Source organism: Bradyrhizobium sp. SPXBL-02 (assembly GCF_051853065.1).
Classification (GTDB): Bacteria; Pseudomonadota; Alphaproteobacteria; order Rhizobiales; family Xanthobacteraceae; genus Bradyrhizobium.
In genome coordinates this window covers 7,932,173-8,044,503 of record NZ_CP182474.1, presented here as the reverse complement: position 1 = coordinate 8,044,503, position 112,331 = coordinate 7,932,173, and the positions used below count along the sequence as shown (strand labels likewise).

The following is a 112,331-nucleotide window of genomic DNA, read 5'->3' as shown; positions in this document are numbered from 1 at the left end:
TGCGCAATTGCGCACCTGAGAATCCATCCCTCAACCGCCACTGCGGCCAAATGGATCCTCAGATGCGCAATTGCGCATCATAGCTCGCGACTTCGTCGCGCCCGGGATGACGATCTATTGTTGGGCCACCGCTCAGTTCGCCGCGCGGCGCAGGAAGGCCGGGATATCGAGAGCGGCCTCGTCGGGCAGATTGCGCGCAGGCGTACGGCCGTAAGGATCGAGCGGCTGAAGCGCCGCCTGCCGCTCATAGTCCAGGCCCGGCCTTGCCGGCGGTCCCACCGGGTGGTGTGGCTGCGGGCGCAGTGGCGGGCTGCCCGCTTGCGCAAGGGGGGCACTGCGCTCGATGCGATCGGCGATGCGGCGGCCGTCGTTGCGCAGCCTGCCGGCGAGCTGGGTGAGGGCGGTTTCCACCGGCTGCGCCTGCGCCGGGTCGAGATTATCGATTCCGGTCGCCACCACCGAGACGCGGACGATGCCTTCTAAGCTTTCGTCGAACGACGCGCCGACGATGATGTTGGCGTCCGGGTCGGCCTCGTCGCGAATCCGGGTCGCGGCTTCGTCGACCTCGTACAGCATCAGATCCTTGCCGCCGGTGATGGAGATGATGAGGCCGCTGGCGCGCTTGATCGAGGGATTCTCGATCAGCGGATTGGAGATCGCGGCGACGGCGGCGGCGAGCACGCGCTTCTCGCCGGAGGCCTCGCCCCGTCCCATCATGGCCTTGCCCTTCTCCTTCATGACGGAGAGGACGTCGGCAAAATCGAGATTGATCAGGCCTTCCTTGACGATGAGGTCGCTGATGCAGGCCACGCCCGAATAGAGCACCTGGTCGGCAAGGGCGAAGGCATCGGCGAACGTCGTCTTTTCGCTGGCCACCCGGAACAGGTTCTGGTTCGGGATGATCAGGAGGGTGTCGACCGTCTTCAGCAGCTCCTCGATGCCGGCTTCGGCAAAGCGCATGCGGCGCTGGCCCTCGAAGTAGAACGGCTTGGTGACCACGCCGATGGTGAGAATGCCGAGCTCGCGCGCGATTCTGGCGACGACGGGTGCAGCCCCGGTGCCGGTGCCGCCGCCCATGCCCGCCGTCACGAACACCATGTGCGCGCCGGTCAATTGCTCGCGGATCGTGTCGATTGCTTCTTCGGCCGCGGCGCGTCCCAGTTCCGGCTGCGAGCCGGCGCCGAGGCCCGCGGTCACCCTTGTGCCGAGCTGGATGAGGCGCGTCGCCTTCGACATCGCCAGCGCCTGGGCGTCGGTGTTGGCGACCACGAACTCGACCCCTTGCAGCCCGGCCGTGATCATGTTGTTGACGGCATTGCCGCCGGCGCCGCCGACCCCGAACACGACGATGCGGGCCTTCATTTCATGGATATCGGTATTGCCAGTCATTCTTCCCTCGCGATTGCTCCGGCAAGCCGGGGATTAAAGAAAGTCTCGCGTGCTAGCTGCGGGCTGCGCGGTCTGCTTGCACGATGAAGGCGGCCAGATGTCCCAACCGGCGCGCCGCGTGTCCCGCGATCGAGCCGCCAGGGCGGCGATCGCTCCGCAGCGCCGCCACTTCGTCTTCCAGTCGTGCCGCCCATGCATTGGCGGCCGTCGTCTCGGCGGCCGCCTGCGTCAGCTCGACGGCGAGGCGATCGGCACGCTCGCGCTCGCGCTCGAACACGACCCTGTAGGCGGTTGCGACGGATTCGAGCCGCGCGATCTCCGCCTTGAAGACTTCGGTCTTGACGGCCTCGATCCTGGCCAGGGAGGCGCCGATGGGATCTGCCCGGCGGGCTCGTCGCGGGCGGGGCGTGTAGCGGAGCGCGGCGAGATCGACGCTCACCACCGCCTTGCCGTCGTCCGACCGCGAACGCGGCAACCGGCGACGCCGCGCCAGTGCCCGCGCGGCCTCGCGCGAGACATTGAGGCGGGCACCGAGATCGGCATACGTCAACAACTCAACGCACATCGGCGCTTCTCCTGGAGCGAACCGGGAAGGCATTTCGAACTAATGATGGCTGGACGATTACCGCAGGCTAGGATGCGTTGGTTAATGGACGGTTAACGCGGGAGGGGGGTGTTTACGGGTGCCCGCCGGAGACGTGGGCACCATCTGCCGCGGGTGTGTCTTGTCCGTCTTGCGCAGGCAGCGATAGAGCTTCAGGACGTTGGAGATGTTCTCCGAGATCTCGTTGCCGGTGCCGTCACAGCAGATGACGAGGTTCTTGTGGTCGATATTGGCTGCGTGATCCATGGGCTGCGCCTCCGGGGGATGCTACCGGGGCGAGTATAGCATCGGTTCGGCAAGCTAGCTCGCCGAATATTTCAATCGATCATCATGTCGACCTAGGCGTCTAGCGCCTCCAACAATATCTTGTCGAGTTTTGACCGCAGAGCCTTCGCCTCCGCAAGATCAGTATCGAATTTTTCGACAATAGAATCTAGCTCTCTTACAATCTTGTCTTGTTCCTCTACCGGGACATCTATCATCGGAAATTCATGAATCTGGTTTGGGAAGATGTTGGTGTTGTTGCCCAACCCCTTCTTCTCGCCATAACTTTACGGCTGCATTCTCTGCATCGTTGACTCGTGCAGCGGCAAGTTTCCAATCCACGTTTCCCCCCAGAAGCACCTTGGCGACTCATCGACAAATGTCTGCCACCCGAGGCGAATTCTGACAATCAAACAATCGGAGCACGAATGAGCCAATATCGCTTGGGATGCCTGAGTTGCAAAAAAACAAAAACGGCCGGATCTTCCGATCCGGCCGCTACTCGAACTCGACTCGGCTAAGCCTACGCCACGCGACGCAACTTAGCCCCCGCCCTTATCTAAAAATCTCAGCTCGCCTGCTTCGCCGGCGCCGTGTCGCCGACCTTCTTCTGGATGGCGCGCTTGAGCTCGACCGCGCGCGGGGAGAGCGCGTCGGCGTTGGCCTTGAGCAGGTAGGCATCGAGGCCGCCATTGTGGTCGACGCTCTTGATCGCGTTGGTGGAGACGCGCAGGCGCACGTTGCGGCCCAGGGCTTCCGAGATGAACGTCACGTTGACGAGGTTCGGCAGGAAGCGGCGCTTGGTCTTGATATTGGAGTGGCTGACCTTGTGGCCGACGAGGGGGCCCTTGGCCGTCAGTTCGCAGCGGCGAGACATGGCATAAATCCTTTAGTTCGAACCCCCAACGAGTGCGGCCGCCATTCAGGCGCCACGGGGGCAAATTCTTTCGTCCTTGCAGGGAGCGGGCGGACGTATAGGGGGGAAGGGGCCCTGCGTCAAGGTTTTGGGTGGCGATCTCGTGCCCCACAACAGGTGTCATCGCCCGGCTTGACCGGGCGATCCAGTACCCCGCGGCGGCGCGGCTGACCAGAGGCGCTGCGGCGTACTGGATGCCCCGCCTTCGCGGGGCATGACAGCGGCCCCCGTTACCGCCCGATCACCAAAACGGCAATGATTGTCGCGCCTTACCATCACATAAAGGGCGTATTCGCCGTCGAAGAGTCCGGTGGAGTTCCCGGGGCTGCAGGCCCCGACACATTGTTTGCCGCCGGTTTTGGCTTAAGTAACAGCGCATCGCGCCCCGATTGGATTGTTTCGTGCCGATAACGCTTCATTTTGCGCAGAATCTGCGCTCAGCCCGACCGCGTCTGGCCGGCCGGCTGATGGCGCTTTGCGGCCTGGTGCTGGTCGTGGCGGCGGGCGCGGCGCCGGCGGCGGCGCAGGGCAAGCTCGAGGCGCAATATGAGGCGACGCTGGCGGGCATTCCCGTCGGCAAGGGCGCCTGGAACATCGATATCCAGGACGACGTGTTTTCGGCGGCGGCCGCCGGCGGCACGTCCGGGCTTTTGAAGTCGTTCACGGGCGGGTCCGGCACCGGCGCCAGCCAGGGGCGCGTCGTCAATGGCGCGCTGGTTGCGACCGGCTACCAGGCCTCCACCACCACCCAGAAGAAGACCGAAGAGATCCGCATCACCCTCGACAAGGGCAATGTGAAGGATTTTGCCATTTTGCCGGAGCCGCCGGTCGATCCCGACCGCATCGTCGTCACCGAGGCGCATCGCCGCGGCGTGTGGGACCCGATGACCGCCTCGCTGCTGCGCGTGCCCGGCACCGGCGACCCCGTTGCGCCCGAGGCCTGCCACAACGCCGCGCCCGTGTTCGACGGCCGCATGCGCTACGAGCTCAAGCTCGATTTCAAGCGCATGGAGACCGTGAAGGCGGAGAAGGGCTATCGTGGCCCGGTCGTGGTCTGCGCGATCTATTTCGTGCCGATCGCCGGCTACATCCCCGACCGCCCCGTGATCAAATACCTCGCCGCCCAGCGCAACATGGAGATCGCGTTCGCCCCCATCGCCGGCACGCGCATCCTGGTCCCGTTCTGGCTGAAAGTGCCGACACCGCTGGGGCCGGCCATGCTGGAAGCGACGAGCTTCATCACCGCCCCCCAGCCGCCGAGGGTCGCGAAGACGCAGTGATGCTCTTAACCCTCCCCTGGAGGGGGAGGGTCGATCGCGCGTAAGCGCGAGCGGGGTGGGGTGATCTCTCAACACGGGGACTGCCCGAGTGGAGAGATCACCCCACCCCGTCTCACATTCCGCTGCGCTCCATGTGAGCCGACCCTCCCCCTCCAGGGGAGGGTTAAGAGTGCCCTAGCAATATCAATCACTTACCTACTGTGCATGGGGTTGTTTTCGCACTTTGTGTTTTGATGGCCCTAATCCGGGAATCCATTTGACTCCTCTCCGATTCTGATTCGACTCCGCGCCATCCCCAGCTTTAACCACCCCGCTCGCTTGTGCGCCTTCGCAAAACTCCATCTAGTGCGCAACCAACACGAGTCCCGCGACATGTTGCGTGAACGGAACGGGACTCAATAGGGAGTCAGCGATTCGGCCGCGATTCGTTCTAGAGTCGTTCCGAAGCTTAAAGCGAACGGGAAAAGCGTCGCAAAGTGAAACAGTTGCACGGGATTTGGGGAGGGCGTGCCGCACTCTCCGCCGTCATGCCCCGGCTTGACCGGGGCATCCAGTACGCCGCGGCCTTTCGGCCCTGGCACAACTGCCGCGGCGTACTGGATCGCCCGGTCAAGCCGGGCGATGACAGCAGTGGAGGAGGCCCCAACCCAGCGTTCGGAGACATAGCCGACACCTCGGCGTCGCCTCACCGCCGCGGATAGCACTGACATTCGCCCAAATCGCCATTACCTAATCCCTCAGACATGGCTTTTTCCTCCTCCCCCTTCGCCTCCGAGCGCGCACCCGGTGCGGGCGTCACCGCGGTGCTCGGTCCCACCAACACCGGCAAGACCCATCTCGCCATCGAGCGGATGCTGGCGCATCCCTCAGGGCTGATCGGCCTGCCGCTGCGCCTCTTGGCGCGCGAGGTCTACAACAAGATCGCCGATCGCGCCGGCGAGGCCAGCGTCGCGCTCGTCACCGGCGAGGAGAAGATCAAGCCGAAGAATCCGCGCTATTGGGTCTCGACCGTCGAGGCGATGCCGCGGGATCTCGACGTCTCCTTCCTCGCCGTCGACGAGGTCCAGATCGCCGCCGATCTCGAACGCGGCCACGTCTTCACCGATCGCATCCTCAACCGCCGCGGGCGCGACGAGACGCTGCTGTTAGGCGCCGCCACCATGCGCCCGATCATCGAGCGCCTGTTGCCCGGCGTCTCCATGATCACGCGGCCCAGATTGTCGCAGCTCGAGTTCGCCGGCGACCGCAAGATCACGCGCCAGCCGCGCCGCACCGCCATCGTCGCCTTCTCCGCGGATGAAGTCTATGCGATTGCCGAGCTGATCCGCCGCCAGCACGGCGGCGCTGCCGTCGTGCTGGGCTCGCTGTCGCCGCGCACACGAAACGCGCAAGTCGCGATGTTCCAGAACGGCGACGTCGATTATCTCGTCGCCACCGACGCCGTCGGCATGGGCCTCAATCTCGACGTCGACCACGTCGCCTTTGCCTCCGACCGCAAGTTCGACGGCTACCAGTTCCGCCGCCTGACGCCGTCCGAGTTCGCGCAGATTGCGGGCCGCGCCGGCCGCGCCACCCGCAACGGCACCTTCGGCACCACGGGCCGCTGCGCGCCGTTCGAGCCCGAGCTCGTCAATGCGCTGCAGAACCACACCTTCGATGCCGTGAAGGTGCTGCAATGGCGCAATTCGAAGCTGGATTTCTCCTCACTCGGCGCACTCCAGGTCTCGCTGAACCTCGCCCCCGGCCACGAGACGCTGACGCGCGCGCCGATCGCCGAGGACATGCGCGTGCTCGATCACGCCGCCCGCGACGGCGAGGTGCGCGATATCGCGCATGGCAAGGCCGCCGTGGAGCGTCTCTGGGAAGCCTGCCAGGTCCCGGACTACAGAAAGCTGTCGCCGGCCGCCCATGCCGAGCTGGTGACGACGCTGTACGGCTTCCTGATGCGCAAGGGCTGCATTCCCGATGCCTGGTTCGAGTCCCAGGTCACCCAGGCCGACCGCATCGACGGCGACATCGACACGCTGTCGGCCCGAATCGCCCAGATCCGCACCTGGACCTTCGTTGCCAACCGCCCGGACTGGCTGAAAGACCCCGAACGCTGGCAGGGGATCACGCGGGAGGTCGAAAATAAATTATCGGATGCGCTCCATGAACGCTTGACTGAGCGTTTCGTTGATCGCCGGACCAGTGTATTGATGCGCCGCCTGCGGGAGAACACGAGCTTGAATACTGAAATCGGCAAGACCGGCGAAGTCATCGTCGAAGGCCATGTCATCGGCCGTCTCGATGGCTTCACCTTTGCACCGGATGCGGCGGAAGCCGGCTCCGATGCGAAAGCCTTGCAGGCTGCAGCGCAAGCGGTGCTCGCCGGCGAGATCAACGCGCGCGCCGAAAAGCTGGGCAATGCGCCGGACGAGCAGTTCGTGCTGACGTCCGAAGGCATCATCCGCTGGACCGGCGATGCGGTGGCGCGGCTCGCCGCCGCAGACGACGCGCTGCATCCGCGCATCCGCATCATCTCGGACGAGCGCCTGACCGGCGCCCCCCGCGACAAGGTGCAGGCGCGGCTCGAGCTCTGGCTCAAGACCCACATCGAAAAGCTGCTCGGGCCGATGTTCGAGCTGTCGAAGGCCGAGGACGTCACCGGCATTGCCCGCGGCATCGCCTATCAGCTGGTCGAGGCGCTCGGCGTGCTCGAGCGGCCAAAGATCGCCAGCGAGCTGAAGGATCTCGACCAGCCCTCGCGCGCGACCTTGCGCAAATACGGCGTCCGCTTCGGCGCCTATCACCTCTATTTCCCCGGCCTGCTCAAGCCCGCCGCGCGTGCGCTCGCCGCGCTGCTCTGGGCGCTGAAGCAGGACAATGTCGATCTGTCCGCGCTCTCGGGCGCGCAGCATCTGGCCTCCTCGGGGCGCACCTCGTTCCCGGTCGACAAGGCGCTGCCGCGCGATGCCTATCGCGTGCTCGGCTACAAGCAGGCCGGCGAGCGCGCCGTGCGCGTCGACATCCTGGAACGCCTCGCCGACCTGATCCGCCCGGCGCTGGCCTGGCGCGAGAATTCGCCGGGCGAAAAGCCCGCCGGCGCGTTCGACGGCCGCAGCTTCGTGGTGACGCAGGCGATGACCTCGCTCACGGGATCTGCCGGCGAGGATTTTGCCTCCGTGCTGCGCGCGCTCGGCTATCGCATGGAGAAGCGCCCGCCGCTGCCGCAAAAGCCTGTCGTGACCGAGCAGGTCGTCACCGAGACCGTCGCGGCCGAGACGCCGCCCGTTGAAGGCAGTGCTGAGACCTCGACCGAGGCTGCGGTTGAAGCCGTTGCCAGCCTGCCGACCGAGGCGCCGGCCGCTGAGGTCGCCGCCGAAGCCATCACGGTCGAAGACGCCCCTAGCATGGAGCCGCACGACGAGCCCCCTCCTGAGGAGGCCCACGAGGAGCCGGCGCTGGAAGCTTCAGAAGCGCCCGTCACGCCCGAAGACGCCCCCGGCATCGCGCCGCCTGCAGAAGAGGCTGCAACGTCCGTCGAGGCTGCCGGGCTCGAAGCCGCTGCCGCCGAGACCGCCGCCACCGAAGCTGCCGCTTCGCCCGATGCTGCCGCGCCGGTCGAAGCCGCAGCGACACCCGCCGAGCCCGAGCTCGTCGAGGTCTGGCGTCCCGGCGGCCGTCACGAGGATCGCAAGCCGCGCCACGAGCGCCATCGTCACCAGCGCCACCACAACCAGCGTCCGCAGGCCGGCGCTGAGGCCGCCGGTGCGCCTGCTGAAGGCGAGGCTGCGCAGTCGGCCGACGGCGAGAAGCGCGGCGAACGCCAGCGTCATGGCGGCCATCGCCGCGATTTCCGCAAGCCGCGTGAAGGCGGCGAGGGCGGTGAGCGCCGCGACGACCGCAATCGCAGCTTCCAGGGCAAGGGCGACCGCGACAAGGATCGCGATCGCAACCGCGACAACAAGAAGTTCGGCGGAGATCGCGACAAGGGCCGCGACAATCGTGGCCGCGACCGTGACAAGGGCCGTGACCGCCGAGATCGCGAGTCCGGTCCGTCGCTGCGTCCCTACGCCTCCAGCGCGAACCCGCGCGAGCGCGATCGTCCGATCGATCCGAACTCGCCCTTCGCCAAGCTCGCCGCGCTCAAGGAGCAGCTGGGGCGGAAGGAGTAATCCCACGACGACGACCGAGCGGCAGCGCATCGACAAATGGCTGTGGCACGCGCGGGTGGTGAAGGCGCGCACCTCCGCGGCCGAGCTCGTCGTCACCGGCCATGTCCGCGTCAACGGCGTGCGCGAGACATCGCCGGGCCACGCGATCAAGGCCGGTGATGTCCTCACCATCGCGCTGGATCGCAGCGTGCGCGTGCTGAAGGTCACCGCCTTCAACGAGCGCCGTGGCGATGCCGCCTCGGCTCGCGTGCTCTACGAGGAGCTCGGGACGCGCAATTAATTGCGCCTGGTATTCATTTCTTGATCGGTCAAACACACAAAGCCGTCATGATCGGGCCTTCCCGACCTTGCGGCGCCGGGCCATCCGCGCTAGGCAAGCCGCGACTTTTAAAAGAGCTTTTCGGAGCGTTGGATGACTTACGTCGTCACTGAAAACTGCATCAAGTGCAAGTACACCGACTGCGTCGAGGTCTGCCCGGTCGACTGCTTCTACGAAGGCGACAACATGCTCGTCATCCATCCGGACGAGTGCATCGATTGCGGCGTGTGCGAGCCGGAATGCCCCGCCGACGCGATCAAGCCGGACACGGAACCGGGGCTGGAAAAGTGGCTCCAGGTCAACGCCGATTACGCCAAGAGCTGGCCGAACATCACCCAGAAGAAAGAATCACCCGCCGACGCCAAGGAATTCGACGGCATGGAGGGCAAGTTCGAGAAATATTTTTCTCCGAACCCGGGCTCCGGCGACTAATTCGCGCCCAAACTTAACCCTAATAGCGGCGCTGCCGCCGAAAACCAGCCCTCAAGACCCCTAAATCATTGATTTTTGCGGGAAATGTGCTATATTGGGCACATTAAGCCGAACCCCGTCAGCCCCGTTGGCCCCTCTGGGTTCCCGTGAAACCAAATGTCGAACAGGGGCGTGGCAGTTTCCGCGCGCAGGCTGTGTCACAGAAAACGCGTAAAAAGAGTACTTCAGCGAGGGCTTCCCATAAGGAGGCCAAAAAAGTCGCCGCGGCCAGCCGTAGCGCATCCAAGGGTCGGACCGCGACGAAGGCGCCGGCTGCAAAGTCCTCGAAGAACAAAAGAAGCGCAATGCCTAACAAGACTGCCAAACCGGCCGCGAAAGCGACCGCTGCCAAGCCTGCTGCCGCCAAGCCTGTGACTGCCAAGGCCCCCGCTGCCAAGCCCGCCGCGCCGAAGGCTCCCGTTGCTGCTGCGCCCGCCAAGGCTCCCGTCGCCGCCAAGCCGGCCGCCAAGCCCGCGGCTGCGCCGAAGGTCGAGGAAAAGAAGGTCGTGACCCAGCGTCAGGGCTTCAAGGCCAATGAATTCGTGGTCTATCCCGCTCACGGCGTCGGCCAGATCCTGGCCATCGAGGAGCAGGAGATCGCCGGTGCGAAGCTCGAGCTGTTCGTCATCAACTTCATCAAGGACAAGATGACGCTGCGCGTGCCGACCGCCAAGGTCGCCAATGTCGGCATGCGCAAGCTGTCCGATCCGGCGCTGGTCAAGAAGGCGCTGGAGACGCTCAAGGGCCGTGCCCGCGTCAAGCGCACCATGTGGTCGCGCCGCGCCCAGGAATACGAAGCGAAGATCAACTCGGGCGACATCGTCGCGATCGCGGAAGTGGTGCGCGACCTCTATCGCTCGGAATCGCAGCCCGAGCAGTCCTACTCGGAACGCCAGCTCTATGAAGCGGCGCTCGACCGCCTCTCCCGCGAGATCGCGGTGGTGCAGCACTCGACCGAGACCGAAGCGGTCAAGGAGATCGAGGCCCAGCTCGCCAAGAGCCCGCGGCGCACCAACGCCAAGGCGGAAGCCGCCGACGGCGAAGCCGACACGGATGCCGAGGGCGATACCGACGATACCGATGGCGACGACAGCACCGTCGCCGACGAGGCCGCGTAAGCAGCTTCGTTCTGCGCAAGCCATCAAAAGCCCGGCCGAATGGCCGGGCTTTTTGTTTGGCTTCCTTCCGCAGCGGGGAGTTCGCTCTACGCGCCGCGCGGCTGGGTCCAGATCGAGATCGGCTGCTGAATACCGCGCACCGCCTGCGGCTCTCGCGCCTCCAATGACTGAAACGTTGCGGCCGCGCCGGCAAGCTCGGCCTTCGCCTGGCTGACGAGATCGTCGCTTGCCACCAGCGCGCAGTCGAAGGCGCGGGTCAGGGCCTCGAGGCGGCTGGCCACGTTGACGGTCGCGCCGATCACGGCGAATTCCAGACAGGTCTGCCCGAGGTCGCCGAGCACCACCGGCCCATAGTGTAAGCCGAAGCTCACGCGCAGCTTTGGCTCGCCTGACGCTGCGCGCCGATCGTTCCATCGGTCCGCCGCGGCGATCATCGCCTGGGCACATCGCAGCGCGTTGCTGGCGTCGCGCTCGCCCGCGAAGGGCGTGCCGAACGTCGCCATCAATCCGTCCCCGAGATATTTGTCGAGCGTGCCGCTGTGGCGGAATACCTCCTGCTCCATCAATCCGTGGAATTCGCGCAACGTTCGCACCACCTCCTGCGGCGAGCGCGCGTCAGCAAAGGCGGTGAAGCCGACGATGTCGACGAACAGCACCGCGACGTGTTGCGTGCGCACCTGCTTCAGCGGCTCGTCCTGCTGCGACAATTCCGCCACGACATTGGGCGAGAAGTAGCGTGCGAGGTTGCCGCGCTCGCGCTCCACCGCGGCATGCCGGATCAAGAGGTCGTTGCTGCGGCGGACCGCGAGCGCTAAAGTCATGGCCACGATCATGAATACGACCATCTCCTGGATGCGAATGTGGAATCCGATCTCGCTGGGCGAGATCATCGCCAACAAGCGCTGATCGCTGCCTGCCGCGGCCGCGATGCGGGCCGTCAGCGCAGGATCGCGATCGGGTTGCCACCACACCCAGGCCATGCCGATGATCCAGAGCGTAGCCGTCCAGCCGCCGACCGCAATGACGGTCCGCCAGGTATAGGCCAGCGTGGCGCCTGCGAGCAGCACGAAGAAATAGATGAAGTTGCCGAAATGGTACTGCATCGCGACCGGCCAATGCGGAGCTCCGAACGGATTGGGAATCACGATGACGCACGTCAGCAGCGCCAAGTCGCAAAACAGGAGCGCCAATTCCGGCCGCGACACGCCCACCCGCCCGACCCTGACCTGGGCCCAACCGATCAGTGCGAACAAGCCGAGCAGCGCCACGTAATAGAGCTGCTCCCAGGCCGGGTTGATCATCAGCAGCAGGCAGGCAATGACGACGAGGGCGACATAGCGCGCCCGAACCGCGAGTTGCAGGCCTTCCCGCTTGGCGGACGTCAGCGCGGCCTGCGCGAACTGAACTGTTTCGGCATCGCGCTTGCTCGGCGCCGGCGAAAGCGCAGCCGGCAGGTTGAATCGCTCGACGAGCATTGTCACGGCAGTCTCCTCACTTGGGCCTTCGCTTCAAGGCCGCTGCGTCCTTGCCGAGACGCCGATTTCATCACGACGGGCCTCTCCGTCAGCTGCGGCCGCAACCGACGTCCACCAGTTCCCCAAGGCATCGATCAATGGCACGAGTGCGTGACCGGCAGACGTCAGATCGTACTCGACGCGCAGCGGATATCCGCCGAATTCAGTGCGGCTTACGATGCCGGCGTCCTCCAGCTTGCGAAGCTCGAGTGCGAGCATTCGGTGTGAAATGGTCGGATTGTCGCGGCGCAAGTCGCTGAAGCGCTTGGTGCCCTGCTTCAAATAATAGATCAGCAGCGTCGGCCAGCGGCCGCTCAGAACCTGCATCACTTCCTCGATGGGACATCTCGACACGAGATCCTTCATCGGCGCCTCCAGGTTACAAAAAAGTTCGTAATTTACTCGACGCGGCGAGCGACTAGGGTCGCATCACCGCTGCGCAGCGTGATCATCAGAAATCACGGAGAATGGATCATGGACCCAATTCTACTCTACGGCTTCCCGAAGGGAAGCTCCATGGGGCTCGTCGCGGCGCTCGAATGGCTGGGCAAGCCATATCGGCTGTGCCGGGTCGACATGATGGGCGAGATGCGAAGCCCGTCATACGCCCGTATCAATCCGCGACATGAGACGCCGGTGTTCGTCACCGAGCAGGGCGAGGTGCTGACGGAAACCATGGCTATTGCGGCCTGGCTCGAAGCCAGGGATCTCGAACGTCGCATCAGCTTCGATCCGCTGTCGCGGGAAGCCGATCGCATGCGTCAGCTCATGGCATTCGTGAATACCGGTTTCACCGCCGCCTTCGCGCCGCTGTGGGCCGCAATGGAAGCCGAAGCCATGCAGCCCGCGACGAAGTCCGCCCTGCGCGCCTTTGGCACAGCAAGGGTCATCGAGCGTCATGACAAGCTCGAAGGGATGATCGAAACGCGGCAATTCCTGCTCGGAGAGCGGCCGACGCTGGCCGACGCCGTGCTTGTCGGCGTCGCGCGCTGGCTCGACTTCCACGCGGTTGCGGAGAGGAGCCGCTGGCCGAAGCTGGCGGCACTGCGGGCTCGCCTCGAGGCCGATCCCGCGGTCGTCTACGCCACCGCTCTGGAGGACGGCGGCTCTGATCCGGGAACGGGGTTGTGCACAGGCCACGTCGCGCTGACCGAATTGATTGCGCGGTTCGGCAAATAGCGGCCGGTGTGCACGCCTCGTCCTTCGAGACGGCGCTTACGCGCCTCCTCAGGATGAGGCTAGTCAGCTTCAGTGCTCGTTGAAACTGCAGCCACGCACTCCGTCCTCATCCTGAGGAGCCCGCCTAAAGCGGGCGTCTCGAAGGATAGCCGCAGGGAATGCTCTCAAATCCGATAGCCCGCCTACTTCACCGGGCGCTTCTCGAGCTTCCTCGCCAGCGTCCGCCGGTGCATGCCCAGCCGGCGGGCCGCCTCCGAGATGTTGAACTCGGTCTCGATCAAGGTCTGGTGGATGCGTTCCCATTCCAGCGTCTTGATCGAAGTCGGCCGCGTATCGAGCGCGACCTCGGCGTTGCCTTCGGCCTTGTGGAAGGCGGCCTCGATGTCGTCGGTGTTCGACGGCTTTGCCAGATAGTGGCAGGCGCCCAGCTTGATCGCCTCGACGGCGGTGGAGATGCTGGCAAAGCCGGTCAGCACCACGATCAGCATGTCGGGATCGTGCGTGTGCAGGAGCTCGACGCAGGCGAGGCCCGAGGCGCCGCCGAGCTTGAGGTCGACCACGGCATGACCGAAGGAGCGCTCCTCCAGCACCTGGCGCACCTCCTCGATCGAGGCGGCGAGCACGACCTCGTAGCCGCGGCGCTCGAACGAGCGCTTCAGCGTGCGCGCAAAGCCCGCATCGTCCTCGACGACGATGAGCGAACGGTCAGGCGTCAAAATTCCCTCCGATCGCCAATGTTGCAAGCGGCAGCGTGAGGCGCACGGTGGCACCGCGCTTCCTGTGGTTCTCGGCGGTCACGGTGCCCCCCAATTTTCGCACGACGTTCACCACCAGGAACAGGCCGAGCCCGCCGCCGGCGCGGCCCTTGCTCGACTGGTAGGGCTTGCCCAGCTGCGCCAGCATCTCCGGCGCAAAGCCCGGGCCGCGGTCGGAGATCGACAGCACGAGATTGTCGCCCTCGCGCTCGGCGACGAGCTCGACCCATTCGCGCGAGACCTCATAGGCGTTGTCGAGCACGTTGAAGATGACCTGCTTCAGCGCGACGTCCGAGACGATCGCGACGTCCTCGCCGAAGGTGTTGACGAAGTAGAGCGTGCGGGCCGAGCGCGCATTGCGCCATTCATCGACCAGCGCCGTGACGAAGGCCGTCACCGTCGTCGGCGAGGAGCCTTCACCGCGCGCTTCGCCCGCCGACACCAGGATCCCGGTGACGATCGACTTGCAGCGCTGCAGCGACGTCTCCATTTCAGCGAGGTCCTCGGCAAGCTCCTGATCGGCGGCAAGATCCGGCATGCGGCGCCAATCGCTGAGGATCACCGAGAGCGAGGCGAGCGGCGTGCCGAGCTCATGGGCCGCGCCGGAGGCGAGCAGGCCCATGCGCACGATATGGTCCTGCTCGGCGGCATGCTGGCGCAGCGCCGCCAGATGGGCGTCGCGCTCGCGCAAATTTCGGTTGATGCGGGTGACGAACACGACGAGCAGGACGGCGTTGAGCACGAAGCCCAGGAGCATGCCGAGCACCGTGAGCGTATAGGTCTCGCTCAATGGATTGGGTGGCAGATCGAGCGGCCGGTAGGCCAGGGTCAGCCAGACGAAGCTCGCGCAGGTCAGCGCCACCAGCGACCAGGTCGAGCGGGCATCGAGCAGCACCGCGCCGAGTGTCACCTGGAGCAGGAACAGCGAGGTGAAGGGATTGGTGGCGCCGCCGGAGAGATAGAGCTGCGCGGTCAGCGCGGCGACGTCCAGCATCAAGGCGACCAACAGCTCGTTGTTGGTGATCGCGGCGCGATGGCGCACCCAGACCAGGCTGGAGACGTTGAGCAGCACCAGCGCGCCGATCACCGCGCCCATCCGCTCCAGCGGCAGGGGGATGCCCAGGCCGAAATGCACGGCGCCGATGGTCACGATCTGGCCGACCACCGCGGTCCAGCGCAGCTGGATCAGCAGCGCCATGTTCTTGCGGTTGGTCTCGTCGTCGGTCGGCGTGGTGCCGATCAGCTCGCTGCGCGCGTCGGCCTGCGATTGCAGCGTGACGGCTTGCCCGCTACGCCCAAGCGTCTGGGAAAGCGTTTTCCCGTCGTCAGGTCGGCTCGACGATCGTTCCAGCATCTGATCCCGTCCTGCGGGCGACGGCATCCGAGCCGCCGGCCTTGTCGTGGACGAAGCGCCTGCGGCGGAACAGCCCGCCGCCGAATGTGACGAAGAGTCTGCCGGCCAGCATGAAAGCCAGGGCAAACCACGTCAGCGCGTAGATCAGGTGGTTATTGGGAAAGCGGATCACGGTCAATCCGCCGATTGGGCCGCCGGCAATTTGTGATCCGGCGTCGGCATCCACGAAGAAGGGCGCGACCTCGCGAAGGCCGCGTGCCGCCGCGATGGCGGCGACGTCCCGCGAGTACCAGCGGTTGTGCTGGGGCACGTTATTCCGGAGAAAGCCGCCCCTCGGCTCGGTGATGCGCAGGAGGCCGGTGATCTCCACCCGACCTTCGGGATTGCCGTCCCGGCGCGTCGATGCGTCGCGCCGCTCGGACGGCACGAAGCCGCGGTTGATCAGCACCAGCGTGCCGTCGTCGCGCTGAAGCGGCGTCAGCACCCAATAGCCGGGGCCTTCCTCGGTGACGGCCTGAACCAGTGTCTCGCCGTCCTGCAGAAAGCGCCCGCTGAGGCTGACGTGCCTGTATTCGTCGCTTGCGGCACTGACGGCGGGCCACGCCGCGGGCGAGGGGATCGGCTGCGCCGGCGCGTGGACGCGCTGCTCGACCCGGTCGATCAGCGCCAGCTTCCAGGCGCGGCGCTCGACCTGCCAGACGCCGAGCGCGATCAGAAGCACAAAAGCGACGAGCGAGAGGACCGTGAGCCACAAGGACGGGGACCGCGCAGCCTCGCTGCGCGCATCTACGTCCTTGCCCGTCACGGTCCCGATATCGTTCACTTCATGCCGCTCATCTGGTGGATGGGCATCATGTTGCTGTTGAGGTGGCTCATCACCCACAGCGAACCCGACAGTGCGATCACCACCATCACGATGGTGAATATCAGCGCCATCATGGTCCAGCCGTTCTCGGACGTCGTGTTCATGTGCAGGAAGTAGACCATGTGCACGACGATCTGCACGACCGCGAAGGCCATGATCACCAGCGCGGTGATCTGCTTGCTCGGCAGCACGCCGCTCATCACCAGCCAGAACGGGATCGCGGTGAGCACGACCGAGAGCACGAAGCCGAGCATGTAGCCCGAGAACGTGCTGTGGGCGTGGCCGCCCTCGTGGTGATGGTCGTGCGCGCCGGCTGCGTGGGTATCGGTGTTCATCGCAGAACTCCCAGGAGATAGACGAAGGTGAAGACGCCGATCCAGACCACGTCGAGGAAGTGCCAGAACATCGACAGGCACATCAGGCGGCGGCGGTTGGCCTCGATCAGGCCGAACTTTCCGACCTGCACCATCAGCGTCACCAGCCAGATCAGGCCGCAGGTGACGTGCAGGCCGTGGGTGCCGACCAGGGTGAAGAAGGCGGAGAGGAAGGCGCTGCGCTGCGGCGTGGCGCCCTCGTGGATCATGTGGGCGAACTCGAAGAGCTCGATGCCGATGAACGCGGCCCCGAACAGACCGGTGATCGCGAGCCAAACTTGCGTCTGCGCGACCTTGTTCTGTTGCATGGTCAGCATCGCAAAGCCGTAGGTGATCGACGACAGCAGCAGCATCGAGGTGTTCACCGCGACCAGGTTCAGGTCGAACAGGTCCCTCGGCGCGGGGCCGGCGGCGTAATTGCCGCCGAGCACGCCGAAGGTGGCGAACAGGATCGCGAAGATGAGACAGTCGCTCATCAGGTAGATCCAGAAGCCGAGCGACGTGCTCCAGCCTTCCGGATGCGGATGCTCGTCGGCGAGGTAGAAGACCGGCTCGCCGGTCTGCGAGGGATTGACGGCAACGGTCATTTACTTGGCTCCGGCGAGCAGTTTGGTGCGCGCGTCCTCGGTCCGGATGACGTCCTCAGCCGGAATGTCGAAGTCGCGGTGATAGTTGAAGGTGTGGCCGATCCCGACGGCGAGCATCGCGATGAAGCTCACAGCCGCCAGCCACCAGATGTACCAGATCAGGCCGAATCCCATCGCGGTGGCGAGGCCGGCGAGAATGACGCCGGTGCCGGTGCTGCTGGGCATGTGGATCGGCCTGAACCCGGTGAGCGGACGCTGGTAGCCGCGCCGCTTCATGTCCCACCACGCGTCATTGTCGTGAACGACCGGGGTGAAGGCGAAGTTGTAGTCCGGCGGCGGCGAGGAGGTCGCCCATTCCAGCGTGCGGGCATCCCAGGGATCGCCGGTGACGTCCTTGAGCTGCTCGCGCTTGAGCAGGCTGACCGCAAACTGCATCAGCATCGAGAGAATGCCGATGAAGACGAACACGGCACCGATCGCGGCGATGACGAACCAGATCTGCAAGGACGGATCGTCGAACACGCGCAGGCGACGGGTCACGCCCATCAGGCCGAGCACGTAGAGCGGCATGAAGGCCAGGTAGAAGCCGCTGACCCAGAACCAGAACGACATCTTGCCCCAGAACGGATCGAGCTTGAAGCCGAACGCCTTCGGGAACCAGTAATTGATGCCGGCGAACGCGCCGAACACCACGCCGCCGATGATCACGTTGTGGAAGTGCGCGATCAGGAACAGGCTGTTGTGCAGCACGAAGTCGGCCGGCGGCACCGCGAGCAGCACGCCGGTCATGCCGCCGATCACGAAGGTCAGCATGAAGGCGATGGTCCACATCATCGGCAGTTCGTAGCGGATGCGGCCGCGATACATCGTGAACAGCCAGTTGAACATCTTCGCGCCCGTCGGGATCGAGATGATCATCGTGGTGATGCCGAAGAACGAGTTGACGCTGGCGCCCGAGCCCATCGTGAAGAAGTGGTGGAGCCACACCAGGTACGACAGGATGGTGATGACGACGGTGGCGTAGACCATCGAGGTGTAGCCGAACAGCCGCTTGCCCGAGAAGGTCGAGGTGACCTCGGAGAAGATGCCGAACGCCGGGAGAACCAGGATGTAGACCTCGGGGTGGCCCCAGATCCAGATCAGGTTCACGTACATCATCGGGCTGCCGCCGAAATCGTTGGTGAAGAAGTTGGTGCCGACATAGCGGTCGAGCGACAGCAGCGCGAGCACCACGGTCAGCACCGGGAAGGAGGCGACGATCAGCACGTTGGTGCAGAGCGAGGTCCAGGTGAACACCGGCATCTTCATCATGGTCATGCCGGGGCAGCGCAGCTTGACGATGGTGCAGATCAGGTTGATGCCTGATAGCGTCGTGCCGACGCCGGCGACCTGCAGCGCCCAGATGTAATAGTCGACACCGACGTCGGGACTGTAGCCGATGTTCGAAAGCGGCGGATAAGCCAGCCAGCCGGTGCGGGCGAATTCGCCGATGAACAGCGAGGCCATCACCAGCACCGCGCCGCCGACCGTCATCCAGAAGCTGAAATTGTTCAGGAACGGGAACGAGACGTCGCGCGCGCCGATCTGCAGCGGCACGACGTAGTTCATCAAGCCCGTGACCAGCGGCATCGCCACGAAGAAGATCATGATCACGCCGTGGGCGGTGAAGACCTGGTCGTAGTGATGGGCGTTGAGATAGCCCTCGGAGCCGCCAAAGGCGAGCATCTGCTGGCCGCGCATCATCAGCGCGTCGGCAAAGCCGCGCAGCAGCATCACGATGCCGAGGATCATGTACATGATGCCGATGCGCTTGTGGTCCACCGTGGTGAACCATTCGCGCCAGAGATAGCCCCAGAGGCGGAAATAGGTGAGGCCGCCGAGCAGTGCCGCGCCGCCGAGCGCCACCACCACGAAGGTGCCGACGACGATCGGCTCGTGCAGCGGCAGCGATTCGAGGCCGAGCCGGCCGAAGATGAGCTTGAGAAGATCAGGAGACATGCGCGTTCTCTTTAGGAATCAGACTTCGGACGCTGTCCGAGGAAGAAGGACGAGGACTTCAGCGGCGTGAAGGTCGGCCGCTTCAGGCCGGCGCCGAGCAACGGCGCGGTGTCCACGGGCGCCGTGATCGACGCGGTGGTCTTGCCCTGCGGCGCATCCGGCGTGCAGGTGCCGGCGACGAAACTCGGCTCGGGCCCGAGCGGGGCGCCGCGGCGGGCATACTTGTCGTAGGTGAGCGGCAGCGTGTTGTTCAGGCCCTGATGGCCGTTGCCGCCCTTGGCGTCGATCGCCATCATCTCGCTCTGGCACATCTTGCCGGTCTCGACGCACATGTTGAGGATCAGGCGGTAGAGATCGGCATCGACGGTGCCCCAGCGCCGCACCGGCTCGTTCTGGCTGGGCTTCTCCAGCTGGAGATATTCGGCGCGGCCGAGCGAGCCGCCGGCGGACTTGGCGCTCGCGATCCAGGCGTCAAAGCCCTTGTCGTCGAGTCCCCTAAAGTTGAAGTGCATGCCGGAGAAGCCGGCGCCGCTATAGTTCGCCGAAAAGCCCTTGTAGGTGCCGGCGTGATTGACGACGGCGTGGAGCTTGGTCTCCATGCCCGGCATCGCGTAGATCTGGCCGGCGAGCGCGGGGATGTAGAACGAGTTCATCACCGAGGACGCGGTGATGCGGAAGGTGATCGGGCGGTCGACCGGAGCTGCGAGCTCGTTGACCGTGGCGATGCCGTGGTCCGGATAGATGAAGAGCCACTTCCAGTCGAGCGCGACCACGTCGACCTCGAGCGGGGCCTTGGACTGGTCCACGGCGCGCTCGGCATGAATGCGGCCGAGCGTGCGATAGGGGTCGAGCAGATGCGTGCCCATCCAGGTCAGCGCGCCGAGGCAAACGATGATCAAGAGCGGCGCCGACCAGATCACCAGCTCGAGCTTGGTCGAGTGATCCCAGTCCGGCTCGTAGCGGGCCTCGGTGTTGGACTGGCGGTAGCGCCAGGCGAACAGCACCGTCAGCGCCATCACGGGCACGACGATCAGGAGCATCAGGACGGTGGAGATGATGACGAGGTCGCGCTGCTGCGCGGCGATATCGCCGGCTGGCGCCAGCACGACGTAGTCGCAGCCGCTGAGCGCGGCAGCCAGAGGTAGTAGCGCCAGGATCTTGAGACGAGACACGGGCCGAGCCTTATGAGAATGAGTTTCCTTTGCGGGGCCAACGGGTAGCTGCGGCGCAACAATCCGGACATTGGACAATTTGTCCAATGTTGCAGTGCGGGAGCTTGGGTCAGACAGGGGCAGATTGCCTGGCGTCCCGCCGGGCGGTCGGCTTTGGTTTTCAGGACGTTAAGGGCGCACGAATGGCGACGGCACAGACCCCCGCAATGGCAGACCTCCACACGGGCGAGCACGGCCACGACCAGGCCAGTCCCGGCGAGATCGCCATCGGCGTCATCATCGGCCGCACCTCGGAATTCTTCGACTTCTTCGTCTTCGCGATCGCCTCGGTGATCGTGTTTCCGCGCCTGGTGTTCCCGCTCGCGAGCGAGCTGACCGGCACGCTTTATTCATTCATGGTGTTCGCGCTGGCCTTCATGGCCCGTCCGATCGGCACCGTCATTTTCATGACCATCGACCGGGAATACGGCAAGACGGCCAAGCTGGTGTCGGCGCTGTTCCTGCTCGGCACCGCCACCGTCGCGCTCGCATTCCTGCCCGGCTATCACGAGATCGGCGTCGCTGCGATCTGGCTGCTGGCGCTGGCGCGCATCGCGCAGGGTCTGGCCTGGGGCGGCGCCTGGGACGGCATGGCTTCGCTGCTGGCGCTGAATGCGCCGGCCTCCCAGCGCGGCTGGTACGCGATGGTGCCGCAGCTCGGGGCGCCGCTCGGGCTGATCGTGGCGAGCGCGCTGTTCGCCTATTTTGCCGGTCTGCTCTCGGCCGATGATTTCTTCGACTGGGGCTGGCGCTATCCGTTCTTCGTTGCCTTTGCCATCAACGTCGTGGCGCTGTTCGCGCGCCTGCGCATGGTGACGACGGAAGAATACGCCTCGCTGTTCGAGAGCCGCGAATTGCAGCCCGCGCGCATCTCGGAGACGGTTGCGCGCGAAGGCCAGAACATCATGCTGGGGGCCTTCGCGCCGCTGGCGAGCTTTGCGCTGTTCCACATGGTCACGGTGTTTCCGCTGTCCTGGGTGTTCCTGTTCACCCGCGAAAGCCCGGTGCGCTTCTTGATCATCGAGATCGTCGCCGCGGTGTTCGGCGTCGCCGCGATCGTGGCCTCCGGCATCATCGCCGACCGCGTCGGCCGCAAGTCGCTCTTGATGGGATCGGCGATCGCGATCGCGGTCTACAGCGGCTTCGCGCCGCAACTGCTCGACGCCGGTGCGTTCGGCGAGACCATCTACATGGTGATCGGCTTCATCCTGCTCGGACTCTCCTTTGGCCAGTCGTCGGGTGCGATCGCCTCGAACTTCAGGCAGATGTACCGCTACACGGCGTCAGCGCTGACCTCCGACATGGCCTGGCTGTTCGGCGCCGGCTTCGCCCCGCTGGTCGCGCTGCTGCTCGCCACCAATCTCGGCGTCATCGCCTCGGGTGCGTATCTGTTGTCCGGCGCATTCTGGACCCTGCTTGCGCTCTGGCTCAGCGGCCAGCGCGAGGCGGGCGACATGGACGCCGGGCGCTGATCGCTCGGCGCATGCAGGGTGGGCAACGGCGCACGTCGCGCCGTGCCCATCAGCGCGACGAAATGAGGCTTGATCGCGCAATGACGGAGGTGCGCTCCCTCTCCCGCTTGCGGGAGAGGGTTGGGGAGAGGGTGCTTCCGCAATGGGACAATCCCCAAGAGGAGAAAGCCCTCACCCGGCGCGCGGGACGATGCTTCGCATCGCCCGGACGCGCCGACCTCTCCCGCAAGCGGGAGAGGTTGCACCGAGTCCGTGGCAATCGATTCAACCTAAAGCCATTCCGCTCTAGGCATTTCACCCCTGCCGCTGCCTCAGCAGCGCTTCGACATCCAGCCGCTTGGTGACCATCGCGAGCTTCCCGTCAGGCCCGAACGGCCATTGCTCCCGCGGCTTGTCCCAATACAGCTCCACGCCGTTCTGGTCGGGGTCGCGCAGGTAAAGCGCCTCGCTGACGCCGTGGTCGCTGGCGCCATCGAGCGCAATGCCGGCCGTGAGCACCCGATGCAGCGCATCCGCCAGCGCAGGCCGCGTCGGAAACAGGATCGCGGTGTGATAGAGCCCGGTCGTGCCTGGCGGTGGCGGCGAGCCGCCCTTGCTCTCCCAGGTGTTGAGCCCGATGTGGTGATGATAGCCGCCGGCCGAGATGAAGGCCGCGCCCGAGCCCATCCGCTGCATCAGCTCGAAGCCGAGCACGCCGCAATAGAAGCCGAGCGCACGATCGAGGTCGGCGACCTTGAGGTGGACATGGCCGATCCTGGTGCCGGCAGGAATGGTCGGGCTTTGCGACATGTGAATGCTCCATCGAAAACATACACGTAAGCCCGGCCCCGAGCCGGTGCTACGGCCAAACGCGAAACCCATCGTTTCCGAATGGGAAACTATGCCAGCTCCGACACCTCGCCCTCGGGCAGGCCGAACTCGAACGTGTTCAGCGTCATCGACACCAGCGTGTAATAGCCGCACAGCCCGATCACCTCGACCACGCCGCGTTCGCCGAGCAGCTTCACCGCCTCGTCGTAGAGGCCCTTCTCGACGCCGTGGCCCTCATGCAGCGACTTCGCGAGATCGTAGATCATCTTCCCCTCGGGATCGTCGAAGTCGGGCGTGCGGCGGTCGCGGATCGCCGCGATGATCTCAGGCTTCATGCCGCCGGCAAGCGCCAGGCGCTTGTGCGCATACCATTCGTAATGCGCGGTCCAGTGCCGCGCCGTCACCAGGATCGCGATCTCCGAGAGCTTCGCCGGGAAGATCGTGTCGAAGCGCAGCACCTCGCCGAGCCGCGTGGCATGTCGCGCCATCTCGGGGCTGTTCAGCCAGGCCATCATCGGCGCCGGCGGCTTGCCGCGCTTGCCGGCGATCGACTCGTCATAGGTCTGCCGCTGGCTCTCGTTCATTTCGCCAGGCGAAAGAAGCTTTAGGCGCATTGTCGTTTCCTCTTTGTTTTCAAGGCTCGCCGCAGCGGCGACTATAACCGATAAGTGGTTGAATTCCGCGGGGGCTTGGCCCAGACTCGGTGACAACAATTCGAATTTTGGGTGATGGAAACGATCATGAGCGATCTCAAAGCCAGCGATACTGAAGCCGCCGATCTCGACACATTCCGCACCGAGACACGCGCCTGGCTGGAAGCCAATTGCCCGCCGGAGATGCGCAAGCCCGCAACCTCGGACGCCGACGTGTTCTGGGGCGGACGCAACGCAAAATTCTCCTCCGAGCCGCAGCGCATCTGGTTCGAGCGCATGCGCGACAAGGGCTGGACCGTGCCCGACTGGCCTAGGGAGTATGGCGGCGGGGGCCTCAGCGCGGCCGAGCACAAGGTGCTGCGCGCCGAGATGGCGCGGATCGGCGCGCGGCCTCCGCTGTCGAGCTTCGGCATCTGGATGCTCGGGCCGGCGCTGCTCAAATACGGCAACGACGCCCAGAAGAAGGAGCACCTGCCGAAGATCGCGGCCGGCGAGATCCGCTGGTGCCAGGGCTATTCCGAGCCGAACGCCGGCTCCGATCTCGCCTCGCTCCAGACCCGCGCCGAGAGCGACGGCGACGACTTCGTCATCACGGGTTCGAAGATCTGGACGTCCTACGCCAACTACGCCGACTGGATCTTCTGCCTGGTCCGCACCGACCCGACCGCGAAGAAGCATGACGGCATCAGCTTCATCCTGTTCGACATGGCCTCAAAGGGCGTCTCGACCAAGCCGATCCTCTTGATCTCCGGCTATTCGCCGTTCTGCGAGACCTTCTTCGACAATGTCCGGGTGCCGAAGTCGCATGTGGTCGGCACCATCAACCGCGGCTGGGACGTTGCGAAATATCTACTCCAGCACGAGCGCGCGATGATCTCAGGGATGGGCGAGCGCGGCGTCGGCCGGCCGCTCGGCCAGATCGCAGCCGACTCGGTCGGCACCGATGGGCAAGGCAGGCTGGACGATGCGATGCTGCGCGGCCAGATCGCCAGCTTCGACGTCGATGAGGCCGCGCTGGCTGCCTGCGCCGAGCGCGCGGTCGATCTCGCCAAGGCGGGGCAGGCGCATCCGGCGTTCTCCTCGGCGATGAAATATTACGGCACCGAGCTGAATAAGCGCCGCCACGAGATCCTGATGTCGGCCGGCGGCGTCGATGCGCTGGAATGGGAAAGCGAGCGCTCCAGGCAGGGCGCCCGCCCGCGCGCCTGGCTGCGCACCAAAGCCAATTCGATCGAGGGCGGCACGAGCGAGGTCATGCTCGGCATCGTCGCCAAGCGCATCCTGGATCTGCCGGGGGCGTAAGGCTTTCCGTCATTCCGGGGCGCGACGAAGTCGCGAGCCCGGAATCCATCTATCCACCAACTCTGCCGCTCGATGGATTCCGGGCCTGGCCCTTCGGGCCATCCCGGAATGACGAACTACCAAATAGATTACGAATCGGAAACACGCCCATGGCCCTCGTCCTCACTGAAGAACAATCCATGCTCCGCGACTCCGCTCGCGGGCTGATCAGCGACAAGGCGCCGGTGTCGCACCTGCGGCACCTGCGCGACAGCAAGGACCCCACCGGTTTCTCCAAGGAGCTGTGGCATTCCTTCGCCGAGATGGGTTTCGCCGGCTTGCTGGTGCCGGAAGAGTTCGGCGGCAGCGGTCTCGGTTTCGTCGAGGCCGGAATTATCATGGAGGAGATCGGCCGCACCTTGATGCCATCGCCCTTCCTCGCGACGTCAGTGGTGGCGGCATCAGTGCTGTCCCGCGGCGGCAATGCCGCGCAAAAATCGGAATATTTGTCGGAGATCGCGAGCGGCTCGCTGCTCGCGACGCTGGCGATCGACGAGGGCGCCAAGCATCGCCCGCTGCAGACCAGCCTTAAGGCCGTGCGCGCCGGCAACGGCTTCAAGCTGTCGGGTGCCAAGGCGCTGGTGGTCGACGGCCATGTCGCCGATCTCCTCATCGTCGCTGCCCGCACTGCGGGCGCCGCCGGCGAGCGCGAGGGCCTGACGCTGTTCCTGGTCAATCCCAAAGCCAAGGGCGTTGCGGTCGAGCGCACCATCATGGTCGATGCGCACAATGCGGCGCGGATCGAATTCGCCAATGTCGAGGTCGATGCCGACAGCGTGCTCGGCGAGGTCGACCAGGCGGCCGGCCTGCTCGATGGCGTGCTCGATATCGGCCGCGGCGCGGTCGCCGCCGAAATGGTCGGCCTCAGCGATGAAGTGTTCAACCGCACCGTCGAGTATCTGAAGAGCCGCAAACAATTCGGCAAGCTGATCGGCGAATTCCAGGCGCTGCAGCATCGCGCCGCCGAACTCTATATCGATATCGAGATCACCCGCGCCGCCACCATGAAGGCGCTGCAGGCGCTGGACGCCGACGTCGCCAAGGCCACGCCGGCCGTCGCCGTCGCCAAGGCGCGCGCAGGCACCACCGCCACGCGCGCGGTGCAGGAAGGCGTGCAGATGCACGGCGGCATGGGCATGACCGACCAGTTCGACATCGGCTTCTTCATGAAGCGCGCGCGGGTCTGCGAGGAGCTGTTCGGCGACGCGAACTACCACACCGAGCAGCTGGCACGGTCGCGGGGGTATTGAGGCGGGGTTGGGGCGCGAGGCGCGCCACACCCTCGGTGTCGTCGCCCGGCTTGACCGGGCGACCCAGTACGCCGCGGCCTTTCCGCATACGTTTGAAGTCTCTGGCATACTGGATCGCCCGGTCGAGCCGGGCGATGACAGTTGAGAGTGTAGAGAGCGCTTGCCCCAATCTCGTCATTGCGAGCGCAGCGAAACAATCCAGAATCTTGCCGTGGAGACAGTCTGGATTGCTTCGTCGCTGCGCTCCTCGCAATGACGGTGGTTAGACCGCCTTACCGCATCGGCGGCGCGTATTGCACGCCGCCTGCGTTCCACAGCTGGTTCATGCCGCGCGGGATCTTCAGTTTCGACTTCTCGCCGATGTTGCGATCATACATCTCGCCGTAATTGCCGACGTGGCGGATGATGCGCGCGGCCCAGTCCTTGGTGAGGCCGAGCTGCTCGCCGTAATTGCCATCGGTGCCGACGAGGCGCATCACTTCCGGCTTCTTCGACTTCAGGGCCTCGTCGATGTTCTCCGAGGACACGCCGAGCTCCTCGGCGTTGATCATGGCGTACAGCGTCCACTTCACGATCATCATCCAGTCGTCGTCGCGCTGGCGCACGACGGGGGCGAGCGGCTCCTTGGAGATCATGTCCGGCAGGATCATGTGGTCGCCGGGCTTCGTCAGGTTCAGCCGCAGAGCATAGAGCTGAGAAACGTCGGCGGAGAACGTGTCGCACTTTCCGGTGTCGTAGGCCTTGACCACGTCGGCGAGGTTGTCGAACTTCACCTCTTCATACTTCATGTTGTTGACGCGGAAGTAGTCGGCGACGTTGAGCGCCGTCGTGGTGTTGGCCTGCACGCAGACTTTGCTGCCGGTCAGATCCAGCGACGTCTCCTTGTTGCGCGAGCGCGGCAGCATGAAGCCGGCGCCGTCGTAATAAGCGATGGCAGGGAAATAGAGGTCATACTCGAGTTCGCGCGCCATGCTCCAGGTGGTGTTGCGCGACAGGATGTCGATCTTCCGGCTCTGCAATTCCCTGAAGCGCTCGCTGGCGTCGAGCGGAATCATCTTCGCCTTGCCGGGATCGTTGAAGATCGCAGCAGCCACCGCGCGGCAGAAATCGACGTCGAAGCCGCTCCAGTTCTTATTGTCTTCCGAATACGAGAAGCCCGGCAGGCCCTTGTTGACGCCGCACAGCACTTCGCCGCGGCGCACGGTGCGCTTCAGGGTGCGGGTGTCGTAGAATTCATAGATGATGGCGAGGACGCCGACCAGCACGGCGACCGCGAGCCCGATCAGCAGGCCGCCACGAAAAGTGCGCATGATGTCTCTCTCTCGAAAGTATCGGAATAGGAAGCGGAGGAGGGGATGGAGCATGATCCCGAGGGATCATGCTCGAATCTAAGAGCCTTCAGAGCTCGGGCTTCTGCCGGATCACGACCTTGGTGCCGACAGGCACGCGATCGTAGAGATCGGCGACGTCGTTGTTGACGAGACGGAAGCAGCCTGAGGACACCTTGGTGCCGATCGTATCAGGGCGGTTGGTGCCGTGGATACGATAGACCGTGGTGCCCAGATACATGGCGCGGGCGCCCAGCGGATTGCCGGGGCCGCCGGCCATGAAGCGCGGCAGATAGGGCTGGCGCTGGATCATCTCCGGCGGCGGCGTCCAGTCCGGCCATTCCTTCTTGTTGGTGATGGTCACCAGTCCCTGCCACTGAAAACCGTCGCGGCCGACGCCGATCCCGTAGCGGATGGCGCGCCCGCCCGGCTGCACCAGGTAGAGGTGGCGCTCGGCGGTCGCGACGATGATGGTGCCGGGCGCTTCCGTGGTTCGGAAGTACACCACCTGCTTCTGCCATTCCGGCTCGAGCTGGTAGGCATCGTCCGCGATCAGGCCCGGCTCGTCGCCGCGGTCCGGCTGCTGGGCGAAGGCGTGCGGCGTGGACAGGACCAGTCCCATCGCAGTCACGAAAATCCCGGTCAGGCGACGAAAATCCGTCATATCAAGCTCTCCCCGCTGCCACAGCGCAAATCATTCGGAACCATCAAACCTGAGGGGCAAGTTCATGGCAAGTTGATGGCGCGCCGTCCTGGCATGTCACGAGAATGCTTTGGTTTTTTGACGGGCCCAGCGCAATGCCACGAACAGGGGATGGCGCGAAAAGCATAGGTGTTGCCGCTCGGGAGGTGAGCTCCCTCCCGCGCTTGCGGGGGAGGGTTGGGGAGAGGGTGCTTCCACAACGGGACATTTCCAGGGGAGAGAACCCTCACCCGCGCCTTCGGCGCGACCTCTCCCGCAAGCGGGAGAGGCACAGACCGAACCCGCGGTGAGATCAGCGCCGACAGTGGGCACGAGGCGCAAGCTAAATCCGGTTGCTCTCCGCCGCGATGCCGAGCCGCCGCACGATCTCCGTCGCCACGGCGCGGGCCTCGGGCCGCGAGCCGATGCGGGGGCTGCGAAACCGTCGGCCCGAATGCAGCCGGATCACCACGATGCAATGCTCGTCCTCGGAGCGGCCGCGGCGCTCGACCGTGATCGACTTGACGTCGGGCCCGGCGATATGGTCGGCCCGCAAGCTGCCGTCGCCCCACAGGCGCTCGACGCGAATATCGTTCGCTCCGATGACCCAGAATGCGCCGGTGGCGAGGTTCGCATAGCGATAGACCGCGAATGCCGCGATCGCGCCCAGCGGCAGCAGCAGGATATCGACATGGCTGGGGGACAGGCCGCGCCACAGCTTATAGGCATAGGGGACCGCGGACAGAGCCACCGCGATCAGTGCGACGATCCGGATGTCCCGCGCCGAAAACGCCTCGAGCGGCTCGCCGAGATGCATCTCGGGATTGCTGGCATCGAGCGGGTTGCTCGGCGCCTCGACATTGGGAACGTCGAAATGCGCCGCGATCCACGCCACGGTGCCCCGGACATGGGTGACATCGGGAATCGGCGGCGAGGTCAGGCGCTCGCCCGAGGCAAGCGTGAAGACGAGTTGGAAACGGGCCTTCACCCTCTTGCTGCCGGGGACCTGTAGCGCGGTGATCTCGTCCTTCCCGACGAGGCGCGTCTGGAGCTTTCCGAACGGCCGCTGCCGGCCGATCAGGATCTCGTCCGGCGTGATGATCCACACCACCGCCGGCGCCATCATGATGCCGACGACGAATCCGGCTCCCACCAGCAGCGCGACCGCCGATATCAGGATTTCCAGGACGTCCTGCGTGAACAGTCCCGGCGTAAAGCAGAGCGCGACGGCCGCCGCCGAGCCGGCCACGACCAGCCGCTGTGCGATCGAGGACCCTTCACGAAGGCGGATGTCGGTGCTGGCGGTCGCGTCCATTGCGGGCGGCTGATTGCGTCGGCTGCGAAACTCCACGGACGGCTCCGTGGAGTCAAGCAACAAGGGCGACAATTGCAGCCCGCCGCGCGATGGCCCCCGCGGCGTCAGCTGCTCGCGTTCAGCAGCCTGGCCACCGTGCGATCGATCTCGTCATAGCGGCCTTCGCCGGCATGCTGGAACACGATCTTGCCGCTCTGGTCGACGATGTATTGCGCCGGCCAATATTGGTTGCGATAGGCGTTCCAGGTCTTGGACTCGTTGTCCTGCGCCACCGGATAGGTGATGCCGTGGCGCTTCAGCGCGGCCTGCACGTTGGCGGCCGAGCGCTCGAACGGGAATTCCGGCGTGTGCACGCCGACCACGACCAGACCCCGATCCCTGTACTTGGCGTAGAGTTCGGTGACGTGCGGCAGCGTGTTGACGCAGTTGACGCAGCCATAGGTCCAGAAGTCGACCAGCACGACCTTGCCGCGGAGATCGGCGATGCTCAGCGGCTTCGAGTTGAACCAGTTGGTGATGCCGGCGAAGTCGGGCGCGGCCTGCTGGTTCGCGGCGGCGGTGACGACAGGCGCGGCACGCGCGGCCTCGTCGCAGATGCCGGGGATGACGGCGCCGGTGACGGTGATGCCGATCAGTGCAGCAGACATTGCGAGCAGCTTGAGAGTCATGGGCGAGTTCTCCGGTGAAGATGAGGGTGATCACAGGCCGATCTGGCCGGTGGGGTAGAAGCCGGTGAGCCACGCCACAATCAGCGTGTCGTATTGGAAATAGGCGGCGACCGCGAAGCCGATCACGACCACGCCAAAGCCCTGCTGCAGCCGCGGCGAGATCCGGGCCAGGCTGCGCACGCGCGTGGTCGCGGCCTGTCCGCCATAGGCGATCGCGAGCATCGGGATCGCGGCACCAATGGCATAGGCGACCAGCAGCGTGCCGGCCCAGCCGAGATTCTTCGATGTCGCCACCAGCGTCAGGATCGAGCCGAGCACGGGCCCTGCGCAGGGCGTCCACACGAGACCCAGCGTGGTGCCGAGGATGAGCCCGCCGAGCGCGCCCTCGCGCTGCGCGCTGCTCGAATTGCCGAGAGCGAGCCAGCCATTGAGCCGGATCGACAGCCACTCGAACGGCGCCGGCCACAGCATCAACAGGCCGAAGCCGAGCAGCAGAATTGAGGCAGCCTCGCGCAGCACGTTCGGATCGAAATCGAACAGGTGCGTGAGCGCGCCGAGCGCCAGCGCGACGGCCGAGAACGAGACGACGAAGCCGAGCGAGATCATCGCGGGGCGCAGTTGCGAGGAGTGCCCGATCGAAGCGCCAAGCAGGATCGGCAGCATCGGCAACGTGCAGGGCGCGGCGATGGTGAGGATTCCGGCGAGGAGAGCAAAGAGGAGTTCGAGCATGGCGCACTCGTGGTGGTGGTCACGAGGGATGTTCGGGATGGATGCGACGGTCGTTACGCAGCGTCACGCCTTCGTGACGGGTGGCCCAAATACAAAACGACCCGGACGGGGCATCGTCCGGGTCGTTGGAGGTCTTGGGAGGTTTAACGAAACCGTATGGGAGCTTTATAGAGGGGAAGTTTTTCCGCCTGATGTTGTCGTTTGTTTCAATTGTTTCATCAGTGGTAACGCTTCCGTGTCCGGGGACAGGGTCAATATCGCGGACCTATCCCCTTGAAATCATTGCGCTTACGCGGCGAAACGGTCGACGCCGGCGCCCTTAAGCAAATCGGCGAGTTGCTTGCGGGCATAGAACATCCGCGTCTTCACCGTGCTCTGCGGGATGCCGATGATCTGGCCGACCTCCTCCACCGACTTCTCGTGGTAGTAGACGAGGTTGATGATCTCGCGGTGCGCCGGCGACAGCTTCTGCACGCAGGCGCGCAGGATGGCGCTGGTGTCGCTGCGGTCGAGCGAGGTCTCCGGCGTGTCGCAATCATCAGGAATCTGGCGCACGTCTTCCTGATCGATGTCCTCGAAGCGGCGCTGGCGCATCGCGGTCAGCGCCTTGAAGCGGGCGATCGAGAGCAGCCAGGTGGACACCTGCGAGCGGCCCTGGAACTGGCCGGCGGTCCGCCACACATCCAGAAACACCTGGCTGACCAGATCTTCCGCCGTGGTGGCGTCGCGCACGATGCGCAGGATGAAGCGGTACACTCGCACATTGTGCCGGCAATAAAGGATGTGCATGGCCGTCCGGTTGCCGCCGGCAATGCTTTCGAGGAGCATGTCGTCCGAGGTCGCCTGAGCGGCAATGATGCTCTGGCTGGCTTGGGCGTTGATGGCAATGACGTTCGGCATGGACTTGGCTCCCCGTAGCGCCGCAACCGAGCGGCGTTTCCTTGGGTCAAAGTGTTAATCAGCCAACGTTTCGGGACGTCTGCACGAAAAGCGGAAAATGGTTTCGTGCGCCGTCAAATTGTTTCGTAGCAACCGCCGCGACGAAACATTCGAGGCAAAAAACCGTGTGATTTCAATGTACGGAAAATACGGGGGTGGGGATTCGGGGGCGGACGGGGGCGCCGAGGAACGAATCCCGGGGGATTGCGTTTGGTGGCCCGATGCCCAGCACCGTGGTCGCAGGGGCTTGATCGGGTCAAAAGGGGTATCTTGCGGGCGCTGGCTCTGCGGCCTGAATGCCCGACGGGGAGTGGCGCCGATGCCACTTGCTCCGTCATTGCGAGCGCAGCGAAGCAATCCAGACTGTCTCCGCGGAGGGATTCTGGATTGCTTCGCTGCGCTCGCAATGACGATGTGGAGGCCGCTCGCCCTTACGCCTTCTCGCCCTGCGGCGAGAACAGATAGCCGCCGCCGCGGATGGTGCGGATCACGGCGGGCTTGGCCGGGTCGGGCTCGATCTTGCGGCGGATGCGCATGATGCGCAGATCGACCGCGCGGTCGAAGGCTTCGGCATCGCGGGCGTTGGCAAGCTCGAGCAGGCGCTCGCGCGACAGCACGCGCTTCGGGTTGGCCGCGAACACCTTCAAGAGCCCGAACTCGGACGCCGTCAGCGGATGCTCGTTGCCCTCGTCGTCGCGCAAGGCCTGCGCTTCGAGATCGAGCCATTTGGTGCCGAAGCGCACCAGCTGCTCCTTGTCCGACTTCGCCGCCGGCGCGTCCGCCACCTTGGCCGGCCCGCTCCGCCGCAGCACCGAGCGGATGCGCGCCATCAATTCGCGCAGCTCGCAGGGCTTTGCGACGTAATCGTCGGCGCCGAGCTCGAGGCCGACGACGCGGTCGATCGGGCTCGCCGTCGCGGTCAGCATGATCACGGGCACGTTGATGCGGCTCTTGAGGTCGCGGATGATCGAGAGCCCGTCTTCCTCGGGCATGTTGAGGTCGAGCACGACGAGATCGGGCATGCTGCCCTGGATCGCGGCGCGCAAGGATTTGCCGCCGTCGCACAGCGTCACGGTGAAGCCGTGCATCTTGAGGTAATCGCCGACCATCTCCCGGGCCGGGGCCTCGTCGTCGACAATCATGATGTGCTGGCTTTGAGTCATGGTCTTTGCATCATGGTATTTCGGTCGCGGGGAGGGTGATGGTGAAGGTCGAGCCCTTGCCGGGGCCCTCGCTTTCGGCGGTCACCTCGCCGCCGTGCATGTCGATGATACGCTTGACGATGGACAGACCAAGTCCCGTCGAGCTCTCGCCGGCGGTCGGTTTGGCCGACAGCCGCTGGAACCGGCCGAACAGGCGGCCGAGATCCTCCGGCGACAGGCCGGCGCCCTCGTCGCTGACACGGACCATGGTGTCGCTGCCTTCGTGCACGACGGCCACCTCGATCCTGCCGCCGATCGGCGAGTATTTGATGGCGTTGCTGATGAGATTGTCGATCGCCTCGCGGATGCGGTCGGTGTCGCACATGGTGACGATGTTGGCCGGCGCCGTGACGCTGATCGCCTGCTGCTTGTTGACGGCGAGCGGCTGGTTGGCCTCGGCGACCTCCTTGACCAGGGCGGCGACGTCGACCGGCTCGCGGCGGATGGTGATGTCAAAGGCATCCGCCATCGCATCCGAGATCAAATGATCGACCATCGTGGTCAGGCGCTTGGTGGCGTCGCGGATGTGGTCGACCTGGGCGACCACGCCGCTTTCCGAGGCGCCGGTCGAGATCAGCTCCTTCAGCATCTCGGTGCGGCCGAGAATGACGCCGAGCGGGTTCTTCAGGTCGTGCGCGACGGTGCCCAGAATCTCGTTCTTGAAGCCGTTGGCGCGCTGCAGGCGCAGCCATTGCGCCGAGAGCCGGCGGTTGGCCTGCATCAGCGCGCGGGTGCGCTGGGCGACGCGGTCCTCCAGCTGGGTGTTGGCGTCCTGGAGCTGCTGATAGAGGATGACGTTGTCGAAGGCGATCGAGAGCCGGCTCGAGAAGATCTCGACCAGCGAACGGTCGGTCTCCGACAATTCGCGCTCGGCCTGGAGCAGCACCACGACCTCGCGCCCCGATCCGGTGCGCAAATAGATCACGCTGCGGTGGTCGGCGAACTCGTTCTTGCGGCGCTGGAACGCGGCCTCCACCATCTCGCGCAGCTCGGGGTCGAGCGCCTTCGACGACGTGGTGCCGATGAAGCGGCTGTAGCAGCCGCTGCCGGCGAGCACGGAGAGCTCGGGATCGTTGCCGCCATTGTCGCGCAGCACGAGGATGCCGGCGCAATCGACGTTGAGCAGCGAAGCGAGCTGGGTCAGGACGCCCTCGGCGAGCCGCTGCATCGACTTGAAGTCGTACAGCGTGGATGCGGCGTCGATGATGATCTCCAGCCCGCGCCGCGTCTGCACCATGCGCTCGAGCTGCTGATAGGAGCGCAGCGCCGCGGTCAGCGAGGTGAACAGCTTGTCGGCGGTGAGCTCGGTCTTGGCCTTGTAGTCGTTGATGTCGTACTGCACGATCACGCGCCGCTCCGGCGCCTGGCCGGGCTGGCCGGTGCGCAGGATGATGCGCACGGTTTCGTTCCGGATCTCGTTGCGGATGAACTCGACCAGCTCGAGGCCGGCGACGTCGGTCTCCATGATGACGTCGAGCAGCACGGCGGCGACGTCGCGGTGCTCGGCCATCAGCTTGCGGCCTTCCGCCGCGGAATAGGCCGACAGGATCTCCAGGCTCTGGCCGTTCAGGCTGTAGTCCGACAGCGCAAAACGCGTGCCGTCATGCACGGCCGGATCGTCATCGATGACGGCGATCTTCCATTTCCGGGCGTTGCTATCCTCCGACGCGGTACCGGTATCGTCGATCAGGTGGAGGACATCGTCCTGTTCGGCCATTGAGAAGATCCGTCACTTTCTGTGCTTTGCGCGCCGCCCTTGGCGACGCGGGGCATGATAATGCGAAAAGTAGTGCCTTGTCCCAGCTTGGATTCCAGCATCATGCGGCCGCCGAGCTGCTGGGTGACGAGGTTATAGACGATATGAAGGCCAAGTCCCGTACCGCCTTCATTGCGCCGGGTGGTAAAGAAAGGGTCAAAGGCCTGGCGCTGCACGTCGGGGGTCATGCCGGCCCCGTCGTCGGAGAAGCTGATCTCGATGTCCTCGGTCCCGCGCGGCCGCGCCGAGATCGCGATCCGGCCGGCGCGGCCGTCGGCGAAGGCGTGGTTGGCGGCGTTGAGGAAGAGGTTGGTCAGGATCTGGCCGTAGGAGCCGGGATAGCCGTCGAGCAGCAGCCCCTCGGGCACGTCGACCTCCAGCGTGATCGGCGAGCGCTTCAGCACGGGCTTGAGGCTGGCGATGATCTGATCGGTGGCTTCGCTCAGGGAGAACTGCCGCCGCTCGGCATGGGAACGGTCGACCGCGACCTGCTTGAACGACTGGATCAGCTCGCCGGCGCGCTGGAGATTGGCGACGAGCTGCTGCGAGGCGTCGCGCGAGGATTGCACGAACTCCTCCAGCTGCGAGCGGCGCAGGCCGCCGTCGCCCTTGAGCTGGGCTTCGAAGATTTCGGTGCGCCGGGCAAAGCTCGACGCCACCGTCAGGCTGATGCCGATCGGGTTGTTGACCTCGTGCGCGACGCCGGCAACCAGGCCGCCGAGCGCGGCCAGCCGCTCGGCGTCGATCAGGTTCTGCTGCGCGGCGTTGAGCTCGAGCAGGGCGCTCTCGGCCTTCTCCTTCGAGGCGCGCAGCTCGTCCTCGGTCCGGCGCTTGGCGATCGCGTTCTCGCGGAACACCTCCACCGCGCGCGCCATGGCGCCGACCTCGTCGCGCGCCTTGGTGCCCTGCACCTCGCGGTCGAGATCGCCGAGCGTGATCGCGCGCATCGCCGTCATGATCTGCTGCAGCGGCAGGCGGATCGACAGCGCGATCAAGACGCCCGCGGTGAGGATGATGCCGAGGAAGATCACCGCGATCGACAGCACGCGCCGTGAGATGTCCGCCAGCGTGCGGTCGAACGTCTCCTGCGCCTTCTGCTCGCGCTGGCGCATCTTGGTCGAGAGGTCGTCGATGGCGCCGATCGCCTCGGCCTGGCTGGCGTCGATGGTGTTGCGCAGGAGCTCGGTGCGGCTCGCAAGCTGCTCGGAGAGCTTTGCAAAGCCCTCGCGCAGCGCGGCGGTGCGGGCGCCGAGCCGCTGCAGCGCCATCCTCTGCAGGTCGTTGTCGGCGAGATCGATCATGACCGGGATGGTCCGCTCGATCGTCTCGGTGTTGCGGCGTGCGTCGTCGGCGGCGCCCGAGGACTGCGACAGATAATAGGAATTGGCCGCGACCAGCATCGCGGTGAAGGCCTCGCGGGATTTGCCGAGCGAGGGCCAGATCAGCGCGTCGCGATGGCCGGTGGCGCCCTCGATGATGGAGTAGAGCCCGGCCATGTCCCTGGCCGGGCCCTGCACCTGCTCTTCATAAGTCTTGGCGATCGTGGCCTGCACGCTGCGCAGCTCGCCGAAGCCGTTGAGGAAGCGGTCGGTGGTGCGCTCCAGCTCCTCGACCGAGCCCGACAGCATCGGGTCCTTGGCGGCGCGACCCGTCAGCGTGCCCAGCACCGCCTCGCGCAGCAACAGGATCTCGGCGAACAGGTCCGGGCTCGGCTGGTTGATGTAGCGGTGGATCAGGTTCTGCAGCCGTCCGGTCTCGCTTTCGAGCAGCGCCAGGATCCGGTCGGACTCGCGCACCTGGCGCACGTCGTCCCAGGCCGAACCGAGCACCTGCGCGCCGTTCCAGATCATCGCCACCAGCACCACGACCACGGCGGAGTTCAGCGCGGCGATCGACAGGATGCGCCAGCGGATCGGCACCGCCCGCAGCAGGCCGACGATGCGCGCGCGCAGCTGCCCGATCGGGCCGGGCGGCTTGTCCGCGTGTTCGCTATGTCCAAGCGCAGCCAACAGGCCTCACTCCACCTTGCGAATGCGTTCGATCAGCGCGGCCGCCGCGGGGTCGCGTTCGGCCTTGGCATAGATTGCGGCCATTGCCTCCTCGAACGGCTTGCGGTCGATGTCCTTGACGATGGTCACGCCGGCTTCCTGCGCCTTGCGCTGCGACTGGTCCTCGAGGTCGCGCCACTTCTCGCGCATGAACCGGCTGGAGCGCTGCGCGGCCTCCTTGAAGATTGTCTGCTCCTCTGCCGACAGGCTCTTCCAGGCCTTCAGCGAGATCACCAGCACTTCCGGGCTCATCGTGTGCTCGGTCAGCGAGTAATAGCCGGCATGCTTGTAATGGTCCGTGGTCACGAAGGATGGCCAATTGTTCTCGGCGCCGTCGATCAGATGGTTGGCAAGCCCGGTGAGCACCTGCCCGTAGGGAAGCTCGACCGGCTCGGCGCCGAGCGCGCGCATCATCTGGCTCATCAACTCCGACTGCTGCACCCGGATCCGCAATCCCTTGAGATCCGCGATGGTCTTTACCGGGCGGACCCCGTTGTAGATCGACCGCGCGCCCGAATCGTAGAAGGCGAGCCCGACGAAGCCGTAGGGCTCGAAGCTGCCGAGGATCTCGCTGCCGACAGGTCCGTCCAGCACCTTCTGCATGTGCTCGATGGACCGGAACAGGAACGGCATCGCCAGCACGTTCATGGCCGGGACGAAATTGCCGATCAGCGCCACGTTGGTCCGGTTGAGGTCGATCGCACCGGCCCGGGTCTGCTCGATGGTCTCCTTTTCCTCCCCGAGCTGGCGGGAGTGGAACACCTTGATCTCGTGCCGGCCGCCGGTGCGCTCGGCGATCAGGGCGCCCATGTAGCGCAGCGCCTGGACGGTCGGGTAATTCTCGGTCTGGGTATCGGCGGCGCGAAATTCGCGCGCAACAGCGCCCGTCGCGCACATGCTCGACGAGACTGCGGCAAGCAGAAGCGCAACGAAGACCACCCCGGTCCGCGAGAGTTCGGCACGGCTCAACACTGGCACACTCAACCCCTCAGTGGTGGAGTCTATGGCGGAAGGAAAAGGTTCAATGCAATCTAAAGCGTTTTCAAGCGAAGTGGATACCGGTTCGCGTAAAGAAAACGCGTCAAATTAAGGTCTAGAGACCCGTTCCGATCGGAACGGGGCTCTAGCAGATGGTTAAGGGAAGGCCATCCCGCCTGGTTCCGCAAGACCGATTGTGCGGCGCGGCCGGCGTTCATTCCCGGTTGAAACCGGCTATGTCGCGCCTTAAGCAGGGCAGCCGGCTGTCGCCGTGCGTTCCGGGAAGAGCCATCGTGAGGTCAGCCTTGCGCCTTTTGCAGCTCGTCGCCGCCTTTGCGGCCCTCTCATTGGCCGCCCCTGCGCGGGCCGCCACCGAGATCGCGTGGTGGCACGCCATGTCCGGCGAACTCGGCCGGCAGCTGGAAAAGCTCGCCGCCGACTTCAATGCCTCGCAGTCCGGCTACCGCATCGTGCCCGTCTACAAGGGCAATTATACCGAGACGGTGACGGCTGCGATCTTCGCCTTCCGCTCGCGCAGCCAGCCCGCCATCGTCCAGGTCAACGAGGTCGCCACCGCCACCATGACCGCGGCCAAGGGCGCGATCTATCCGGTGTTCAGCCTGATGCGGGACCAGGGCGAGCCGTTCTCGCTGGGCGATTACCTGCCCGCGGTCTCCGGCTACTACACCGATGCGGCCGGCAATCTATTGTCCTTCCCGTTCAATTCCTCGACGCCGATCCTCTATTACAACAAGACCATGTTCCGCGACGCGGGCCTCGATCCCGAGGCGCCGCCGAAGACCTGGCCGGAATTGGGAGCGGCCGCGAAGCGCCTGCGCGACCGCGGTGCTCCCTGCGGCTTCACCACGTCCTGGCCGTCCTGGATCCATGTCGAGAATTTCTCCGCCTTCCATAACCTCGCGGTCGCGAGCCGGGCGAACGGCTTCGCCGGGCTGGATGCGGAATTGACCATCAACAATCCGACGCTGGTGCATCACGTCGCGGCGCTCAGCGAGTGGCAGAAGAGCAAGCTGTTCGACTACAGCGGCCGCGGCCAGTCGGCCGAGCCGCGCTTCCAGAAGGGCGAGTGCGGCATCTTCATCGGCTCCTCGGCGACGCGCGCCGACATCAAGGCCAATTCGAAGTTCGAGATCGGCTACGGCATGGTGCCCTATTGGCCCGACGTGAAGGGCGCGCCGCAGAACTCGATCATCGGCGGCGCCACGCTGTGGGTGCTGCGCGACCGTCCGCGCGAGGAATACAAGGGCGTGGCGCGCTTCTTCGCCTATCTGTCCCAGCCCGGCGTGCAGGCCGCCTGGCACCAGAACACCGGCTATCTGCCGGTGACCCGCGCCGCCTTCGAGCTGACGCGCGCGCAAGGCTTCTACGAGCGCAATCCCGGCTCGGCGATCTCGTTCGAGCAGATCACGCTCAATCCGCCGACCGAGAACTCCAAGGGCATCCGGCTCGGCTCCTTCGTCCTGATCCGCGGCGTGATCGAGGACGAGCTCGAGCAGGCCTTCGCCGGCCAAAAGAGCGCGCAATCAGCGCTCGATTCCGCCGTCGAGCGCGGCAACAAGCTGCTCCGCCAGTTCGAGCGGGCGAGCCCCGAGCGGTAGGGGTGTGTCGCGATTGGATATCGCTATAGCCGCAAGCGAGATGCGCTCCCTCCCCCGCTTGCGAGGGAGGGCTGGGGAGAGGGTGTCTCCACAACGGGACAATCCCCTAGAGGAGAGAGCTCCCACCCGACGCTTCGCGTCGACCTCCCCCGCAAGCGGGAGAGGTTGCACCGCCTGCTTGGTTCGCACTGAATCCATCAAACTTGTATCGATGACCGAGTGCAGATGACCACCGCCTCATTGCAACAGCTGCCTCACCTCGTCGACGCCGCAAGCTTCCGCACCTTTCGCTCCGCGTTCCCGCAATGGCTGCCAATCGCCCTCGACATCGCGCGCGGCCATGGGCTCGATGCCGGCTCACCGCATGTATTTGCGACCGGCACCAATCTCGTGGTCGGCCTCGGCGACAAGCTGATCCTGAAGATCTTCCCGCCACTGCTCGCAGCCCAATTCGTCTCGGAGCGCGCCTCGCTGACGCAGCTCGCCGGCCGCCTCGAGCTGCCGATTCCCGAGATTGTCGCGGAGGGGATGCGCGACGGCTGGCCCTATCTCGTCATGACGCGCCTCGCCGGCACGCTCGGCTCGGAGGTCTGGCCCTCACTGCCGGAGCCGCAGAAGGAGCGGCTGCTGCGCCAGATCGGCGAAACCATCGCTTCCGTGCAGCGCGTTCCGCTCGGAGAGCTCGCGTCCATCGGGCCGCGCTGGGACGCATTCATGCACGCCCAGATGCAGGGTTGCCGCGCCAGGCACGAGCGTCTCGGCCTCGCACCAAAATTCCTCGCCGGTCTCGACGACCTCCTGCGCGATGCCGCGAAGCTGATCCCGATGGTCGCACCGCCGGTGATCCTGATCGGCGAATACATCCCCGAGAACTTCCTGCTCGCCTGCGATGACGGCCAATGGTCGCTCGCAGGTCTGTTCGATTTCGGCGACGTGCTCGCGGGATGGCGCGACTACGATCTGCTCGGCCCCAGCGCCTTCATGGCGGCGGGCCGGCCGGGACGGGTGAAGAGCCTGCTCGAAGGCTTCGGCTATGCAAGGCTGGACGCCACACTGAAGCGCCGCCTGATGGCCCTGATGCTGCTGCACCGCGCCAGCGACCTCAACAGCCACATCTGCATCGAAGGCTGGCAGGAGCAGGCGGATGATCTGGTCGAATTGCAGGAGTTGATCTGGGCGGGCTGAGCGTTCCGTCATTGCGAGCGAAGCGAAGCAATCCAGAGTCTTTCCGCGAAAAGATTCTGGATTGCTTCGTCGCAAGGGCTCCTCGCAATGACGAGCTTGGCCCGCGAGGCCCGAGCTTCGTCGAGGCCGCGACCCGCGGCAGGCAGGTGGCGCCAAATCGGGCTCCTTACTTCGTCTGCTTATTTTGTGATCAAAACCGCATCTTTGTATGCAAAGAGCGGGGCTCTTCGGAGTTGCCGGGTGAGCCGGAATTGGGTCGATCCCTTTATAGATCAGTCATTTAAGTGCGATGTAAGCTTCCGTTAACCCTTGGCACGAACCTTGCGAATCCAGCTCCAACGAAAAACTTTTATGTTGGAGCGATTTCATGAAGCGCCGCGATTTCCTCAAATCCGTTTCCGGGTTGGCCGCGGGTGCGGCGCTTCCGGCCATGCCGTCCGTGATCTCCTCGGCCAAGGCCGATGCCCGGTCGGAGACGCTGCTGATCGTCTCGGAAGGCGGCCCCAACAATCTCGACATCCATGGCGTCGGCACCAACGTGCCCGGCTATGAAGTCTCCTGGAATTGCTACGATCGCCTGATCAGCCACGAGATGAAGAGCGGCCCCGGCGGCGTGCCCTATTACGACCGCGACAAGTTCAAGGGTGAGCTCGCCGACGACATGAAGATCGACGACATGTCGGTCACCTTCAAGCTGAAGAAGAACGCCAAATTCCACGACGGCGCGCCGGTCACGGCGAAAGACGTGAAATGGTCGCTCGATCGCGCCGTCAGCGTCGGCGGCTTCCCGACCTTCCAGATGAGCGCGGGCTCGCTGACCAAGGCCGAGCAGTTCGTCGTGGTCGACGATGCCACCGTGCGCGTCGATTTCGCCAAGAAGGATCGGCTGACGATCCCGGACCTCGCGGTGATCGTGCCCTGCATCGTCAATTCCGAGCTCGTGAAGAAGAACGCGAGCGAAAAGGATCCGTGGGGTCTCGAGTTTACAAAACAGCAGACCGCGGGCTCCGGCGCCTACAAGGTGACGAAGTGGACCGCCGGCACCGAAGTCATCATGGAGCGCAACGAGGATTGGGCCTGTGGTCCGCTGCCCAAGATCAAGCGCGTGATCTGGCGCATGGTGCCGCAGGCGGGCAACCGCCGTGCGCTGCTCGAGCGCGGCGACGCCGACATCTCCTATGAGCTGCCGTTCAAGGATTTCCAGGAGATGAAGGCGAACGGCAAGCTCAACGTGGTGTCGCTGCCGTTCTCCAACGGCATCCAATATATCGGCATGAACGTCACCAAGCCGCCTTTCGACAATGTGAAGGTGCGGCAGGCCATCGCCTATGCGCTGCCGTATCAGAAGATCATGGACGCGGTGCTGTTCGGCCTCGGCAATCCCATGTTCGGCGCAAAGGACAAGGCCACCGAAGTCGCCTGGCCGCAGCCGCACAAGTACAACACCGACATGGGAAAGGCGAAGGCGCTGCTGGCAGAGGCCGGTTACGCCAACGGCTTCGAGACCACGATCTCGTTCGACCTCAACTTCGCCGGCGTCAACGAGCCGCTCTGCGTGCTGGTGCAGGAGAGCCTCGCCCAGCTCGGCATCAAGACCACCATCAACAAGGTGCCCGGCGCCAACTGGCGCACCGAGCTCAACAAGAAGGAGATGCCGCTGTTCACCAACGTGTTCTCGGGCTGGCTCGACTACCCCGAGTACTTCTTCTATTGGTGCTATCACGGCAACAATTCCGTCTTCAACACCATGAGCTACAAGTCGGCGGAGATGGACAAGTTCATCGACGGCGCGCGCACGGCGGCTGCCACCGGCGACACCGCGGCCTACGACAAGGACGTGAAAGGCTTCGTCGATCTCGCCTTCGCCGACGTCCCGCGCATCCCGCTCTACCAGCCCTTCGTCAACGTCGCGATGCAGAAGAACATCAGCGGCTACCAATACTGGTTCCACCGGCGGCTCGACTATCGCGCGATGGCGAAGGGGTAAAAGGTCATGCTGATCGTCGGCGACGCATCGGCATCGGCTCTGGGCTCCCTCTCCCGCTTGCGGGAGAGGGTTGGGGAGAGGGTGTCTCCGCTTTGGGGTTGGCAGGGATTGCGGAGGGTGTCCCCGCGCGGCGAGAGCCCTCACCCGCCGCGCGCGGGACGATGCTGTCGCATCGCCCGGGGCGCGTCGGCCTCTCCCGCAAGCGGGAGAGGCGAAGCAAGCCCGCGGAGCATCCCATGCTGACCATGATCGGCAAGCGCCTGATGTTCGCGATCCCCTCGCTGATCGGCGTCGTCATCGTCACCTTCCTGCTGACGCGCGCGCTGCCGGGTGATCCCGCGGCCTACTTCGCAGGTCCCGCCGCGACCAAGGAAGCCGTCGAGCAGATCCGCAAAAAGCTCGGCTTCGACAAGCCGCTGATCGAGCAGTTCTTCCGCTATGCCAACGATCTCGCGCACGGCGATTTCGGCAACTCGCTGACGACGGGCCAGCCGGTCGCCACCGAGATCCGCAACCGCCTGCCGGCCTCGGCCGAGCTGACGCTGCTCGGCCTCTTCGTGTCCATTGCGATCGCCATTCCGCTCGGCGTCCTGGCGGCGACGCGGCCGGGATCATGGATCGACCATCTTTGCCGGGTCACGACCACGGCCGGCGTGTCGCTGCCGGTGTTCTTCACCGGCCTCGTGCTGGTCTATGTCTTCTATTTTCGGCTCGGCTGGTCACCGGCGCCCCTCGGCCGTCTCGACGTGTTCTACAGCGCGCCGCCGACGGTCACCGGCTTCTATCTGATCGACACGCTGATCGCGCGCGATGTCGAGGCGTTCCGTTCGGCGCTGAGCCAGCTCATCCTGCCCGCAACGACGCTCGCGATCTTCTCGCTGGCGCCGATCGCGCGCATGACCCGCGCCTCCATGCTCGCGGTGCTCGCGAGTGAATTCGTCCGCACCGCGCGCGCCAGCGGCCTGTCGCCCGCAACCGTCATCGTCACCTACGCGTTCCGCAACGCGATGCTGCCAGTCATCACCACGCTCAGCATGGTGTTCTCGTTCCTGCTGGGGGCCAACGTGCTGGTGGAGAAGGTGTTCGCCTGGCCGGGCATCGGCTCCTACGCGGTGGAAGCGTTGATCTCCTCGGACTTCGCGCCGGTGCAGGGTTTCGTGCTGACCATGGCGGTGATGTACGTGCTGCTCAATCTCGTGATCGACATTTTGTACGGCGTGATCGATCCGCGCGTCAGGTTGGAAGGGTAGCACATGATCCGGAAAATCGGTGCCCCAGCTCGTCATTGCGAGGAGCGAAGCGACGAAGCAATCCAGGCTATTGCCGCGATGCGCAGCCTGGATTGCTTCGCTTCGCTCGCAATGACGACGGAGAGACGGCTTCCGAACACGATCACGCGAAAAGAGGGCGTCGAACAATGAGCTCCGTTGCGCCTGCTGTTGAACCTGTCGGCCCCGCCCGTACGTCAGGCCTCGTCGCCATCCTCGAGCAGACCCGTTACGTCCTCGGCGAGAACAAGGTCACGGGCTTCGCCTTTGCGCTGCTCCTGATCATCGTGTTCGCCGCGCTGTTCGGCCCCTATGTCGTGCCCTACGATCCGCTCGCCTCCGACACCGCGGCTGCGCTGAAGGCGCCGTCGGCGGCGCACTGGTTCGGCACCGACCAGCTGGGGCGCGATATCTTCAGCCGCGTCATCGTCGCCACGCGCCTCGACTTCTTCATCGCGATCGCCTCGGTCGCGCTGGTGTTCCTGATGGGCGGCCTTGCCGGCATCGCGGCCGGCTATTTCGGCGGCTGGACCGACCGCATCGTCGGCCGCATCGCCGACACCATCATGGCCTTCCCGCTGTTCGTGCTCGCGATGGGCATCGTCGCCGCACTCGGCAACACCGTGCAGAACATCATCCTGGCCACCGCCATCGTGAACTTCCCGCTCTATGCCCGCGTCGCGCGCGCCGAAGCCAATGTCCGCCGCAACGCCGGCTTCGTCCAGGCCGCGCGCTTGTCCGGTAACGGCGAGTTCCGCATCCTCCTGGTGCACATCCTGCCGAACATCATGCCGATCATGATCGTGCAGATGTCGCTGACCATGGGCTACGCCATCCTCAACGCCGCCGGCCTCTCCTTCATCGGCCTCGGCGTCCGCCCGCCGACCGCCGAATGGGGCATCATGGTCGCCGAAGGCGCCGGCTTCATGGTGTCGGGCGAATGGTGGATCGCGCTCTTCCCCGGCCTTGCCCTGATGATCGCCGTGTTCTGCTTCAACCTCCTCGGCGACGGCCTGCGCGACATCGTCGATCCGCAACGGAGGACGTGATGCCCAACCTCCGAGAAAAATTCTCCAATGATTCCAATGGCGCTTCTACTGTGCATGGGGTTGTTTTCGATTGTTTGAGTGACGGGAGCCGTCCATGACCTCCCAGCCGCTGCTCGACGTCCAGGATCTTACGGTCGAATTCACCACCCGCCGCGGCATCGTCAAGGCGGTGCAGCACGTCAACATCTCCGTGGCCAAGGGCGAGACGCTGGCCATCGTCGGCGAGTCCGGCTCCGGCAAGTCGGTAACCTCCTACGCGGTGATGCGCATCCTCGATCGCGCCGGCAAGATCGCCGAGGGCTCGGTGATGTTCTCCGGCATCGACGTCAAGGCGGCGACCGAAGACCAGATGCGCGATTTGCGCGGCCGCGAAATCTCGATGATCTTCCAGAACCCGCGTGCTGCGCTCAATCCGATCCGCAAAGTCGGCGATCAGATCGAGGACGTGCTGCGCACCCATGTGCAGCAGGCCCAGGTCGCCGATCACGGCGAGAAGGCGATCGAGGCCCTGGAGCAGGTCAAGATCGCCCGCCCGCGCGAGCGCTATCACGCCTATCCGTTCGAGCTCTCGGGCGGCATGTGCCAGCGCGTCGTCATCGCGCTCGCGCTGGCCTGCAATCCGCAGCTCCTGATAGCGGACGAGCCGACGACTGGATTGGATGTCACCACACAGAAGGCGGTGATGGACCTGATCGTCGAGTTGACGAAACGCCGCGCGATGTCGACCATCCTGATCACGCACGATCTCGGCTTGGCCGCCGCCTATTGCGACCGCGTCGTCGTGATGGAGAAGGGCCGCGTCGTCGAGACCGCTACGGCCGCCGATATTTTTGCGAACCCGCAGCATCCGTATACGAAGAAGCTGATGCGCGCGACGCCGCGGCTCGGGGTGAGCTTGCGGGATCTGTTGCCGGAAGAGGAGGGCGCAACCTCATCCGCATCCGTTGTCGCCGCGCCTGACCAGCACGCTTCTCATAGCGAAGGGAAGGGCGACCAGCTCCTCCTCCGCATCGAAAAGCTCGTCAAGGAATATCCCCGCCAGGGCGCGACCGCCACGCTCGGCAAACTGTTCGGCCGCAAGCCGCCGGTGGAGCCGGACGTGTTCCGCGCCGTCGACGGCATCAGTTTTGCGATCGGCCATGGCGAGAGCGTCGGTCTCGTCGGCGAATCCGGCTGCGGCAAATCGACCACGTCGATGATGGTGATGCGTCTGCTCGACCAGACCTCCGGCCTGATCCAGTTCGACGGCGAGGACATTGGCGGCATCCAGCCTGCCGCCTTCGCCCGGCTACCGCAGCGCAGCCGCATCCAGATGGTGTTCCAGGACCCCACCGACAGCCTCAATCCGCGCTTCACCGCCGCGCGCGCCATCGCCGACCCGATCATGCAATTGGGCGACATCCGGGGACGCGACGCGCTGCGCGCCCGCTGCGAGGAACTGGCCACCATGGTCGGCCTGCCGCACAATCTGCTCGACCGCTTCCCGCACCAATTGTCCGGCGGCCAGAAGGCCCGCGTCGGCATCGCCCGGGCGATCGCCCTGCATCCCAAGCTCGTCATCCTGGACGAGCCGACCGCGGCGCTGGACGTCTCCGTGCAGGCCGTCGTCCTCAACCTGCTGCAGGACCTCAAGGCGCGGCTAGGTATGAGCTATCTGTTCGTCTCGCATGATTTGAATGTGGTGCGCTTGTTGTGCGATCGTGTCATTGTGATGCGGACGGGACGGATCGTCGAGGAGGGCTCTTCCGAGCAGGTGCTCGGCGATCCCAAGGACGACTACACCAAGGAGCTGCTGACGGCGATCCCGCATCCGCCGTTGCCGATACACTAAGACTGCACTGATTGCTTGAGAGCGTGATGGCCGAACCCCTGGACGACTATATCGACGCCGTATCGAAGGCGCTGGCGCTGCCGATCGAGGAGGGCTGGCGGCCCGCCGTGCGCGCCAACCTCGAGGTCTCGCTGCGGCTTGGCCGTCTGGTCGACGACTTCGCGCTGCCGGACGAGACCGAGCCGGCACCGATCTTCACGGCCTGACACCATGTCCGCCAAGCCAGAGATGACGGCCTCCGACATCGCAAGTGCGGTCGCGGGCGGCAAGATGTCCGCACTCGCCGCCACCGAAGCTGCGCTCGCGCGCATCGAGCAGCATGATGGCATCCTCAATTCCTTCACCGACGTCACCGCCGAACGCGCCCGCGCGAAAGCGCGCGCGATCGATGCCGACATCGTTGCGGGCAAGAAAGTCGGCCCGCTCGCCGGCATACCCTTCGCCGTCAAGAACCTGTTCGATGTCGCGGGCCTGCCAACGCGTGCCGGCTCGAAGATCAACCGAGACCTCGCGCCGGCTGGGCGCGACGCGACGCTGATCGAGCGGATGGAAGCGGCCGGCGCGGTTCTCGTCGGCGCGCTCAATATGGGCGAATACGCCTACGATTTCACGGGCGAGAACATCCATGACGGCCCCTCGCGCAATCCGCACGACACCACGCGGATGAGCGGCGGCTCCTCGGGCGGCTCGGGCAGCGCCGTCGGCGGCGCGCTGGTGCCGATCGCGCTCGGCTCCGACACCAACGGCTCGATCCGCGTGCCGTCGTCCTTCTGCGGCATCTTCGGCCTGAAACCGACCTACGGCCGGCTGTCGCGCGCGCGCTCGTTCCCGTTCGTGGCGAGCCTCGATCATCTCGGCCCGTTCGCACGCTCCGTCGCCGATCTCGCGCTCGCCTACGACGCGATGCAGGGGCCGGACGCAGACGACGGCGCCTGCACAACGCGCGGATTGGAGCCCGTCACGCCGCTGCTCGATGAGTCCATCTCCGGTCTGCGCTTTGCGATCGCCGGCGGGCACTTCCAGAAGAACGTGTTTCCGGAAGCGGTCGAAGCCGTCAGCCGCGTCGCCAAGGCGCTGGGCGCAACGCAAGTGGTCGATATCCCCGAAGCCTCGCGCGCCCGCGCCGCCGCCTATGTCATCACCACCACCGAAGGCGCTTCGCTGCATCTCGATCGCCTGCGCAAGCGCCCGAACGACTTTGACCCGGCGGTGCGCGACCGGCTGATCGCGGGCGCCATGGTCCCGGCCGCGCTGGTCGATCGCGCGCAAAAATTCCGCCGCTGGTATCGCGCGCAACTCGCCGAGATATTTGGATCGGTCGACGTGCTGCTGGCACCCGCGACGCCCTGCACCGCGCCAAAGCTCGGTCAGGTGAACTTCAATCTCGACGGTGTCGAGCTGCCGGTGCGCGCCAATATCGGCATCCACACCCAGCCGATCTCCTTCATCGGCCTGCCGGTGGTCGCGGTTCCCGTGCCGCTCGAGCCGCTGCCGATCGGCGTGCAGATCATTTGCGCGCCCTGGCGCGAGGACATCGCGCTGCGCGTCGCGCACGCATTGGAAAAGATGGGCGTCGTCGCCGCGCCCGCGCCGAGAGGGTTTTAAGATGCAGATCGATCTCCCCGATGTGATCGCGGAAGTCAAAGCCGCGTTCGAGCGCTATGAGCAGGCTCTCGTCAGCAACGACGTCGCCGTGCTCGGCGAGCTGTTCCGCAACGACCTGCGCACCTTGCGCTACGGCATCGGCGAGAACCTCTACGGCTACGAGGCAATCTCCGGTTTCCGCGCCGGCCGTTCGCCGGTCGGCCTCAACCGCCGCACCGCCAAGACCGTGATCACCAGCTACGGCCGCGACACGGCCGTGGCGTCCACCTTGTTCTATCGCGATACGGCTCCCGGCAAGGTCGGCCGGCAGATGCAGACGTGGATACGTTTCCCGGAGGGCTGGCGCGTCGTCGCCGCTCATGTCAGCATCATCGACGAGCCGAAAGAGACCGTATGACGCTTGATGATCTTCCGCAGGGCACATTGCCGGCCGAGCCGGTGGTGCCGCGCGTCGACCGTGCATCGCCGTCGCTGCTGAAGGTCACGCGCGCCGAGGAGCTGCGGCTGCAGCTTGCCGACGAGATCGTGCGGGGAACTCTGGCGCCGGGCTCGCCGCTGGACGAGACCGACATCGCGCGGCGCTTCAACGTCTCGCGCACGCCGGTGCGCGAGGCGTTGCGCCAGCTGGTGGCAAGCGGCCTCGTCGAGGCGCGGCCGCATCGCGGCGCCGTGGTGGCGCAGCCATCCATCGAGCGGCTGAAGGGCATGTTCGAGGCGATGGCGGAGCTCGAGGCCTTGTGCGCGGGCCTTGCCGCCGAACGCATGTCGGCGGCCGAGCGTCACGGGCTGGAGGCCATCCACGAGGAGCTGCGGGTGCTGAGCTACGCCGGCAATCCCGAGCGCTTCCATGAAGTCAACGAGCGCTTCCACAATGCGATCTATGCCGGCTCGCAGAACGGCTACATCGCCGAGATCACGCTTGCGACCCGCGTCCGCGTGCAGCCGTTCCGCCGCGCCCAGTTCCGCAACCTCGGCCGCCTCGCCAAGTCGCAAGCCGAGCACGACCGCGTCGTCGTCGCCATCATGCGTGGCGACAAGCAGGGCGCTGCCGCCGCCATGCGCGCGCATATCGAGCTGGTGCGCGGGGAGTACGAGATCTACGCGGTGTCGGTGTAGGGTACACGCTCGGTGCCGTAGGGTGGGCAAAGGCGCGAAGCGCCGTGCCCACCTTATGGTGATGGTGGGCACGGCGCGCGAAGAGCGCGCCTTTGCCCACCCTACGAGACCTGCTTTGCCGCAGCTTCCTTCATATACGCGCGCCAGCCGCCGTAGGCGGTGATATCCCGCGCATCGCCCAGCACTTCCGGCTCGACCAAAAATCCCTTCACGCTCCGTCCATCCTCAAGCCGCACGGTGCCGATCGCCATCGGTGCAGGAATCGCGTTGACGAACTTGCCGAAGGCGGACGACGACAACGACCAGATCTCCAGCTCGATCGCAGCGCCCTTGCCGGTCTCGACACGCAGCATGCCCGGCTTCGGCGGCGTGGTCTGAAGCGCATAGAGCTTGTAGTCGGCGGCCGTCCTGGTGGCCTCGATCAAGCATGCGTTCAGCGCCGTCAGCTCGCCGTTCAGCGCCATGCCGGAGAGATGCGCGCCGACGACCGCGATCGGAATCTCGTCGTCGCTGCTGGTCGGGAGTGGCGCGAGCGGGGCCTGCGCCACCCCCTTCGCGCCGACCGTCAGTTTCGTATCGGCATGGAACACGCGGCCGATGCTCGCGAGCAGCGCGTCGCGCCCTGCGGGCGCCAGCAGCGTGATGCCGAACGGAATGCCGTCGCTGCGCATCGAAGCCGGCACGGCGAGGCCGCAGAGATCGAGCAGGTTGACGAAGTTGGTGTAGGTGCCGAGCCGGCTGTTGAGCTCGATCGGATTGGCCAGCACCTGCGCGGTCGTATAGGCCGTCGGCGCCGTCGGCAGCACCAGCGCGTCGATGTTGGCGAACGTTCGCTCGGCGATCTTGCGCAGGCCCTGCAGGCGATAGAGCGCCGAGAAGGTTTCCGCCGCGGTGAGCCGCGCGCCGGCCGCGGTGATCTCCCGCGTGACGGGGTGGATCGTGTCTGGCGCGGACGCCAGCAGGTTCTTGATCACGAGGTAACGCTCGGCAACCCAGGGCCCCTCATAGAGCAGCCGCGCCGTCTCGTAGAATGGCTCGAGGTCGAACTCGACCAGTGTTGCCCCCAGCGCGGTCCATCGCTTCAGCGCATCGCTGTAGGCGGCTTCCGCTTTCCTGTCGCCGAAAAAGATCAGCTGCCCGTTGCGCGGCACGCCCAGCCGCAGCTTTGCCGGTATCGGCGTGATCGCGCCGAGCGGCCGGTCGCGCGAGAATGGATCGGCCTGGTCGGGGCCGGCCATCACCGACAGCGCGAGCGCGGCATCGTCCACCGTGAGTGCGAACACCGAGATGCAGTCGAGCGTGCGGCAGGCCGGCACCAGGCCTGCGGTCGAGATCATGCCGAGACTCGGCTTCAGCCCGACGATGTTGTTGAGCATCGCCGGCACGCGGCCCGAGCCGGCGGTGTCGGTGCCGAGCGACAGCGGCACCAGCCCGGCGCCGATCGCGGTGGCCGAGCCCGAGCTCGAGCCGCCGGGAATGAGATCCTCGCGGATCGGATTCCGGGGAATGCCGTAAGGTGAACGGACGCCGACGAGGCCGGTCGCGAACTGGTCGAGATTGGTCTTGCCGACGATGATCGCCCCGGCAGCGCGCAGGCGTTCGACGGCGGTCGAGTCGTGTGTGGGCGTGGTGGAGAAAGCCGGACAGGCCGCGGTGGTCGGAAAGCCCAGCGCGTCGATATTGTCCTTCACCGCGACCGGCACGCCGTAAAGCGGCAGGCTGACCGCATCCGTCCGGGCCGCGAGCTTGTCGGCCTCCGCGGTCGCGTCCTTCTCGTCGCGCAGGCTGATGAACACGGCGGGATCGTTGTGATCGCGGATGCGCTGATAGGTCCGCGCGACCGTCTCTGCCGGCGTCAGCGTGCCCGCGCGGTGCGCGGCCACAATCGCGGCGATCGTTTCAGGCTGCTCGGCCCCCATGGCGGCAAAACTCCGGCAAATCGTCTTCGCCCGGAGTGAAGCAAGCGATGTGCCATTGTGTACAGAATCCGGGCAGGATGATTGTGCCGGATCTTATCGTGCGATCAGTGGCTTGCGGGATATTTCGGTCGGCGTGCGGCCGCTCGCTCCGGCGACCTCTTGCGTGCATCTGCCCAAATGATGGGCAGTCGAGATCAGGTGAAGCCGGAGAGGATCCGGAGCAGCTGCGCCCGGTTCTCCTTGCCGATCTTCGCCTCGACGTTTCGCTCGTGCTCGGCCGCGAGCCGCTTGAACTTCTCGAGCGCCGTCTCGCCCTGCGCGGTGAGGTGCAGTGCATGCGAGCGCCGGTCCTCCTTCGACTTGATCCGCTTCACCAGCTTGCGCTGTTCGAGGGCATCGAGCAGGTGCACCAGCCGGGCGCGCTCGATGCCGAGGCGTTTTGCCACCGCCATTTGCGACAGGCCCGGATTGGCGCCGATCACGGTCAGCACCGAATATTGTGTCGGCCTGATATCGACTTCGCCGAGCGTCTTGATGAAGTCCTGAAAGATCCAGATCTGGAAGCGCCGCACCGCATAGCCGGCGTGGCCGATCAATGCGTCGAGACCAACGTCGTCGGCGACATCGCGTGGTGCTGCGCCGTTGCCGGCGCGCTTGCGTGGGGAGTGGCGGCTGTCGGACCGGGCTGCTGTGGTTGTCACGTCGGTGTCTCCTGTCGCGCGCAACCCTAGCGCCCCTCGGTCACAAGCGAAAGATTGTTGTTGACGACAACAATTGGCGTGCCCAACATTATAGGCCAAAGCGGCCCGGAACGAGGCTGCGGCCGATCCTGAAAACCGGGATGGAGGAGGAAGCACATGACAGTCGCCTCACATGGTGACGTTGCAGGCCTGTTCGCAACGCCCAGGACCGTCGCAGAGCATCGGCCCGACGGCAGCATCGTTCTGCGCTCGCCCGAGCCTCTCGGCGAGTTTGCGCGCTGCACCGGCGATTGGCTGGAGCAATGGGCGCAGCAAAGGCCGGATACGATCTTCTTGGCCGAACGCGGCAAGGTCGAAATGCCATGGACCACCGTTACCTATGCGCAGGCGCTGCGGAAGGTGCGCGCCGCCGCGTCCTGGATCCTGGCGCAAGGACTCAGCGTGGACCGCCCGCTCGCGATCCTCTCCGACAACAGCATCGATCATGCGCTGCTCGCGCTCGCCGCCCAGCATGTCGGCGTGCCCTCGGCGGCGATCTCGCCGGCCTATTCGCTGATGTCGAAAGATTTCGACAAGCTCAAGAGCATGATTGCGCTGCTCGATCCCGGCGCAATCTACGTCTCTGCGCTCCAGCCGTTTGCACCAGCGATGGCCGCCATCAAGCCGCTGCACAACGCGCAGATCATCAGCGGCAACGCCGATGATGCCGACGCGCTGGCGTTCCGCGCCATTGCGGCAACGCCCGAGACGCCCGACGTCGCAAGAGCCTTCGCTGCACTCACGCCGGACACGATTGCAAAATTCCTGTTCACCTCGGGCTCGACCGGCACGCCGAAAGCGGTCCTCAACACCCAGCGCATGCTGACGTCGAGCCAGCAGGCCAAGGCGCAGACCTGGACTTTCCTCGAACAGAGCCGCGATCTCGTCATTCTCGATTGGCTGCCCTGGAGCCACACCTTCGGCGCCAACCACAATTTCAACCTCGTGCTGCGCAACGGCGGCTCGCTCTACATCGACGGCGGCAAGCCCGCGCCCGGCCTGTTCGCGGCCTCGCTCGCGAACCTGAAAAGCGTGATGCCGACGGTCTATTTCAACGTGCCGCGCGGCTTCGACATGCTGATCGCGGCGCTGCGCAGCGACGAGGAGTTGCGCCGCCGCTTCTTCGGCGAGGTGAAATTCGCCTTCTACGCCGGTGCCGCGCTGCCGCAGAATTTGTGGGATGCGCTCGAAGAGCTCTCGCATCAGACGGTCGGCCGCGCGCTGCCAATGGTCTCGGCCTGGGGCTCGACGGAAACCTCACCGCTCGCCACCGACTGTCATTTCCTTGCCGAACGCTCCGGCAACATCGGCGTGCCCATTCCCGGCACCGAGCTGAAGCTCGTCACCTCCGGCGACAAGCTCGAGGTGCGGGTGCGCGGACCCAACGTCACGCCCGGCTATTGGAAGGCGCCGGACCTGACGAAGCAGGCGTTCGACGCGGAGGGCTTCTATTTGATCGGCGATGCCGTGAAGCTTGCCGACAGCGCGCGCCCCGAGCGCGGCCTGTTCTTCGACGGCCGCGTTGCCGAAGACTTCAAGCTCAACTCAGGCACATGGGTCAGCGTCGGCGGCTTGCGCGTTGCCGGCATCGCCGCGCTGGCACCGCTGGCTCAGGACATCGTCGTCGCCGGTCACGGCGGTGACGAGGTGCGCTTCCTGGTATTCCCGAATCTTGCGGCCTGCCGCGCCCATGCCGGCCTGCCCGAGACGGCGGACGTGAGCGAGGTGCTGGCGCAGGACAAGGTCCGCAGTGCCATCGCGCAGGGTCTGGCGAAGCTGAAACAGCAGAGCGCCAACTCCTCCGGTCACGCCACCCGCGCGCTGCTGCTCGCCGAGCCGCCGTCGGTCGATGGCGGCGAGATCACCGACAAGGGCTACATCAACCAGCGCGCCGTGCTGACGCGCCGTGCGGAGGCGGTGGCACGGCTGAATGATGATGCGTCGGGGGAGTGGATCGGGTTGTAAAGGCCGAGTTAGATGCCACATTCCGCTGTCATTCCGGGGCGCGCCTCTTGGCGCGAGCCCGGAATCCATTTCACCGCAGGGGTGTTGCACGATGGATTCCGGGTTCGCGCTACGCGCGCCCCGGAATGACGGGTGGGATACGCCAGCCACCCTGCCGCATTATCCTGCCGATTCTTTTGTTGCTTAAGCAACTAATTTGTGCGAACCCTTTCGGACGAAGTTGACGGCGGGCGAACCGCTGCGTTCTTTTCTGGAGGAAACAATGCGCGGCAGAGATGGTGCCGTCGGCAAATGCCGACGCATGTCTGAACACAGGGCGTGTCCGCTACGCGGCGCGTCAGCTGTGGCTGCTGTCCGTCACAGTGCCGAGATTTTCATGCAGCCGGCGGAGCAGGTCGATCAGCACCTCGCGCTCGTCTTTGCTCAGGCAGGACAACAGTCGCCGCTCGCGCTCGAACGCGGCCACGATCACCTTGTCATGCGTAGCGCGGCCCTTTGCCGTCAGCGAGATCGAATGGGTGCGGCCGTCATTCGGGTCGGTGCGGATCGACACCAGCCCTCGCTTTTCGAGGCCGGCCAGGGTCCGGCTCACCGGCCCCTTGTCGAAGCCGATGACATGGCAAATGCGCGAGGCGGGAATGCCGGGTTCGATCGCCAGCAGCGACATGATGCGCCATTCGGTGACGTTGACGCCGAACTCGCGCTGATAGAATGCGGTCGCGCTGTTCGAGAGCTTGTTGGCGATGAAGGTGATGAACGCCGGGACGTAACGGTCGAGATCGAGCGTCGGTCCCGCATCATTGGGCGCGGGCTTTTGGCGGGCTCTGGTCGAGGACGGCGGCATATCGGGCTTCTGACTCGCGGCGGGCCCAAAGACCTAAGGGCATGCGCTGCCCTTTCACAAGATCAAAATGAGGGAGGTCTTCCATGACCGCATCCGGCTCCGCGGGATCGGGCGTCCCGCATCTCGACGCCGATCCCTTCGACATGACGTTCTTTGCCGATCCCTATCCCGCCCATGAGCTGCTGCGGGAGGCCGGTCCGGTGGTTTATCTCGACAAATGGAAGGTCTATGGGGTGGCGCGCTATGCCGAGGTCCACGCGGTGCTGAACGATCCGGCGACGTTCTGCTCCAGCCGCGGCGTCGGGCTGTCCGACTTCAAGAAGGAAACGCCGTGGCGGCCGCCGAGCCTGATCCTGGAGGCCGATCCGCCCGCGCACACCCGCACCCGCGCCGTGCTGTCGAAGGTGCTGTCGCCGACGGTGATGAAGCAGGTGCGCGATCGTTTTGCAGCGGCGGCGGAAGAACGGGTCGACGCGCTGCTCGACAAGCGCAGCTTCGATGCGATCACCGATCTTGCCGAAGCCTATCCGCTGTCGATTTTCCCCGATGCGCTCGGCCTGAAGCCGGAGGGGCGCGAGCATCTGATTCCCTATGCCAGCGTCGTGTTCAACGCCTTTGGTCCACCCAACCAGTTGCGCCAGGAGGCGATCGAACGTTCGATGCCGCACCAGGCCTATGTTGCCGAGCAGTGCCAGCGCGAGAATCTCGCGCCCGGCGGCTTCGGAGCCTGCATTCATGCGCAGGTCGACGAGGGTGCTATCACGCCCACCGAAGCGCCGCTGCTGGTGCGCTCGCTGCTGTCGGCCGGACTCGACACCACCGTCAACGGCATCGGGGCCGCCGTCTATTGCCTCGCGCGCTTCCCCGATCAGTGGCAGCGCCTACGCGAGGATCTCTCGCTGGCCCGTGGGGCCTTCGAGGAGGCGGTGCGTTTCGAGAGCCCGGTGCAGACCTTCTTCCGCACCACGACGCGGGAGGTCGAGCTGTCCGGCGCGAAGATCGGCGAGGGCGAGAAGGTGCTGATGTTCCTCGCCGCCGCCAATCGCGATCCCAGGCGCTGGGACGACCCCGACCGCTACGACATCACCCGCCGCACCTCCGGCCATGTCGGCTTCGGCTCCGGCATCCACATGTGCGTCGGCCAGCTCGTCGCCCGCCTCGAGGGCGAGGTGATGCTGACGGCGCTGGCGCGCCGCATCGCGAAGATCGAGATCACCGGCGAGCCGAAGCGCCGCTTCAACAACACGCTGCGCGGGCTCGACAGCCTGCCTGTCACCATCACCCCGGCCTGACGAGGAGTCTTGATGCCTGCCATCATCTTTATCCATGCCGACGGCAAGCCCGACCGCGTCGAGACCTCTGGCGGCGAGAGCGCCATGCAGGCTGCGACCCGTCACGGCGTCGAGGGCATTTTGGCCGAATGCGGCGGCAATGCGATGTGTGCAACCTGCCACGTCTATGTCGATGAGAGCTGGCTCGCGCGCCTCCCGGCGATCGCTGACGATGAGGACGCGCTGCTCGACGGCACCGCCGCCGAGCGGCGGCCGAATAGCCGCTTGTCCTGCCAGATCACCGTTACGTCCGAGCTCGACGGGCTCGTGCTGAGACTGCCCGAGCGGCAGATCTGATTCTCGATTCGCCGGCAACGGCCGGCAACCAACACAGGGGAGGGAATGATGAAGCATCTGAAGTGGACGCTCGCGCTGGCCGCGAGCCTGATGACCGGGGCGGCCAATGCCGAGATATCGGACAATGTCGTGCGCATCGGCGTGCTCAACGACATCTCGGGCATCTTCCAGGACACCAACGGCATGGGCTCGGTCGAGGCCGCGCGCATGGCCGCGGAAGATTTCAACGGCGGGGCTAAGGGCATCAAGGTCGAGATCGTCTATGCCGATCACCAGAACAAGGCCGATGTCGGCAACGCCATCGCGCGCAAATGGCTCGATGTCGAGGGCGTCGACGCCATCGTCGACGTGCCGAACTCGGCCGTCGGCCTCTCCATCAACGCGCTCCTGCGCGACAGCCGCATGACCTTCCTTGCGTCCTCGACCGCGAGCTCCGATCTCACCGGCAAGGCCTGCTCGCCCAACACCATCCAATGGGTCAACGATGCCTGGGCAACCGGCAACACCACCGCTGCGGCGATGATGTCGCGCGGCGGCAAGGACTGGTATTTCCTCACGGTCGATTACGCGCTCGGCAAGGGCATCGAGGCGGAGGCGCAGAAATACATCGAGGGACACGGCGGCAAGGTGCTGGGCTCGTCCAAGCATCCGCTCGGCACCTCCGATTTCGCCTCCTTCCTGCTGCAGGCGCAAAGCTCGAAGGCGCAGGTGATCGGGCTCGCCAATGCGGGCGGTGATACCATCAACGCGGTGAAGCAGGCCGCCGAGTTCGGCATTCAGCAGAGCGGCCAGAAGCTCGTCGCCTTCCTGCTCTTCATCAACGACGTCCACGGCATGGGCATCAAGGTGGCGCAGGGCCTCCAGCTCATGGAAGCCTTCTACTGGGACATGAACGACGACACCCGCGCATTTGCCAAACGTTTTGCCGCGCGACCCGGCATGAACAGCAAGATGCCGAGCGGCAACCAGGCCGGGGTCTATGCTTCCACGCTCGCTTATCTCAACGCCGTCGCGGCCACCGGCAGCGACAATGCCAAGCAGGTCGTGCCCGAGATGAAGAAGTTCAAGGGCAAGGACAAGCTGTTCGGTGACACCACGATCCGCCAGGACGGTCGCGTCGTGCATCCGATGTACTTGTTCGAGGTGAAGAAGCCGGAGGAGTCGAAATATCCGTACGACTATTACAAGCTGGTCTCGACCATTCCCGCCGATCAGGCGTTCCGCCCGCTGGCGGAAGGCGGATGCGAGCTGGTGAAGTAAAAGGTGTTGTACCGACGCCGTTCGGCGGTACTTGCCAAACTAGGAAATGGAGGTAATAATTATAAGATATAACTAAATAGGGAGGTTCGCCATGAGGACTGGCTTGATATCAACCGTCGCGCTGGCCGCGCTTCTGGCATCGGCCGCGCTGGCTCGGGCCGAGGGCGAGGCCTGCTCGCCGGTCACCACCGCTTCGCTCGGCATCTCCAGCATCGAGATCACCGGGTCCAAAACGCAGGACGCGGCCAACGGTCTCCCGAAGCATTGCATCGTGACGGGCCTTGCCAACCAGCGCACCGGCGTCGATGGGAAATCCTACGCGATCGGGTTCGAATTGCGATTGCCGGCCGAGTGGAACGGCCGCTTCCTGCATCAGGTGAATGGCGGCAATGACGGCGTGATCGTGCCCGCTCTTGGCAGCCTGCCCGAGGGGTTAGCCTTCGGTGGCAAAGTGCCACTGGCGCGCGGCTTTGCCGTGCTGTCGTCGGACAGTGGTCATTCCGGCTCGGACCCCGCGAACAAGTCGCTGGGCCTGACTGCCGGCGCGGCGTTCGGCCTCGATCCGCAGGCGCGGCGCGACTATGGCTATGCCGCCGACATGACGCTGTCGCCGGTCGCAAAGCAAATCATTGCCCGTCACTACGGGCGCAAGCCGGATCGCTCCTATATGGCGGGATGCTCGAACGGTGGGCGTCACGCCATGGTGGCGGCGTCGCGCATGCCGGAAAATTACGACGGGTTCCTCGTCGGCAATCCTGGCTTCGACCTCCCGCGCGCTGCGATCCAGCACGCCTGGGACGTGCAGGCCTTCCTGAAAGCTGATCCCGATCTGCGCAAGTCCATCACCAAGGAGGACGCTCAGCTCGTTTCCTCGCGCATTACGGAGGCCTGCGATGCGCTCGACGGCGTCAAGGATGGGCTGACGGCCAATCTCGCGGCCTGTCAGAAGGCGTTCGATCTCAAGAGTCTGATCTGCGCGCCTGGGCAGAACAGCACCTGTTTGTCCGAAGCCAAGGTCGACGCCCTGAAGATGAGCCTCGCCGGACCGAAGAATTCGAAAGGTGAGGCGCTCTATTCCGACTGGCCTCTCGATGGTGGCATCGGCACGGGCAATTGGCGCACCTGGAAGGTCGAGAGCCCCGTCGCGCCCTGGAATAACTATCCGATCATCGCCACCATGGGCGCAGCGTCGCTGAACTACATCTTCTCGACACCGCCAGTCGTGGTCGAAGGCAGCAATGAGAAGCTGGTCGAGGCACTGAAGGCCTATGACTTCGACAAGGACGCGCCGAAGATTTTCGCCAAGGACGCGACCTTCACGGAATCGGCCATGGACTTCATGACACCGCCCGACATCGATGATCCCAAGCTCGCATCGCTCCAGAGGTACGGCGGCAAGATGCTGATCTATCACGGCCAGGCCGATCCTGTGTTCTCGGTGAACGACACCATCCGCTGGTACGACCGGCTGAACAAGAACCTGCAGGGGCACGCCGACACGGTCGCGCGCCTGTTCGCGATTCCCGGCGAAACGCATTGCGGTGGCGGCGTCACCCTGGACAAGTTCGATGCGCTGGCCGCGCTAACCGACTGGGTGGAGAACGGCAAGGCGCCCGACCGCATCATCGCGTCGGCCAGTCCCGCCAACAAGGAAGTCCCTGCGTCCTGGAGCCCGGGCCGCACGCGGCCGCTCTGCCCGTATCCGAGCTACGCCGCGTATTCCGGCCAGGGCGACAGCGAGGACGCCGCGAATTTCGTTTGCAAGGCGCCCTAGCTCGTCACGCGTCGGCAGGCGCTTGCCTCGGACCAAGTGCGGCGCGTAGCGCTGCGCTGCAGAGCCGGGGCCCATGGTTGTGGGTCCCGGCTCTGCGTCGCGTCATTTCATGCCGCGCCGCGTCCGGGACACGAGAAGCCTACACCACCTTGCTCGACCCCTGCGTGATCAACCGCGCCGCGCGCTGGTCTCGCGCGTAGATCCAGAGCCAGCTCAGCGCGACGCTGAGGCGGTGGCGCAGGCCGATCAGGAAGTAGATGTGGGCGATGCCCCAGATCCACCATGCGATGGCGCCGCGCAGCTTGACCCGGCCGAAATCGATCACGGCGAGCCGCTTGCCGATCTGGGCGAGGCTGCCGGCGTGCTTGTAACGGAACGGACCGGTCGCAGCGCCGCGCAGGCGCGCTCTGATGGTCTCCGCGACATGACGACCCTGCTGCTTGGCGGCCGGCGCGATGCCGGGCACCGGCTTGCCGTCCCAGGCATTGATACTGACGGTATCGCCGATCGCGAAGATCTCGGGATGGCCTGGAATGGTGAGGTCGGCCTCGACCAGCACGCGCCCGGCGCGATCGCTGGGCGCGCCGAGCCATTCGGCGGCGGGCGAGGCGCGCACGCCGGCGGCCCAGATCCGTGTCTTCGCCTCGAGCAGCTTGCCACCGAACACGACGCCCTCGCGGTTGATCTCGGTGACGGCCTGGCCGAGCACGACCTCGACGCCGATCTTTTCCAGCGAGGCCTGGGCATAGGCCGAGAGCTCGTCGGGAAAGCCGGCGAGCACGCGCGGGCCCGCCTCGATCAGCACGACGCGGGCCTTGTGCGTGTCGATGTTGCGGAAATCGGCGGGCAAGGTGTGATGCGCCATCTCCGCGATGGTGCCGGCGAGCTCGACGCCGGTCGGACCGGCGCCGACGATGACGAACGTCAGCCGTGCCGCGCGCCGCGCGGGATCCGTCTCGCGCTCGGCGCGCTCGAACGCCACCAGGATGTGCCGGCGCAAGGTGGTCGCGTCCTCCAGCGTCTTCAGGCCCGGCGCCCATGCCTCCCATTCGTCGTGGCCGAAATAAGCATGCCGCGCGCCGGTGGCCAGCACCAGCGTGTCGTAAGGCACCTCGCTGCCGTCATCGATCAGCACGCGGCGTCGCTCGGCATCGACGCCGCTCACGGTCGCAAACAGCGTCGTCACCTCGCGTCGGTCGCGCATGAGATGGCGGATCGGCCAGGCGATCTCGCTGGTCGCGAGCGAGGCGGTCGCGACCTGGTAGAGCAGCGGCTGGAACAGATGGTGATTGCGGCGGTCGATCAGCGTGATCTCCACCGGCGCGCCCGCAAGCCGGTAAGTCGCCTCCAGCCCGCCGAAGCCGGCTCCGACGATGACGACGCGGTGGGGATTTGCGGCCATGATTTAACCCTCGAATCTCGCTGCTGCGCCTCTTCATTTAAGTGCGGATTGGGCCCCGCGGTCCAATAGAGGTCATCAATCGTCGCATAGGCCTGATGTATCGATCCGGCGCGAAAAAGCGCCGCAGCCTCCGTCCAAGTGAGTAGAATTATATTTCTTGCCATCTCCGATCGGGGCGAAATATGGTGCAAAGGCAGGCGCTGAGCCATTGGCGGCGCGACAGATTTTGCGTTTCAATAGAGACAGGCCTGGAGCGGCGATCACCCCGCTTCCGGGACCGATAATAAGGAGGGGAGTTGTTATGAGGACGGCATTCTGGCTGGCGGGCGCAGCGGCGCTGGTGCTGGCAGGCCCGGCATCCGCCGGCGACACCATCAAGATCGGTTTCGTCTCGACCTTCAGCGGCCCGACCGCCGTGATCGGCAACGACATGCGCAATTCCTTCGAGCTCGCGCTCGATCATCTCGGCCGCAAGATGGACGGCAAGCCGGTCGAGGTGATCTACGAGGACGACGGCCAGAAGCCCGACGTCGGCAAGCAGAAGACCGAGAAGCTGGTGCAATCCGACAAGGTCGATTTCATCGTCGGCTACATCTGGTCGAACGTGCTCTTGGCCTCGCTCAAGACCGTAGTGGACTCGCAGACCTTCCTGATCTCGGCCAATGCCGGTCCGTCGCAGCTCGCGGGCGAGCTATGCTCGCCTTACGTGTTCTCGACCTCCTGGCAGAACGACCAGACGCCGCAGGCGGTCGGCACCTATATGAACCAGAAGGGCGTCAAATCGGTGTTCCTGATCGGCCCGAACTACGCCGCCGGCAAGGACATGCTGGCGGGCGTCAAGAGCACCTTCAAGGGGCAGGTCGTGGGCGAGGAATACACGGTGTGGCCGAGCCAGCTCGACTTCTCGGCCGAGCTCTCCAAGGCGCGTGCCTCCGGCGCCGAGTCGATCTTCGTGTTCTATCCAGGTGCTGCGGGCGTGCAATTCCTGAACCAATATGCACAGGCCGGGCTGAAGAGCACGATGCCGCTCTATACCGCCTTCACCATCGACGAGCTCTCGCTGCCGCTCCAGAAGGAGAACGCGCTCGGGGTGCCCGGCGCGCAGCAATGGGTCAACGACCTCCCCAACGAGCAGAACAAGCGCTTCGTCGCCGACTACCGCAAGAAGTATCCCGGCTTGCGGCCGACCTTCTACGGCGCGCAGTCCTACGACGCCGCGAACCTGATCAACAGCGCCGTCGTCGCCGTGAAGGGCGACACCTCCAAGAAGGACGCGATGAAGGCCGAAATGGAGAAGGCCAACTTCAAATCGGTGCGCGGCGCGTTCAAGTTCGGCAACAACCACATTCCGATCCAGAACTTCTACCTGCAGGACGTGGTCAAGGATTCCGAAGGCCAGCTCGCCCTGAAGACCGTCGCCACCATTGTCGAGAACGACCAGGATCGTTTCCACGACAAGTGCAAGATGAAGTGAGGCTTTGCCTCTCCCTCTCCTCGCAAGCGGGGAGAGGGCCTCCTAACGATCTCCTCCGTCGTTGCGAGCGCAGCGAAGCAATCCAGAATTTTTCCGCGGAGAAATTCTGGATTGCTTCGTCGCAAGAGTTCCTCGCAATGACGGCGTGGAGAGAGTGTCCTACGCCCTTGGCATGCTTGCGGGGCGCACCTCGCGCGCCTGCGCTGCGAGCCTGATACCCGCGTTGGCCGCACCAAAGCCCTGATAATTCCTGCGCTCGACGATCTCGAAAAAGAAGCGCTCGTCGAAGATGTGGGTGTAGACCTGGAAGAACTCGCCGTCGCCCTCGCGGTCGTAGAGGATGTGGTTGGCGCGCAGCTGCGCCATCAGTTCGGGCGAAAGATCGTATTTGGCTTCGATGTCGTCGTAGTAATTGTCGGGGATGTCCAGGAAGCCCGCGCCGCGCTGGCGCATCGCGGCGACGGTCGCAAAAATATCCTGGCACGCAAAGGCGACATGCTGCACGCCCGAGCCGAAGAACTCCGAGATGAAGCGCGCCGGCAGGGTGCGGTTGGCGGAGGAGCCGTTGAGCACGAAGCGCAAGCTCTGGTCGGCGTTGATGACGGCCTGGCTCTGCACGAGGCCTCTGGGGTCGGCGATCTCCATCTGCGGCAGGCGCTTCAGGTCGAGAATGCCGGTGTAGAACAGCAGCCAGGACAGCATTTCGTCATAGGGCATCGACTGCGCGATGTGGTCGACGGCGAGCAGGGCATCGGCGCTTGCATCGCTTGAAACAGGCTCGAAATCGGTGTCCCAGTTCTTGCCGGCCTGGTCGAGAAAATAGAGCAGGCTGCCGCCGACGCCATGGATCGCGGGGATCTCAAGCTCGCCCGGCCCGACCGGCTGGTAGAAGGTGCGCGCCTTCAGCGTCTCGGCGCGCTGCATGGCGCGGCCGGCATCGTCGACGTCGAGCGCGATGGCGCAGACGCCGGGACCGTGGGTGACATAGTGGGAATGCGCAAAGCCGTCGGTCTCGCAATTGATGACGAGCTCGACCTTGCCCTGCGACCAGCGCTCCACCGCCTTGCTGCGGTGCTGGCCGCTCTTGCGGAAGCCGAGCTGTGAGAACAGGCGGGCAAGCTCGCCGGCCTTGCTCTCGTTGACGGCAAACTCGATGAAGCCGGTGCCGCGGCTCTTCGCCTTAGGGGCCAGCGGCTTGCCGGCATAATTCGGCCAATCCGGTGCGAGCTGGTCCTCCAGCAGGATCAGCGAGCGCAGGCCGTCGACCGCGGTCTGCGCGGCCGAGCCGGCGCGGAACTGGTCGTTGAAGATTTCCAGCGACAGCGGCCCGGCATAGCCGGTCGCCGCGATCGCCGCCATGAACTCGCCGACCGGCAGGTCGCCCTGGCCGGGAAAGGAGCGGAAGTGCCGGCTCCACGACAGGATGTCCAGCTCGAGCCTCGGCGCGTCGGCGAGCTGCACCAGAAAGATCTTGTCGCCGGGGATCGAGGCCATGGCGCGGGTCGGAAAGCTAGGGGCCAGCGCGTGAAAGCTGTCGAGGATGACGCCGATCGCGGGATGATCGGCGCGGCGCACGATCTCCCAGGCGTCGCGATAATCGTTGACGTGGCGGCCCCAGGCCAGCGCCTCGTAGCCGACGCGCAAGCCGCGTCTGGCGGCGCGCTCGCCGAGCTCGCGAAAATCGTCCGCGGCGCGGTCGATGCCGCCGAGCGAGGCGGGCGAGACGTTGGAGCAGATCAGCAAGAGATCGGTGCCGAGCTCCTGCATCAGATCGAACTTGCGCTCTGCGCGGGCGAAGTTGCGCGCGCGCTGCGGCTCCGGCATGCCCTCGAAATCGCGGAACGGCTGGAACGCACAGATCTCGAGATCGAGGTCCATGCACATCTTCGCGATGTCGCGCGGGCCGGCGCCGAATGACAGCAGGTCGTTCTCGAAGATCTCGACTGCATCGAAGCCGGCGGCGGCGATGGCGCGGAGCTTTTCGTCGAGCGCGCCGGAGAGGGAGACGGTGGCGATCGAGCGCTTGTTCATGCGGCCTGCTCCATGATCTGCCCCGGCGAGATCGTTTGCCCGGTGCGCGCGGCCTCGCTGACGGCTTCGACGACGGCAAGCGTTCCCATCGCGTCCTCGACCGAGATCAGCGGCTGTTCGCGGCCGGCGATCACGGCGCAGAAATGCCGGAGCTGCTCGACCAGCGGATCGAACCCGGACGGCGCGATGGTCGCGCGCGACAGCGGCGCGTACCAGCCGGGTTGCTGTGCGTAGGACCACAGCTCCATGTTCGGCACGGAGAGCGAACCCGCGGTGCCTGAGAAGATGTAGCAGGGCTGGTCCTGCTTGGGATAGTCCCGGTTCTCGCCCGAGGCGAGCTCCCAGCTCCACGGCGCCGGCGTCGCATCCGACACGGTCACCGTTCCCAGCGCGCCGCTCGCAAAGCGCAGCAGCAGCGCGGCAGTGTCCTCGACCGCGAAGCCGCGCACCTTGTTCGAGGTCAGCGCCTGCACCTCGACGATCTCGCCGCAGATGAAGCGGAGATTGTCGATGTCGTGAATGAGATTGAGCAGCAGCGGCCCGCCGCCTGCTTCGCGCCGCCAGGCGACCTCGAAATAATCGTCGGGCTTCTTGAGGAGCCACAGCCCGACCACGGCCGTAAGCTGGCCGAGCTTTCCGTTCGTCACGGCCTCGCGCGCCGACTTGATGATGGGATTATGCCGGCGGTGGTGGCCGACCAGCATCGGCACGCCGGTGCGTCTCACCGCTGCGCACAGGCGCTGTGCGGTGGCGACCGTCTCGGTCACCGGCTTCTCGATCAACGCCGGCACGCCGGCTTCGGCGCAGTCGAGCGCCATCGGCAAGTGCAGCGTGTTGGGCGAGGCGATGATGAGCCCGTCGGGCTTCGCTTGTCCGAGCAGCGCACGATGATCGGGATAGCAGGGCACGTTGTGCGCCAGGGCCAAATCCGTCGCGGCGGGCGAGGGGTCGGCGATGCCGGCGAGCTCGCAGTGCTTTGATGCCGCGATCACCTCGATATGGCGACGGCCGATCAGGCCGGCGCCGGCCACGGCGATGCGCATTTTCGCGCTCATGCTGCACTCTCCTCCATGGCGCCACCGAGGAAGAGCTGCCCGATGCGCGGATCATTCAAAATGCGCTTGGCGTCGTCGACCATGCGGGTCTGGCCAAGCTCGAGCACGATGCCGATGTCGGAGATCTCCAGCGCCGAGCGTGCGTTCTGCTCGATCATCAGGATGGTGACGCCGCGGTCGCGCAAGCTCTTGAGGATGTCGAAGGTCTGCTGCACCATCAGCGGTGACAGGCCGATCGAAGGCTCATCGACCAGCACCAGCTTCGGCTCGAGCAGCAGGGAGCGGGCGATCTCGAGCTGCTTCTGCTCGCCGCCGGAGAGCGTCGAGGCCTGCTGCGCGGACTTGCGCCGCAATGCCGGAAACAGGTCGAGCGCCGCCTCGATCCGTTTGGGCAGGTCGAGGCCCTTGTCGGCGGCGACGCCGCCGAGCTCGATGTTATGGCGCACCGACAGCTCGGGGAAGATGTTGCGGCCCTGGGGCACATAGCAGATGCCGGCATTGAGCAGCGCGCGCTGGCTCAAATTGGTGACGTCGCGGCCGGAAAAGCTGATCTTGCCCTCACGCAGCTTGAGCAGGCCGAAGATCGCCTTGAACACCGTCGACTTGCCGGCGCCGTTCGGGCCGATGATCGTCGTGATCGTGGCTGAAGGAACGGCAAACGTCGTGCCGTTCAAGATCGTCATCTTGCCGTAGCCGCCGACGAGATTGTGGACCGAGAGGATCGGGTCGCTCATCACTCGCTCCCTACAGCATGATCCGGAAAAGTGCGCAGCGGTTTCCCGACAAGATCATGCTCAAACAATAAAACCAAAGCGCGATGACAATTCATTCCAATCTCCATCGCGCTTTAGTGTCCGAGATAGGCTTCAATCACGGCGGAGTTCTTGCGGACCTCGTCGGGCCGGCCCATCGCCAGCACCTTGCCTTCCGCCATCACCATCACGCGCGAGCACAGCGACATCACGAACTCCATGTTGTGCTCGATCACGACGAAGGTGGCGTTCTTCTCGCGGTTGATCGCGACCAGACGCTCCCTGAGGTCCGCCAGCATCGACGGGTTGACGCCGCCGGCGGGCTCGTCGAGCAGCACCAGGCGCGGGCCGCCCATGAAGGCCATGGCGGCATCGAGCAGCTTTTGCTGACCGTAGGAGAGACCACCGGCTGGCTCGTCGGCGAGATGGTCGAGCTTGAAGAAGCCGATCATCTGGTTGGCGGCCTCGGTCAGCCCGGCATCGGAGCGGCCGATCAGGCGCGAGGCCATGTTGCCCTGGTGCTCCTGTCCGGCGAGGATCAGGTTCTCGCGCACCGACAGCTTTGGGAACACCTGCAGCAGCTGGAAGGTGCGGCTGACGCCGAGCTTGTTGAGCTCGGAGGGGCGCAGGCCCGTGACGACCTGCCCGTCGAGCTTGACCTCGCCGCCTGTCGGCGTGAGCTGGCCGAGGATGCAGTTGAACAGCGTGGACTTGCCGCAGCCGTTCGGCCCGATCAGGCCGAGGATCTCGCCCTCGCGCACGTCGAACGAGACCCCGTTGACGGCGTGGATGCCGCCAAAGCTCTTCTTGATGTCGGTGACTTCGAGGACCGCACTCATTGCACCGTCTCCAGGCGCGACTTTGCGACGGCGCGCAGCGCGGAGGCCGCCTTGGTGCGGCGTTCGGCGAGATAGCGGTCGATGATTCCGAGAATGCCCGTCGGCGACCAGATCAGCAGCAGCATCACGGCCACCGCGTAGAGCATCAGATAATAGCCTTCCGTGAAGCGCAGCCATTCCGGTAGCAACACCGCGATCATCGCGCCGAGGAACGGACCGAAATAGAAGCCGGCGCCGCCGACGATCACCATCAGCAGGAGGTCGAGCGAGAGCGACAGGTTGAACGGCACCGGATCGATATATTGCGTCAACGGCGCGTAGAGCGCGCCGGCGACGCCGCCGAGCGCCGAGCCGATCGCGAAGGCCATCAGCGTGTATCGCCGCGTATCGACGCCGAGCGATTGCGCGCGCAGCGGATTCTCGCGCAGCGCCATGAAGGCGCGGCCCCAGGGCGAACGGATCAGCCACCACACCGCCAATGAGACGATCGCGAGCGAGCCGAGGCAGACATAGTAGAACGGCAGCGGCTTGTTGGTCGCGATGCCGAAGATGTGCGGGCGCGGGATGTTGGAGATGCCGTAGATGCCGCCGGTGAGCCAGCTCTCGTTGCGGAACACCAGGAAGGCCAGGGTGGAGAAGGCCAGGGTGACGAAGGCGAGATAATGGTGCTGCACGCGCAGCGCGGGATAGCCGAGCACCCAGCCGATCGCAAAGCTCAAGCCGATCGCGACCAGGATCGCCGCCGGCAGCGGCCAGCCATGCGTGGTCATGATCGCGGCCGCATAGGCGCCGATGCCGACGAAGGCGCCCTGCGCCAGCGAGACCTGGCCGGCATAGCCGAGCGTGAGATTGAGCCCCATCGCGGCGATGCTCATCACCGCCCATTGGCTGAGGATGAACAGGCCGTAGCGGTTGAAGTTCATGGGGACGATGATCAGCGCGGCGATGATGGCGAGGCCGAGCGCGATCTTCAGGGGTCTGGCGAAGCCGCTCATACGGTGCGCTCCTCGGCACGGCCGAGCAAGCCCTGCGGCCGGAACAGGATGACGGCGATCAGGAAGATCATCGGCACGGCGGCGCGGTACTGCGTCGAGACATAGGCCGCCGCGAGATTGTCGAGCACGCCGATCAAGAGGCCGCCGACGATCGCGCCGCGCACCTGGTTGAAGCCGCCGACGATCGCGGCGATGAAGGCTGCCTGGCCCAGCACCTCGCCGGACGAGAATTTTGCGAGGTAGATCGGCGTGATCAGCAGCGAGGCCAGCGCGACCAGGAAGGCGTTGATCAGGAAGGTCAGCAGGATCATGCGCTCGACCGGCACGCCGATGATTCGCGCCACCGTCGGGTTCTGCGCCGCGGCCTGCATCTGGTGGCCGAGCGAGGTGCGGTTCAGCAGCGTGGTCAGGCCGAGAACGGCGAGGATGGCGACGGCGAGCACGCCGATGCTCTGCAGCGACACGGCATGGCCGAGGATGGAGACGTCGCCGGTCGGCACGATCGAGGGGAACGGCGAAGCCTCGGCGCTGAAGAATTGCTTGACGGCCTCCTTGATGCCGATCGCGAGCGCCATGGTCGCGATCGCGAGCGGCAGCACGCCGTGGCGCATCATCGGATCCACCAGCAGCAGCTTGAAGGCGAGGCCGAGCAGGATCATCGACAAGAGGATGCCGAGAATGATCGCGAGCCAGAACGGCGCGCCGACATGCATCGCCGCCAGCATCAGGAACGCCGGCAGCATCACGAACTCGCCTTGCGCGAAATTGATGGTCTGCGAGGTCTGCCACAGCAGCGTGAAGCCGACCGCAACCAGCGCGTAGATCGCGCCGGTGGCGAGTCCCGCGACCAGAAGATCGAATAGATTGGACATTTTCCCCTCTCTCTTCTCCCTCTCCCCGCTTGCGGGGAGAGGGTTGGGGTGAGGGGGAGTCTCCGCGAGGTCGCTGACAGTCGGACTCGTGGAGGCTCCCCCTCACCCGGAATTTGCTCGCGCAAATTCCAGCCTCTCCCCGCACGCGGGGAGAGGCGAACACCCTCACTTCACCTTGGGCAGCACCTGCTTCACCACCTGCTTGCCCTCGACCACCTCGACCAGGAAGCTCTGGCGGTCGATGTCGCCGGTGTCGCTGAAGGTGACGTCCATCAGGATGCCCGGCTCGTCCGCGGCCTTGATGGTGAGGCCGTGCAGCGTGTCGGCGAATTTCTTCGGGTCGACCTTGCCCATCTTTTCGGTGGTGGCCTTCACCATGTAGACGGCGAGGTAGCCCTTCAGGCCGTTATGATCAGGGACGTAATTGTACTTCTTGGAGAACTTCTCGCGGAACGCCTTGATCAGGTCGACCGGTGCGTCGGTGGTGAGGCCGACATGGCCGCGCGCGCCGTTGGCGGCATCGCCGGCGAGCTCGATCACCTTCTGGCCGATCAACGTGGTCTCGCCCATCAGCGGCGCGGTGACGCCCTGGCGCTTCAGCTCCTTCAGGATGCGCGCGCTCTCTTCTTCATTCAGGTAGACGAACACGGCATCGGGATTGGCGGCCTTGATCTTGCCGACGTCGGCGGCGAAGTCGGCCTGACCCGCCTCGGTGGAGAGATCGGCGACGACCTTGGAGCCGAGCCGGTCGAGCTCCTTGATCATCACGTCGCGCCCGCCGCGGCCGAAGTCGTTGTTGACCCAGACCACCGCGACCGTCTTGGCCTTCATCTCGTCGTGGATGTACTTTGCGACCTTCGGCATCGAGGATTGCTGGCCGAACGAAGTGCGGAACAGGAACTTGTTGCCGCCTTGCGTCAGCTCGGCGGCTTCGCCGCCCATGATCTGCGCGATGCCGGCTTCGGCCGCGAGCGGCGCGGTCACCTTCACCGAGCCGGAATAGCCGGGTCCGAGCAGCACATAGGGCTCGGCGTCGAGCGCCTTCTGCACCTGGGCGCGCGCCACCCCCGGGTTGGACTGCGAGTCGGCGTGGCTGACCTCGAGCTTGCGGCCGAGCACGCCGCCCTTGGCGTTGATCTCCTCGATCGCGAGATCGATGCCGTTCTTCCAGTTCGTGCCGACGGTGGCGCCGCCGCCCGAGAGCTCCGCGACATTGGCGAGCTTGATCGCTTGGCCAAAGGCGCCCGTTGCCGTGATGACGGTGAGCAATGCGCCCACCACTAGCGTTGACTTCATCGTCCTCTCCTCCCGTTTCAAATCTTGCAAGCGGCCTTGTATCCGGCCGCTTCGCCTCAAGCTGCCTGATAGGCCGCGCTGCGCGCAGCCATCACGGCGTCAAAAGCCTCTCCCATGATCTCGGTCGATGGGGCAAGGCCTGTGAACAGTTCGAAGGCGTCGGCGGCCTGGTAAATCGCGAGCTCGCGGCCGGTCATGATCCGGGCGCCTTTCTCTCGCGCTGCGGCCAGCAGCGGCGTGATCAGCGGCGAATAGACGGCGTCGGCGACCCAAAGGTCCGCCCTGAGCAGTCCCACCGGCACCGGCGTGTCACGGTTCGGCAGCATGCCGACCGGGGTGCCGTTGACGAGACCGGTCGCGCCCTCGAGGGCGTCCTCGACGCTGGTGGCGACGCGGGCGCCGCGCGAGGCGAGCAGAGCGACCAGTTTCTCGGCGCGCGCCGGCTCACTGTCGAGAATGCGGATGTCGGCTACTTTCAGGCTCGCCAGCGCAAACGCGATGGCCTTGCCGACGCCGCCGGCGCCGATCACGGCGACGGCGTTGCCGGACGACGCCAGCAACGGCATCACCGCCCGCGCAAAACCCGTGGTGTCGGTGTTGTGGCCGGTCAGCCGGCCATCCCGGACGACGACGGTGTTGACCGCGCCCATGCTGGCCGCGCCCGGCGCCAGTGCGTCGAGCAGCGGCACGACCGCTTCCTTATAGGGGTAGGTGACATTGACGCCGGCAAAGCCGAGCCGCCGGACGCCCTCCAGCATCAGGCGCAGCCCGGCCGCATCGGCGCCCGCGACCTCGATGAGCTGGTAATGGCCGCGCAGGCCGAGCGCCTCGGCGGCGCGCTCGTGCATGGCGGGGGACGCGGAATGCGCGATCGGCGCGCCGATCAGGCCGGTGAGGAGCTTCTTGCTGGCGGCGTATCCGCGTTTCGACATGGTTCGCGATCGTTTCGTTGGGAGCATCCGGCCCCGGCCATTAGCGGGGAAATCTGTGCAATTCCAGCTGCGACGATAGTCTTTCCCCCGCCTAACACAATTACCCTTTTGTCCTGCAAACCTAACATCATGTTACTTCCTTCGTCCGCGGGCCGGGGCGGCCTTGCCACTGCCGCGGGACGGCTCGACCGCGCGCATCTCGGTGCGCAGCGCCTCGATGAAGTATTCGGCGTGCAGCGACAGCGGCGTGCCGCGCTTGACCGCGACATAGGTGTCGAACCGCGTCGGCTCGGCGATCTTCAAGAGCTCGATGCCGGGATAGCCGCCATGGGCCACCGTGAACTGGTCGATGATGGCGATGCCGAGCCCCGCCTTCACCAGCGCGCAGACCGTGGTGCCGAAGCGCGCGCGGATGGTGATGTTGTAGTCGAGCCGATGACGCGCGAAGATCTCGGCCATGATGCGGCCATAGGGATCGTTGGGGTCGATGCCGATCAGCGGATAGCGCGTGATCTCGGCGGCCGAGACCTGCTTGCGGCCGGAGAGCTCGTGGCCCGGCGGCACGATGCAATAGAGCTCGCCCGAGGCGAGCGGCATGAAGTCGAGCCCGGAATGCTCGAGCCGATAGCTCATCGCCACGCACTCGCCGCGGCCTAGCATCAGGTAGTCGATGGCTTCCTCGAGCTTGAGGATGTTGATGTCGATGCCGAGATCGGGATAGCGGCGGCGGACGCGCTCGATCGCGCGCGGCACCATCACCTGCGAGATGCTCGGCACCGAGCCGATGCGTAATTCCGACAGGCCGCCGCGGCCGATCTTGGAGATGATCTCGGAGAGGTCGTCGACCTTCTTGTAGACGCCGTTGATCTGCTCGAAAATGTTCTCGGCTTCCGGCGTCGGGAAGTAGCGCCCATTCTGGCGCTGGAAGAAGCGGATGCCGAGCGAGCGCTCGGTGTATTTGACGAGGCGGCTGATCCCCGGCGCCGAGACGTTGAGCAGCTTCGCCGCACCGCCAATGGTGCCCGTCACCATCACGGCACGGATCACTTCGACCTGGCGCAGCGTCATCATGGCCTTGAAATGTCCCTGGCATCGACAAGAGATCGTGGCGGCGATCATCTCACGAGAGATGCGATGTCATCCAGCGGCAAGTGTGTGTCGATGTGGACGGAGGCGCCCTGCTTTACCCTCCCCTGGAGGGGGAGGGTCGATCGCGCGAAGCGCGAGCGGGGTGGGGTGATCTCTCCACTCGGGCACTGTTCGTCGCGGAGGGACCGTCACCCCACCCCGTCTCACATTTCGCTGCGCTCAATATGAGACGACCCACGGGCGAGCTACGCTCGTCCCGGACCCTCCAGGGGAGGGCAAGAGCGCAGCAGGCTCGTTGCGGATGATGACGAAGCAACTTCCCGGTCAGAGTGTTCGACTAAAATCCGCGCGTTCAGATGGAGAGGCGTTCTCGTGGCGCGATCTGTTGCTTCGGCTGTTGCAACGGCACTCTAGCTCGCTGGCCCTTCCGGCAACACGCTCCCGGCCAGCTCCGCGCGCTCGCTCTGCAGCACCTCGCGCGCAAACTCGATGATCTTCTGCTTGTTTGCGGTTTCGCGGACGGCAAAAAACACGCGGTTCAATTCCAGGCCGAGCACGCTGTTGAGGGCGATGTCCTCGTCTTCCATCGTTGGTTTCCCGCTTCGACGCCTTCAGGTGTATCGTGGCGTCAATTCTGCCACAAGTAGTTTAAATCTTCAGAGTGGATGAGCACCGGGAAACTACTGCCATAGCGAATTGAGGCAGTCTGCGAATACGTGCTATACGGGAGCGGCGAGGGTCAGGAAACTTACGATGTCCGCCGTTGATTATGGCCGGGAGGCGCTCGATTTCATCGAAGGGCTCGCAGCCCATACCAAGGTTTCGGACGCCATGGACGCGCTTGCAACCGCGTTCGGTCGCTACGGTTTCGAACATATCATCGTGACGGGCTTGCCGAATCCCGAGCAGCGCTTTTCCCAGATGGTGCTTGCCAAGAAGTGGCCGGCGGAGTGGTTCAGCCTCTATACCGAAAAGAGCTACGACCGGGTCGATCCCGTGGTTCGCAAATGCCGGCAGACGGTGAACCCTTTCGAATGGTCCGAAGCGCCGTACGATCCGGAGCTGGAGCCCGGTGCGGTCGAGGTGATGCGGCGCGCAGCCGATTTTCGCATGTCGCGCGGCTTCGTCGTGCCGATCCACGGCTTGACTGGCTATGAGGCCGGCGTCTCGCTCGGCGGCGTCCACCTCGATCTCAATGCGCGCAGCAAGCCGGCGCTGCACCTGATCGGGATGTACGGCTTCGATCACATCCGCCGTTTGCTGGAGCCGGTGCCGCATCCGTCCACGCGTCTTACCCCCCGCGAGCGCGAGGTGATCGCCTGGGCCTCGCAAGGCAAGTCTGCCTGGGAAATCGGCGAGATCCTGCACATCACGCAACGCACCGCCGAAGAGCATCTTGCAACTGCTGCGCGCAAGCTCGGCGCCGTCAACCGGACGCATGCGGTCGCCATCGCGATCCGCCACAGAATCATCACTCCCTGAAATCTTCGCCTACTGGGAAATTTCCCAATAGTCGATTTTTCCTTTTTCGCTGAGGCTGCCCCCATTTCAAGCCATGGGGGACTTCATGATTCATGTGATTTCTTGCGTCAATCGGCACCTATACGAGGACGTTCTCGAACAGCATTTCCGAATTCGTCACGAGATTTTCGTCGAGGAGCGGAAATGGGAGGCGCTTCGCAAGCCCGATGGCCGCGAGATCGACACCTACGACAACGAGGACGCGGTCTACCTGCTGGCTCTCGAAAACCGCCGTGTGCTCGGCGGCTCCCGCCTGTATCCGACCACCCGGCCGACGATGATGAGCGAGGTTTTCCCGCATCTCGCCGCGGTGCGCGGTTGCCCTGCGGACCCGCTGGTCTGGGAGTGGTCGCGCTTCTTCGTCACGCGCGAGCGCCGCGATGGCGAGTTCAATTTACAATTGATGGCGGCCGCGCAGGAATTCTGTCTCGATCAGGGCATCGAACGGCTCTGCCTCGTCATGGAGACGTGGTGGTTGCCGCGGTTCCACGACATCGGATTTGTCGTGACGCCGCTGGGATTGCCGGCGCTGGTGGAGAATTCCTGGACCATGGCGGCGACCATCGAGATGCGCCAGGAGTCGCTCGATGTCGTGCGCGACCGTATTGGGATGACGAGCATCGTCCAGCAGGACGGTCCGCGGATCGACTGCATCGCCCGTGCCAACCTCCGCGGTCATGCTGCCGCGCAACGAAAGAGCGCCTGAAATGTCGAACGTGATGCGGGACAGCCAGATCATGGCGCAAATCCGGGACGAGGATCTCGGCTACATGTCCGACATGGCGCTCGAACTGGCGCAGATGGCGGAAGACACCGGATTGACGACGCTCGCCTATCTGTTTCGGATGGCGGCCCTGGAGGCATCGACGGCCAACAGCGTCCTCACCGAGCCGGAGGAGCTCCCCCGGCAGATGACGTCGCACTAGAGCATGATCCGGAAAAGTGTGTAGCGGTTTTCCGAAAAGATCATGCTCAAACAATAACCTGAAGCGCGATCGCATCGCGCTTCAGGCGCAACCCTGCTCAATTTTACGACGATCGCACCCTCTCATCGCCAGCCGGTGAGAGGGTGATGTCATTTGGCTGCGGCAGGTTGCCTCATGGCGGGCGGCAGCCTTTTTGCATTGCAAGGCGCATATCGGCGCCCCTTTGCTGCACGAAGAAGCGCCGGATGCCTAAAATCCTCTATTGCTCCGAATTGTTTTAAGCCTAAAATGTTTTCTAGATCGTGCTGCCGGGTGCAATCCGCATGTGCCGAGATGCAACAAAGTGCATGTCTGGTGTCGAATCGCTCTTGCCTAGGAACGATACTGCCATTACCCATTTTTCGGCCTTGAAGAGGCAGGGGGAGCTCTTTCACTGATGGCGACTGTGTTCGAACATCGGCGCAACGCTGCGCGCGCCTGAAAGAGTCTTGATGCTGCTCGTCGTCGAACAATTCTTGAATGGGCTGCAGTTCGGCCTGCTGCTGTTCCTGCTCGCCGCCGGCCTGACGCTGGTGTTCGGGATCATGGATCTCGTCAACCTTGCGCACGGCTCGCTCTACATGATGGGCGCCTATTTCGCCGCGACCTTCGCAGCGTGGACCGGCAGCTTCCTGCTCGGCGCGCTGATGGCGCTGGGGGCCACGCTCGTGCTCGGCATCGTGCTGGAGGTGACGGCGCTGCGGCACCTCTACGGCCGCGACCATCTCGACCACGTGCTCGCGACCTTCGGCCTGATCCTGTTCTTCAATGAAGCCGTGCGGCTGATCTGGGGCCCGGCGGGCCTGGCGTTGCCGCTGCCGGCCTGGCTCACGGTGCCGGTGCCGATCCTGCCCGGCATTCATTATCCCGCCTATCGGCTCGCCATCATCGCGGTGGCGCTGCTGGTCGCGCTCCTGCTCTATCTCGGCGTGATGCGCACCCGCATCGGCATGCTGATCCGCGCCGGCGCCTCCAACCGCGAGATGATCGGTGCGCTCGGCATCAACATCAAGCTGCTCTACACGCTGGTGTTCGGCCTGGGCGCCGCGCTCGCGGGCCTCGCCGGCCTGATGCAGGCGCCGATCCTCACCGTGCAGATCGGCATGGGCGAGAACATCCTGATCCTCGCCTTCGTCATCATCGTGATCGGCGGCATCGGCTCGATCCGCGGCGCCTTCCTCGCCGCGATCTTCGTCGGCATGATCGACACGCTCGGCCGCGCCTTCCTGCCGAACCTGCTCCGCCAGGTGCTGAGCGGCGCCGCCGCGTCCACCGCCGCACCCGCGCTGTCCTCCATGCTGATCTATCTCCTGATGGCGATCGTGCTGGTGGTGCGGCCGGAGGGGCTGTTTCCGGCCAACCGACGATGAAGGGTTTGAGCGTGAGCAAGGCCGTCACGGCCCTGATGCTGGCGGGCCTCGTGCTGCTGCCGCTCTATTCGCAGCTGTCCGGCAACATCTTCATCCTGACGCTGTTCACCCGCATCATCATCCTGGCGCTGGCGGCCGCGAGCCTCAACCTGATCATGGGGTTTGGCGGCATGATGAGCTTCGGCCATGCCGCCTATCTCGGCATCGGCGGCTACGCCGTCGGCATGCTCGCGCAGGAAGGCTTAGGTTCCGGCTTCATCCAGTTTCCGGTCGCGCTCGCCGCGTCCGCGATCTATGCGCTCGTGATCGGCGCGCTCTCGCTTCGCACTCGCGGCGTCTACTTCATCATGATTACGCTGGCCTTCGCGCAGATGGCCTATTACGTCGCCTCGGGGATGGCGCGTTACGGCGGCGACGACGGGCTCACGATCTACAATCGCAGCGACTTCTCCGGTCTCATCAATCTCGGCAATCGCGTGCAGTTCTACTATCTCTGCCTCGCCTGCCTGTTCGGCGTCGTCTTCCTGATCTGGCGCATCGTCAATTCGCGCTTCGGTCTCGTGGTGCAGGGCCTGCGCTCCAACGAGCAGCGCATGCAGGCGATCGGCTTCCCGGCCAAGCGCTACAAGCTGGTCTGCTTCGTCATATCGGGTACCATGTGTGGCTTGGCCGGCGCGCTGCTCGCCAACAACACCGATTTCGTCAGCCCGGCCGTGATGTACTGGACCCGCTCCGGCGACCTCATGGTGATGGTGATCCTCGGCGGTATGGGCACGTTGTTCGGCCCGATCATGGGTGCGGTGGTGTTCCTGCTGCTGGAGGAGTTCCTGTCGCAGATCACCGAATATTGGGCGCTGATCATGGGGCCGCTGCTGCTGCTCATCGTGCTGTTCGGCCGCGGCGGCATCATGGGCGTGCTCGGGAGGGCTGGCCGTGGCTGAACCCTTGCTCCGCGTCGAAAAGCTGGTGCGCCGCTTCGGCGGCATCATCGCGACCGACAACGTCTCGCTCGACGTCGCATCCGGCGAGCTGCACGCCATCATCGGCCCGAACGGTGCCGGCAAGACCACGCTGATCAGCCAGCTCACCGGACATCTCGCGCCGCATTCCGGTAGCGTCTCGCTGGCGGGGCGGGACATTACCGACTTGCCGGCATATCGCCGCTGCGCGCTCGGTCTTGCGCGTTCGTTCCAGATCACCTCGCTGCTGCTCGACTTCACCGCCGCCGACAATGTCGCGCTGGCGGCGCAGGCGCATGCCGGCACCTCGTTTCGCTTCTTCGCCAACGCGCGCAAGGAGCGACCCTTGCGCGATGCCGCACACGCCGCGCTCGACCGCGTCGGTCTCGGCCATCGGGCCGATGTCGTGGTGAACAGGCTCAGCCATGGCGAGCGTCGCGAGCTCGAGCTTGCCGTTGCGCTCGCCAGCAAGCCGAAGCTGCTGCTGCTGGACGAGCCGATGGCCGGCCTCGGTGTCACCGAATCCCAGCGCATGGTGAAGCTGCTCCAGGAGCTGCGGAAGGAGGTGTCGATCGTGCTGGTCGAGCACGACATGCCGGCGGTGTTCGCGCTCGCCGACCGCATCTCGGTGCTGGTCTATGGCCGCGTCATCGCCTCCGGCGATCCGGCCGCGATCCGGGCCAACGAAGACGTCAAGCGCGCCTATCTCGGCGATCAGCACGTGGTGACGCATCATGGCTGACACGCTGCTCGACGTCGACGGCATCGAGACCTGTTACGGCCTGTCCCAGGTGCTGTTCGGCCTGTCGCTGTCGATCAAGCCGGGCGAGATGGTCTCGCTGATGGGTCGCAACGGCATGGGCAAGACCACCACCATCCGCTCCATCATGGGCCTGACGCCGGCACGCGCAGGCACAATTCGCTTCGCGGGCGCTGAGGTGCGGCAGCTTCCGTCCTACAGAATCGCCAAGCTGGGCGTCGGTCTCGTTCCCGAGGGACGCCAGATCTTCCCGAACCTCACCGTGCGCGAAAACCTGGTCGCGGCTGCGGCCGATCGCTTCAATAGCGATAATCCCTGGACGCTCGCCGCCATCTACGTGCTGTTCCCGCGCCTGGCCGAGCGTGCGTCCAACATGGGCAACCAGCTCTCCGGCGGCGAGCAGCAGATGCTCGCAATCGGCCGCGCGCTGATGACGAATCCCAAACTCCTGATCCTGGACGAAGCGACCGAGGGTCTCGCACCGCTGATCCGCGAAGAAATCTGGAACTGCCTGTCGTTGCTCAAGAGCCGGGGTCAGTCGATCCTGGTCGTCGACAAGAACGTCGATCATCTCGCCCGCATCTGCGATCGCCACTACATCATCGAGCGCGGCAAGACGGTGTGGAGCGGCACCTCCGACGAGCTGATGGCCGCGCCGGACTTGCAGCACAAATATCTGGGAATCTGACGCGTTCGTTGCCTTCCCGGCGCAACGCAAGCTTCCTTCGAGCAAATCCAATTTCGAAATCCTCCAAACTGCGCGCTGAGCTCTTGAGCGCGCCGCCGTCAGCCGTCAAAGAAGGCGCGGCGTTGTGGATTCGATGCGGGACTTTTACGAGCAAATTGTCGGGTTGCCTCAGGACGACATCGGTTCCGCACAGCGAGGGGCCGCCCAATGGCTGGATTATCCGGGCTGTGTGTTCGTCAAAGGTGAGTTTCGAGCAGACGCCGAGGGGCCTGCAATCGCGGCGCCGGGCCTGTTCATCTCGGTAGCGTTCGATGAAGCCGACACTGGCCGCGGCACTCTGACGCGCTCAATCGGCGAGAGGCGGATGGGCGTGATGGCCGTGCGGGAGTCCCTCGCCGTGAAACGCTCAGTGCGGTGTGGGGAGCGGCCCGCCATCGGCCTCGCGTTGCCCGAAGCTTCCATCGATCAGCTCGGACTCGGCGCCGCGTTTCGGGCGCTGTTCAAGGACGAGAGATCTGGTGCGGTCATCGTCTCGCGGACCGCATCAGCGCGGGTGCGGGCGGTCGCGGCGGAAATGTTCTCGCCGCCGGTCGCCGGAAGCGCGGCGCGATTGTTGTTGTCGGCGCATGCCGCCGAGATCATCGTCCATGTCTTGTTCGGTGAGTGCGGCCGGATCGCGGTTGATCCGGCAACAGATCTCCAGCGCATGCGGCTGCAATCGGTCAAGGAGCGGATGGACGCCGACCTTGCCTATCCCTGGAGCATCGACGAGCTGGCGCGCAACGCAGGCCTGAGCCGGCGATCTTTCAATCAGAAATTCCAGATCGCTTATGGCGAGAGCGCCATCGATTATCTGAGGGCGCGCCGGCTCGATACCGCACGATCCCTTCTGATACACCAGCGCTTGTCGGTCACCGAGGCGGCCTATCGGGTCGGCTATACCCATCCGGCGAACTTCGCGACGGCCTTTCGCAGGCGCTTCGGTCATTCGCCGAGCGGCTGCCAGTAACAGCAGCACGCGCTGCGCGGCCTCAGGCCTCAGTCTTGAAAGCCTCCACGTGGAATCAAAGGCGATTTGCGCGGTCGCAAAGGCGGCGTGCGCCTCGATCTGGTTACTCCCGGGTTGTCCAAAGACGGAGCTTGGGGAAGACGATGAGGCGTGGCGACGGGCAAACGTTCGGTTGGGAACGGGTGATGAAGGCTGGTCTGGGTGTGGCCGGTCTGGGCGCGGTTTTGCAGTCGACGCCGACCCTTGCACAGGTCTCCGGGACCAATTCGGGATCAACGGCCGCGACATTGCCGCCCGTCACCGTGGAGGCGCCGAGCCAGGTGCGTCCGCGCGCTCCGTCTACCCAGCGCAATTCACCATCGCAGCGCGGCCGTGTCGCGGCGCAACGCGATGCCGCCTCCAGGCAAGCCGGAAGCCGGGATTCGCGTGAGGCAGGTGGCAGTCGCACCACGACGTCGAGCGAGAACAGCTACGTCGCGAACGGCAGCTCCGCGGGCACCAAGACGAACACGCCCCTGCTGGAGACGCCGCAGTCGATCTCGGTCGTGACGCGCAAGGAGCTCAACGACCGCGCCGTGCAGACGCTGACGGAAGCAGTCGGCTATGAGCCGGGCGTGCGCATCGATGCCTCGGGCTACGATCCGCGCTTCGACGCCATTTCGATCCGCGGCTTCGACATCACCTATAACGGCATCTATCTCGACGGCCTGCGTCTCGTCGGCGCCGGCCTTGGCGTGTTCAAGACGGAGCCTTATGGGGTCGACAGCATCACCGTGGTCCGCGGCCCGAGCTCGGCGCTTTATGGCCTCGGCTCGCCAGGCGGACTGATCGATCTGCAAAGCAAGCTGCCGACCAGCCAGCCGTTCCACGAGGTGCAGACGCTGTTCGGCGACCGCGATCGCGTCCAGGGCAATTTCGATGTCTCGGGGCCGATCGATCCCAACGGCCAATTCTCTTATCGGCTGACCGGCGTCGTGCGCGACGCCGACGTCTTCGTGCCGGGAGGCAAGGACAATCGCACCTATGTCGCTCCCGCCGTCACCTGGCGACCGGATCAATCGACAACCCTCACGCTTCTCGGCGCCTATCAGAGATCGAAGACGCCGGGCTCGATGTTCACCTATTCGGCGGGGACCGGCACCACCACGGATATCTTCACGGGTAGCCCGTCCTACAATTCGCTCGATCAGGAGCAGGGGCGGGTCGGCTATCTGTTCGAGCACGCGTTCAACAACGCCGTGACCGTTCGCCAGAAATTCCGCTACGTCGATCTCGACGCGGTTACGCGCTACGTCGGCTTTCTCGGTGTTCCCGTCGGCAATGTCGTGTCGCGTTATACCGGCTACGTCCACGACACGCTGCAATCGGCCATCATGGACAACCAGGTCGAGGCAAGGCTCTCCACTGGCCCCGTGCAGCACACGCTCCTGGTCGGCACCGACTATACGTCGTCGAGGTTCACCGACAAGCAGGGGTTCGGCTTCGGCGTGTCCGATCTCAATCTGGCTGCGCCGGTCTATGCGCCGGAATCGATTCCGGATCCCGCGATCTCGTCCTCCACGGCGCAGCGGCAAACCCAGTCCGGCATCTACATTCAGGATCAGGCCAAGCTCGACCACTGGATCCTGACGCTCAGCGGCCGCAGCGACTGGGTCCGCACCACGAGCGAGGACCTGTTCGCGCTGACCAGGCAGGCGCAGTCCGATCAGGCCTATAGCGGGCGGGCAGGACTGACCTATGTGTTCGATTCCGGTGTGGCGCCCTACGTCGCCTATTCGACGTCGTTCTTTCCCAATCTCGGCGTCGATCCGTCGGGCGCCTTCTTCAAGCCGACCACCGGCAAGCAGACCGAGATCGGCGTGAAGTATCAGCCGCTGGGGACGCGGAGCTTCATCACCGCCGCGCTGTTCGACCTGACCCAGGATGGCGGCCTGGTGACGACGGGCGCGGGCGTGACGATCCAGCGCGGCGAGATTCAAAGCCGCGGCTTCGAATTGCAGGGGCTTGCAAGCCTCGGCAACGGTTTCGATATCACCTCGTCCTACACCTATCTCGACATGGTCACCAAGCAGGCCGGCGACAGCGCGCTGGTCGGCAAGTTTCCGTCCGGCAATCCTCCGCACACCGTGACACTGTGGGGGAATTATGCCCTGCCGCTGGCTGGCCCCTTCGCGGGCCTGAGCGTCGGTGCCGGCGCGCGCTACATGTCCTGGAGCTATGGCGATGATCTGAACACGTTCAGGAACAGCTCGGTGACGCTGGTCGACGCGGCGCTGAAATACGATTTCGGCCAGGCGGCGAAGGAGCTGAAAGGGCTTCAGTTCCAGGTCAACGCCAAGAACCTGTTCAATGTGCACTACACGACCTGTCAGGTCGGTTATTGCTACCGGGGGGCGCCGCTCACCGTCATCGCCACGCTCGGCTATCGCTGGTGAGCGTAGCCGCCGGGCGGACGATTACCAATAGATCCCGTGGCGGTGCAGTTCGCGGATCACGCGGGCTTCGACGGACGGCTGCCGGCGTTTCGGCTTTGGCGTTTCGGTCGTCTTTGCCGCGGGCGTGGTGGTTGATTGCGCCGGAGCTGCGGCTGTCGGTGTCGTCGCGGCGGGCGCGGCCGGCGTCTGGACGTTTGCCGGTGAGGCTTGCGTCGCCTGCGGCGGCGTGGCGGCCGGCTGCTCGGTGGCCGGCTGGTTCGGATTGGCCGCCGCCAGGCTGAGGCTCCGCGAGCCTCCGGCGTGGGCTTGGCTTGCGAGCAGCGACATCGCAGCGATCAGGATCAGCTTGCGCATGGAAATCCCCGTCATCTGGTCAATCGATCTTACCTAATTCCCGTGGGGCTCAACGCGCGAGGCGGTGCACGCCGATCTCGACCAGAGTGGTCCGGCAGGACAGGCGATAGATCAGGCTGAAAAGCTGACTCCACATGACCGAACTCCGTTGTTGATCATTGGAAGCCGTTCTACGCCGCCTGCCTTTCCGGCGTTTTTCGCCGGATGAGGAAAATGGCTTCGTCCGGGGCCGGCGCGATGTCGTCGGAACATTCCGGAAGAAGTCGCCTCACGCCGGCGTGAAGCAGCGTGCCGATCAAGGCCGGACCGGATTCCGATAGAGGCCGGTAGTTGTCCCGAGATGAAGCGTGCGCGGCGCGGCAGTATCGTGCGGGCGGCCTTCAGACCCGGTTATTGTATGAGTTCCGATCGCGAAGACGATCCGCCAATCCTCATCTGCTCAAAATGCAGGCGCCCGATGAAGTTCCTGGCGACACTACCTGGAATAGTCACACTGCCTGCGGAGCACGTTTATTTTTGCGTCCATTGCCGCCGGGTGGACACGATTCGGCTGAAGTGAGGTGCCGGGTCGCACCGGAGCTGCTCAAAACACCTCGAAATATTCGCGATGCTCCCAGTCGGTCACTTCCGACAGGAAGCGATCGATCTCGGCGTTCTTGATGTGGGTGTAGTAGTCGACGAACTCCGCCCCGAGCTTCTCGCGGAAGAACGGGTCGTCCTTGAGCGCTGAGACCGCATCGCGCAAGCTTTTCGGCAATGGCGGCGCCTTGGTCTCGTAGGGCGTGTCGGCCGAGGGGCCGGGATCGAGCTTGCGGTCGACGCCGTCGAGGCCGGAGAGAATCTGCGAGGCCATGTAGAGATAGGGATTGGCCGCGGGCTCACCGATGCGGTTCTCCAGGCGCGTTGAGGCATCACCGGCGCCGCCGAGCACGCGGATCATCACGCCGCGATTGTCGCGGCCCCAGATCGCACGGTCGGGCGCCAGCGAATAGGAGCGATAGCGCTTGTAGCCGTTGATGGTGGGCGTGGTGAACAATGTCGAGGCGCGGGCGTGATCGAGCAGGCCGGCGAGGTAGGATTTGCCGAACGCGCTGAGCGGCTCGCCGCCATCCGTCGCCGCTTCCTGGGCCATGAACAGATTGTCGCCGCTCGCGCGCGAGACGATCGACTGATGCAGGTGCCAGCCGCTCGCAAACACGTTCGGCAGCTTCGGCCGGCACATGAAGGTGGCGTGATAGCCATGGCGGCGCGCGATCTGCTTCACGGCGCTGCGGAACAGCACCATGTTGTCGGCGGGCTCCAGGCCCTTCTTCGGCTGGAACGTGAATTCGCACTGGCTGGGGCCGAACTCGACCTCGACCGAGCGCAACGGCAGCCCCAGCGCGACGATGTCGCGGCGCAGGATCTCCAGCACCGGCTCCATCTGATCGAAGCGTTGCTCGGTGAGATATTGATAGCCGTGGCTGAGCAGGCTGACCGAGGGCGGCGTGCCGGGCTGGCCTGCGTCTTCCGCGCGCATATGCGGATCGTCGAGCCTGAAGATGTGGAATTCCACTTCGAGCCCCGCGACGAAATCGTGGCCGCGCGTGCCGAGCTCACCGAGGACCCGCTTGTAGAGCCCGCGCGTCGCGAAAGGCACGGGACGGCCGTCGTTGAAATAAAGGTCGCACAGCACCCATCCCGTGGTGGGCGCCCACGGCAGCACGCGAAACGAGGTGGGATCGGCGACCATCAGCACGTCGGCCGCGCCCTCCATCTCCTTCATGCCGAAGCCGCCGCCTGCCGTGAACACGGGGAATACCGTGCGATGCGAGGTATCCTTGGCCAGCATGGTGGTGGTGATGGAGCAGCCGCTCTCCAGCGAGGCGATCGCCTCGGATGCGACGATGGTCTTGCCGCGCAGGATGCCGTGCTGGTCGGGGAAGGCGAGGCGGATGACCTCGAGGTTCTTCTCCTCGGCAATGTGGCGCATGCGCTGGGCTGCGTCCCTCTGCTCATCCGACCACAGCGCATGTCGCGCGACGAAAGTCACTTTGCTACTCCTCCAGTCGTGAGGCGCGAAGCATGCGCCACATTCTCCGTCATTGCGAGGAGCTCTTGCGACGAAGCAATCCAGAAATGCATCCGCGGTGACAGACTGGATTGCTTCGCTTCGCTCGCAATGACGAGGATAGACGTCACTCCGCCGCCGTCAGCCGGTGCACGTTGTCCGCGATCTCCTTCGGCACCGGCGCGGTCCATGGCGCGCCGCGGCGGCGCTTGACGTCGACTTCCATCCAATAGGTCTCCCAGCCCCGCGTCGGTCCGATGCCGTCCATCGTCGCCGGCCCCTGAATGCTGCGCGCGTTGGCCGCGTCCAGAAACAGCATCGGCTTCTCGCCGCCGGAGACCTTCTCGATCTCCTGCCGCAGCAGGCGGCGATACTGCACGATCGCCTTGTCGCTCTGTCCGAGATGCTCCTTGGTACGATCCTGGATCGCTCCCATCGATTCCACCGCCCACTGGTCGTGGACGTTGATGTCGTTGCCCATGCCGGTATAGGTCGCGGTCTGCTGCTCGTGCGGATCGAAACCGTAATCGTTAGCTCGGTTCTTGCGCGATTTGTAGTCGGGCAGCTCGTAGAGCTCGAGCCGCTGGTCGCGCATCTTCTGCTTGTCGACCGGGTTCGAATAGCTGGTGAAGATCGCGTACCAATAGCAGTTCTCGTCATCGACGGGCACGTGCCACTGCGTGATCGTCATCTCCGTGCTCATGGGGATGACGAAGCCGTGCGGGAACAGCTGGTTGGTGACGCGCACATGGGTGCGCTCCTCGTCGATCTCGCGCAGCGCGATCAGGCGCAGGCCATATTCGGTGTGCTCGACATTGATGATCGGGCGGTCGTATTCGCGCAGGATCTTCGTCATCGGCAGATCGCTGCCGGCGGAGGCGCCGCGAAACTGCTTGCCATAGGCGGTGGAGGTGTCCTCGTCCTCGAAGAAGCGGTGCAGATAGGAGGCGTGGGCGGGATCGATGCCGACCTCCAGCGCCTGCAGCCAGTTGCAGGCCATGTGGCCCTTGAACGCGAAGGTATGGCTGCTTGGTGCAATGAAGCAGTCGATCTCCGGGAACGCGGGCGGCTCACCCTCGCCGAGATAGGCCCAGAGGATGCCGCTCTTCTCCATGACGGGGTAGGAGCGCTGGCGGATGTTCTGGCAAAGCTTGGAATCCTTCGGCTCGGCCGGCGTCTCGATGCATTGGCCGGTGGCGTCGAACAGCCAGCCATGGAAGGCGCAGCGCAGGCCACCATGCTCGAGCCGTCCGAAAGCGAGGTCGGCGCCGCGATGTGCGCAGTGGCGGTCGATCAGCCCATAGCGCCCGGTCTCGTCGCGGAACAGCACCAGATTCTCGCCGAGCAGTTTCACCGGACGGATCGGCCGCGCACCCTCCAGCTCGTCCACCAGCGCCGCCGGCTGCCAGTAGCTCCGCATCAGCTTCCCGCACGGATCCTTCGGCCCGGTGCGGGTGATCAGGTCGTTCTGCTCCTGGCTCATCATGGCGGTCGCGTCCTTTTCTGGAGAAGCGTTCTGTTCGCCTATTGAACGAATGGGCGAATTATGACATGAGCTGGAGCGCCAGCAAGTACTATTTTGCAGGATTTTCCCCTGACATGCCCAAGCTGAAGCGGACTGAGACTGACGAGCGCGCAACGGATTTCGTCGAGGCCCTCGACCGCGGGCTGCGCCTGCTGCAGTGCTTCGGCACAAATGCCGGCCCGATGACGCTGAGCGATCTCGCCCGCGCTGCCGATCTGCCGCGTGCGACGGCGCGGCGCATGCTGTTCACGCTCCAGCGCGGCGGCTTCGTCAGCGGCGATGGCAAACTGTTCTCGCTGACGCCGCATGTGCTGACGCTGGCCGCGTCCTATTTGCGATCCAACCAGCTCGTCGCGGTGCTGCAACCGGTGCTCGATCGCGTTGCGACGGCGGCGAATGAAATCTCCTCGCTGGCCGTGCTCGACCGCGACGAGGTCGTGTTCATCGCCCGCAGCAGTCCGGCGCGCATGTTCTCCGGCGGCCTCGAGATCGGCTACCGCCTGCCGTCCTTCTGCACCTCGGTCGGCCGCGCCATGCTCGGCCAGCTCGACGACGCCGATCTCGCTGCCCGGCTGAAGACGATGAAACGGGAGGCGCTGACGCCGCAGACGGTGACCGATCCGAAGGCGCTGCTCGCGCGCATCGCTGCCGACCGAGCCCAGGGCTATTCGCTGGTCGACCGCGAGGCCGAGCCGCATTTCCGCTCGATCTCGGTCCCCGTCCGCCGCTACGACGGCGTGATCGTCGCCGCCATCAACATGGGCGCGCATGTCGACCGCGTGCCGGCGCAGGAGCTGATCGACCGCTTCCTGCCGCTGTTGCGGGACGGTGCGGAGGCGGTGCGTTCGCAGTTGCTGTAAGCGTGTAGGGTGGGTTAGCCGAAGGCGTAACCCACCACTTCCGTCCACGCGGAAACTAAAGAGGTGGGTTACGCTTCGCTAACCCACCCTACTCAGCTATAATGCGCTCCACACAAGACCAGGGAGCACGCCATGCAACACACCATGGTTCCCAGTGATCGCGTGGAGCACGTCGCCGTCTACGGACGCGACGGCACGAAGCTCGGCACGATCGAGCGACTGATGCTCGACAAGATGAGCGGAACGGTCGCCTATGCCGTGATCAAGACCGGCGGGCTGCTCGGTACACGTCACCATTATCCGCTGCAGTGGAGCGCGCTGAAATACGATCCGGCACGGCAGGCGTTCCAGATCGAGCAGACGCTGGACGAACTCAGCAGCGGCCCGTGCGAGTTCGATGGCGACGCGTTCGACTGGGGCGACCGCTCGCGGCCCTACCCGCATCCGAATTACTGGTCGATCTAGCGGGGAAACGGTCGGCCAGCGCGCATTCTCGGCGCGGATGCGGCTGGCTCAAGCGGCGCCCGAGCGTTGTCCGACGCGAGCGCCCGCTAGCCGGGAAGCGGCTGCTCGCCGACTTTGGGCCAATAGGTGCCAAAGCTCCAGAGCCCGCCCTCCGGATCGCGCGCGGCGAAATCGCGGCTGCCATAATCGGTCGTGTAGGGCTCCATCTCGATCTGCGCCCCGGCGGCCTTGACCTTTTGATAGAGCGCGTCGGGCTCATCAACAGCGAGATAGACGGCATCCGTCCGCCGGCCGCCGATGTCGCCAACCTGTCTGCCGTAGGCGTCGTCGCGATGCGCGCCCAGCATGAGGATCGACGATCCGAACGCCAGCTCGGCGTGAACGACCGTGCCCTCCTTGCGGTACACCACGCGTTCGGTGAAGCCGAGAACGTTCTTCAGCCAGGCGATCATCGCCTCCGTATCCTTGCAGCGCATGGTGTGGAAGAGGCGCGGCGCTTCATAAACGTTCGGCGGGTTCATGACACTCTCCAAGCTCGTTCCAAGTCCGGTGCAAGTCCTTGTCTGTTGCGAAACCAACCCTAGTTCGGATCAAGCCAGCCGGCTTGAACAAATGGGACCTGGCCGTGTCTCGCCCCGCGTGGCGCTAGCCTCCGCCGTCGCGCATCAGTCGTGGATCGATGACATCGAGCCGCGCGGCCCATCCGGTCGGTGTCTCTCCGCTGAAGATGCGGAAATCGCGCGCAAGATGTGCCTGGTCGGCATAGCCGGCCTCCGCGGCAATGGCCGCCCAGCCGCCTGCGCCGTCCGTCCGGGCTAGGATGCGAGCTCGATGAAAGCGCAGCATCTGGGCCAGCGTCTTTGGCGGAACGCCGATCTCGTGGTGGAAGCGGCGCGTGAGATGCTTGCGGCTCCAGCCGATGTCGGAGGCAATGTCGGCGATTCTGACCGCGCCCGCGCCTCGCCAGAGCGTCTGCAACGCGATAGCGATCTCAGGCGAGGGCTCATGCACGGCGTGGCGAAGCACGAAGTCTTCCACGATCTCGAATCGTCGCTGCCAGCCGGCCGCCTCGGCTACCCTCGCGCGGAGGTCGCTACCGTGCCGCCCCCAAATGTCGTCGAGTCCGACGATCCGTGCGGTCAGATCGGGCACGGCTCCTCCGAAGAAACGATACGCCCCGAGCGGCGTGAAATCGACCTGAACGCATTCGGCGTGTCCGTCGGATTCGATAACGACCGGTCCGGGAAACAGACCCGCCGCGAAACTCGGCCGCGCATCGGCGGTGTCCGGTTGGTGTCCGAGTGCAATACGGAAGGGCGTTCCCAAATTCACCAGCAGAGGCAGTGTAAGCGGCGCGGCGTGCCGGAAGGCGGCCAGGCCGATGCCGCGCTCGCGGTAGAACGAAATGCTGGAGACCAGGCGCGCAAGGCGCGGCGAGGGCGGTCGACGAACGACATCGGGAGGCGCGTCCATCGCACGCTACCTTTCGTCCGCCTCGCGCTCCACCGCCTTGTAGAGCACGGCTGCCATCTCGCGTGTGCTCGCGTCCGCGCGCACGGTGTCACGGAGGATCTCGGTCATGTCTGGAGCTTAGCAGGCGATCGCGGCGGAACTCAAATGACCCGGTGCAGGGTACGCGATACGCCGTCGAACTGCGCCAAAGGCGGCCCTGTCACGGCCGGTTGCGCATCCAATCCGCAAGGCTCGACAGTGCCTTGTCGAGATCCTGCCGTGCGATGGCATCGGTGATCGTCTGCTCCATCGCGCCGCGCATGCACAGCATCCACGCGTCGCGCTCGGCGTCTCCAATGGAAAAGCCGAAATGGCGCTGGCGCAGCCGCGGATGGCCTTTCTCGGGCGTATAGAGCCGCGGGCCGCCGGTCCATTCAGTGAGATAGCGCTTCAGCACGTCCCTGATCGGGCCGAGGTCGTCCGCATGCATGGCGCGGATGATCTTCGCCTCCGGCAGCGTGTCCATGCGGTCGTAGAAGCGGTCGACCAGGGCGTCGATCGTGGCGCGGCCGCCGATCCGCTCGAACATGGAGATTACGGTGGTGGTGTCGGTCATTCTCTACAGCGCCACGCTGCGTAGGCCGAAGCTGCGGGCCTCGTTCTGCAGCACCGGGCGCACCGCATCGATCAGGCGCGCGGCGGCGGCGTCGACCGACAGCCCCGCCGTATCCACCACCGCGGTCGCGCGCGAATACAGCGGCTCGCGGCTCAGCAGGATGTTGCGCAGCTCCGTCATCGCCGAGCGATCATCCGCCATCGGGCGCAGATCGCCCTGGCGGCGCACGCGCGCCATGTGCTCCTCGGGCTCGGCCTTCAGCCAGATCGTGTAGAACGAGCTCAGGACCTTGTCGAAGGTCAGGGGCTCGGAGACGATGCCGCCGCCGGTTGCCAGCACCATCAGCTCGTTGCGCGCCAGCAGCTGTTGCAGCGCCGCCTGCTCCATGCGGCGAAAGCCTTCCTGGCCGTAGAGCGCGATGATCTCGGCGACCGAGAGCCCGTTCTGCTGCTCGACCTCCTTGTTGAGCTCGACAAAGCTCCAGCCGATCTTCTTCGCCAGCATCCGCCCAAGCGTCGACTTGCCGGCGCCGCGCAGGCCGATCAGCGCGATGCCGCAGAATGGCGCGCGCCGCGGCGCGGAGGCGCTGGCCCCAGTGAGCAGATCTTTTGCTTGCGCGATCTGGCTGGGGGTCGCCTTGCGCAAGAGGTCGCGAAACATCTGCCAGTCCGGCGTCGGATCGGCGCTTGGCAGCAGGTCTTCGAGGTGCGCGCCCATCGCGTCGGAGACGCGGCGCAGCAGCACGATCGAGACATTGCCCTTGCCGCTTTCGAGCTGCGCGATGTAGCGCTCCGAGATTCCCGATACCTTGGCGAGCACTTTGCGCGACATGCCGCGCAGCGCGCGCATGGTGCGCACACGCTGGCCGAGCTGTTCGAGGAAGCGGGATTCGGCGTCGGGACTTTCGGTCATGAGCCTTCTTTACAGGTGTCCTGCGGCGCGTTTTAATGAAACATAGTGCCTGCTGGCATTGACAGCAAGCCGCCGTGGTGTCTTTCTATGAATTATAATTCTAAATTCGGGAGAGATGTCCGTGAGCGAGGGATCCTACAACGCGGTGACCTGGCTGCTCGACCGTAACGTCGAGGAGGGCAGGGGCAGCAAGCTGGCCTTCGATGACACCGTCTCGCGGCTCACCTATGGCGAGCTCCAGCAACAGACCCGGCGCGCCGCCAACATGCTGCGCCGGCTCGGCGTCCGCCGCGAGGAGCGCGTGGCGATGATCATGCTCGATACGGTCGATTTTCCGATCGTGTTCCTGGGCGCGATCCGCGCCGGCATCGTGCCGGTGCCGCTCAACACGCTGCTGACCGCGGACCAATACGCCTACATCCTCGCCGATTGCCGCGCGCGCGTGCTGTTCGTGTCCGAAGCGCTCTACCCCGTCATCAAGGACGTCGTCGGCCGCATGCCTGATCTCGAGCATGTCGTGGTCTCCGGCGCCAAGCAGAACGGCCACAAGCAGCTTGCCGAAGAGCTGGCCGCCGAGAGCGACCAGTTCACCACCGCCGCGACGCATCCGGACGAGCCGGCGTTCTGGCTGTATTCGTCGGGGTCAACGGGCATGCCCAAGGGCGTGCGCCACATCCATTCCAATTTGCAGGCGACCGCCGACACCTACGCAAAACAGGTGCTCGGCATTCGCGAGAGCGATGTGTGTCTCTCCGCGGCGAAATTGTTCTTCGCCTATGGCCTCGGCAATGCGCTGACCTTTCCGATGTCGGTCGGCGCCAGCGTGATCCTCAACAGCGAGCGGCCGACCCCGGCGCGCATGTTCGACCTGATGAACCGCTACGATCCCTCGATCTTCTACGGCGTGCCGACGCTGTTCGCGGCGATGCTCAATGACGAGACGATGAAGAGCGAGCGCGGCGGCAAGGCGTTGCGCATCTGCACCTCCGCGGGCGAGGCGCTGCCGGAATCGGTCGGCAACAGCTGGAAGGCGCGCTTTAACGTCGACATCCTCGACGGCGTCGGCTCGACCGAGCTGTTGCACATTTTTCTTTCGAACGCGCCCGGCGACATCAAATACGGCTCGTCCGGCAAGCCGGTGCCAGGCTATGCGGTGCGGCTCGTCAACGAAGCCGGGCAGGATGTTGCTGACGGCGAAGTCGGCGAGCTCCTGGTCGATGCGCCCTCGGCCGGCGAAGGCTACTGGAACCAGCGTCACAAGAGCCGCCGCACCTTCGAGGGACCGTGGACCCGCACCGGCGACAAATATGTCCGTGACGCGGATGGCCGCTACACCTTCTGCGGCCGCGCCGACGACATGTTCAAGGTCTCAGGCATCTGGGTCTCACCGTTCGAAGTGGAGAGTGCGCTGATCACGCATCCGGCGGTGCTGGAAGCTGCCGTCGTGCCCGAGGCCGATCCGGAAGGACTCTTGAAGCCCAAGGCCTTCGTCGTGCTGCGTCCCGGCGCCAAGACGACGGATTTGCAGGAGATGCTCAAGGAGCACGTCAAGCAGAAGATCGGCCCCTGGAAATATCCGCGCTGGATCGACGTGGTGGACTCGCTGCCGAAAACGGCGACCGGCAAGATCCAGCGGTTCAAGCTGCGGGAAGGGGCGCATTGAGCGTGTGGCGCTTGCTTACCCTCCAGGGGAGGGGGAGGGTCGGCACGCGATGGAGCGTAGCGAGACGCGTGACGGGGTGGGGTGATCTCTCCACACGGGCACTGCATCTGCGGAGAGGCTGTCACCCCACCCCGCTTCACATCTCGCTGCGCTCGCTGTGAATCGACCCTCCCCCTCCAGGGGAGGGTGAGCATCTCGGCATTTGGCTAGGAATGGGAATTCGACCATGACCAATCTCACCCCCACCGGCTTCCTCGACATCGGCGGCGTCAGCCTCGAATACAAATGGCTCGCGCCGCAATCGGCCGACGCGCCCACCATCGTGATGCTGCATGAAGGCCTCGGCTCCGTCGGCCTCTGGGGTGATTTCCCGGAGAAGCTGCAGCAGGCCACGGGCGCGGGCATCTTTGCCTATTCGCGCGCAGGCTACGGCCAGTCCAGCCCGGTCGCGCTGCCGCGGCCGCTCGACTACATGCATCGCGAGGCCCTGGACGTGCTGCCGAAGCTGCTCGATGCGATTCAGTTCAAGCGCAGCCTTCTGCTCGGCCATTCCGATGGTGCCTCGATCGCCACCATCTATGCCGGGGCGCATCAGGATCATCGCCTCAACGGCCTCGTGCTGATCGCGCCGCATTTCATCGTCGAGGACATCTCGATCAAATCCATCGCCGCGATCAAGACGACGTTCGAGACCACGGACCTCAGGTCAAAACTCGCGCGCTGGCACAAGGACGTCGACAATGCCTTCCAGGGCTGGAACGGCGCCTGGCTCGATCCGAAATTCCGCGATTGGGATATCTCCGAATACCTCGCCTACATCCGCGTGCCCGTCATGATCGTGCAGGGCGCAGATGATCAATATGGGACGCTGCGCCAGGCCGAGATCGCGCAGGAGGAATGTTACTGCCCAGTCGACCTGAATGTCTTTGCCGGCGCGGCGCATTCCCCCCATCGCGAGGCCCCGGGACCCACCCTCGATGCCATCACGCAGTTCGCAAAGGCCGCCTTGCGGGACGATCCAGGGCTTCAGGCCGCATGAGGCGCATGCGATCGAGATGAAGCAAAGTGCATGTGAGTCCGAGATTCGGGCTAGACTGACTGGGCAAGATGCACTATTGTGCATCTAACGCTCGAAATGCATAACCAAGCTTAAGGGTGGCTCATGGCCGGGGAAGATCGGCGCCTCGCAGGCGGCGCGACATTCATCGATTTCCAGACCGAACCGTCCCGCTACAAGCATTGGAAGCTCGCGGTCGAGGGCGACGTCGCGACGTTGACCATGGACGTCGACGAGAATGGCGGCCTGTTCGAGGGCTATTTGCTCAAGCTCAATTCCTACGATCTCGGCGTCGACATCGAGCTGGCCGACGCGATCCAGCGCCTGCGTTTCGAGCATCCCGAGGTGAAGGTCGTCCTGCTGCGCTCGGCCAAGAACCGCGTGTTCTGCGCCGGGGCCAACATCCGCATGCTCGCGGGCTCGACCCATGCGCATAAGGTCAATTTCTGCAAGTTCACCAACGAGACCCGCAACGGCATGGAAGATTCTTCGGAGAATTCCGGCCAGCGTTTCATCACGGTCGTGAACGGCTCCGCCGCCGGCGGCGGCTATGAGCTGGCGCTCGCGACCGATCACATCATCCTCGCCGACGACGGCTCGTCCGCAGTAGCGCTGCCCGAAGTGCCGCTGCTCGCGGTGCTGCCGGGCACCGGCGGTTTGACCCGCGTGGTCGACAAGCGCAAGGTGCGCCGCGACCACGCCGATGTCTTCTGCACCATCGAGGAAGGCGTGAAGGGCAAGCGCGCCGTGCAATGGCGCCTCGTCGACGAGATCGCGCCGAACTCCAAGCTCGAGGCCAAGATCGCCGAGCGCGCCAAGGAGTTTGCGGCGGCCTCGACCCGCAAGGGCAGCGGCAAGGGCATCGCGCTGACGCCGCTCAAGCGTCTGATCGACCAAAACAGCATCCGCTACGGCCTCGTCACCGTCGACATCGATCGCACCGCCCGCATCGCCACCATCTCCATCAAGGCGCCGGAGACTGCGCCGCCCGCCGACATCGACGGCATGATGGCGCAAGGCGCCTCGTTCTGGCCGCTGCAGGTGGCGCGCGAGCTCGACGACGCCATCCTGCACTTACGCATCAACGAGCTCGAGATCGCCATGCTCGTCTTCAAGAGCCATGGCGACCGCGCCCATGTGCTGGCCTGCGATGCTTTCCTCGAAGCCAACAAGGCGCATTGGCTGGTCAACGAGATCAGGCATTACTGGAAGCGCGTGCTCAAGCGCGTCGACGTCACCTCGCGCACGCTGGTGACGCTGGTCGAGCCCGGCTCCTGCTTTGCCGGCACGCTCGCCGAGCTCGTCTTCGCCGCCGACCGCTCCTACATGTTGATCGGCACGCGCCAGGGCGACAACCGCCCGCCGCCCTCGATCGAGCTGTCCGCGATGAATTTCGGCCCGTATCCGATGAGCCATGGCCTGACGCGGCTGCAATCGCGCTTCCAGGCCGACCCGTCCGATCTGGAGCGCGCGGAAGCGACGCTCGGCACCAGCCTCGACGCCGAGCAGGCGGAAGAGCTCGGCCTCGTCACCTTCGCGCTCGACGACATCGACTGGGACGACGAGGTTCGTGTGTTTCTCGAGGAGCGCGCCAGCTTCTCGCCCGACAGCCTCACCGGCATGGAAGCGAGCCTGCGCTTCGTCGGCCCCGAGACGATGGAATCAAAGATCTTCGCCCGCCTCACCGCCTGGCAGAACTGGATCTTCCAGCGCCCGAACGCTGTCGGCGAGGAGGGCGCGCTGCGCCGTTACGGCAGTGGCCAGAAGCCGAAATTCGATATGACGCGGGTTTGATGATGATCGTGTCCCGGGCGCGCTGCGGCACGAAGTGACGCTGCGCAGAACCGGGACCCAGACGGACCGAACAATGGGTCCCGGCTCTGCAGCGCACCGCTTCGCGGCTAGCGCAGCGTCCGGGACACGGGACAGACCAAGGAGCACGGCCATGAACATGAACATCATGAACGTCGACTACTCGACCAAGATTCCCAACAACGTCAATCTCGCCGAAGACCGCCAGGTGCTGAAAGCGCTGGAAGGCTGGCATCCCGGCTACATGGATTGGTGGAGCGACATGGGGCCGGAAGGCTTCCAGGAATCGCTGGTCTATTTGCGCACCGCGTACTCGGTCGATCCGCGCGGCTGGGCCAAGTTCGATTACGTCCGCATGCCCGAATATCGCTGGGGCATTCTCCTTGCGCCGCAGGAAGAGAACCGCGTCGTGCCGTTCGGCGAGCATTATGGCGAGCCGGCCTGGCAGGAAGTCCCGGGCGAGCATCGCGCCATGCTGCGCCGCCTAATCGTGATCCAGGGCGACACCGAGCCGGCCTCGGTCGAGCAGCAGCGCCATCTCGGCAAGACCGCGCCCTCGCTCTACGACATGCGCAATTTGTTCCAGGTCAATGTCGAGGAAGGCCGCCATCTCTGGGCGATGGTCTACCTGCTGCAGAAATATTTCGGCCGCGACGGCCGCGAGGAAGCCGACGATCTCTTGCGCCGCCGCTCCGGCGACGCCGACGCGCCGCGCATGCTGGGCGCCTTCAACGAGGCGACGCCGGACTGGCTGTCCTTCTTCATGTTCACCTATTTCACCGACCGCGACGGCAAGATGCAGCTACACTCACTGGCGCAGTCCGGCTTCGATCCGCTGTCGCGCACCTGCCGCTTCATGCTGACCGAAGAGGCGCACCACATGTTCGTCGGCGAGACCGGCATCACCCGCGTCGTGCAGCGCACTTGCGATGCGATGAAGGCGGCCGGCATCACCGATCCCACGGACATCGCGAAGGTCCGCGCGCTCGGCGTCATCGATCTCCCGACCATCCAGAAGAAGCTGAACCTGCACTATACGCTCTCGCTCGACCTGTTCGGCTCGGAGGTCTCGACCAACGCGGCCAACGCCTTCAACGCCGGCATCAAGGGCCGCTATCACGAGACCCAGATCGACGACGATCACCAGCTCAAGAACTCGACCTATCCGGTGCTCAAGCTGATCAACGGCGAGGTCAAACTGGTTGACGAGCCGGCGCTGACCGCGCTCAACATGCGCCTGCGCGACGATTACAGCCAGGATTGCGTCAAGGGCATGCTGCGCTGGAACAAGGTGATCTCGACCGCGGGCTACGACTTCAAGCTGACCTTGCCCAACGTCGCCTTCCACCGCCACATCGGCGAGTTCAAGGACGTGCATGCGACGCCCGACGGCATTCTGATCGACGATGCCACCTGGGCCAAGCGCAAGGACGAATGGCTGCCGTCGGCCAGCGACGGTGACTTCATCACGTCATTGATGCAGCCCGTCACCGAGACCGGCCAGTTCGCCTCCTGGATCTCGCCGCCGAAAGTCGGCATCGACAACAAGCCCGGCGATTTCGAGTACGTGAAGATCGAGTCGTAACGGCTGCTAGCGAGATGCGATGGCCGCCACGCACTCACTGTCATCGCCCGGCCTTGACCGGGCGATCCAGTATTCCAGAGACTGTCGTCATAGAGCCGCGAGGCCGCGGCTTACTGGATGCCCCGGTCAAGCCGGGGCATGACAGCGGAGTATGAGGCGAGAGCGGAGTACCAATCGCCTCCTTCAGCTATCCCACCCGCTGCCCTTGATCCCCGCATTCGCATAGACGATGCCGCCGTCCACCGCGATGGTGTTGCCGACAACGTAGTCGCCCGCGCGCGAGGCGAGATAGATCGCGGCGCCCGCCATGTCCTCATCGGTGCCGATGCGGCCCGCAGGCACGCGCGTTGCGACCTCGTCGCCGTGATCGCGCGCGGCGCGGTTCATGTCGGATTTGAATGGCCCCGGCGCGATGGCGCTGACCACGACATGGTCGGGGATCAGCTTCACCGCCATGCGCCGGGTCAGATGGATCAGCCCGGCCTTGCTCGCGGCGTAGGAATAGGTCTCCATCGGATTGACGAAGATACCGTCGATCGAGGCGATGTTGATCACTTTCGCCGGCTGCTCTGCGCTCGCCGCCGCACGCAAGGGGCCGGCCAGCGCCTTGGTCAGGAAGAACGGCGCCTTGACGTTGAGGTTCATCACCTTGTCCCAGCCGCTCTCCGGGAATTCGTCGAACTCGGCGCCCCAGGCCGCGCCGGCATTGTTGACGAGGATGTCGAGCCTCGGCTCCAGCTTGATGATCTCGCCGGCGAGCCTGTTGCAGCCTTCGATGCTCGAAATGTCGATCGGCAGCGCGATGCATTCGCCGTCATATTGCGCGCTGAGCTCCTTGGCGGTCTCCTCGCAAGGTCCGGCCTTGCGCGCGGTGATGTAGACCTTCGCCGCGCCGGCGCTGAGAAATCCCGCCGCGATCATCTTGCCGATGCCGCGCGAGCCGCCGGTCACCAGCGCGATGCGGCCTTTGAGCGAGAACAGATCGTTGAACATGTGTTCCTCCCTTGGTTGCCGCTGGTTGTGGGCGGAGTGGGAAGGGGAGTCAAGGAAGGCGCGCTTGCCCTCACGTACGCAGAATGAGGCCTAAGCCGCCGCGATGCGGCGGAAGCCGTTCCACATCGCGGTCGCGGCGCCCGAGGTCAGCACCGGCAAGATCCGCGCGTCCTGATAATTGCCGTTGAGCGAGACGCGGGGCAGCGCGGTCATGTAGTCGGCGTTCTCCGCGAACAGCATGCCGGGCCGTGTCGTCACCGCGGTCTTGAAGCCGGCGGATGCGGCAAGGGCGAATTCGCGCGCCCCTGCGGCGTCGCGGTCGCCATAGGGATAGGCGAGGTGCAGCACGGGGCGCTCCAGCACCTGCTCGATCCGCGCGCGGCTCGTGCCCATCTCCTGCGCGGCGATGTCTTCCGCCTGCTTGGCGAGATTGCAATGGCTGACGCTGTGCGCGCCGATCGTGACCAGCGGATCGGCGGCAAAGGACTTCAGCTCGGCCCAGGACAGGCAGAGGCTGCGGCACAGCGCTTCCATGTCGACGCCGTAGGCCGTGCACAGCGCCCCGATCTCGCGCGCAAGATCGTGTTCGCCCGGCAGCGCGCGCAGCCAGTCGTGCAGGCGGTCGAACGCCGCCTGCTTCGCCGCAATCGTGGTCGCATCGAGCCGCAGCGCGGAATTGCCGATCCGGACGTCGATCTGGTCGGTCTTGGCGATCACGGCCTCCAGCGCCGTCCACCACAATCGCCCGGTGCCGTCGGCAAAATCGCTCGCGACATAGACCGCCAGCGGCGCGTCAAATTCGCGCAGCACCGGCAGGGCGTAATGCAGATTGTCGCGATAACCGTCGTCGAGGGTGAAGGCGGCGAAGCGGCGGTCGAACCGGCCTTCCACCAGCCGCTCATGCAGCTCGTCCATGCTGACGATGTCGATGTCGCGCGAGCGCAAATGGCACAGCGTGGCGCGCAGGAATTCTGGGGTGACCTCGAGATGCCGGTTCGGCTGGAACGCGGCCTCGCGCGCCGGCCGCACGTGGTGCAGCATGAAAATGGCGCCGACGCCCGACAAAAGCGGGCGCAACAGGTGGTGCGCCCCGCTGAAATAGAGAGCTCCCAGCCCGGCGCGGATGACGTTGTTACGCAGTTGTTTCATGACCGGGTGGGGGACTTTGGCATTCCGCGCTCAACTTACGGAAGAACCCTTGAAGAAAAAGTTATTCCAATTGTCCCACCCGGGCCTTCGGAACAGTGCCATTTCCGGTTTGACAGCCTGCCAAGGGTTTGTTTTGTCTCCGTTTCCAGAGTTCGGGTCGTCGAATGCAGAAGCTTTTCTCGTGGGCCGGTAAATGGTGGCCGGGGCTCATCCCCCTTGCCGTCATGTGGGGATTTGCGGCCTGGAATAACACCTTACCGGTCGAGGCCGATCTGTCGGCCCGCAGCTCGGCTGCGCTGAAGGACACCGTTCTGGACAAGACCCGGATCGCGGTCGACGGCCGCGACGTCAGCCTGGTCGCGGACGCCTTCTCCGAGGAGGGGCGCCGCGACGCGGTGATGGCGGTCGAAACCGTGCCCGGCGTGCGGCTGGTGGACGACCGGACCCGCCTCGTTCCTGAGGCCAAGCCCTTCGTCTGGAACGCCGAGCGCGACGTGGTGCGGGTGACGCTGTCGGGCTCCGCGCCGCTGCCGTCGATGAAGGGTCGGCTGACCGAGGCGGCCCGAAAGGAAGTCGGCGGCGTCGAGGTCGCCGATCAGATGGGGCTGGCGCGCGGGGCGCCACCGCGGTTCGAGGCCGCCGCGATGCTGCTGCTCGATCAGATCGGCAAGCTGAAGGACGGCAAGATCACGATCACGGACACCAAGGTCAACCTGTCGGGCATGGCGCGCGAGCTCGGCGGCCGCGAGGCAATCGCGGCTGCGCTGAAGAACCTGCCCGAGGGCTTTTCGATCGCCGCCAACGAGATCAAGGCGCCGCCCTACATCTTCCAGGCCTACAAGGATCCGGTAGCCGCGACGGTGACGCTGACCGGCTACGTTCCTGACAACAACGTCCACGCCGCAATTGCCACCAGCGCCTCGCGAAAGTTCTTCACCGAAAAGGTCGTCGACAATCTCAAGGCCAGCATCGGCGCACCCGGCTCCTTCAACACGGCCGTCGTCGCGGCGCTCGGCGCGCTGTCGCGGCTGTCGACCGGCACGCTCGTCGTCTCCGACCGCGAGGTGAAGCTCTCGGGCGATGCGCTCTACGAGGGCGCCGCCAACGAGATCCGCGCAGGCCTCGGCAAGGACTTCCCGAAGAACTGGCAATACAAGCCGGAGATCACGGTGAAGCCCGCCGCAGGCCCGGTCGACGGCACCGTGTGCCAGCAATTGTTCTCGGAGCTTCTGACCAAGGGCAAGATCCGCTTCGCCAACAAGCGCGCGGACATCGATCCCGATTCGGCCGGCATCCTCGATCGTCTCATCGAGACGGCGCTGCGCTGCCCCACCACCAATATCGAGGTCGCCGGACATACCGACGCCGATGGCGAGGATTCCTTCAACCAGGCTCTCTCGGAAAAGCGCGCTCAAGCAGTGATCGACTATCTGGTCAGGGCGGGCCTGCCCGCCAGCCGTTTCACCGCGGTCGGCCATGGCAGCACGCAGCCCGTCGCCGGCAACGACACCGATGAAGGCAAGGCGCAGAACCGCCGCATCGAATTTCTGGTGAGGTGACGATGCCCTATCTCGTCTCGTTCCATCTGGGCTGGCTGATCGGCTCGCTGCTGCTGGGCTTCTGCATGGGCTGGATCTCGGTGGTCCAGCGCGGCAACGGCACTTCGAAGGTGACCGCGCGCTGGCTCGCCGTGCTTGCCGCCGCCCTAGTCGCGGCCTCCCTCGCCCATGTGGTCCCCGGCCGCTTCGGCTACTGGCTCGACCTCGGCCTGATCATGTTCGCCTGTTACCTGGTCGGCTGCACCATCGGCGCCTGGCTGCGCGATCGCGTGGTCGCGCGCAGCATGCGGGCAGGCTGAAGCCCCGCCGCCGAGCCCCCTTTCTCCCCCAGCGAGGTCATGAAGAGTCGGGAAAGGAAGCGCTTGACAATAATACGTACGTACGTATTATATGCTCATGCCCAAGCCCTCGCTCAAAGACGCCATCCTCGACGCCGGCCTCAAGGTCATGTTCCGGACCGGCTATCACGGCACCAGCGTGCGCGATGTCACCGCCGCGGCGGGCGCCCCGCAGGGGTCCTTCACCAATCATTTTCGCTCCAAGGAAGCGTTCGCTTCGGAGGTGCTCGATCGATATTTCGAGATCACGAAGGGATTGGTCGCGGAGGCCCTTGAAGACGCCTCGCTGACGCCGCGGGCGCGGCTCAAACGCTATCTCGACATCATCACCGGCCGCCTCGAAGCCGACGGATACGGACGCGGCTGCCTCATCGGCGATCTCAGTCTGGAAGCGGCCGGCAGCAGCGAACTGCTGCGCACCCGCCTCGCCGAAATATTTGCCGAGTGGCGCATGCCGTTCGCGGCCTGCATCAGCGAGGCGCAGGAAAGCGGCGAGATCGATTCCGAATTCGAGCCCGAGGAGCTTGCCGACTTCCTGCTCGCGTCCTGGCAGGGCGCGATCCTGCGCATGAAGGTCGACCGCACGCCCCGCGCGCTCGAGCGATTCAAGACCATCGCCTTCAAGACCGTCTTCAAGGAGCCGACATGAGCCAGCAAGCCGAGATTCAGATCCGCAGCGCCTCCGTGCTGGGAAGCACGATGGCTTATCGCGAGACGGGCGCGAAGGATGCGCCGGTCGCGCTCTTTCTTCACGGCAATCCGACGTCGTCCCATATCTGGCGAAACATCCTGCCGCTGGTGGCGCCGGTGGCGCATTGCATCGCGCCCGATCTCATCGGCTTCGGCCGGTCCGGCAAACCCGATATCGCCTATCGCTTCTTCGATCACGTCCGCTATCTCGACGCGTTGATCGACGAGCTCGGCATCAATTCGGCCTATCTAATTGCGCAGGACTGGGGCACGGCGCTCGCATTTCATCTGGCGGCGCGCCGGCCGGCCTTCGTGCGCGGGCTTGCCTTCATGGAGTTCATCCGGCCGATGCCGACCTGGCAGGATTTCCACCAGGCGGAAGCTGCACGCGAAACTTTCCGAAAATTCAGGACGCAAGGCGAGGGGGAGGCCATGGTCCTGGAGGCGAACGCCTTCGTCGAACGCGTGCTGCCCGGCGGCATCATGCGAAGTTTGAGCGAAGACGAGATGGCGCCTTATCGCGAGCCTTTTCCGACGCCGGACAGCCGTCGTCCCGTTCTTGCATTCCCGCGTGAATTGCCGATCGCCGGCGAGCCCGCCGATGTCTATCACGCGCTGCAATCGGCTCATGCGTCGCTGAAAGCGTCCGCCTATCCGAAGCTGCTGTTCGCGGGCGAGCCGGGAGCCGTCGTCACTCCCGCATTTGCCGAGACGTTCGCGGCCTCGCTGCAGCACTGCGCGCTCGTCCGCCTCGGGCCCGGTCGGCACTACCTCCAGGAGGATCACCCCGATGCGATCGGCCGTTCCGTGGCCGGCTGGATCGCCGGCATCGAAGCGGTGCGTCCGCAACTTGCGGCCTGAAGGAGGATGAGATGTCCGACGTGACCATCATCTATTGCCGGCCGTGTGGATATGAGAAGCGCGCCAAGGAGGCGGCCGCGGCGCTGCGCCGGCAGCTGGGGCTGGAATCGGATCTCGTCCCCGGCAAGGGCGGCGTTTTCCAGGTGAAGCTCGGCGACCGGATTGTCGCCAGCCGCAGCAAAGGTCATTTTCCTGACGGCGACGAAATCGTGGCGGCCGTTAATGCCGCCCGGGACTGAGCCGGGGAGGCTTTTGCGATGTCGATTGTCTGGTCCGACGATCTCGCCGGTGTCGACTGGGATGATCTGTCCGCGCTCTACCGCATCGCACCGCTCGGCACCAAGACACCGGCCGATCTCGCGCTCGTGTTTGGCAACAGCATGTTTCGAACCTTCGCTTATGAGCAGGGGCGCCTCGTCGGCGCAGGCCGCGTACTCGCCGATGGCCGCGACTGCGCCTATCTCTGTGATGTCGCAGTGCACCCGGAGCATCAGGGGCGGGGTCTCGGCCGCGACATGATCGAACGTCTGCTTGCGCGTTGCCGCGGCCATCGCAAGATCATCCTCTACGCCGTGCCGGGCAAGGAAGGCTTTTACGAACGCCTGGGCTTCAGGCGGATGACCACGGCCATGGCGATCTTCGAGGATCAGGCCGGCGCCTTTGGCCGCGGCTATTTGACCGCGCCTTGAGTGCGGTCTGGAGCCCGCGACCTTCCGGCGCATCGGAAAATCCGGGATCGATGCCGGGATTGCCCCCTCTTTCAACAGACGGGCGGGCCCCATAGATTGACGTCGGCTTAAGGCGTGACGGAACATTGTGCGGCCGAAATCATCAAAACTTCATGGCCCCTGCGCAGGATCGCCATGGAGATTCGCGCCAGGCCTTGCCGCCGAAAGCGCCAACCCCTGCACCGGGAGCCGCTACCCTGCCTAAAATATTGAAGGCACGCGTTTTTGTTCGAATTGCCGAATTCCACTTCGGCCGAAAACGCGCTAGTGGAGGGGCGGGGGGCATGCGCGATGCCGGCGCCGGCAGCGCGGGTTCGTTGAATGCCTGCGCGTCCGCCTGTCCGCCGGCCACCCTGGCCGTTGAAGCGTTGTTCGAGGTCTAGATGCTGGAAGCCATACGCAGGGTGACGACGTTTCTGCGCCAGAAGCAAATCCTGCATAAGCTTGGAGTTGTGATCAGCATCGCGGTCATCGGCATCGCTTGCTATGTGCTCTACCACATGCTGCGGGGCATCGATTTCAACGAGGTCCTCGAAGCGATCAAGAGTACCGAGCCGAGCCAGATTGCGATGGCGGCGCTGTTCGTCGCTGCGGGCTATTTCACGCTGACCTTCTACGACCTCTTCGCCACGCGCGCGATCGGCCATGCCCACGTGCCCTATCGCATCAACGCGCTCGCGGCCTTCACCAGCTATTCGATCGGCCACAATGTCGGCGCATCCGTCTTCACTGGCGGTGCGGTGCGCTACCGCATCTATTCGGCCTACGGGCTGAACGCGATCGACGTCGCAAAGATCTGCTTTCTCGCCGGCCTGACGTTCTGGCTGGGCAATGCCGCCGTGCTCGGCCTCGGCATCTCCTACCATCCGGAGGCGGCGGCCTCGATCGACCAGCTGCCGGCCTGGCTGAACCGGACGCTGGCGCTGATGATCATCGTGGCGCTGATCGGCTATGTGGTCTGGGTCTGGACCCAGCCGCGGGTGGTCGGCCGCGGCCCCTGGACCGTGGTGCTGCCGGGCGGCCCGCTGACGCTGCTCCAGATCGCGATCGGCATCGTCGATCTCGGCTTCTGCGCGCTGGCGATGTACGTGCTGGTCCCGGACGAGCCCAATCTCGGCTTCGTCGTGGTCGCGGTGATCTTCGTCTCGGCGACCCTGCTCGGCTTCGCCAGCCATTCGCCCGGGGGCTTGGGGGTGTTCGACGCCGCCATGCTGGTCGGCCTCTGGCAGATGGACCGGGAGGAGCTCCTGGGCGGCATGCTGCTGTTCCGCGTCCTCTATTATCTGTCTCCGTTCGTCCTATCTGTAATCTTGCTGACGTTTCGAGAAGTTATCATCGGCGCCCGATCGAAGCGGTTGCAACAGGCGGCGCTCAAGCTGGACCCCGGTCCTGCGCCTGAAGCCGCCTATGTGAGAGAGCGCAGCGACAGCGGCGCCTGACCGGTGTCAGGTCCTTAAGGACAGCCCCCAGGAGAAGCCCGCCCCGATGGCGATCGACGCCCCCTCTTCTCCCTCCGCCCAGCCCTGGTCCGACCGGCTGCGGCACTCGACCATCATTCTGATCGCCGCGGCGCTGGCGCTGTCCGTCGTGGTCTCGCTCGGCGAATTGTCGGCGCTGCATGCCGCAATCGTGTTCCTCTGCATCGCGGCGGCCGCCTTGATCCCGTGGCGGCTGCACGATCCCGCCGCCTCCCGCGACGACGTCAGGCGCATCAACCCGGTTGAGAGCGCGGCGGTGGCCGCGGTGGTTGCCGGCATGCCGGATCCGGCGGTGCTGCTCGACCGCGCCGGCCGCGTCGTCCACCTCAATGCCGCGGCCGCCCAGCTCGCGCCGGCGCTGCGTCGGAACGAGCTCGCCCAGTTCGCGCTGCGCTCGCCGGAGATCATCACCGCGCTGCGCGAGGCCATCGCGACCACCGAGCCGCGGCGCGCGACCTATCTCGATCATGTTCCGGTCGATCGCTGGATGGAGCTGATCATCACGCCGGTACCGGTGCCGACCAGCTTCGGCGGCACTGACAAATGCATGCTGATGACCTTCCACGACCAGACGCCGTTGCGGCGGGTCGAGGAGATGCGGGCCGATTTCGTCGCCAATGCCAGCCACGAGCTGCGCACGCCGCTGGCGGCGCTGTCGGGCTTCATCGATACGCTCCAGGGTCAGGCCAAGGACGATCCAAAGGCACGCGAGCGCTTCCTCGGCATCATGCACAATCAGGCTACGCGCATGGCGCGCCTGATCGACGATCTTCTGTCGCTGTCGCGGGTCGAGCTGTCGGCCCATGTCCGGCCGGACACCCTGGTCGATCTCGTCCCGATCATCCGCCAGGTCGCCGACGGGCTCGAGCCGCTGGCGCGCGAGCGTCAGGTCGAGGTGGACATCCACCTGCCGGAGCCGCCGGTGATGATCGCGGGCGACCGGGAGGAACTGCTCCGCCTGTTCGAGAACCTGATCGAGAACGCGCTCAAATATGGCGCCTCGGGCGGACGCGTCATCGTGTCGCTGACATCGAGCGCGGCCACTGATGGAACTCAGGAAATCCGGGTCATGGTCCGCGATTTCGGCCCTGGCATCGCGCCCGAGCACCTGCCCCGGCTGACCGAGCGCTTCTACCGGGTGGATGTCGGCGACAGCCGCTCGCAGGGCGGCACCGGGCTCGGATTATCGCTGGTGAAACATATTCTTAACCGTCATCGCGGTCGGCTTCTGATCGAAAGCGTGCCCCGGCAGGGCGCCACTTTTACCGCCTGTTTTCCCCAGGCCAAGACGCCGGCTTAGACCTAAAAATCCAGCGATTTCAGTCGGTTGACTCTGTCATCCAGCTGTCACGAAACCTTCGTAAAAGCACAGCCGACCGCTCCTAAACGGGCGGCACGGGGAGCGCGATCGGGCGCGGATGGCGCTTCGCTCCCCTGTATGGAGACCAGCATGAATTTCCTCAAAACTCTCGTCGCTGCTGGCTTGGTCGCCGCATCGGCGACGGCAGCCTTTGCTGCCGACATCACGGGTGCCGGCGCGACGTTCCCGTTCCCGATCTATTCGAAGTGGGCTGACGCCTACAAGAAGGAGACCGGCAACGGTCTGAACTATCAGTCGATCGGCTCCGGCGGCGGCATCAAGCAGATCCAGGCCAAGACCGTGACCTTCGGCGCCAGCGACGCGCCGCTCAAGGCCGAGCAGCTCGAGAAGGACGGCCTCGTCCAGTGGCCGATGGTGATGGGCGCCATCGTCCCTGTCGTCAACCTCGAGGGCGTGAAGCCCGGCGAACTGGTGTTCGACGGCGAGACCCTGGCCAACATCTATCTCGGCAAGATCACCAAGTGGGACGATGCCGCGATCAAGAAGCTCAATCCGAACGCGAAGCTGCCCTCGGAGGCGATCACCGTGGTCCGCCGTTCGGACGGTTCGGGCACCACCTTCAACTTCACCAACTACCTCTCCAAGGCCAGCGCGGACTGGAAGAGCAAGGTCGGCGAGGGCACCGCGGTCGAGTGGCCGGTCGGCGTCGGCGCCAAGGGCAACGAAGGCGTGTCGGGCAACATCAGCCAGACCAAGAACTCGATCGGTTACGTCGAGTACGCCTATGCCAAGCAGAACAAGCTGACCTACACCGGTCTCGTCAACAAGGCCGGCAAGCCGGTGCAGCCGACCGTCGAGGCCTTCCAGGCGGCCGCCTCCAACGCCGACTGGGCCAAGGCGCCCGGCTATTACGTCATCCTGACCGACCAGCCCGGCGAGAAGTCCTGGCCGATCACGGCGGCGACCTTCATCCTCATGCACAAGTCCGCCACCGACAAGGCGGCCTCGCAGGAAGCCATCAAGTTCTTCCGCTGGGCCTTCAAGAACGGCGGCAAGGCGGCTGAAGAGCTCGATTATATCCCGATGCCGGACAGCGTCGTCCAGCTGATCGAGAAGACCTGGGCTGCCGAGATCAAGAGCTAAGTAGAGCTCTCGTGTCCCGGACGCGGTGCGGCCCTGGCGATGCAAAGCATCGTCCACTGTGCCGCTCCGCAGAGCCGGGACCCACAAGCACCAGGCCCCGGATCAGCGGCGCACCGCTTCGCGCTGCACCGCATCCGGGGCACGGGACCGCCACCAACAACAAGCGTATATAAAACGGGCACAGGGGATCGGCGTGGCTGAGATGGCTGTCGAGAGCAATGTGATTGATGCTGCCGGTCCATATGATCGCGCCAAGGCCTTGAGCGCGTTCAAGCTCGGCGACGTCACCTTCTACTGGATCACGCGGTTGTCCGCGATCTCGGTGCTGCTGATCCTCGGCGGCATCATCATCTCGCTGATCGTCGGTGCGTTCCCGGCGATCAAGGAATACGGCATCTCCTTCCTGTGGACGCAGCGCTGGGCGCCCTCCGCCGATCCGCCGGTGCTCGGCGCGCTCGGGCCGATCTACGGCACGCTCGTCACCTCCTTCATCGCGATGCTGATCGCCATTCCCGTCGGTCTCGGCATTGCGATCTTCCTCACCGAGCTCTGCCCGCAATGGCTGCGCCGCCCGATCGGCATGGCGGTGGAGCTGCTCGCCGGCATCCCCTCGATCATCTACGGCATGTGGGGCTTCTTCGTGCTCGGCCCGTTCCTAGCCAACACCTTCCAGCCCTTCATGATCAGGGTGTTCGACGGTATTCCCGTGCTGGGCGCGATCTTCGCGGGTCCCCCGTCCTATCTCAGCCTGTTCAACGCCGCCCTGATCCTCGCCATCATGGTGCTGCCTTTCATCACCTCGATCTCGGTCGATGTGTTCAAGACGGTGCCGCCGGTGCTGAAGGAAGCCGCCTATGGCGTCGGCTGCACCACCTGGGAAGTCGTCCGCAGCGTCGTGATCCCCTACACCCGCGTCGGCATCATCGGCGGCGTCATGCTGGCGCTGGGCCGTGCGCTCGGCGAGACCATGGCGGTGACCTTCATCATCGGCAATTCGTTCCGGATCTCCTCGTCGATCTTCGCGCCGGGCACCACGATCTCGGCCGCGATCGCATCCGAGTTCGCCGAGAGCGACGGCCTGCACCAGTCCGGCCTGATCCTGCTCGGCCTCCTGCTGTTCGTGCTGACGTTCTTCGTGCTCGCGGCCGCCCGGTTGATGCTGCTGCGCCTGGAAACCAAGGCGGGGAAGTGAAGCCATGAACCCGATCTATTCGCGCCGCCGCCGCTGGGACATCGTCATTCGCGGACTCTGCATCGCAGCCGCTGCGTTCGGCGTCACCTGGCTCGCGCTGATCCTGATGACGTTGCTCTACAACGGCCTGGCCGGGCTCAACCTCCAGGTCTTCACCGAGAACACGCCGCCGCCCGGATCGAACGAAGGCGGTCTGCTCAACGCCATCGTCGGCTCGCTGATCATGACCGTGATCGGCGTCGGCATCGGCGCGCCGCTCGGCCTGTTCGCCGGCACCTATCTTGCCGAATACGGTCGCAACGACAAGCTGACCTCGGTGATCCGTTTCATCAACGACATTCTCCTGTCGGCGCCCTCGATCATCATCGGCCTGTTCATCTACGGGGCGGTGGTGGTGCCGATGCGCGGCTTCTCGGCGATCGCGGGCAGCCTCGCGCTCGCCGTCATCGTGATCCCGGTCGTCGTGCGCACCACGGAGGACATGCTGCTGCTGGTGCCGAATCCGCTGCGCGAGGCGGCCTCTGCGCTCGGCCTGCCGCGCTCGCTGGTGATCAAGCGCATCGCCTATCGTGCCGCGCGTTCCGGCCTCATCACCGGCGTGCTGCTGGCGACCGCCCGCGTCGCGGGCGAGACCGCACCGCTGTTGTTCACGGCGCTGTCGAACCAGTTCTTCAGCCTCGGCCTGAACAAGACGATGGCGAACCTACCTGTCACCATCAACAACTTCGTGCAGAGCCCCTACGAATATTGGAAGCAACTCGCCTGGAGCGGCGCGCTGCTCATCACCCTGACCGTGCTTGCCCTGAACATTGGCGCGCGCATCCTTGGCGCCGAGAGGACTGCAAAATGAGTGAAATGTCTGTTTCCGTCAGCGCGCCGACCGTTCATCCCGGCTCGCAGCCGCTGCCCGAGGCGCCCGCCAAGGTCACCGCGCGCAACCTGAATTTCTACTACGGTGAGCACCACGCGCTGAAGAACATCAATCTGACGCTCGGCACCAACCGCGTCACGGCGTTCATCGGCCCGTCGGGCTGCGGCAAGTCCACCCTGCTGCGCATCTTCAACCGGATGTACGACCTCTATCCGGGCCAGCGCGCCACCGGCCAGCTGCTGCTCGACCAGACCAACATCCTCGACGCCAAGCTGGACCTCAACCTGTTGCGGGCCCGGGTCGGCATGGTGTTCCAGAAGCCGACGCCGTTCCCGATGACGATCTACGAGAACATCGCCTTCGGCATTCGTCTGTACGAGAAGATCTCGAAGTCCGAGATGGACGGCCGCGTCGAGAAGGCGCTGCGCGGCGGCGCGCTGTGGAACGAGGTCAAGGACAAGCTCAATGCCTCCGGCCTGTCGCTCTCCGGCGGCCAGCAGCAGCGCCTCTGCATCGCCCGCACCGTCGCGGTGCGGCCCGAGGTGATCCTGTTCGACGAGCCTTGCTCGGCGCTCGACCCGATCTCGACCGCCAAGGTCGAGGAGCTGATCCAGGAATTGTCCGAGAACTACACGATCGCGATCGTCACCCACAACATGCAGCAGGCGGCGCGCGTCTCCGACAAGACCGCCTTCATGTATCTCGGCGAGCTGATCGAGTTCGACGACACCAGCAAGATCTTCACGTCGCCGAGCGATCGGCGCACGCAGGATTACATCACCGGCCGGTTCGGCTGAGGAGACGGAATATGGGTTCTGAACATACCGTAAAGGCCTTCGACAGCGACCTTCAGGAGCTCACTCGCCTGGTCGCCGAGATGGGCGGCATCGCCGAGCGCATGATCGTCGATTCCGTCGACGCGCTGATCCGCCGCGACGTGGCACTCGGCCAGCGCGTCGTCACCACCGACGCCGATCTCGACGCGCTGCAGAAGCGCATCGAGGAGCGTGCCGTGCTCACCATCGCCCGCCGCCAGCCGATGGCCGTCGACCTGCGCGAGATCGTCGGCGCCATGCGCGTTGCGACCGATCTCGAGCGCATCGGCGATCTTGCCAAGAACATGGGCAAGCGCGTCGCGGCGCTGGAGACGGACTTCCATCCGCTCAAGCTGTTCCGCGGCCTGGAGCACATGACCGACCTCGTGCAGCAGCAGGTCAAGAGCGTGCTCGACGCCTATGCCGCGCACGATTTGCCGGCGGCGATGGCGGTGTGGAAGGGCGACGAGGAAGTCGACGCCATCTGCACCTCGCTGTTCCGCGAGCTCCTCACCTACATGATGGAGGATCCGCGCAACATCTCGTTCTGCATCCACCTGATGTTCTGTGCCAAGAACATCGAGCGGATCGGCGACCACGCCACCAACATCGCCGAGACCGTGTTCTACATGATCGAGGGCCAGGCGATCACCGACAAGCGGCCGAAGGGCGACATGACGACCTTCGCCACGACGGTGCCGAATACCTAAGGAGCGACGACAACATGGGCGCACGCATTATGGTGGTAGAGGACGAGGAAGCTCTCACCGAGCTTCTCCGCTACAACCTCGAAGGCGACGGCTATGACGTCGAGACGGTGATGCGCGGCGACGACGCCGACACCCGCCTCAAGGAGCACATTCCCGATCTGATCGTGCTCGACTGGATGCTGCCGGGCCTGTCGGGCATCGAGCTGTGCCGGCGGCTTCGGACCCGTCCCGAGACCAAGCAGCTGCCGATCATCATGCTCACTGCGCGCGGCGAGGAGAGCGAGCGGGTACGGGGCCTCGCAACCGGCGCCGACGATTACATCGTCAAGCCGTTCTCGGTGCCGGAGCTGCTCGCGCGCGTGAAGGGTCTGCTCAGGCGCGCCAGCCCCGAGCGGCTCGCCACCGTGCTCGCCTATGGCGACATCGAGCTCGACCGCGACAAGCGCCGCGTGGCGCGCTCGGGCCGGCCGATCGATCTCGGCCCGACCGAATATCGCCTATTGGAGTTCTTCCTGGAGCATCCCGGCCGCGTGTTCTCGCGCGAGCAGCTGCTCGATAGCGTCTGGGGCCGCGACATCTATATCGATGAGCGTACCGTCGACGTCCATATCGGCCGCCTGCGCAAGCTGCTCAATCTCGGCCGCGAGCAGGACCCGATCCGCACCGTCCGCGGCGCCGGCTACGCGCTGGATGATCGCTTCGCGAAGGCCGAGCAGACGTAAGATCTGCGAGCTGTTGGTGTGGTGAGCTGCGGCTACACCCTCAACCGTCATCCCGGGGCGCGCCCAGCGCGAGCCCGGGATCTCAGCGCGAGCGCTTGCGCTCGTCGCGATCAACCACAGGACGTGGTTTGACGATGACTCGGAGTGACCATCTCGCGCAACGATCGCGCCCTGTGGTTATGGATCCCCGCCTTCGCGGGGATGGCACCGAGTGAGTTCAGCCGTCATCGTGTGACGGCTGCCGTATGTGCAGCCAACTAATTCCGCAAGCTCAGCGCGTGCTCGGCTTCGCCGGTGCGCGACGGCGGTCCGCTGCGGGCTGATAGGCCACGCGCGAATGCTGGGCGCAATAGGGCAGGCCCGAGAGCGCCTTGCCGCCGCAGAAGAAGAAATCCGGGCTCGATGGATCGCCGACCGGCCAGTGGCACGTCGCCTCGTTCAATTCCAGCAGCGACAGGCGCTGGCTCATCGGCACCACGTTGTCGTAGGTAACCGGCTCGGCTTCCACCTCGACCTCGAAGGCCTGCGCCAGCGCGGTGTTGCCGCGCGCAACGGGTCGCGTCACCCGCATCATGTGCTGCGCGGGCCGTGCCTTGCGCGGCCGCGGCGCTGCCGATGAAGGGCTCTTGGCGCGGCCGGACAGGCCGAGCCGGTGCACCTTGCCGATCACGGCATTGCGGGTCACATTGCCGAGCTCCGCCGCGATCTGGCTGGCCGAAAGTCCGGCCTCCCAGAGCTTCTTCAGCTGCTCGACGCGATCATCGGACCAGGTCAAAACCGTCATTGCACCCTTTCCCTCGCAGCGCGCCTGCCATCCTGGAGCCTTCGCCGCGATTGCCTAAAGCCTTGAAAAACCCGTGCCGCCAGAATCCCTTAAGGCTCGCCGGGCGCGCTCAAGACGCCCGAACGTTTACGCCGGTACATGAGGACTTTTGGGATCAGAACTGCTGCACGAGATGTCGTATCTGACAGTCCAAACGCTACAATATGGCGTGACTCCCGCGCAAGAGTCCGCCGACTCGCTTCCACATGTTCCGTGGTGAAAAACCCGCAAAATCGGCACCGCAAGACTACGGATTCAGCGTTTCGCGAGGCTTTCCGGGCGGCATTGACACCCGTCTTTCCAGGCATAAGATAGTGCCACGTGCCGCCCTTAAAAGGCGGCACGTTTCGTTTTCCGGGGCCGGTCAATGGTGCGTTGCGCAATGCGTGCCTCACACCGTCCGCAACATTCAAGTGACGTCATGACTAACAGCGCCGCGCCGCATTTGCTCCCCGTCTTCGCCAGGGCCGACCTCGGTTTCGAGCGCGGCGAAGGCTGCTGGCTGATCGCGACCAATGGTGATCGCTATCTCGATTTCACCTCGGGCGTGGCGGTGAATGCGCTCGGCCACGTTCATCCCGCGCTGGTCAAGGCGTTGCAGGAGCAGGCGACGAAGCTCTGGCACATGTCGAACCTGTTCCAGAGCCCCGATGGCGAGAAGCTCGCAAGCCGCCTCTGCAATGAGAGCTTCGCGGACTTCGTGTTCTTCTGCAATTCCGGCGCCGAGGCGCTGGAAGGTGTGGTCAAGCTCGTCCGCCATCATCACTTCTCCAAGGGCCATCCGGAGCGTTATCGCATCATCACCTTCGAAGGCGCCTTCCATGGCC

General features: G+C 65.0%; 104 protein-coding genes and 1 pseudogene (1 of these 105 cut by a window edge). 55 read left to right on the top strand and 50 right to left on the bottom strand.

Annotated elements, in window-relative coordinates; translation table 11 throughout:
- Positions 1 to 132 precede the first annotated feature (132 nt).
- The 5 genes and pseudogenes from ftsZ to rpmB form a co-directional block, all read right to left on the bottom strand.
- Positions 133 to 1,389: a cell division protein FtsZ gene (gene ftsZ, locus ACNJYD_RS37390; protein WP_439364900.1), complete on the bottom strand. Its 1,257-nt coding sequence runs from the start codon at positions 1,387 to 1,389 to the stop codon at positions 133 to 135.
- A gap of 52 nt (positions 1,390 to 1,441) precedes the next feature.
- The gene (locus tag ACNJYD_RS37385) at positions 1,442 to 1,954 is read right to left on the bottom strand and encodes a hypothetical protein (RefSeq protein WP_439364899.1); all 513 of its coding nucleotides are present in this window, start codon (positions 1,952 to 1,954) and stop codon (positions 1,442 to 1,444) included.
- A 105-nt stretch (positions 1,955 to 2,059) separates the two neighbouring features.
- Positions 2,060 to 2,239 (bottom strand): annotated as a pseudogene (locus tag ACNJYD_RS37380) (phospholipase effector Tle1 domain-containing protein); the annotation flags it as partial.
- Between the two features lie 92 nt (positions 2,240 to 2,331).
- The gene (locus ACNJYD_RS37375; RefSeq protein ID WP_439364898.1) at positions 2,332 to 2,523 is read right to left on the bottom strand and encodes a hypothetical protein; all 192 of its coding nucleotides are present in this window, start codon (positions 2,521 to 2,523) and stop codon (positions 2,332 to 2,334) included.
- A 302-nt stretch (positions 2,524 to 2,825) separates the two neighbouring features.
- Positions 2,826 to 3,134 (bottom strand): 50S ribosomal protein L28, encoded by a 309-nt coding sequence (rpmB, locus tag ACNJYD_RS37370; RefSeq protein WP_260381277.1) that lies wholly within the window; start codon positions 3,132 to 3,134, stop codon positions 2,826 to 2,828.
- 506 nt (positions 3,135 to 3,640) lie between these two features.
- On the opposite strand from rpmB, the gene ACNJYD_RS37365 reads away from it, so the two are divergent.
- From ACNJYD_RS37365 to ACNJYD_RS37345, 5 genes are all read left to right on the top strand, one after another.
- Entirely contained in the window at positions 3,641 to 4,453 is an 813-nt protein-coding gene (locus ACNJYD_RS37365) for a DUF3108 domain-containing protein (RefSeq protein ID WP_439367558.1), read from the top strand.
- A 743-nt stretch (positions 4,454 to 5,196) separates the two neighbouring features.
- Positions 5,197 to 8,610 (top strand): helicase-related protein, encoded by a 3,414-nt coding sequence (locus ACNJYD_RS37360; RefSeq protein ID WP_439364897.1) that lies wholly within the window; start codon positions 5,197 to 5,199, stop codon positions 8,608 to 8,610.
- Between the two features lie 55 nt (positions 8,611 to 8,665).
- On the top strand, positions 8,666 to 8,890 hold the full coding sequence (locus ACNJYD_RS37355; RefSeq protein WP_439364896.1) for a S4 domain-containing protein: 225 nt from the start codon (positions 8,666 to 8,668) through the stop codon (positions 8,888 to 8,890).
- Positions 8,891 to 9,022: 132 nt separating this feature from the next.
- Positions 9,023 to 9,361 carry a ferredoxin FdxA gene (fdxA, locus tag ACNJYD_RS37350; RefSeq protein WP_018643465.1) on the top strand — a complete coding sequence of 113 codons (339 nt, stop codon included), beginning with the start codon at positions 9,023 to 9,025 and terminating at the stop codon, positions 9,359 to 9,361.
- 344 nt (positions 9,362 to 9,705) lie between these two features.
- Positions 9,706 to 10,518 (top strand): CarD family transcriptional regulator, encoded by an 813-nt coding sequence (locus ACNJYD_RS37345; protein ID WP_172786205.1) that lies wholly within the window; start codon positions 9,706 to 9,708, stop codon positions 10,516 to 10,518.
- A gap of 86 nt (positions 10,519 to 10,604) precedes the next feature.
- Here ACNJYD_RS37345 and ACNJYD_RS37340 read toward each other — a convergent pair whose 3' ends face one another.
- Both ACNJYD_RS37340 and ACNJYD_RS37335 read right to left on the bottom strand, forming a co-directional pair.
- Positions 10,605 to 11,993: an adenylate/guanylate cyclase domain-containing protein gene (locus ACNJYD_RS37340; protein ID WP_439367557.1), complete on the bottom strand. Its 1,389-nt coding sequence runs from the start codon at positions 11,991 to 11,993 to the stop codon at positions 10,605 to 10,607.
- A gap of 33 nt (positions 11,994 to 12,026) precedes the next feature.
- Positions 12,027 to 12,398 carry a winged helix-turn-helix transcriptional regulator gene (locus ACNJYD_RS37335; protein ID WP_212255946.1) on the bottom strand — a complete coding sequence of 124 codons (372 nt, stop codon included), beginning with the start codon at positions 12,396 to 12,398 and terminating at the stop codon, positions 12,027 to 12,029.
- 108 nt (positions 12,399 to 12,506) lie between these two features.
- Between ACNJYD_RS37335 and ACNJYD_RS37330 the strand changes: the two genes are divergently transcribed.
- Entirely contained in the window at positions 12,507 to 13,211 is a 705-nt protein-coding gene (locus ACNJYD_RS37330) for a glutathione S-transferase family protein (protein WP_439364895.1), read from the top strand.
- Positions 13,212 to 13,393: 182 nt separating this feature from the next.
- Here ACNJYD_RS37330 and ACNJYD_RS37325 read toward each other — a convergent pair whose 3' ends face one another.
- Genes ACNJYD_RS37325 through cyoA form a run of 7 tightly spaced genes read right to left on the bottom strand, consistent with a single transcriptional unit; the run spans position 13,394 to position 20,316 of the window.
- Positions 13,394 to 13,927, bottom strand: coding sequence for a response regulator transcription factor (locus ACNJYD_RS37325; RefSeq protein WP_025033366.1), 534 nt, complete (start codon positions 13,925 to 13,927; stop codon positions 13,394 to 13,396).
- Positions 13,917 to 15,320: an ATP-binding protein gene (locus ACNJYD_RS37320; protein ID WP_439364894.1), complete on the bottom strand. Its 1,404-nt coding sequence runs from the start codon at positions 15,318 to 15,320 to the stop codon at positions 13,917 to 13,919. Before ACNJYD_RS37320 ends, ACNJYD_RS37325 begins: the two co-directional genes overlap by 11 nt.
- Positions 15,292 to 16,143 (bottom strand): SURF1 family protein, encoded by an 852-nt coding sequence (locus tag ACNJYD_RS37315; RefSeq protein ID WP_439364893.1) that lies wholly within the window; start codon positions 16,141 to 16,143, stop codon positions 15,292 to 15,294. Before ACNJYD_RS37315 ends, ACNJYD_RS37320 begins: the two co-directional genes overlap by 29 nt.
- A complete protein-coding gene (gene cyoD / locus ACNJYD_RS37310) occupies positions 16,140 to 16,520 on the bottom strand; it encodes a cytochrome o ubiquinol oxidase subunit IV (RefSeq protein ID WP_172786199.1) in 381 nt (126 codons plus the stop codon). Before cyoD ends, ACNJYD_RS37315 begins: the two co-directional genes overlap by 4 nt.
- Positions 16,517 to 17,146: a cytochrome o ubiquinol oxidase subunit III gene (cyoC, locus tag ACNJYD_RS37305; RefSeq protein WP_439364892.1), complete on the bottom strand. Its 630-nt coding sequence runs from the start codon at positions 17,144 to 17,146 to the stop codon at positions 16,517 to 16,519. Before cyoC ends, cyoD begins: the two co-directional genes overlap by 4 nt.
- Entirely contained in the window at positions 17,147 to 19,144 is a 1,998-nt protein-coding gene (gene cyoB, locus ACNJYD_RS37300; protein WP_439364891.1) for a cytochrome o ubiquinol oxidase subunit I, read from the bottom strand.
- Between the two features lie 11 nt (positions 19,145 to 19,155).
- Positions 19,156 to 20,316 (bottom strand): ubiquinol oxidase subunit II, encoded by a 1,161-nt coding sequence (cyoA, locus tag ACNJYD_RS37295; protein WP_439364890.1) that lies wholly within the window; start codon positions 20,314 to 20,316, stop codon positions 19,156 to 19,158.
- A gap of 182 nt (positions 20,317 to 20,498) precedes the next feature.
- On the opposite strand from cyoA, the gene ACNJYD_RS37290 reads away from it, so the two are divergent.
- Entirely contained in the window at positions 20,499 to 21,827 is a 1,329-nt protein-coding gene (locus ACNJYD_RS37290; RefSeq protein ID WP_439364889.1) for an MFS transporter, read from the top strand.
- Positions 21,828 to 22,121: 294 nt separating this feature from the next.
- Here ACNJYD_RS37290 and ACNJYD_RS37285 read toward each other — a convergent pair whose 3' ends face one another.
- Both ACNJYD_RS37285 and ACNJYD_RS37280 read right to left on the bottom strand, forming a co-directional pair.
- A complete protein-coding gene (locus tag ACNJYD_RS37285) occupies positions 22,122 to 22,616 on the bottom strand; it encodes a VOC family protein (RefSeq protein ID WP_172786194.1) in 495 nt (164 codons plus the stop codon).
- Positions 22,617 to 22,705: 89 nt separating this feature from the next.
- On the bottom strand, positions 22,706 to 23,251 hold the full coding sequence (locus ACNJYD_RS37280) for a carboxymuconolactone decarboxylase family protein (RefSeq protein WP_439364888.1): 546 nt from the start codon (positions 23,249 to 23,251) through the stop codon (positions 22,706 to 22,708).
- A gap of 126 nt (positions 23,252 to 23,377) precedes the next feature.
- Here ACNJYD_RS37280 and ACNJYD_RS37275 point away from each other — a divergent pair, with 126 nt between their 5' ends.
- Together ACNJYD_RS37275 and ACNJYD_RS37270 are read left to right on the top strand one after the other, a co-directional pair.
- Complete coding sequence (locus tag ACNJYD_RS37275) at positions 23,378 to 24,592, top strand: acyl-CoA dehydrogenase family protein (protein WP_439364887.1); 1,215 nt, start codon at positions 23,378 to 23,380, stop codon at positions 24,590 to 24,592.
- Positions 24,593 to 24,741: 149 nt separating this feature from the next.
- On the top strand, positions 24,742 to 25,881 hold the full coding sequence (locus ACNJYD_RS37270; RefSeq protein ID WP_260381266.1) for an acyl-CoA dehydrogenase family protein: 1,140 nt from the start codon (positions 24,742 to 24,744) through the stop codon (positions 25,879 to 25,881).
- A 272-nt stretch (positions 25,882 to 26,153) separates the two neighbouring features.
- Here ACNJYD_RS37270 and ACNJYD_RS37265 read toward each other — a convergent pair whose 3' ends face one another.
- The 10 genes from ACNJYD_RS37265 to ACNJYD_RS37220 form a co-directional block, all read right to left on the bottom strand.
- Positions 26,154 to 27,191 carry an amino acid ABC transporter substrate-binding protein gene (locus tag ACNJYD_RS37265; RefSeq protein WP_172786190.1) on the bottom strand — a complete coding sequence of 346 codons (1,038 nt, stop codon included), beginning with the start codon at positions 27,189 to 27,191 and terminating at the stop codon, positions 26,154 to 26,156.
- A gap of 88 nt (positions 27,192 to 27,279) precedes the next feature.
- The gene (locus ACNJYD_RS37260) at positions 27,280 to 27,873 is read right to left on the bottom strand and encodes a L,D-transpeptidase (RefSeq protein WP_439364886.1); all 594 of its coding nucleotides are present in this window, start codon (positions 27,871 to 27,873) and stop codon (positions 27,280 to 27,282) included.
- Positions 27,874 to 28,234: 361 nt separating this feature from the next.
- On the bottom strand, positions 28,235 to 29,206 hold the full coding sequence (locus ACNJYD_RS37255) for a hypothetical protein (protein WP_439367556.1): 972 nt from the start codon (positions 29,204 to 29,206) through the stop codon (positions 28,235 to 28,237).
- A 104-nt stretch (positions 29,207 to 29,310) separates the two neighbouring features.
- Positions 29,311 to 29,874: a redoxin domain-containing protein gene (locus ACNJYD_RS37250; RefSeq protein WP_439364885.1), complete on the bottom strand. Its 564-nt coding sequence runs from the start codon at positions 29,872 to 29,874 to the stop codon at positions 29,311 to 29,313.
- Positions 29,875 to 29,904: 30 nt separating this feature from the next.
- Complete coding sequence (locus tag ACNJYD_RS37245) at positions 29,905 to 30,603, bottom strand: cytochrome c biogenesis CcdA family protein (protein WP_439364884.1); 699 nt, start codon at positions 30,601 to 30,603, stop codon at positions 29,905 to 29,907.
- A 288-nt stretch (positions 30,604 to 30,891) separates the two neighbouring features.
- On the bottom strand, positions 30,892 to 31,503 hold the full coding sequence (locus ACNJYD_RS37240; RefSeq protein WP_172786185.1) for a sigma-70 family RNA polymerase sigma factor: 612 nt from the start codon (positions 31,501 to 31,503) through the stop codon (positions 30,892 to 30,894).
- Positions 31,504 to 31,973: 470 nt separating this feature from the next.
- Positions 31,974 to 32,705: a response regulator gene (locus ACNJYD_RS37235; RefSeq protein ID WP_439364883.1), complete on the bottom strand. Its 732-nt coding sequence runs from the start codon at positions 32,703 to 32,705 to the stop codon at positions 31,974 to 31,976.
- Between the two features lie 10 nt (positions 32,706 to 32,715).
- Entirely contained in the window at positions 32,716 to 34,461 is a 1,746-nt protein-coding gene (locus tag ACNJYD_RS37230) for an ATP-binding response regulator (RefSeq protein ID WP_439364882.1), read from the bottom strand.
- Positions 34,431 to 36,509 (bottom strand): sensor histidine kinase, encoded by a 2,079-nt coding sequence (locus ACNJYD_RS37225; protein ID WP_210268314.1) that lies wholly within the window; start codon positions 36,507 to 36,509, stop codon positions 34,431 to 34,433. The genes ACNJYD_RS37230 and ACNJYD_RS37225 overlap by 31 nt, the downstream gene beginning before the upstream one ends.
- 6 nt (positions 36,510 to 36,515) lie before the next feature.
- A complete protein-coding gene (locus ACNJYD_RS37220) occupies positions 36,516 to 37,526 on the bottom strand; it encodes a TRAP transporter substrate-binding protein (RefSeq protein ID WP_212255976.1) in 1,011 nt (336 codons plus the stop codon).
- Between the two features lie 236 nt (positions 37,527 to 37,762).
- On the opposite strand from ACNJYD_RS37220, the gene ugpB reads away from it, so the two are divergent.
- The 10 genes from ugpB to ACNJYD_RS37170 all read left to right on the top strand — a co-directional run bounded on the left by ugpB (position 37,763) and on the right by ACNJYD_RS37170 (position 49,186).
- Positions 37,763 to 39,145, top strand: coding sequence for a sn-glycerol-3-phosphate ABC transporter substrate-binding protein UgpB (gene ugpB / locus ACNJYD_RS37215; protein ID WP_439364881.1), 1,383 nt, complete (start codon positions 37,763 to 37,765; stop codon positions 39,143 to 39,145).
- 225 nt (positions 39,146 to 39,370) lie between these two features.
- A complete protein-coding gene (locus ACNJYD_RS37210; RefSeq protein WP_439364880.1) occupies positions 39,371 to 40,330 on the top strand; it encodes an aminoglycoside phosphotransferase family protein in 960 nt (319 codons plus the stop codon).
- A gap of 367 nt (positions 40,331 to 40,697) precedes the next feature.
- A complete protein-coding gene (locus ACNJYD_RS37205) occupies positions 40,698 to 42,317 on the top strand; it encodes an ABC transporter substrate-binding protein (RefSeq protein WP_439364879.1) in 1,620 nt (539 codons plus the stop codon).
- Between the two features lie 236 nt (positions 42,318 to 42,553).
- Positions 42,554 to 43,567: an ABC transporter permease gene (locus tag ACNJYD_RS37200; RefSeq protein ID WP_197949095.1), complete on the top strand. Its 1,014-nt coding sequence runs from the start codon at positions 42,554 to 42,556 to the stop codon at positions 43,565 to 43,567.
- Between the two features lie 167 nt (positions 43,568 to 43,734).
- Entirely contained in the window at positions 43,735 to 44,634 is a 900-nt protein-coding gene (locus tag ACNJYD_RS37195) for an ABC transporter permease (protein WP_172786174.1), read from the top strand.
- A 94-nt stretch (positions 44,635 to 44,728) separates the two neighbouring features.
- A complete protein-coding gene (locus tag ACNJYD_RS37190) occupies positions 44,729 to 46,465 on the top strand; it encodes a dipeptide ABC transporter ATP-binding protein (RefSeq protein WP_439364878.1) in 1,737 nt (578 codons plus the stop codon).
- Between the two features lie 26 nt (positions 46,466 to 46,491).
- Positions 46,492 to 46,671 carry a DUF4089 domain-containing protein gene (locus ACNJYD_RS37185; protein WP_172786172.1) on the top strand — a complete coding sequence of 60 codons (180 nt, stop codon included), beginning with the start codon at positions 46,492 to 46,494 and terminating at the stop codon, positions 46,669 to 46,671.
- Positions 46,672 to 46,675: 4 nt separating this feature from the next.
- The gene (locus ACNJYD_RS37180) at positions 46,676 to 48,070 is read left to right on the top strand and encodes an AtzE family amidohydrolase (RefSeq protein WP_439364877.1); all 1,395 of its coding nucleotides are present in this window, start codon (positions 46,676 to 46,678) and stop codon (positions 48,068 to 48,070) included.
- A gap of 1 nt (position 48,071) precedes the next feature.
- A complete protein-coding gene (gene hpxZ / locus ACNJYD_RS37175; RefSeq protein WP_212255984.1) occupies positions 48,072 to 48,467 on the top strand; it encodes an oxalurate catabolism protein HpxZ in 396 nt (131 codons plus the stop codon).
- The gene (locus ACNJYD_RS37170; protein WP_172786170.1) at positions 48,464 to 49,186 is read left to right on the top strand and encodes a GntR family transcriptional regulator; all 723 of its coding nucleotides are present in this window, start codon (positions 48,464 to 48,466) and stop codon (positions 49,184 to 49,186) included. Before hpxZ ends, ACNJYD_RS37170 begins: the two co-directional genes overlap by 4 nt.
- 101 nt (positions 49,187 to 49,287) lie before the next feature.
- Here the strand turns inward: ACNJYD_RS37170 and atzF are convergent, their stop codons facing one another.
- Both atzF and ACNJYD_RS37160 read right to left on the bottom strand, forming a co-directional pair.
- Entirely contained in the window at positions 49,288 to 51,105 is a 1,818-nt protein-coding gene (atzF, locus tag ACNJYD_RS37165; RefSeq protein ID WP_439364876.1) for an allophanate hydrolase, read from the bottom strand.
- Between the two features lie 194 nt (positions 51,106 to 51,299).
- Complete coding sequence (locus tag ACNJYD_RS37160; RefSeq protein WP_212255989.1) at positions 51,300 to 51,806, bottom strand: MarR family winged helix-turn-helix transcriptional regulator; 507 nt, start codon at positions 51,804 to 51,806, stop codon at positions 51,300 to 51,302.
- A gap of 156 nt (positions 51,807 to 51,962) precedes the next feature.
- Here ACNJYD_RS37160 and ACNJYD_RS37155 point away from each other — a divergent pair, with 156 nt between their 5' ends.
- Positions 51,963 to 53,810, top strand: a complete 1,848-nt coding sequence (locus ACNJYD_RS37155; RefSeq protein WP_439364875.1) for a feruloyl-CoA synthase — start codon at positions 51,963 to 51,965, stop codon at positions 53,808 to 53,810.
- A gap of 337 nt (positions 53,811 to 54,147) precedes the next feature.
- Here ACNJYD_RS37155 and ACNJYD_RS37150 read toward each other — a convergent pair whose 3' ends face one another.
- Complete coding sequence (locus tag ACNJYD_RS37150; protein ID WP_271502527.1) at positions 54,148 to 54,654, bottom strand: MarR family winged helix-turn-helix transcriptional regulator; 507 nt, start codon at positions 54,652 to 54,654, stop codon at positions 54,148 to 54,150.
- An 83-nt stretch (positions 54,655 to 54,737) separates the two neighbouring features.
- Here ACNJYD_RS37150 and ACNJYD_RS37145 point away from each other — a divergent pair, with 83 nt between their 5' ends.
- The 4 genes from ACNJYD_RS37145 (at position 54,738) to ACNJYD_RS37130 (ending at position 59,316) form a co-directional block, all read left to right on the top strand.
- Positions 54,738 to 55,946: a cytochrome P450 gene (locus ACNJYD_RS37145; RefSeq protein WP_439364874.1), complete on the top strand. Its 1,209-nt coding sequence runs from the start codon at positions 54,738 to 54,740 to the stop codon at positions 55,944 to 55,946.
- Positions 55,947 to 55,958: 12 nt separating this feature from the next.
- Positions 55,959 to 56,282: a (2Fe-2S)-binding protein gene (locus tag ACNJYD_RS37140; RefSeq protein ID WP_260381244.1), complete on the top strand. Its 324-nt coding sequence runs from the start codon at positions 55,959 to 55,961 to the stop codon at positions 56,280 to 56,282.
- A gap of 48 nt (positions 56,283 to 56,330) precedes the next feature.
- Positions 56,331 to 57,542 carry an ABC transporter substrate-binding protein gene (locus ACNJYD_RS37135; RefSeq protein WP_439364873.1) on the top strand — a complete coding sequence of 404 codons (1,212 nt, stop codon included), beginning with the start codon at positions 56,331 to 56,333 and terminating at the stop codon, positions 57,540 to 57,542.
- Between the two features lie 91 nt (positions 57,543 to 57,633).
- Positions 57,634 to 59,316, top strand: a complete 1,683-nt coding sequence (locus ACNJYD_RS37130; protein WP_439364872.1) for a tannase/feruloyl esterase family alpha/beta hydrolase — start codon at positions 57,634 to 57,636, stop codon at positions 59,314 to 59,316.
- 139 nt (positions 59,317 to 59,455) lie between these two features.
- Here ACNJYD_RS37130 and ACNJYD_RS37125 read toward each other — a convergent pair whose 3' ends face one another.
- Positions 59,456 to 60,718, bottom strand: a complete 1,263-nt coding sequence (locus ACNJYD_RS37125; RefSeq protein WP_439364871.1) for an NAD(P)/FAD-dependent oxidoreductase — start codon at positions 60,716 to 60,718, stop codon at positions 59,456 to 59,458.
- 301 nt (positions 60,719 to 61,019) lie between these two features.
- On the opposite strand from ACNJYD_RS37125, the gene ACNJYD_RS37120 reads away from it, so the two are divergent.
- Positions 61,020 to 62,192 (top strand): ABC transporter substrate-binding protein, encoded by a 1,173-nt coding sequence (locus ACNJYD_RS37120; RefSeq protein ID WP_172786161.1) that lies wholly within the window; start codon positions 61,020 to 61,022, stop codon positions 62,190 to 62,192.
- Between the two features lie 159 nt (positions 62,193 to 62,351).
- Here ACNJYD_RS37120 and ACNJYD_RS37115 read toward each other — a convergent pair whose 3' ends face one another.
- The 10 genes from ACNJYD_RS37115 to ACNJYD_RS37070 form a co-directional block, all read right to left on the bottom strand.
- Positions 62,352 to 64,223, bottom strand: a complete 1,872-nt coding sequence (locus ACNJYD_RS37115) for a bifunctional sugar phosphate isomerase/epimerase/4-hydroxyphenylpyruvate dioxygenase family protein (protein WP_439364870.1) — start codon at positions 64,221 to 64,223, stop codon at positions 62,352 to 62,354.
- On the bottom strand, positions 64,220 to 65,278 hold the full coding sequence (locus ACNJYD_RS37110; RefSeq protein ID WP_439364869.1) for a Gfo/Idh/MocA family protein: 1,059 nt from the start codon (positions 65,276 to 65,278) through the stop codon (positions 64,220 to 64,222). The genes ACNJYD_RS37115 and ACNJYD_RS37110 overlap by 4 nt, the downstream gene beginning before the upstream one ends.
- Positions 65,275 to 66,012 carry an ABC transporter ATP-binding protein gene (locus tag ACNJYD_RS37105; protein WP_439364868.1) on the bottom strand — a complete coding sequence of 246 codons (738 nt, stop codon included), beginning with the start codon at positions 66,010 to 66,012 and terminating at the stop codon, positions 65,275 to 65,277. Before ACNJYD_RS37105 ends, ACNJYD_RS37110 begins: the two co-directional genes overlap by 4 nt.
- A gap of 113 nt (positions 66,013 to 66,125) precedes the next feature.
- Positions 66,126 to 66,869, bottom strand: a complete 744-nt coding sequence (locus tag ACNJYD_RS37100) for an ABC transporter ATP-binding protein (RefSeq protein WP_172786157.1) — start codon at positions 66,867 to 66,869, stop codon at positions 66,126 to 66,128.
- Positions 66,866 to 67,864, bottom strand: a complete 999-nt coding sequence (locus tag ACNJYD_RS37095; protein ID WP_439364867.1) for a branched-chain amino acid ABC transporter permease — start codon at positions 67,862 to 67,864, stop codon at positions 66,866 to 66,868. The genes ACNJYD_RS37100 and ACNJYD_RS37095 overlap by 4 nt, the downstream gene beginning before the upstream one ends.
- Positions 67,861 to 68,736 carry a branched-chain amino acid ABC transporter permease gene (locus ACNJYD_RS37090; protein ID WP_212256014.1) on the bottom strand — a complete coding sequence of 292 codons (876 nt, stop codon included), beginning with the start codon at positions 68,734 to 68,736 and terminating at the stop codon, positions 67,861 to 67,863. Before ACNJYD_RS37090 ends, ACNJYD_RS37095 begins: the two co-directional genes overlap by 4 nt.
- 165 nt (positions 68,737 to 68,901) lie before the next feature.
- Positions 68,902 to 70,032, bottom strand: coding sequence for an ABC transporter substrate-binding protein (locus tag ACNJYD_RS37085; RefSeq protein WP_172786154.1), 1,131 nt, complete (start codon positions 70,030 to 70,032; stop codon positions 68,902 to 68,904).
- A gap of 56 nt (positions 70,033 to 70,088) precedes the next feature.
- Positions 70,089 to 70,964: a shikimate dehydrogenase gene (locus ACNJYD_RS37080; RefSeq protein ID WP_439364866.1), complete on the bottom strand. Its 876-nt coding sequence runs from the start codon at positions 70,962 to 70,964 to the stop codon at positions 70,089 to 70,091.
- A 132-nt stretch (positions 70,965 to 71,096) separates the two neighbouring features.
- Positions 71,097 to 72,035: a LysR family transcriptional regulator gene (locus ACNJYD_RS37075; protein ID WP_172786152.1), complete on the bottom strand. Its 939-nt coding sequence runs from the start codon at positions 72,033 to 72,035 to the stop codon at positions 71,097 to 71,099.
- A gap of 428 nt (positions 72,036 to 72,463) precedes the next feature.
- Entirely contained in the window at positions 72,464 to 72,640 is a 177-nt protein-coding gene (locus tag ACNJYD_RS37070; RefSeq protein ID WP_172786151.1) for a hypothetical protein, read from the bottom strand.
- Positions 72,641 to 72,806: 166 nt separating this feature from the next.
- Between ACNJYD_RS37070 and ACNJYD_RS37065 the strand changes: the two genes are divergently transcribed.
- The 9 genes from ACNJYD_RS37065 to ACNJYD_RS37025 all read left to right on the top strand — a co-directional run bounded on the left by ACNJYD_RS37065 (position 72,807) and on the right by ACNJYD_RS37025 (position 81,760).
- Positions 72,807 to 73,535, top strand: coding sequence for a helix-turn-helix transcriptional regulator (locus tag ACNJYD_RS37065; protein ID WP_172786150.1), 729 nt, complete (start codon positions 72,807 to 72,809; stop codon positions 73,533 to 73,535).
- An 85-nt stretch (positions 73,536 to 73,620) separates the two neighbouring features.
- Complete coding sequence (locus ACNJYD_RS37060) at positions 73,621 to 74,280, top strand: acyl-homoserine-lactone synthase (protein WP_172786149.1); 660 nt, start codon at positions 73,621 to 73,623, stop codon at positions 74,278 to 74,280.
- A 1-nt stretch (position 74,281) separates the two neighbouring features.
- The gene (locus tag ACNJYD_RS37055) at positions 74,282 to 74,500 is read left to right on the top strand and encodes a hypothetical protein (RefSeq protein ID WP_172786148.1); all 219 of its coding nucleotides are present in this window, start codon (positions 74,282 to 74,284) and stop codon (positions 74,498 to 74,500) included.
- 491 nt (positions 74,501 to 74,991) lie between these two features.
- On the top strand, positions 74,992 to 75,909 hold the full coding sequence (locus ACNJYD_RS37050; protein ID WP_018644491.1) for a branched-chain amino acid ABC transporter permease: 918 nt from the start codon (positions 74,992 to 74,994) through the stop codon (positions 75,907 to 75,909).
- Positions 75,906 to 76,850 carry a branched-chain amino acid ABC transporter permease gene (locus tag ACNJYD_RS37045; protein WP_212256022.1) on the top strand — a complete coding sequence of 315 codons (945 nt, stop codon included), beginning with the start codon at positions 75,906 to 75,908 and terminating at the stop codon, positions 76,848 to 76,850. Before ACNJYD_RS37050 ends, ACNJYD_RS37045 begins: the two co-directional genes overlap by 4 nt.
- Positions 76,843 to 77,610: an ABC transporter ATP-binding protein gene (locus tag ACNJYD_RS37040; protein WP_212256023.1), complete on the top strand. Its 768-nt coding sequence runs from the start codon at positions 76,843 to 76,845 to the stop codon at positions 77,608 to 77,610. The genes ACNJYD_RS37045 and ACNJYD_RS37040 overlap by 8 nt, the downstream gene beginning before the upstream one ends.
- A complete protein-coding gene (locus ACNJYD_RS37035) occupies positions 77,603 to 78,316 on the top strand; it encodes an ABC transporter ATP-binding protein (protein ID WP_212256024.1) in 714 nt (237 codons plus the stop codon). Before ACNJYD_RS37040 ends, ACNJYD_RS37035 begins: the two co-directional genes overlap by 8 nt.
- Positions 78,317 to 78,713: 397 nt before the next feature.
- Positions 78,714 to 79,325 carry a helix-turn-helix transcriptional regulator gene (locus ACNJYD_RS37030; protein WP_349628392.1) on the top strand — a complete coding sequence of 204 codons (612 nt, stop codon included), beginning with the start codon at positions 78,714 to 78,716 and terminating at the stop codon, positions 79,323 to 79,325.
- Between the two features lie 185 nt (positions 79,326 to 79,510).
- Complete coding sequence (locus tag ACNJYD_RS37025; RefSeq protein ID WP_246570906.1) at positions 79,511 to 81,760, top strand: TonB-dependent siderophore receptor; 2,250 nt, start codon at positions 79,511 to 79,513, stop codon at positions 81,758 to 81,760.
- Positions 81,761 to 81,781: 21 nt separating this feature from the next.
- On the opposite strand, the gene ACNJYD_RS37020 is transcribed toward ACNJYD_RS37025, so the two are convergent.
- The 3 genes from ACNJYD_RS37020 to ACNJYD_RS37010 form a co-directional block, all read right to left on the bottom strand.
- Complete coding sequence (locus ACNJYD_RS37020; protein ID WP_172786231.1) at positions 81,782 to 82,114, bottom strand: hypothetical protein; 333 nt, start codon at positions 82,112 to 82,114, stop codon at positions 81,782 to 81,784.
- Positions 82,115 to 82,697: 583 nt separating this feature from the next.
- Entirely contained in the window at positions 82,698 to 84,146 is a 1,449-nt protein-coding gene (locus ACNJYD_RS37015; RefSeq protein WP_439364865.1) for a glutamine synthetase family protein, read from the bottom strand.
- Positions 84,147 to 84,291: 145 nt separating this feature from the next.
- Positions 84,292 to 85,650: an aromatic ring-hydroxylating dioxygenase subunit alpha gene (locus tag ACNJYD_RS37010; protein ID WP_439364864.1), complete on the bottom strand. Its 1,359-nt coding sequence runs from the start codon at positions 85,648 to 85,650 to the stop codon at positions 84,292 to 84,294.
- A 113-nt stretch (positions 85,651 to 85,763) separates the two neighbouring features.
- Here ACNJYD_RS37010 and ACNJYD_RS37005 point away from each other — a divergent pair, with 113 nt between their 5' ends.
- Both ACNJYD_RS37005 and ACNJYD_RS37000 read left to right on the top strand, forming a co-directional pair.
- A complete protein-coding gene (locus ACNJYD_RS37005) occupies positions 85,764 to 86,549 on the top strand; it encodes an IclR family transcriptional regulator domain-containing protein (protein WP_439364863.1) in 786 nt (261 codons plus the stop codon).
- A 132-nt stretch (positions 86,550 to 86,681) separates the two neighbouring features.
- Positions 86,682 to 87,014: a PRC-barrel domain-containing protein gene (locus ACNJYD_RS37000; RefSeq protein WP_172786141.1), complete on the top strand. Its 333-nt coding sequence runs from the start codon at positions 86,682 to 86,684 to the stop codon at positions 87,012 to 87,014.
- Between the two features lie 86 nt (positions 87,015 to 87,100).
- On the opposite strand, the gene ACNJYD_RS36995 is transcribed toward ACNJYD_RS37000, so the two are convergent.
- The 4 genes from ACNJYD_RS36995 to ACNJYD_RS36980 all read right to left on the bottom strand — a co-directional run bounded on the left by ACNJYD_RS36995 (position 87,101) and on the right by ACNJYD_RS36980 (position 89,994).
- Entirely contained in the window at positions 87,101 to 87,535 is a 435-nt protein-coding gene (locus tag ACNJYD_RS36995; protein ID WP_212256032.1) for a VOC family protein, read from the bottom strand.
- 124 nt (positions 87,536 to 87,659) lie between these two features.
- Positions 87,660 to 88,487 (bottom strand): helix-turn-helix domain-containing protein, encoded by an 828-nt coding sequence (locus ACNJYD_RS36990; RefSeq protein WP_439364862.1) that lies wholly within the window; start codon positions 88,485 to 88,487, stop codon positions 87,660 to 87,662.
- Between the two features lie 199 nt (positions 88,488 to 88,686).
- The gene (locus ACNJYD_RS36985; RefSeq protein WP_439364861.1) at positions 88,687 to 89,082 is read right to left on the bottom strand and encodes a group II truncated hemoglobin; all 396 of its coding nucleotides are present in this window, start codon (positions 89,080 to 89,082) and stop codon (positions 88,687 to 88,689) included.
- Positions 89,083 to 89,085: 3 nt separating this feature from the next.
- Entirely contained in the window at positions 89,086 to 89,994 is a 909-nt protein-coding gene (locus tag ACNJYD_RS36980; protein ID WP_439364860.1) for a helix-turn-helix transcriptional regulator, read from the bottom strand.
- Between the two features lie 121 nt (positions 89,995 to 90,115).
- On the opposite strand from ACNJYD_RS36980, the gene ACNJYD_RS36975 reads away from it, so the two are divergent.
- The 4 genes from ACNJYD_RS36975 to boxB all read left to right on the top strand — a co-directional run bounded on the left by ACNJYD_RS36975 (position 90,116) and on the right by boxB (position 96,111).
- A complete protein-coding gene (locus tag ACNJYD_RS36975; protein WP_439364859.1) occupies positions 90,116 to 91,657 on the top strand; it encodes a benzoate-CoA ligase family protein in 1,542 nt (513 codons plus the stop codon).
- Between the two features lie 226 nt (positions 91,658 to 91,883).
- Positions 91,884 to 92,696 (top strand): alpha/beta fold hydrolase, encoded by an 813-nt coding sequence (locus ACNJYD_RS36970; RefSeq protein WP_439364858.1) that lies wholly within the window; start codon positions 91,884 to 91,886, stop codon positions 92,694 to 92,696.
- Between the two features lie 123 nt (positions 92,697 to 92,819).
- Complete coding sequence (gene boxC, locus ACNJYD_RS36965; RefSeq protein ID WP_439364857.1) at positions 92,820 to 94,508, top strand: 2,3-epoxybenzoyl-CoA dihydrolase; 1,689 nt, start codon at positions 92,820 to 92,822, stop codon at positions 94,506 to 94,508.
- A 151-nt stretch (positions 94,509 to 94,659) separates the two neighbouring features.
- On the top strand, positions 94,660 to 96,111 hold the full coding sequence (boxB, locus tag ACNJYD_RS36960) for a benzoyl-CoA 2,3-epoxidase subunit BoxB (RefSeq protein WP_172786133.1): 1,452 nt from the start codon (positions 94,660 to 94,662) through the stop codon (positions 96,109 to 96,111).
- A 183-nt stretch (positions 96,112 to 96,294) separates the two neighbouring features.
- Here boxB and ACNJYD_RS36955 read toward each other — a convergent pair whose 3' ends face one another.
- Together ACNJYD_RS36955 and ACNJYD_RS36950 are read right to left on the bottom strand one after the other, a co-directional pair.
- Entirely contained in the window at positions 96,295 to 97,104 is an 810-nt protein-coding gene (locus ACNJYD_RS36955) for an SDR family oxidoreductase (protein WP_439364856.1), read from the bottom strand.
- Between the two features lie 90 nt (positions 97,105 to 97,194).
- On the bottom strand, positions 97,195 to 98,253 hold the full coding sequence (locus tag ACNJYD_RS36950) for a polysaccharide deacetylase family protein (protein ID WP_439364855.1): 1,059 nt from the start codon (positions 98,251 to 98,253) through the stop codon (positions 97,195 to 97,197).
- 164 nt (positions 98,254 to 98,417) lie between these two features.
- On the opposite strand from ACNJYD_RS36950, the gene ACNJYD_RS36945 reads away from it, so the two are divergent.
- From ACNJYD_RS36945 to phoB, 14 genes are all read left to right on the top strand, one after another.
- Positions 98,418 to 99,812 (top strand): OmpA family protein, encoded by a 1,395-nt coding sequence (locus ACNJYD_RS36945; RefSeq protein ID WP_439364854.1) that lies wholly within the window; start codon positions 98,418 to 98,420, stop codon positions 99,810 to 99,812.
- A gap of 2 nt (positions 99,813 to 99,814) precedes the next feature.
- A complete protein-coding gene (locus tag ACNJYD_RS36940; RefSeq protein ID WP_212256054.1) occupies positions 99,815 to 100,111 on the top strand; it encodes a hypothetical protein in 297 nt (98 codons plus the stop codon).
- Positions 100,112 to 100,208: 97 nt separating this feature from the next.
- The gene (locus ACNJYD_RS36935; RefSeq protein WP_212256056.1) at positions 100,209 to 100,799 is read left to right on the top strand and encodes a TetR/AcrR family transcriptional regulator; all 591 of its coding nucleotides are present in this window, start codon (positions 100,209 to 100,211) and stop codon (positions 100,797 to 100,799) included.
- A complete protein-coding gene (locus tag ACNJYD_RS36930; RefSeq protein ID WP_439364853.1) occupies positions 100,796 to 101,701 on the top strand; it encodes a haloalkane dehalogenase in 906 nt (301 codons plus the stop codon). The genes ACNJYD_RS36935 and ACNJYD_RS36930 overlap by 4 nt, the downstream gene beginning before the upstream one ends.
- Positions 101,702 to 101,712: 11 nt before the next feature.
- Entirely contained in the window at positions 101,713 to 101,940 is a 228-nt protein-coding gene (locus ACNJYD_RS36925; protein WP_172786126.1) for a SelT/SelW/SelH family protein, read from the top strand.
- An 18-nt stretch (positions 101,941 to 101,958) separates the two neighbouring features.
- A complete protein-coding gene (locus ACNJYD_RS36920) occupies positions 101,959 to 102,390 on the top strand; it encodes a GNAT family N-acetyltransferase (RefSeq protein ID WP_439364852.1) in 432 nt (143 codons plus the stop codon).
- Positions 102,391 to 102,812: 422 nt separating this feature from the next.
- Complete coding sequence (locus ACNJYD_RS36915; RefSeq protein WP_172786124.1) at positions 102,813 to 103,868, top strand: lysylphosphatidylglycerol synthase domain-containing protein; 1,056 nt, start codon at positions 102,813 to 102,815, stop codon at positions 103,866 to 103,868.
- Between the two features lie 46 nt (positions 103,869 to 103,914).
- Entirely contained in the window at positions 103,915 to 105,207 is a 1,293-nt protein-coding gene (locus tag ACNJYD_RS36910; protein WP_172786123.1) for an ATP-binding protein, read from the top strand.
- A gap of 150 nt (positions 105,208 to 105,357) precedes the next feature.
- Positions 105,358 to 106,371, top strand: coding sequence for a phosphate ABC transporter substrate-binding protein PstS (gene pstS / locus ACNJYD_RS36905; RefSeq protein ID WP_172786122.1), 1,014 nt, complete (start codon positions 105,358 to 105,360; stop codon positions 106,369 to 106,371).
- A gap of 202 nt (positions 106,372 to 106,573) precedes the next feature.
- The gene (pstC, locus tag ACNJYD_RS36900; RefSeq protein WP_439367555.1) at positions 106,574 to 107,563 is read left to right on the top strand and encodes a phosphate ABC transporter permease subunit PstC; all 990 of its coding nucleotides are present in this window, start codon (positions 106,574 to 106,576) and stop codon (positions 107,561 to 107,563) included.
- 4 nt (positions 107,564 to 107,567) lie between these two features.
- The gene (pstA, locus tag ACNJYD_RS36895) at positions 107,568 to 108,413 is read left to right on the top strand and encodes a phosphate ABC transporter permease PstA (RefSeq protein ID WP_172786121.1); all 846 of its coding nucleotides are present in this window, start codon (positions 107,568 to 107,570) and stop codon (positions 108,411 to 108,413) included.
- Entirely contained in the window at positions 108,410 to 109,231 is an 822-nt protein-coding gene (gene pstB, locus ACNJYD_RS36890; RefSeq protein WP_260381220.1) for a phosphate ABC transporter ATP-binding protein PstB, read from the top strand. The genes pstA and pstB overlap by 4 nt, the downstream gene beginning before the upstream one ends.
- 11 nt (positions 109,232 to 109,242) lie before the next feature.
- A complete protein-coding gene (phoU, locus tag ACNJYD_RS36885; RefSeq protein ID WP_025033425.1) occupies positions 109,243 to 109,959 on the top strand; it encodes a phosphate signaling complex protein PhoU in 717 nt (238 codons plus the stop codon).
- Between the two features lie 14 nt (positions 109,960 to 109,973).
- Positions 109,974 to 110,681 carry a phosphate regulon transcriptional regulator PhoB gene (gene phoB, locus ACNJYD_RS36880; RefSeq protein WP_008143479.1) on the top strand — a complete coding sequence of 236 codons (708 nt, stop codon included), beginning with the start codon at positions 109,974 to 109,976 and terminating at the stop codon, positions 110,679 to 110,681.
- Positions 110,682 to 110,952: 271 nt separating this feature from the next.
- Here the strand turns inward: phoB and ACNJYD_RS36875 are convergent, their stop codons facing one another.
- The gene (locus tag ACNJYD_RS36875) at positions 110,953 to 111,465 is read right to left on the bottom strand and encodes a GcrA family cell cycle regulator (RefSeq protein WP_025033426.1); all 513 of its coding nucleotides are present in this window, start codon (positions 111,463 to 111,465) and stop codon (positions 110,953 to 110,955) included.
- Between the two features lie 460 nt (positions 111,466 to 111,925).
- Between ACNJYD_RS36875 and ACNJYD_RS36870 the strand changes: the two genes are divergently transcribed.
- Positions 111,926 to 112,331, top strand: the 5' end (the start) of a protein-coding gene (locus ACNJYD_RS36870; protein ID WP_212256064.1) for an aspartate aminotransferase family protein. 803 nt of this gene lie beyond the right edge of the window; the window shows 406 of its 1,209 coding nt (coding positions 1-406); it begins with the start codon at positions 111,926 to 111,928; the stop codon falls past the right edge of the window.

Bases quoted from the DNA above. Each gene is read 5' to 3' on its own strand.
- ftsZ (WP_439364900.1), bottom strand. From the start codon at position 1,389: ATGACTGGCAATACCGATATCCATGAAATGAAGGCCCGCATCGTCGTG.
- ACNJYD_RS37385 (WP_439364899.1), bottom strand. From the start codon at position 1,954: ATGTGCGTTGAGTTGTTGACGTATGCCGATCTCGGTGCCCGCCTCAAT.
- rpmB (WP_260381277.1), bottom strand. From the start codon at position 3,134: ATGTCTCGCCGCTGCGAACTGACGGCCAAGGGCCCCCTCGTCGGCCAC.
- ACNJYD_RS37365 (WP_439367558.1), top strand. From the start codon at position 3,641: ATGGCGCTTTGCGGCCTGGTGCTGGTCGTGGCGGCGGGCGCGGCGCCG.
- ACNJYD_RS37360 (WP_439364897.1), top strand. From the start codon at position 5,197: ATGGCTTTTTCCTCCTCCCCCTTCGCCTCCGAGCGCGCACCCGGTGCG.
- fdxA (WP_018643465.1), top strand. From the start codon at position 9,023: ATGACTTACGTCGTCACTGAAAACTGCATCAAGTGCAAGTACACCGAC.
- ACNJYD_RS37345 (WP_172786205.1), top strand. From the start codon at position 9,706: ATGCCTAACAAGACTGCCAAACCGGCCGCGAAAGCGACCGCTGCCAAG.
- ACNJYD_RS37340 (WP_439367557.1), bottom strand. From the start codon at position 11,993: ATGCTCGTCGAGCGATTCAACCTGCCGGCTGCGCTTTCGCCGGCGCCG.
- ACNJYD_RS37335 (WP_212255946.1), bottom strand. From the start codon at position 12,398: ATGAAGGATCTCGTGTCGAGATGTCCCATCGAGGAAGTGATGCAGGTT.
- ACNJYD_RS37330 (WP_439364895.1), top strand. From the start codon at position 12,507: ATGGACCCAATTCTACTCTACGGCTTCCCGAAGGGAAGCTCCATGGGG.
- ACNJYD_RS37320 (WP_439364894.1), bottom strand. From the start codon at position 15,320: ATGCTGGAACGATCGTCGAGCCGACCTGACGACGGGAAAACGCTTTCC.
- cyoD (WP_172786199.1), bottom strand. From the start codon at position 16,520: ATGAACACCGATACCCACGCAGCCGGCGCGCACGACCATCACCACGAG.
- cyoC (WP_439364892.1), bottom strand. From the start codon at position 17,146: ATGACCGTTGCCGTCAATCCCTCGCAGACCGGCGAGCCGGTCTTCTAC.
- cyoB (WP_439364891.1), bottom strand. From the start codon at position 19,144: ATGTCTCCTGATCTTCTCAAGCTCATCTTCGGCCGGCTCGGCCTCGAA.
- ACNJYD_RS37290 (WP_439364889.1), top strand. From the start codon at position 20,499: ATGGCGACGGCACAGACCCCCGCAATGGCAGACCTCCACACGGGCGAG.
- ACNJYD_RS37285 (WP_172786194.1), bottom strand. From the start codon at position 22,616: ATGTCGCAAAGCCCGACCATTCCTGCCGGCACCAGGATCGGCCATGTC.
- ACNJYD_RS37280 (WP_439364888.1), bottom strand. From the start codon at position 23,251: ATGCGCCTAAAGCTTCTTTCGCCTGGCGAAATGAACGAGAGCCAGCGG.
- ACNJYD_RS37275 (WP_439364887.1), top strand. From the start codon at position 23,378: ATGAGCGATCTCAAAGCCAGCGATACTGAAGCCGCCGATCTCGACACA.
- ACNJYD_RS37270 (WP_260381266.1), top strand. From the start codon at position 24,742: ATGGCCCTCGTCCTCACTGAAGAACAATCCATGCTCCGCGACTCCGCT.
- ACNJYD_RS37265 (WP_172786190.1), bottom strand. From the start codon at position 27,191: ATGCGCACTTTTCGTGGCGGCCTGCTGATCGGGCTCGCGGTCGCCGTG.
- ACNJYD_RS37260 (WP_439364886.1), bottom strand. From the start codon at position 27,873: ATGACGGATTTTCGTCGCCTGACCGGGATTTTCGTGACTGCGATGGGA.
- ACNJYD_RS37255 (WP_439367556.1), bottom strand. From the start codon at position 29,206: ATGGACGCGACCGCCAGCACCGACATCCGCCTTCGTGAAGGGTCCTCG.
- ACNJYD_RS37250 (WP_439364885.1), bottom strand. From the start codon at position 29,874: ATGACTCTCAAGCTGCTCGCAATGTCTGCTGCACTGATCGGCATCACC.
- ACNJYD_RS37245 (WP_439364884.1), bottom strand. From the start codon at position 30,603: ATGCTCGAACTCCTCTTTGCTCTCCTCGCCGGAATCCTCACCATCGCC.
- ACNJYD_RS37240 (WP_172786185.1), bottom strand. From the start codon at position 31,503: ATGCCGAACGTCATTGCCATCAACGCCCAAGCCAGCCAGAGCATCATT.
- ACNJYD_RS37235 (WP_439364883.1), bottom strand. From the start codon at position 32,705: ATGACTCAAAGCCAGCACATCATGATTGTCGACGACGAGGCCCCGGCC.
- ACNJYD_RS37230 (WP_439364882.1), bottom strand. From the start codon at position 34,461: ATGGCCGAACAGGACGATGTCCTCCACCTGATCGACGATACCGGTACC.
- ugpB (WP_439364881.1), top strand. From the start codon at position 37,763: ATGTCGCGCCTTAAGCAGGGCAGCCGGCTGTCGCCGTGCGTTCCGGGA.
- ACNJYD_RS37210 (WP_439364880.1), top strand. From the start codon at position 39,371: ATGACCACCGCCTCATTGCAACAGCTGCCTCACCTCGTCGACGCCGCA.
- ACNJYD_RS37205 (WP_439364879.1), top strand. From the start codon at position 40,698: ATGAAGCGCCGCGATTTCCTCAAATCCGTTTCCGGGTTGGCCGCGGGT.
- ACNJYD_RS37200 (WP_197949095.1), top strand. From the start codon at position 42,554: ATGCTGACCATGATCGGCAAGCGCCTGATGTTCGCGATCCCCTCGCTG.
- ACNJYD_RS37195 (WP_172786174.1), top strand. From the start codon at position 43,735: ATGAGCTCCGTTGCGCCTGCTGTTGAACCTGTCGGCCCCGCCCGTACG.
- ACNJYD_RS37190 (WP_439364878.1), top strand. From the start codon at position 44,729: ATGACCTCCCAGCCGCTGCTCGACGTCCAGGATCTTACGGTCGAATTC.
- ACNJYD_RS37185 (WP_172786172.1), top strand. From the start codon at position 46,492: ATGGCCGAACCCCTGGACGACTATATCGACGCCGTATCGAAGGCGCTG.
- ACNJYD_RS37180 (WP_439364877.1), top strand. From the start codon at position 46,676: ATGTCCGCCAAGCCAGAGATGACGGCCTCCGACATCGCAAGTGCGGTC.
- hpxZ (WP_212255984.1), top strand. From the start codon at position 48,072: ATGCAGATCGATCTCCCCGATGTGATCGCGGAAGTCAAAGCCGCGTTC.
- ACNJYD_RS37170 (WP_172786170.1), top strand. From the start codon at position 48,464: ATGACGCTTGATGATCTTCCGCAGGGCACATTGCCGGCCGAGCCGGTG.
- atzF (WP_439364876.1), bottom strand. From the start codon at position 51,105: ATGGGGGCCGAGCAGCCTGAAACGATCGCCGCGATTGTGGCCGCGCAC.
- ACNJYD_RS37155 (WP_439364875.1), top strand. From the start codon at position 51,963: ATGACAGTCGCCTCACATGGTGACGTTGCAGGCCTGTTCGCAACGCCC.
- ACNJYD_RS37150 (WP_271502527.1), bottom strand. From the start codon at position 54,654: ATGCCGCCGTCCTCGACCAGAGCCCGCCAAAAGCCCGCGCCCAATGAT.
- ACNJYD_RS37145 (WP_439364874.1), top strand. From the start codon at position 54,738: ATGACCGCATCCGGCTCCGCGGGATCGGGCGTCCCGCATCTCGACGCC.
- ACNJYD_RS37140 (WP_260381244.1), top strand. From the start codon at position 55,959: ATGCCTGCCATCATCTTTATCCATGCCGACGGCAAGCCCGACCGCGTC.
- ACNJYD_RS37135 (WP_439364873.1), top strand. From the start codon at position 56,331: ATGAAGCATCTGAAGTGGACGCTCGCGCTGGCCGCGAGCCTGATGACC.
- ACNJYD_RS37130 (WP_439364872.1), top strand. From the start codon at position 57,634: ATGAGGACTGGCTTGATATCAACCGTCGCGCTGGCCGCGCTTCTGGCA.
- ACNJYD_RS37125 (WP_439364871.1), bottom strand. From the start codon at position 60,718: ATGGCCGCAAATCCCCACCGCGTCGTCATCGTCGGAGCCGGCTTCGGC.
- ACNJYD_RS37120 (WP_172786161.1), top strand. From the start codon at position 61,020: ATGAGGACGGCATTCTGGCTGGCGGGCGCAGCGGCGCTGGTGCTGGCA.
- ACNJYD_RS37115 (WP_439364870.1), bottom strand. From the start codon at position 64,223: ATGAACAAGCGCTCGATCGCCACCGTCTCCCTCTCCGGCGCGCTCGAC.
- ACNJYD_RS37110 (WP_439364869.1), bottom strand. From the start codon at position 65,278: ATGAGCGCGAAAATGCGCATCGCCGTGGCCGGCGCCGGCCTGATCGGC.
- ACNJYD_RS37105 (WP_439364868.1), bottom strand. From the start codon at position 66,012: ATGAGCGACCCGATCCTCTCGGTCCACAATCTCGTCGGCGGCTACGGC.
- ACNJYD_RS37100 (WP_172786157.1), bottom strand. From the start codon at position 66,869: ATGAGTGCGGTCCTCGAAGTCACCGACATCAAGAAGAGCTTTGGCGGC.
- ACNJYD_RS37095 (WP_439364867.1), bottom strand. From the start codon at position 67,864: ATGAGCGGCTTCGCCAGACCCCTGAAGATCGCGCTCGGCCTCGCCATC.
- ACNJYD_RS37090 (WP_212256014.1), bottom strand. From the start codon at position 68,736: ATGTCCAATCTATTCGATCTTCTGGTCGCGGGACTCGCCACCGGCGCG.
- ACNJYD_RS37085 (WP_172786154.1), bottom strand. From the start codon at position 70,032: ATGAAGTCAACGCTAGTGGTGGGCGCATTGCTCACCGTCATCACGGCA.
- ACNJYD_RS37080 (WP_439364866.1), bottom strand. From the start codon at position 70,964: ATGTCGAAACGCGGATACGCCGCCAGCAAGAAGCTCCTCACCGGCCTG.
- ACNJYD_RS37075 (WP_172786152.1), bottom strand. From the start codon at position 72,035: ATGATGACGCTGCGCCAGGTCGAAGTGATCCGTGCCGTGATGGTGACG.
- ACNJYD_RS37070 (WP_172786151.1), bottom strand. From the start codon at position 72,640: ATGGAAGACGAGGACATCGCCCTCAACAGCGTGCTCGGCCTGGAATTG.
- ACNJYD_RS37065 (WP_172786150.1), top strand. From the start codon at position 72,807: ATGTCCGCCGTTGATTATGGCCGGGAGGCGCTCGATTTCATCGAAGGG.
- ACNJYD_RS37060 (WP_172786149.1), top strand. From the start codon at position 73,621: ATGATTCATGTGATTTCTTGCGTCAATCGGCACCTATACGAGGACGTT.
- ACNJYD_RS37055 (WP_172786148.1), top strand. From the start codon at position 74,282: ATGTCGAACGTGATGCGGGACAGCCAGATCATGGCGCAAATCCGGGAC.
- ACNJYD_RS37050 (WP_018644491.1), top strand. From the start codon at position 74,992: ATGCTGCTCGTCGTCGAACAATTCTTGAATGGGCTGCAGTTCGGCCTG.
- ACNJYD_RS37045 (WP_212256022.1), top strand. From the start codon at position 75,906: ATGAAGGGTTTGAGCGTGAGCAAGGCCGTCACGGCCCTGATGCTGGCG.
- ACNJYD_RS37035 (WP_212256024.1), top strand. From the start codon at position 77,603: ATGGCTGACACGCTGCTCGACGTCGACGGCATCGAGACCTGTTACGGC.
- ACNJYD_RS37025 (WP_246570906.1), top strand. From the start codon at position 79,511: ATGAAGGCTGGTCTGGGTGTGGCCGGTCTGGGCGCGGTTTTGCAGTCG.
- ACNJYD_RS37020 (WP_172786231.1), bottom strand. From the start codon at position 82,114: ATGCGCAAGCTGATCCTGATCGCTGCGATGTCGCTGCTCGCAAGCCAA.
- ACNJYD_RS37010 (WP_439364864.1), bottom strand. From the start codon at position 85,650: ATGATGAGCCAGGAGCAGAACGACCTGATCACCCGCACCGGGCCGAAG.
- ACNJYD_RS37005 (WP_439364863.1), top strand. From the start codon at position 85,764: ATGCCCAAGCTGAAGCGGACTGAGACTGACGAGCGCGCAACGGATTTC.
- ACNJYD_RS37000 (WP_172786141.1), top strand. From the start codon at position 86,682: ATGCAACACACCATGGTTCCCAGTGATCGCGTGGAGCACGTCGCCGTC.
- ACNJYD_RS36995 (WP_212256032.1), bottom strand. From the start codon at position 87,535: ATGAACCCGCCGAACGTTTATGAAGCGCCGCGCCTCTTCCACACCATG.
- ACNJYD_RS36990 (WP_439364862.1), bottom strand. From the start codon at position 88,487: ATGGACGCGCCTCCCGATGTCGTTCGTCGACCGCCCTCGCCGCGCCTT.
- ACNJYD_RS36985 (WP_439364861.1), bottom strand. From the start codon at position 89,082: ATGACCGACACCACCACCGTAATCTCCATGTTCGAGCGGATCGGCGGC.
- ACNJYD_RS36980 (WP_439364860.1), bottom strand. From the start codon at position 89,994: ATGACCGAAAGTCCCGACGCCGAATCCCGCTTCCTCGAACAGCTCGGC.
- ACNJYD_RS36970 (WP_439364858.1), top strand. From the start codon at position 91,884: ATGACCAATCTCACCCCCACCGGCTTCCTCGACATCGGCGGCGTCAGC.
- boxC (WP_439364857.1), top strand. From the start codon at position 92,820: ATGGCCGGGGAAGATCGGCGCCTCGCAGGCGGCGCGACATTCATCGAT.
- boxB (WP_172786133.1), top strand. From the start codon at position 94,660: ATGAACATGAACATCATGAACGTCGACTACTCGACCAAGATTCCCAAC.
- ACNJYD_RS36955 (WP_439364856.1), bottom strand. From the start codon at position 97,104: ATGTTCAACGATCTGTTCTCGCTCAAAGGCCGCATCGCGCTGGTGACC.
- ACNJYD_RS36950 (WP_439364855.1), bottom strand. From the start codon at position 98,253: ATGAAACAACTGCGTAACAACGTCATCCGCGCCGGGCTGGGAGCTCTC.
- ACNJYD_RS36945 (WP_439364854.1), top strand. From the start codon at position 98,418: ATGCAGAAGCTTTTCTCGTGGGCCGGTAAATGGTGGCCGGGGCTCATC.
- ACNJYD_RS36940 (WP_212256054.1), top strand. From the start codon at position 99,815: ATGCCCTATCTCGTCTCGTTCCATCTGGGCTGGCTGATCGGCTCGCTG.
- ACNJYD_RS36935 (WP_212256056.1), top strand. From the start codon at position 100,209: ATGCCCAAGCCCTCGCTCAAAGACGCCATCCTCGACGCCGGCCTCAAG.
- ACNJYD_RS36930 (WP_439364853.1), top strand. From the start codon at position 100,796: ATGAGCCAGCAAGCCGAGATTCAGATCCGCAGCGCCTCCGTGCTGGGA.
- ACNJYD_RS36925 (WP_172786126.1), top strand. From the start codon at position 101,713: ATGTCCGACGTGACCATCATCTATTGCCGGCCGTGTGGATATGAGAAG.
- ACNJYD_RS36920 (WP_439364852.1), top strand. From the start codon at position 101,959: ATGTCGATTGTCTGGTCCGACGATCTCGCCGGTGTCGACTGGGATGAT.
- ACNJYD_RS36915 (WP_172786124.1), top strand. From the start codon at position 102,813: ATGCTGGAAGCCATACGCAGGGTGACGACGTTTCTGCGCCAGAAGCAA.
- ACNJYD_RS36910 (WP_172786123.1), top strand. From the start codon at position 103,915: ATGGCGATCGACGCCCCCTCTTCTCCCTCCGCCCAGCCCTGGTCCGAC.
- pstS (WP_172786122.1), top strand. From the start codon at position 105,358: ATGAATTTCCTCAAAACTCTCGTCGCTGCTGGCTTGGTCGCCGCATCG.
- pstC (WP_439367555.1), top strand. From the start codon at position 106,574: ATGGCTGTCGAGAGCAATGTGATTGATGCTGCCGGTCCATATGATCGC.
- pstA (WP_172786121.1), top strand. From the start codon at position 107,568: ATGAACCCGATCTATTCGCGCCGCCGCCGCTGGGACATCGTCATTCGC.
- pstB (WP_260381220.1), top strand. From the start codon at position 108,410: ATGAGTGAAATGTCTGTTTCCGTCAGCGCGCCGACCGTTCATCCCGGC.
- phoU (WP_025033425.1), top strand. From the start codon at position 109,243: ATGGGTTCTGAACATACCGTAAAGGCCTTCGACAGCGACCTTCAGGAG.
- phoB (WP_008143479.1), top strand. From the start codon at position 109,974: ATGGGCGCACGCATTATGGTGGTAGAGGACGAGGAAGCTCTCACCGAG.
- ACNJYD_RS36875 (WP_025033426.1), bottom strand. From the start codon at position 111,465: ATGACGGTTTTGACCTGGTCCGATGATCGCGTCGAGCAGCTGAAGAAG.